Source organism: Pseudomonas sp. OF001, assembly GCF_904426495.1.
GTDB lineage: Bacteria > Pseudomonadota > Gammaproteobacteria > Pseudomonadales > Pseudomonadaceae > Geopseudomonas.
The window spans coordinates 1-112943 of sequence record NZ_CAJGBM010000008.1 but is presented as its reverse complement, the minus strand read 5'-3'; the positions used below and the strand labels follow the sequence as shown (position 1 = coordinate 112943).

Sequence of the window (112943 nt, the reverse complement as noted above, 5' to 3'; positions counted from 1 at the left end):
GTCGACCTGGCCTTCAACCTCGGCGCAGTGCCCGGCGACAGCCTCGAGCTGGTGCTGCACCCCCTCGCCCAGTTGCGTCTGGTCTGCGTGGCCAGCCCCGCCCTGCTGGAGGAACTGGGCCAGCCGCAGAGCCCCGAACAGGTCGACCAGAGCCGTTTCCTCAGCCTCGGCCTGCCCCATGCGCCGGAAGCCTGGCAGTTGCGCGACGCCACGGAAGCCGGCGGCAATCCGAGCTACGTGTCGCACAGCCTGACGGCGCTGCGCAGCGCCGCCCGGGCCGGCCTCGGCCTCGCCCAGCTGCCGCTGTACGCCTGCCTCGACGATCTGCACGAGGGCCGGCTGCAGCTCGCCCTGGAGCACTTCGAGCCCGCCCCCTGCCCGATCCAGGCCATGACGCCGCCCGCCCGGATGGTGCCCCAGGCGGTGCGCGCGCTGATCCAGTTCCTACGCGAACAGCTGCCCCACTGCCAGGCGCGCGGCATCCTCGCTCCGTAGCCGGCCTGAGGGGCGGCCGCTCACATCCCCTCCACCCGCACCCGGTACTCGACCCGTCCCTCGGCGCCCGACGGCAGGGCGCCGCCGAGACGCCAGACCACCGCACCGACGCCGCCCTCGGCAGGCGCCTCGCTGGTCGTGCAGCTGGCGATGCCGGCCGGCAGCGGCAGGCGGCACGCCGCGCTGCCGCCGACGTAGACGGTATAGGCCGGGGTGGCGTCGCGGATCTCCACATCGCTGACGCTGTCGGCGCCGGCATTGCGATAGGTCAGCGTATAGGTCAGCACGTCCCCGGCCATCGCCGTGCCCCGGTCGACCGCCTTGAGCAGGACCAGCGCCTCGCGCTCGCTGGCCGTGACCAGGTCCTGCACGCTGCGTGCGCTGCTGCGCAGGGGCTGGTCCGCCGCGTCGGCATAACTCATCTCGGCACGCAAGGCGGCCCGCCACTGGGCGTTGATCGGCGCTCCCGAGGGCACCAGCACGCGCAGCAGCAGGCAGTGGCGCTGCCCCGCGCTCACCGCCAGCGCGGCGCCCAGCACCGCCTCGCCGGCGTCGAGGCTGCCGTTGCAGTTGGCATCGCCGAACAGCCGGGTATCCCAGCCGGGAATGTCCGGATTCGGCAGCGGGTCGGCCACGGCGAATCGCACGCTGCCGCGGCTGGGCGCGGTGAAGGTGTGCGGCAGGTACAGCGTGCTGCCCGGCGCGGAGGAGCGCACCTGGTCCGGCGCCAGGACCGGCTCGCGCACGTCGCCGAAGTCCACGCCCTGGTAGCTGCCGCCCGCCGGGGTGAAGCGCAGACGATCGTCGAACGGCGAGGGATTGTCCGGTGCCGCGATGTTGCCGGCGCTTTCGCTGATGGAGAGAAAGCCGGCCGGGGTGTCGGCGACCACTTCGAGATCGCCGCCAGTCGCCGGCAGGATGAAGCGGTAGGAGCCATCCGCCGCGGTCCGGGTCTCGGCGAGCTGCGTGGCCCCGGCATCGAGCAGACGCACGCTGACGCCGGCCAGGCCGCTCTCGGCGCCATCCGGGATGCCGTTGTGGGCGATGCCGCCTCCCGCGCCGTTGTCCTCGAACACCCGCCCCTCGAGCAGGTTGCCGCCACGCCGCAGGCCGAAGTCCTGCCCGCTCGCAGCGCCGGCCACGACCAGGTCGAGACGGCCGGAGACCGGGGCGACGAACTGGAAGCCGGCCGGGCTGGCCACGCTCGCCGACAGCTCGGCATCGGTCACCAGCAGCCGGTAGGGGCCGACCGGAACCCCGGCGAAGGCATAGGTGCCGGCCCCCGCGTTCACCTGCAGCGACTCGACGACCTCCCCGGTATCGCGGACCAGGCTGACCCACAGTGGCGCGCCGGCCGCCCAGTCCTCGCCGCCGTCGCGCACGCCGTTGCCCTGCAGGTCCTCGTAGACCTGGCCGGAAATCGCATGGCCCGGCTCGGTGGCGATCACCACCGTGGAAGTGTTGTTGGCCAGCGCCGGGTCGGCGGCATCGGCCGCCCGCGACACCGTGGCGGTGTTGGACAGCGTCGCCCCGGCCGCCGCAGACAGCGTGCCGCGGATGCGGAACACCGCCCGGGCGCCGGCACGCAGGCTGACCAGCGCGTCCAGGTTGCCCGTGCCGCTGGCCGTGGCGCATGCCGATACCTGATCCGCCGGCAGCAGCCCCGGCTCGACGATCTCGCAGCTCCAGCGCAGCCCCGACAGGGTGGCGGCGAAACTGTCCTGCACCCGCGCATCGCGGGCGAAGGTGTCGCTGCTCAGGTTGTCCACGGTGAGGGTGTAGGCCACCGCACCGCCGCGCCCCACCGGGGCGAAATCGGCGGTCTTGACGATGCGCAGGTCGGCGGTGCGCACGGTCACCTCGGAAGACACCGCCGGCTGGTCGGAGGGCACGTAGGTCCAGGCATCCAGCCCCTTTTCGTTGCCCCAGGTGCCGCTGTAGCTCATCGCCGGCGAACTGCTGCTGGACAGCCCCTCCAGGTTGGTCAGCGGCACCGGCTGCCCGCTGCCGGCCACCAGCGAATGGTCCCAGTACAGCAGGTCGTCGGGCCACTGGCTGGCGGACGGCCCGTTCAGGCGGCGCACGGTGAGCCGCTGGCTGCGCTCGACGTCGAAGAACGGGAAGTGGATCTCGCCACCGAACAGGGTGGCGGTGAAGTTGTAGGACAGCGTGCCGCTGGTGTAGATCGGGTTGCCGGCGCCGTCGAGGCCATCCCACACCAGGCTGCCCTCGCCGGGCGGGGCGACGCCGGTCAGCACCCGGTCGACGTTGACGCCGTTGGCGCTCAGCGGAATGACGATGCGCACCGACAGGGTCTCGCTGGCCGAGTTGGTGTAGTAGAAGGTGCCGCCGCCGCCGCTGACCCCGGCCGCCTGGCCGCTGGTGCCGTCCTTGCCGACGAAGCGCACGTCCTCGACCTGCGGCGGCAGGATCGGCAGCGCCAGACGCAGCCAGTCGTCGCCGCCGGCCCAGTAGCTGGCCTCGCTCGGCAGGTCCGCCGCCGGCGGGTTGAAGAACGTCTTGTGGGTGACGTTGATCCCGGAGTCGGACTGGTCGGGACGGTGGAAGCTGTAGCCGGCCTGCAGGACGCCAGAGGAAGTGGCCAGCGACTTGAACACCGGATTGCCGGTCGAGGACGACAGGAAGCCGCGATTGTTGGCGAAGAATATGTAGCCGAAGGGATCGACCACCTGCTGCTGGCTGAACAGGTAGCCCTCGTTGTTCAGCACGTAGACGTTCAGGTAGACGTAGTTGTTGCCGTTGCCGCCGGAGTTCAGCGGCAGGTAGTCGGCCCATACCCGCCCGCTCAGCGGCGTGTTGCTGCTGGCACTCTGGAATACCGTCACGTCCCAGGCGGCGATCAGGCTGCCAGTGCTCGGCTGGCTCCAGATGGCGTTCGCCAAGAGCCCAGTGGGGGGGTTGGTCGCAGCGCCGTCGGGACCGAGGAACTCCACGCGCCAGATGCCGGTTTCCCCCGCCGGAACCGTCACGTAGCAGGGCGCGAAGCCGGCGGAGTTGCCGCCGCCGGGATAGCGTGGCCCGTTCACCTCCTCGGTACGGTTGGCGATGCGTCCCGGCCCCGTGCCGATGCAGTTCCCTGACGTGCCGCTCGGTGTGGTGTAGCGGATGCCACCGGTGCTGCCCAGGCCGTGGGCGCTCGAGCCGAGGGCGATCACCTCGCCGGCCTGGGCATACACCTCGATGGAGTTCCTGCGCGGAATACCGGCAAAGGTCGTCAGTCCCGAGGTGTTGTATTCCAGCCAGGCGCGCAGCCCCGAGGCCCCGCTCGGGTGCAGGTTGCGACTGCCCTCGGCCCAGGCCAGCGTCCCCACGGCCAGCAGCAGCAGGCCCAGCAGCATCCGGTTCATCGCTCACTCCAGCCAGCGCAGGTTGTTTTCGTCGAACTTGAAGCGCAGGCGCAGATAGGGCCCCTGCTGCGTGTAGTCGACATCCTCGAAATCCCGGTCGTGGTAGCCGGCGAAGTTGTAGCCGCCCGACACCCACAGGTTCTTCGCCAGCAGGTAGCCGACCTCGGCGCCGTAGCCGTACTGGGTGCTGCCCGGATCGAACAGACGGCTGACGTTGAAGCCCAGGTCCCAGCGCTCGGAGAGGTCGTACAGCACTCGCCCGGACAGCAGGTGGCCGGTGAAGCGGTTGTCGACGTCGCCATTGTCGTCGTTCACCTGCTTGAAGGCATAGCGGCCGGACAGGACCCACTGGCGGTGCGGCTGGTAGTTGACGTGGCTGGACAGCACGTGGGCGTGGCGGCGCTCGTCCTCCTGCTCGTCGCGGTCGTAGCGCGACTCGTAGCGCCCCAGCCAGTTCCAGCGGTTGACCTCGGTCTGCCGCCAGGCCAGACCGAGACGCAGGCGGTTGCGCAGCAGGTCCCCGGAGTCGTCGGTCAGCCGCTCGACCAGCGACACGGTGTTCTTGCCGAGGAAGCTCCAGTCGCTCGACAGCCGGCGCACATAGCTGACCGTGTGCAGCAGGCTGTTCTCGGTGTCGCTCTCGCGCCATTCCAGGCGGGTGCCGCCCTTCCACAGCGGGTTGGCCGTGTAGTGCAGGCCGAGGGCGATGGCACTGTTCTCCTGGGACAAGCCGTCGAGCGGGTGCACCCGCTCGAACTGGGTGGTCAGACGCAGGCCCGGCTGCAGCGCCCAGCCGTTGCGCAGGCCCATGGCCGCCTGGGCCGAGGGGCCGTCGATGGCGTCGCGCACCCGGTATTCGCTGAACACGTTGCCGTCCTCGCGGTAGTCGTGGTCGAGGCCGAACACCGTGGTGTTCTGCTGCTCGCTCAGCTCGGACAGGCCGAAGGCGCCGCTCAGGCTGGAGATCAGTTCATGGCGGGCATACAGGCGGCCGCGCTGGCTGATCTGGTAGTCGCCGCCGATGCCGAACATGCGGTTGGCGGAGGCGGACAGGTCCTGCTCGTACTCGCTGTAGACGTTGGCGCGCGGCAGGAAGTCGGGATTCCAGCCGAGCTTGCCGTAGGCCGAGGTGACGTCCCGCGCACCGGTGGCCAGGCTCTCGCCGAGGGGCGCGGCCTCGTCCTCGCGGGTGTAGCGCAGGCCGGTGGCCAGGGTGACGCGCGGCGTCAGCGCATACTCGGTGCCGCCGTAGAGGCCCTGGCGGCGCCCGCCGGTGTCGAGGCTCTCGGTGTGCAGCGCCTCGGCGTTCAGGCGCAGCTGCTCGGTCACCCGCACCGCCGCGTTGACGCCCAGTTCGCGGCGCCCGGAGCTCAGCGCCGCGTTGGGGTTGTTGAAGGTCTCGTCGCTCTGCGCGGCGAACACCCGCCCCTCGACGTCGCGACCGGTGCGCAGCCATTCGGCGCGCCAGGCGTTGCCGGCGCTCCCCAGATCCTCCTCGGAGCGGGCGGCCTCCAGGGTCAGGCTGTGGTCCTCGGCCAGGGTTACGGTGGCGTTGAGGCCGAACAGCGAGTAGCCCTCCACCGGATCGTCGTTGCGCACCACCGAACCGCCGACCTCGAGGAACTCGGTGAGCCGGTAGCGGCCATCGGCGCCGTAGACCCAGAACGTCTCGCCGCCGCTGTCCACCTCCCAGGTGATGCGGATGAACACCGGGTTGAGGTTGGCGTCGACGCTGGCCACCGGCCGGCTGAACATGATCGAGCCGGCCAGCTCGTCGACGGTGTAGTCGACGAAGCGGGTCAGCGTGCGGCTTTCCAGGACCACCGAGGGCTGGTTGCGGTCGCGCACGAGGATCTCGATCTGCTCGCTGTTGCGCAGGAAGCCCGAGCCGGGCAGGCGGTAGGGCCCGGAGATGCCCTGGGCACGGAACTCGTTGACCTGCTGGCGGCTGCTGTCATGGCTGGCGAACAGGTTGACCACCACGCGATCGGTCTCGATGTGCTGCTGCACGCCGGTGAGACTGCGGCTGTAGTTGGCCAGCTGGCGGGCCGGCTGCGGATCGGCGGCGGTGTTGAAGTCGCCGTACAGCAGGTAGGAACGGCCCTTGTCGATGCGCACGTACAGCGGGCTGGTCGACTGCGCGTCGAAGCCCTTGATCGAACTGTCGCCGTAGACCGGATAGAAGCTCTCCGGCTCGATATCGCGGAACAGGCGGTCGCGGGTGTCCTTGTCGGAGTCGTAGGCCAGGGTCAGCAGGTAGTCGCCCTTGACCTTGCCCTTGAGGAACATCGAGCCGCGCGCGCCCACGCGGCTGTCGCCACCGCCCCCGCTGAGGCGGCGGATGTCCTGCTCGAAGGTGTCCTCGGGGCTGACCGCGGCCATGGCATCGGCCGACAGGCGATTGATGCCGACCGCCCCCTCGATCACCCCGGTGGCGACCAGCGGCCGCAGGTAGGGAGTGAAGGCCAGCCGCTCCTCGGCCTCGAGCACCCCACTGCTGACGCGGACCCGGGCGCTGCCGGGATCGGCCGGCGGAATCAGGTCGAACAGCGCCTCGCCGCCCTGCACCAGGGTCTGCACGCCCTCCTGCAGCGGATCGAGGTCCTCCGCGTCCCAGCGCCCGGCGCTGCTCTCCAGGGTGATCAGGGTGCGCGCGGTCACCGGCACGTCGTCGGCATCGCGCAGGCGCACCATCACCGGAATCGGCGTCTGGCCGTCGGCGACCCCGCCCGACGGCGGCAGCACCAGCAGGAGCTTGCCGGCGCGACCCGGCGCGATCAGGGTGATCTCGGTGGACTCGCGCAGGTTGCCGAAGGCGTCCAGCGCCTCGGCGCGCAGCCGGTTGCTGCCCGGCTTCAACTTGACGCCGATGTACTCCCAGGCCAGCAGCTGGCGACTGGGCATGCGCGCCCGCTGGCCGACCCGGCTGCTCGGCACTTCCTCGCCGTTGACCAGCAGGCGGAAGAAGGCGCCATCGCGGCCGACGAGGCGCACCGACAGGTCGGTGCCCGGCAGGGTGTCGCCGTCCGTCAGGTCCAGGAAGCCGAAGCGGTTGTCGCTGCGCTTGAGCAGCAGGCTCTCCAGGCTGACGCTGAGCGAGCGGCTGACCGGCGCCTCGCTCAGGCGTGCCGGTCGCGCGCGCTCCGCCCCGTAGGCCGCCAGCGGCGTCTCGGCGACTATCCGGCCACCGGCATCGAGCACGCCGCTGGCCGGGCGCGCGCGCAGGTCGTAGTTCGGCGCCGCCTCGGTGCGCAGGTGCGCGGTCAGCGCTTCCTCCTCGCTGCGCGCCGGCGGCGTCTCGCCGACGCTGCGCCGCCGTTCGATCTCCTCGCGGAGCGGCGCCGCGCAGGAGTCCGTGGCGAAGTCGGCGCGGTGCAGCTCGCCGTTTCGCAGGTCGACGAAGCGGCTCTGCGCATCGCCGGCCTGCCGGTTGGCGATGGTCTCCATCTCGGCGCCCGCCGGCAGGGTGATGGGGTCGAGCTTGAGGCTGTGGGTCCGCGGCGACACGCCGTAGAAGCTGTACTTGCCCTCGCTGTCGGTGATCACGAAGCTGCCGTCGTCGAGGTACAGGCGCACGCCGGGGATCCCCGGCTCGCCGGGATCCTGCACCCGGTTGCGGTCGCAGTCGGCGTACACCTTGCCGAGGATGAAGGCGTCGTCGGCGAACACGCCCTTCTCGATCTGCACGGCAAAGCGCGCCAGGTTGGAGGAAACGTCGCCGCTGTGCGCCTGGGCCTGGTTGATGCCGTCGCCGGCGGTGGCGCCGCTGCCGACGCGGACCGTGTAGTCCAGCTGCAGGCTCCTGCCGCTGGCCAGGCTGCCGACCCGGAACACCAGGCGGCGCCCCGGCAGGCGCGCCGGATCGACCGTCAGCTCGCGATCCTGGCGGGTACTGCCGGGCAGATAGGTGAAGCCCGCCGGCAGGCGATCCTCGATGACCAGGTCGTCCAGCACCCGGCCGGTGTTGTTGCTCAGGCGCAGGGTGTAGCGCAGCGTCTCGCCGATCTCGACGCTGTTGCGTGCCCCCTGCTTCTGCAGGGCCAGGCCGGACAGCGTGCCGGGGTCGAGGGGAACGTCGAGGAGCACCGCGGCATCGACGCGGAAGCGCCCGCCGAACGAGCCGTCGCCGATGCGCCGGCCCGCCGGCTGCTGCGCCGCCGGCACCTGCGAGGGGAAGCGGTAGCCGTTGGGCGGGGTGACTTCCAGCCGGTAGTCGCCGGCCGCCACCAGGGGGAACTCGTAGCGGCCGTCGGGGCCGGTCACCACGCTGCTCGGCGCCGGCTGGGCATTGAAGTCGAACACCGTGGCCGGCCGCTCGCCGGCCGCGCCGATCTCGATCAGGCGCACCGTGGCCCCGGCCAGCGGCGCGCCGCTCTGCGAGTCGAACACCACGCCGGCCGGGTCGATCAGCACGGCCGCCACCAGCGTCTGCCCGGCGCAGCTCAGGGTGGCGGTCACCGTGTCGCTGGAGGCGACCTGCACGGTTCCGTCGCTGCTGACCTGGCGATTCTGCGGCCAGGGCGCGGTCGGTACGCTGGTCAGCACGAAGATGCCGGTATTGGGGCCGGTCTCGGTGATCGTCAGGGTTTCCAGGTCGCCGGACAGCGCCGTGCTGAGGTTCAGCGGCCAGCTCTCGATGCTCGCGGCGCCGAGGTTGCAGGCGGCAGCCTCGGCGCGCAGGTTGAGCGGCAGGCCGCTGCTGCTCAGGGTGACCTTGTCGACCAGCCGCGGGTCGCGGTAATCCAGGGCGCCGGGCTGGACCGGCAGACTGACCCGGGCCGGATTCGACTCGACGCGCTGCTCCTGCGCGCCGACCAGGCCTTCCACCGTCGCCGTGTTGACGACGGTCCCGCTGGCCGCGGCGCCCAGGCGCAGGTCGAACTCCAGTTCGGCCTGGCTCAGCGCCGCCGGAGCGGGGAAGCCGAAGGCGATGGCGTCGATGCGCCCGCGCTCGGCCGGCGCCTGGCTCTGGTACTCGTCGCGCGGCATGCCGGCCAGGTGGTACAGCGCCTGGGCGCCGCCGCCGGCCACGAAGGCGACGAACTCGGTGTTGGTCGGCAGCGGATCGCGGACCAGCAGCAGCTCCTGCAGGGCGCCATCCACCAGCACCGGCTTCGGCCGCCAGCCGTCGCCGCTGTTCAGCGCCAGGCGATAACGCAGCGTCGCGCCGGGGATCGCGCTCTGCGGGGTGACTTCCTTGTCCAGGCGCGGGGCGACCGTGGAGTCGATGGTGACGCTGTCGTCGACCTGCGCCGAAGCCCCGGCCGCGCCATGCGCCGACAGCTGCAGGAGCGCCTGGCGGCCGTAGGCGAGCGCGGCGGGCACGCGGGCGGTGAGGAGCAGGTAGAGGCGCTGGCCCGCGGCCAGCGTCAGGCTGCTGCCCGGCGGCAGCGACGGCTCGCCGGCGTCGGCCAGGCCATTGCCGTTGAGGTCCTGGGTCAGTGCCAGATCGTTGAGGTCGAAACCGTCGCCACTGCGGTTGGCGAACTGCAGGGTCAGCGTCGTGGCGACGTTGCCCGTGTTGATCAGGGTGTGGGCGAGCGCGACGCTCGCACCGGCGGAACTCCGTACCGCCAGGTCGGGCAGCAGGGCGATGCTCTCCACCGCCGCCACCTCGGTCTCCACGGTGTTGGAGCGCAGGCGCACCAGGCTGCCGTCCGTCTGCCGGTATTCGGCCTGCGCCTGGTTGCTGATCAGGCTGCCCGCCGACGGGGTGGTGCCGGCCCAGGCAGCGACGGCCAGACCGAGCAGCAGCAGGCCGCACAGGATCCCGCGCAGGATGCGGCGGGTGCCATGGGCGAGCGCGACTGCGGGCATGTCGGCGGAAGTCAGCATGGAGGGGCGCGGAAACTCGTGGACGGATTGCCGGAGTCGGCCCCGGGGAAGCCCCCGGCGCCGGATTGTTCGCAAGGGCCGGGCCCGGCGGGCAGCGCCCGCCGGGCCCGGCACCGGGGCTTACTGGTCGATCTTCACGCGGAAGGTCAGGACCGCGGAGCTGCCGGAAGCCACGCTGGCGAAGTTCGCCACCACCTGGCCGCTGGCGCCGTTGGCCGGAGCACTGTTGACGTTGCCGGCCGGCACGGTGACGGCGCTGTTGCCGACGTAGCTGGTGAAGGTCGGCGTGGTGTCGGAGATGCTCGCCGCGCTGATCGGCTGGGTGCCGAGGTTGCGCAGGGTGACCTCGTAGATCAGGCAGGCGCCCGGCCTGGCGTCCAGGCGGCCGGTGGCGGTGAAGCTGCCGTCGGCGGTGCCGTCGCAGGTCGCATCCAGCGCCTGGCGCTTGATGACCTGCACGTCGCCGGACACCACGATGGAGGTGTCGGTGGCCTGGTTGTTGGTGGCGTCCGCGTCGCCGACGGCGGAAACACCGACCGAGGTGGTGTTGGCCGCGCCGTTGTTGGCGCCGGACGGCGCGAACACCTGGATCAGCAGCGGTACCTGGGCTCCGGGCGCCAGGGTGGCGCCCAGCGCCGGATTGGCCGCCAGGATGTCGTCGACGTTGTCGACGCGCACGTCGCCGGCACCGATGGCGCCGTTGCCGTCCAGGTCGTACCAGATCAGCGAGCTCCACAGCGCAGCGGAATCGCTGTTGCTCAGTGCCGCAGCGCTGACGCCGACGTTGCCGTTGTTGTTCAGGGTGTGGGAGTAGACCACCTGGCCGCCGGCGAACACCTGCGAGGTGTTGTTCGGCGTCACCGACAGGTCGACCACCTGGTCGACGGTCACCGCGTCGTGCTTGACGTCCAGCGCGCCGCTGGTCGGCGACAGCGCACGGAAGAACAGGCTGGTGGTGCCCGGCGTCGCGCCGGCCGGCACGGCCACCTCGGCGGTGATCCGCAGGCTGGCGCCGGCGGCGATGGTGCCGGTGTTGCTGATCACCGCGCCGGTGGCCGCGTTGCGGAAGGTCACGCTCCAGCCGGCCGGCAGGCTCAGCGCGGCGAAGGTGTTGTTGGTGCTGGCCGCCAGGTTGTAGCTGTCGAGCACCGCGCTGTTGTTGTTGACGAACAGGGTGAAGGCCGTGGTCTGGCCCGGCTTCACCGAGTTGGTGGTCACCGCCGCAGCTTCACCGGTCGGCTGCACGCCGGCACCCGGGGCGCCGGCGCCGGCGCTGTCGTTGGTCAGGTCGACCGAGTTGGCGGTGATGGCCAGCAGGCGGTCGGTCACGCTGTCCTTCACGCTCGGGTTGACCTGCGAGGTGGCGGTCTTGGTCACGTCGAACGGACCGCTGCCGGCAGCGCTGTTGGGCAGGATCACGCGCAGGTGCACGTGGAAGCTCGCCCCCGGCGCCAGCGGGCCGCTGTCCGGGATGCCGTTGCCGTTGCTGTCGGTCAGCGGAGTGCCGTCGGCGCCGCGCAGCTGGAAGCTGGTGCCGGCCGGGAAGCTGACGTTGCTGTAGGTGATGTCGAAGGTATCGACGCCGTTGCCCTGGTTGACCACGACGTTGTCGAAGGTCAGGGTCGACCCCTGCGGCACGGCGGCGCTGCTGACCACGTCGTTCTGGTTGCCGTCGGAATCGCTGCTCGAGGACTCGTCGGAAAGCTTGACGGCGGCACTCTGGGTCACGGTGAAGTTGGAGATGTTGGTCTCGTCGCTGACGGTGGTGGCGCCGTTGCCGTATGCGACCGTGGCCTTGTTCGGCACCAGGCCCGGGGCGGTGGCCGCCTTGATGCGCGCCTTGAAACGCACCCAGCCGGACTGGCCCGGGGCGACGCTGGCGATCACCGCCGCGACGCTCTGCCCGCTCACCTCGTAGGCGATGCCGGCCGGATCGGCGCTGTTGTCGTCGGTCAGCGCGGTGCCGGTCCCGCTGACGCTCCAGCGACCGGTGCCGGCCACGTACTCGTAGCGGTTGTCCAGCAGGTCGGTGAGGGTCAGGTCGGTGGCGGCACGGGTACCGTTGTTGGTATAGGTCAGGGTGACTTCGACCTCGCTGCCCACCGGACCGGACTGCAGGCTCAGCGCCTTGGTCACCGGCACCACGGCCACGTCGCCGGAAACGGTCACGGTGTCGGTGTTGGTGTCGGTCACGCTGCCGGTGTACTGGCTGGTGGCGGTGAGGGTCAGCTGGCTGGCCTGGGCAGCCAGGGCGCCGGCCGGCACCTGGGCGGCGATCACGACGTTGTAGCTGCCGCCCGCCGGCAGGGTCGGGGTCACGGCGAGCGCATCGAAGTTGTCCGGCACGCCGTCGCCGTCGGCATCGGCATAGACGGTGATGCTGCCGAAGGCGAAGCCGCCGCCGGCCACCTGGGCCGCGACCAGATCGTAGATGTCGTTGCCGTTACCGGTGTTGGTGACGGTATGCGGCAGGTAGATGGTCGAGCTGGGCGCCGCGACCTTGTTCTGGTCGGACTCGACGTCCACGCCGGCCACCTGCAGGATGTTGGTTTCGACCAGGTTGGAGGTGGTGGTGCGGGCATTGCCGCCCACGTCCACGTAGCTGGCGGTGGCCTGGTTGCCGATGATCGAGCCGGCCGGCGGTGCGGCGGCGAAGGCCTGCGCCGACAGCAGCGCACTCACCGCCAGGGTCAGCACGACGATCAGGGCGAGCCAGATCCTCTTCTGCCACTCCATCGATCGAATGGTGCCGGCATTCCCGCCGACACCTCCTGGTATTGTTTCTGTCATGGAACACTCTCCTTGATTGCAGGCGCAGAACGCCCTTGGCTCTACTGGGCTGGGAAGTCGCGACGAGCGCAGGGATGGACAGCCTGCCGGGCAGGCCGCCGGAAACCGGTCGACGGGGTCGGATGCGTGGAAAGCGCGCGCAGGCCGGCCGCCATGCCCCGGTGCGGGGGCGCGGCCTAGCTATGGGCGGGCGATCGGCGGGCGGTCAGGGCGTGCCGGGCTTCTCCGGCTCGGCGACCTGGACGCGATAGGAATAGGTCTGCGGCTTGCCCTTCTCGAGGGGCTGTCCGGCAGTCCACTGCACGTGGGAGTAGTGTTCGGGCGGTACCACTTCCTCGCCCTTGCCGTCCGCAGCCTTGCGCTTGAGCGGAGCGGCCTGCCAGGTGACGCCACCGTCGTGGCTGAAGCGCAGGCGTGCGCGCACGTCGCTGCGGGCACTGTCCGCCACGTAGCGGGTGCCGGCGGGCACCGGGCCCTTGACCTTCAGCTGGGAGACCGGGGTGCTTTCGCTGTTCTTGTAGGTGAGGCGGTATTCGATGACTTCGCCGGGACGCACCGACCTGGCTTCCTCGAAGGTCTCGCGTCCATCCTGATCCTCGATGACCCGCAGGGCCTCCATGAAGCTGTCAACCTCGGCCAGGGCGGGAGCAGCCGGTACTACAGCCACCAGCAGGGGCAGCAACATCCTGAACACAGTCATCGAAGCATCCTCGGCGAAACGCGATCCGTCAAAAAATCACGACCATGTGATTCGGCAATGGCTTCCAGCACTCCGTTTCGTCAAAAACATGGCCTGCTCGTCAAGGATAAGGACGACCATTTCACACAACAAGATGAAACATCAGGAAACACCATCCCGAAATCGGGACAGTCCGCGCGCCGGGACACCGGTCCCGGCGGCGACGGGCGCTACAGCGGCTTCTCGAACACCTTCGACTGCCTCTGGAAGTTGTACAGCGAAGCGCGCGCCGGCGGCAGGCGGTCGACGCTGCACGGCTTGAAGCCGCGCTCCTGGAACCAGTGGGCGGTGCGGGTGGTGAGCACGAACAGGGTCTTCAGGCCCTGGGCGCGGGCGCGCTGCTCGATGCGTTCGAGCAACTGGTCACCGCGCCCGCCCTGGCGGTATTCGGGGTGCACAGCCAGGCAGGCCAGCTCGCCCCAGTCGGAGTCCGGCACCGGATAGAGCGCGGCGCAGGCGATGATCAGGCCATCGCGCTCGACGATGCTGAACTGGCCGATCTCGCGCTCGAGCACCTCGCGCGAGCGGCGCACCAGGATGCCCTGCTCCTCCAGCGGGCGGATCAGCTCGAGCAGGCCGCCGACGTCGTCGATGCCCGCCTCGCGCAGCTGCTCGAACTGCTCCTGGGCCACTAGGGTGCCGGCGCCGTCGCGGGTGAACAGCTCGTTGAGCAGCGCGCCGTCCTCGGCGTAGCTGACGATGTGGCTGCGCCGCACGCCGCCGCGGCAGGCCTGGGCGGCGGCGTCGAGCAGCTCGCCCTGGTAGTCGCTGCCCAGCCGTGCCAGGTGCGGTGGCACCTGCTGCGGGCGCAGCTCGCGGACCAACTGGCCGGCCTCGTCGAGCAGGCCGCGGGCGGCGCCGAACAGGATCAGCTTCTCGGCCTGCAGGTCGATGGCCGCGCTCATCGCCACGTCCTCGCAGGCCAGGTTGAAGATCTCGCCGGTCGGCGAGTAGCCCAGCGACGACAAGAGGACGATGCGCCGCTCGTCGAGCAGGCGCTCGATGCCCTTGCGGTCGATGCGTCGCACCAGGCCGGTGTGCTGGTAGTCGACGCCGTCGACCACGCCGATCGGCCGCGCGGTGACCAGGTTGCCGCCGGCCACGCGCAGGCGCGCGCCCTGCATCGGCGAGGCGGCCATGTCCATCGACAGGCGCGCCTCGATGCCCAGGCGCAGGCCGCCGACCGCTTCGACCACGCATTCCAGGGTAGGCCCGTCGGTGACCCGCAGGCCGTGGTGGTAGCGCGGCGCCAGGCCGCGGGCGGCGAGGCGCGCCTCGATCTGCGGACGCGAGCCGTGGACCAGCACCAGGCGCACGCCGAGGCTGTGCAGCAGCACCAGGTCGTGGACGATGTTGGCGAAGTTGGGGTGCTCGACCCCCTCGCCCGGCAGCATGACCACGAAGGTGCGGTCGCGGTGAGCGTTGATGTAGGGGGTGGCGTGGCGCAGCCAGTTGACGTAGTCGTGCATGAGGAACCTGCCTGTGGGTACTGGGGGTGCCGATGCTCCGGCGCAGGCACCCGGCCCGGACGCTGGGCGTCCCCGGCCATGGAAAAGCGGACGCCGAGCGTCCCGGGCGACGCTCCCACGCGGGAGCGTGGGAGCGATCGGATCAAGTTCGCGCCGGCGGCGTCGGTTGGGCGTCGAGGCAATAATGCCCGATCAGCTGGCGCAGCAGCTCGACGGTCGGCGCGATGCGCGCCAGGTCGAGGTACTCGTCCGGCTGGTGGGCGCAGGCGATGTCGCCGGGGCCGAGGACGATGGTCTCGCAGCCGAGCTGCTGCAGGTAGGGCGCCTCGGTGCCGAAGGCCACTGCCTCAGCCGCCTGGCCGGTGAGGCGCTCGGCCAGGCGCACCAGCTCGCTCTGCGCGCTCTGCTCGAACGGCGGCACGCCGGGGAAGATCGGCCCGTAGTCGATGCGCACGCCGCGCTGCTCGGCCAACGGCTGCAGCTTGGCGCGGATCGCCGCGCGCAGCTGCTCGGGGTCCATGCCCGGCAGCGGGCGCAGGTCGAACTCGAGGGCGCACTGGCCGCAGATGCGGTTGGGATTGTCGCCGCCGTGGATGCAGCCCAGATTGAGGGTCGGCTGCGGCACGTTGAACAGCGGGTTGCTGAACTCCTTCTGCCACTGGACGCGCAGGGCGAGCAGCTCGCCGATCGCCGCGTGCATGGCCTCCAGCGCACTGCGCCCGAGCGTCGGGTCGGAGGAATGGCCGCTCTGCCCATGGATGTCGATGCGCTCCATCATCACGCCCTTGTGCAGGCGGATCGGCCTCAGGCCGGTCGGCTCGCCGATCACCGCGGCGCGGCCCAGCGGGCGGCCAGCCTCGGCCAGGGCGCGCGCGCCGCTCATCGAGCTTTCCTCGTCGCAGGTGGCGAGGATCAGCAGCGGCTGGCGGAACGGCCGGTCGAGCAGCGGCTTCACCGCCTCGATGATCAGGGGGAAGAAGCCCTTCATGTCGCACACGCCCAGGCCATACCAGCGGTCGTCGGCCTCGCGCAGGGCCAGCGGGTCGCTCCGCCACAGCGCGGCGTCGAAGGGTACGGTGTCGCTGTGCCCGGCCAGCACCAGGCCGCCGGGACCGGAGCCGTAGGTCGCCAGCAGGTTGGCCTTGCCGGGGGCGATGTCCTGGATCTCGCAGGCGAAGCCGAGGTCGGTCAGCCAGCCGGCCAGGCGCTCAATCAGCGGGCGGTTGGGCTGGTCGAGGCTGGGCTGGGTGCAGCTCACCGTCGGCAGGGCGATCAGCTCGGCGAACTGCTGCTTGAGGCTGGGAAGGGGCATGGCGGCACTCCGGAAACAGTGCCCTGCATGATAGGCCGCGCGGGCCGAGGGGGAAACCGCCGCGCCCGCACGGGCAGGCGCGGCGGCCGGATCAGGCGAAGATCGCCTGGAGGATCTCGAAGAACAGGATCGCCAGGATGGCGCCGGCCGGCAGGGTGATGATCCACGACATGAAGATCTTGCCGATCACGCCGAGGTTCAGCGCACCGATGCCGCGGGCCATGCCGATGCCCAGCACGGCACCGACCAGGGTGTGGGTGGTGGACACCGGCAGGCCGATGGCCGAGGCGCCGACCACGGTGGAAGCGGTGGCCAGCTCGGCGGCGAAGCCGCGGCTGGGGGTCAGCTCGGTGATTTCCTTGCCGATGGTGGCGATCACCTTGTAGCCGTAGGTGGCCAGGCCGACCACGATGCCGATCGCACCGAGCAGCAGCACCCAGCCCGGCACCGCCGACTTGGCGGCGATGTCCGCGGCGCCGCCGGATTGGATCACGCCGACGATGCCGGCCAGCGGGCCGACCGCGTTGGCCACGTCGTTGGCGCCGTGGGCGAAGGCCATCGAGCAGGCGGTGAACACCATCAGCACGGCGAACACCTTCTCCACGCTGGCGTAGTGGAAACCCTTGTCCGCCTCGGCATCCACCTGGATGCGGGAGAGGATGGCCATGCCGAGCAGCATCACCAGCACGCCGATGCCCAGCGCCAGGACGATGCCCTGTCCACTGGAAAGGTGCAGGCCGACATGCTTGAGGCCCTTGGTCACGGTCATCAGCGCGACCATGAAACCGGTGAGGAACATGTAGACCGGCACGAAGCGCTTGGCGTTGCGGAACGGCTCATCGGTATCGATGATCAGCTTCTGCACGCTGACGAACAGGCCGAAGGCGACCAGGCCAGAGAGGAACGGGGTGACCACCCAGCTGGCGACGATCGGGCCGATGGCGCTCCACTGCACCGCGTCCATCGACACGCCGACCGCGGCGAAGCCGATCACCGCGCCGATGATCGAGTGGGTGGTGGATACCGGCCAGCCCTTGGCGGTGGCCACCAGCAGCCAGGTGCCGGCCGCCAGCAGCGCCGACATCATGCCCAGCACCATCAGGTCGGGGGTGATCACCGTCGCATCGACGATGCCGTTCTTGATGGTCTCGGTCACCTCGCCGCCGGCCAGGTAGGCGCCGCAGAACTCGAAGACCATGGCGATCAGGATCGCCTGCTTGATGGTCAGCGCGCGCGAGCCGACCGAGGTGCCCATGGCGTTGGCCACGTCGTTGGCGCCGACGCCCCAGGCCATGAAGAAGCCGAAGGCACAGGCGAGTACGAGGAGTACGAAGCCGTAATCCGCAATAAGAGACATAGGAGGTTTCTCGTTGATCCCAGACAGAACACCGGCGCATCAGCGCGCCAGCAGTTGCTCCAGACGGTTGCCGACCCGCTCGGCGCGGTCGGCCACGTCACCGATCCATTCGATGATCTGGTAGAGGAACATCACGTCGACCGGCGGCAGGTCCTTCTCCAGCTTGAACAGGCCGCGGCGCACCTCGACCTGCAGGCGGTCGGTGTCGTGCTCGATGACCTCGATCTCCTCGACCATCTTCTCCACGAGGGTCGCCTCGCGGCCGGCGAAGCCGGTCTCGAGCAGCTCGTCCAGTTCGTTCATCGCCTTCAGCGCCTGGGCGCTGGCATCGACGGTGCGCTGCACGTAGGCCAGCATCAAGGGCTGCAACGGACCGGGAATGGTCATCTGGCGGCCCAGCATCAGGCCGGCGATGTCCTTGGCGCGGTTGGCCACTTTGTCCTGTACACTGAGCAGCTCGAGCAGGTCCGAGCGCGGCACCGGCAGGAACAGGCTTTTCGGCAGATGGATGCGCACGCTCTTCTTGAGCTTGTCGGCTTCCTGCTCCAGTCGCGACATCTCCTGCTGAATCTGCTCCACCCGCGGCCAGTCCTCGGCGACGACGGCCTGGAAGAAGGGCAGGAGATTCGCAGCGCACTCGTGCGCCTTGGCGATGTGCTGTTGCATCGGCCCGATGGGGGAGCGCCCGAACAGACTGACGAAGGGATTGATCGGCATGGGTGAGACCCTGTTGGAAAGAATCCTGATTATAAAGCTTTCGTGACATCCCGCTCAGCCGACGGCAAAACTCCCCTGCACGCAAGCGTATGCAGGTGTTTCGCCGCCTCCGGGCAGAAGGCCATACGGTCCGCACGGCCTTCTGGCATAATCGCGCCCCCAACAAAACCGCAAGAAAACCTTCATGTTCGATCTCTTCAGCGGACTGGATGCCTGGGTCGTGGTCAGCCTGATCCTCGCCCTCTTATTCGTCCTCAGCTTCGAGTTCATCAACGGTTTCCATGACACCGCCAATGCGGTAGCCACGGTGATCTACACCAACGCGATGCCGCCGCATCTGGCGGTGATCTTCTCGGGCATCTTCAACTTCCTCGGCGTGCTGCTCGGCGGCGTCGGCGTCGCCTACGCCATCGTCCACCTGCTGCCGGTGGAGCTGCTGATCAACGTCGACACCGGCAGCGGCCTGGTGATGGTGTTCGCCCTGCTCACCGCGGCCATCGCCTGGAACCTCGGCACCTGGTACTTCGGCATCCCGGCTTCCAGCTCGCACACCCTGATCGGCTCGATCCTCGGCGTCGGCCTGGCCAACGCCATGCTCACCGACATCCCGCTGGGTGACGGGGTGAACTGGCAGAAGGCCATCGACATCGGCATGTCGCTGATCTTCTCGCCGCTGGCCGGCTTCAGCATCGCCGCCCTGCTGCTGCTGCTGCTGCGCAAGCGCTTCCCGATCAACAAGATGCACGACACCCCGCACATCCGCTCGCAGCACAAGGGCAAGAAGCATCCGCCGTTCTGGAACCGCCTGGTGCTGATCCTCTCGGCCATGGGCATGAGCTTCGTGCACGGCTCCAACGACGGTCAGAAGGGCATCGGTCTGATCATGCTGGTGCTGATCGGCATCGTGCCGGCCAAGTTCGTTCTCGACCAGGGCAGCACCACCTACCAGATCGAGCGCACCCGCGACGCCGCCATCCACCTGCAGCAGTTCTACGACCGCAACCACACGCAACTGCAGGACTACCTGGCCCTCGGCAAGAACCGCACCACCGAGCTACCCAAGCACTTCCGCTGCGATCCCAAGCTCACCGAGCCGACCATCGCCGCCCTGCTGCACGACTTCGAAGGCATCACCAACTATCAGGACATGCCGGCCGAGAACCGCATCCAGGTGCGCCGCTACCTGCTGTGCCTGGACGACACGGCGAAGAAGGTCGGCAAGCTCGCCAGTCTGTCCAAGGCCGAGAAGACCGACCTCGAGAAGCTGCGCAAGGACCTCACCGCCACCACCGAGTATGCGCCCTTCTGGGTGATCCTCGCCGTGGCCCTGGCGCTGGGCATCGGCACCATGATCGGCTGGAAGCGCGTGGTGCGCACCGTCGGCGAGAAGATCGGCAAGCAGGGCATGACCTACGCCCAGGGCATGTGCGCCCAGGTCACCGCCGTGTTCGCCATCGGCATGGCCAACGTCTACAGCCTGCCGGTGTCGACCACCCACATCCTCTCCTCCGGGGTGGCCGGCACCATGGTCGCCAACCGCAGTGGCCTGCAGGGCGGCACCATCCGCACCATCCTGATGGCCTGGGTGCTGACCCTGCCGGCGTCGATGGCGCTGAGCGCCGCCTTCTTCTGGGTGGGCAGCAAGCTGTTCGTCTGAGCGATAATGCCGCGGTGATCTCGAGAGGGGGCTTCGGCCCCCTTTCCCTTTATGGCCGCCCGACGCGGCTCAACCACCTGTGAGTCGATGATGGTCAAGGAAACCGAAATCAAGCTGCGCGCCAGCCGCGCCACCCTCGCCGCCCTGCGCGAGCACCCGCTGCTGAAGAAGCGCAACAAGAGCGGCTGGCAGCACGCCGAGCTGTTCAACCAGTACTTCGACACCCCCGAGCGCGACCTGGCCCGCGCCCGCGTCGCCCTGCGCCTGCGCCGCGACGGCGAGCAGCACATCCAGACCCTGAAGAGCCGCGGCCAGAGCGTCGCCGGGCTGTCCGAGCGCAACGAGTGGGACTGGTACCTGGACAAGGCCAGGCTGGACCTGAAGAAGCTGACCGACGAGTGCTGGCCGGCCGAGCTGGCCGGGCTGGACAAGAAGAGCCTCAAGCCGATCTTCACCACCGACTTCGTCCGCGACCGGGCCGAGATCGCCTGGGGCCGCGGCAAGGCCAAGGTGGTGATCGAGGCTGCGCTGGATCTGGGCAAGGTGATCGCCGGCAAGCAGGAAGAGGAAATCTGCGAGCTGGAGCTGGAGCTGCGCGAGGGCGACCCCGCCGCGCTGCTGGAGCTGGCCGCCGAACTGGCCGCCACCCTGCCGCTGATGCCCTGCGACATCAGCAAGGCCGAGCGCGGCTACCGGCTGTTCGACCCGGCCTGCTACAGCGTCAGCCTGCCGGAGCCGGCGCTCGACGCGGCCATGACGCTGGACGACGCCTTCGCCGCGCTGGCCTGGCAACTGCTGGGCAACAGCCAGCGACTGGCCGAGCAGTACCGCTTCAACGGCCACTGGAAGCTGCTGGAGCAGTGGCTGCAGCAGCTCATCGACCTGCGCGCCCTGCTCGGCAGCCTCGGCCAGGCCGCGCCGCGCGCCAGCTCGCGCGAGCTGCGCGAAGCGCTGGATGCCCTGCTCGAGGACTGGCGCCCGCACGTGCAGGCCGGCCAGGACGACGACGCCGTGCGCCAGGCCGCTCCCGAGCAGTTCGCCGAGGAACTCGGGCAGACGCGCTGGGGGCTGTTCTCGCTGCAGGCCTCGCGCTGGCTGCTCAGCCGCGCCTGGACCGAGCAGCGCAACGAGCGCGGCCAGCGTGCCGGCGCCGCCGCCTTCGGCCGCTGGCTGGCCCGCCAGCTGGGCGAGGAGATCGCCGCCCTGCCGCTGGAGCGCTACCAGCGCCAGCCCTACGACCTGGCCGAACAGTTGCCGCGCCTGGAGCGCATGGCCGCCTGGCTGCGTCCGGCCCGCGGCGTGCTGGACATCCCCGAGGCCGACCGCCTGTACGGCGAGCTGCACAAGCTGGTCGAGCTGGCCAACCGCCCGGCCGACGAGGAAGTGCTGCAGGCGCGCGCCGCGCAGGTGCAGACCCTGTGGATGCTCAGGGGCTGGAAGGCCCTGAAGTAAGGCGCCGACACCCGTAGGGTGCGCCGCGCGCACCACCCACCGTGCGCGGGTGCGCAGGGCGCCCTACGGCAAGGTCGATCACCCGAAACATGATCCACCCCGGCGACAGCCCACGCGTTTCCCGGCATGCTGGCGCCCTGCTCCAGCCGCCCGCCCGAGGAATCCGATGACCGCCATGACCACGCCCGTCCAGGACCGCTGGCTCGACCTCAACGACCTGCTGCGCGAACTGATCCAGCGGGGGCGCATCGACCAGGCGGAGGCCGAGCAGTGCCTGGCCATCCGCCGCAGCAGCCTCAACACCCAGCAGCACCCGCTGGAGTTCCTCGCCGCCCAGCAGCTCGACGACCGCGCCCGACCGGGACGCAAGCTCGACCTGGAGAGTCTGACCCAGTGGCTGGCCGAGTACGCCGGGCAGCCCTACCTGCGCATCGACCCGCTGAAGATCGACGTCGCCGCGGTCACCCCGCTGATGTCGCACGCCTTCGCCCAGCGTCACCGGATCCTCGCCGTGGCGGTGGATGCCGAGAGCGTGACCATCGCCAGCGCCCAGCCGTTCGTCACCAGCTGGGAGGCCAACCTCACCCACGTGCTCAAGCGCAGCATCCGCCGCGTGGTGGCCAACCCGGCGGACCTGCAGCGCTTCACCCAGGAGTTCTACCGCCTGGCGCGCTCGGTCAGCGGCGCCTCGGCCTCCGAGCAGAAGATCAGCGGGGTCGGCAACTTCGAGCAGCTGCTCAATCTGGGCGCGGCGGACGGCGAGCCGGACGCCAACGACGCGCACATCGTCACCATCGTCGACTGGCTGTTCCAGTACGCCTTCCAGCAGCGCGCCAGCGACATCCACATCGAGCCGCGCCGCGAGCAGGGCACCGTGCGCTTTCGCATCGACGGCGTGCTGCACAACGTCTACCAGTTCCCGGCGCAGGTGATCATGGCCATCGTCAGCCGCCTGAAGAGCCTCGGGCGGATGAACGTGGCGGAGAAGCGCAAGCCGCAGGACGGCCGGGTGAAGACCAAGTCCCCCGACGGCGGCGAGATCGAGCTGCGCCTGTCGACCCTGCCCACCGCCTTCGGCGAGAAGCTGGTGATGCGCATCTTCGACCCCGAGGTGCTGCTCAAGGGCTTCGACAAGCTCGGCTTCTCCGCCGACGACCTGCGCCGCTGGCAGAGCATGACCGCGCAGCCCAACGGCATCATCCTGGTCACCGGGCCGACCGGCTCGGGCAAGACCACCACCCTGTACACCACCCTCAAGCAGCTGGCGACCGAGGAGGTGAACGTCTGCACCATCGAGGACCCGATCGAGATGATCGAGCCGGCGTTCAACCAGATGCAGGTGCAGCACAACATCGAGCTGACCTTCGCCAGCGGCGTGCGCGCGCTGATGCGCCAGGACCCGGACATCATCATGGTCGGCGAGATCCGCGACCTGGAGACCGCAGAGATGGCCATCCAGGCGGCGCTGACCGGCCACCTGGTGCTGTCCACCCTGCACACCAACGACGCGCCCAGCGCGATCAGCCGCCTGCTCGAGCTGGGCGTGCCGCACTACCTGCTCAAGGCCACCATCCTCGGCGTGATGGCCCAGCGCCTGGTGCGCACCCTGTGCCCGCACTGCAAGGCGCCGCACACGCTCGACGCCGCCGACTGGCAGGAGCTGACCCGGCCGTGGAGCGCGCCGCTGCCCGGCGGCGCCATGCGTGCGGTGGGCTGCAACGAGTGCCGCGACACCGGCTACCGCGGCCGCGCCGGGGTCTACGAGATCATGCTGATGAGCGACGGCCTGAGGCAGCAGATCCACGCCGACACCGACCTCGCCGCGCTGCGCCGCCAGGCGTTCAAGGAGGGCATGCGCAGCCTGCGCCTGTCCGGCGCACAGAAGGTCGCCAGCGGGCAGACCACCGTCGAGGAAGTGCTGCGGGTGACGCCGCAGAGCGATCAGCGGTAGGTCGGGTTAGCCGCAACGCGGCGTAACCCGACGTGCCGGCCGACAGGCCGGCCATCGGACCCGGGTGATGGGGATGCCTGCGGCATCCATGTCGGGTTACGGCCGGAGGCCTGCCCCGACCTACGCCTACGCGGAATTACTGCTTGAGCGCGGCGAGGATCGCCGCGACGCCGGCCTGGGCGCACTGCTCGTCCTGCGCCGCGGTGGCGCCGGACACGCCGATGGCGCCGACCACCACGCCATCGACCTTCACCGGCAGGCCGCCGCCGAACATGGCCAGGCGCGGGCGCTGCAGCAGGCCGTCGCGCACGCTGGGCGGCATGCTGGCCAGGCGCTCTTCCCAGGCGCTGGTGGCCAGGCCGAAGCCGGCGGCGGTCCAGGCCTTGTCGTGGGCGATGTCGCGGCTCGGCGCCGGCGCGCCGTCCATGTGCGCCAGGTTGAGCAGCTGGCCGCTGGCGTCGACGATCGACACGCTGACGCGCACACCCAGGCGGCGCGCCTCGGCGAGCGCGGCGGGCATGGCCAGCAGGGCCAGGTCGAGGGACAGGGACGGTTGATTGCGCAGCATAGGGGACCTCGCGGGAAGTTGTTGTTGTGGGGAGGCAAACAAACCCCGCCGCAATGCGCCGCGGGGCGGATTTCTACAGCTCAGGCGCTCTTGCGCGGTGACGGCGCGCCGGGCTCGATCTTGGCCAGCTCCTGGAGCAGGCGCATCAGGGTCTGGAAGTTCTCCGGGCCGAACTGGCGCTGGATTTCCTTGTACTGGCGGGCCATCTCGCCGCTCATTTCCTCGAACAGCGCACTGCCCTTGGGGGTCAGGCTGACGCACAGGCGGCGCTGGTCGTTGACCGGCTTCCAGCGGCGCACCAGGCCGTCGCGCTCCAGGCGCACCAGCACGCCGGTCATGCTCGGGCGCAGGATGCAGGCCATCTCCGCCAACTGGTGGCTCTCCAGTTCGCCGTGCGGGTACTGGCTGAGGATGCGGATCACCCGCCACTGCTGTTCGGTGAGGTCATGCTGGTTGAGCAGCGGGCGGAAGAAGCTCATCGCCGCTTCGCGCGCCTGCAGCAGGGCCAGGGTCAGGGACGGATCTTGTTTGGGCATGGCGGCCATGATGTTCCTACAAAAACGACACGACGCCGCTCCATCCGGAGCGGCGCCATGTTTTACCACAGAAGGCGAACGGGCTCTCAGTTACCGATGCCCAGGCACATGTACTTCATCTCGACATAGTCGTCGATGCCGTACTTGGAGCCTTCGCGACCGGTGCCGGACTCCTTGATGCCGCCGAACGGGGCGATCTCGGTGGAGATGATACCCTCGTTGACGCCGACCATGCCGTACTCCAGCGCCTCGCTGACGCGCCAGGCGCGGCCCAGGTCGCGGGTGTAGACGTAGGAGGCCAGGCCGAACTCGGTGTCGTTGGCCATGGCGATGGCTTCGGCTTCGGTCTTGAAGCGGAAGATCGGCGCCAGCGGACCGAAGGTCTCGTCGCGCGCCACCAGCATCGCCGGGGTCACCTCACCGAGCACGGTCGGCTCGAAGAAGCTGCCGCCCAGGGCATGCGGCTTGCCGCCGGCCAGCACCTTGGCGCCCTTGGCAACGGCGTCGGCGATGTGCTCCTCGACCTTGGCCACCGCCTTGGCGTTGATCAGCGGGCCCTGCTCGGCGCCGGCCTCGTGGGCCGGGGCGACCTTGAGCGCGTTGACCGCGGCCACCAGACGCTTGGCGAACTCGTCGTACACGCCGTCCTGCACCAGGATGCGGTTGGTGCACACGCAGGTCTGGCCGCTGTTGCGGTACTTGGAGGCCATGGCGCCGGCCACCGCGGCGTCCAGATCGGCGTCGTCGAAGACGATGAACGGCGCGTTGCCGCCCAGCTCCATGCTGACCTTCTTCATGGTGTCGGCGCACTGCGCCATCAGCATCTTGCCGATGCCGGTGGAGCCGGTGAACGACAGCTTGCGCACGCTCGGGTTGCGGGTCAGCTCGCCGCCGATGGCGCGGGCGTTGCCGGTGACCACGTTGACCACGCCGGCCGGGATGCCGGCACGGCTGGCCAGTTCGGCCAGGGCCAGCGCCGACAGCGGAGTCTCCGAGGCCGGCTTGATGACGATGGTGCAGCCGGCGGCCAGCGCCGGGCCGGCCTTGCGGGTGATCATCGCGTTGGGGAAGTTCCACGGGGTGATCGCGGCGACCACGCCGATCGGCTGCTTGATCACCACCAGGCGGCGGCCCTGCTTGTCGTGGGGGATCACGTCGCCGTAGATGCGCTTGGCTTCCTCGGCGAACCATTCGATGAAGCTGGCGCCGTAGGCGATCTCGCCGCGGCTCTCGGTCAGCGGCTTGCCCTGTTCCCAGCTGAGCAGGCGGGCCAGGTCTTCCTGGTTGGCCATCATCAGCTCGAACCACTTGCGCAGCAGCGCCGAGCGCTCCTTGGCGGTCTTGGCGCGCCAGGCCGGCAGGGCGGCCTCGGCGGCGGCGATGGCGCGCTCGGTTTCCACGGCGCCCACGGAGGCGACGTTGCAGATCGGCGACAGGTCGGCCGGGTTGGTCACCGCGAAGGTGGCGCCGTCGTCGGCGTCGACCCACTCCCCGCCAATGAAGGCCTGGGTGCGCAGCAGGGTGCTATCGGTCAGTTGCATGGCGAATCTCTCGAAAGGAAGTCAGTAGACGCTGCTGCCGGGCGCGGCCGGCGCCGGTGCAGTACCCTTGAAGTTGGCGGCCAGGGCCTTGAGCGAGCGCATCAAGAGGCTGGTGTCGACGCCCACGGCGACGAAGGCGCAGCCCAGCTCCAGATAGCGGCGGGCCAGCTTCTCGTCGGCGCTGAGGATGCCGGCGGCCTTGCCGGCGGCGCGGATGCGCGCGATGGCACCCTCGATGGCCGCCTGCACCTCCGGATGGCCCGGGTTGCCGCGGTGGCCCATGGCCGCCGACAGGTCGGCCGGACCGATGAACACGCCGTCGACGCCCTCGACCGCGGCGATGGCGTCGAGGTTCTCCAGGCCCTTGAGGCTTTCCACCTGGACCAGCAGGCACATCTGCTCGTCAGCCTCGGCCAGGTAGGTGGGGATGTTGTTCCAGCGCGAGGCGCGCGCCAGGGCGGCACCGACGCCACGGATGCCCTTGGGCGGGTAGTGCATGGCGCGCACCAGCTCGGCAGCCTGCTCGGCCGACTCGACCATCGGCACCAGCAGGGTCTGCGCGCCGATGTCGAGCAGCTGCTTGATGACCACCGAGTCGCCGATCGGCGGACGGATCACCGCCTGGCTCGGATACGGCGCCACCGCCTGCAGCTGGCCGAGCAGGCCGCGCAGGTCGTTGGGCGCGTGCTCGCCGTCGAGCAGCAGCCAGTCGAAACCGGCGTTGGCCGCCAGCTCCGCGCAGTACGGATCGGCCAGGCCGACCCACAGGCCGATCTGCTGTTCGGCGCTCAGGCGCTGCTTGAAGGTGTTGACGGGCATCTGCATGACGGTTTCCTCAGACGAAGCGGCAGGAGATGGAACCGAGCATGTCATAGTCGACATGGAAGGTGTCGCCGGCCTTGGCCGCCACCGGGCGGGTGAACGAGCCGCCGAGGATGATCTGCCCCGGCTCCAGGCTCACGCCGTAGGGCGCCAGCTTGTTGGCCAGCCAGGCCACGCCCTTGGCCGGGTGGTTGAGCACCGCGGCGGACACGCCGGACTCCTCGATCACGCCGTTGCGGTAGAGGATCGCCGGCACGCGGCGCAGGTCGACGTCGTGCGGACGGATGGCGCGGCCACCGAGGACGATGCCGGCGTTGGCGGCGTTGTCGGAGATGGTGTCGAACACCTTGCGGGTGATGCCGGTCTCCGGATCGACGTTGTGGATGCGCGCGTCGATGATCTCCAGCGCCGGGATCACGTACTCGGTGGCGTCGAGCACGTCGAAGATGGTGCAGTTCGGGCCGCTCAGCGGCTTGCCGAGGATGAACGCCAGCTCGACCTCGACGCGCGGCACGATGAAGCGGCTCATCGGGATGTCGGAGCCCTCCTCGAACTGCATGTCGTCGAGCAGCACGCCGTGGTCCGGCTCGGTGATGTTGGAGGACACCTGCATGGCGCGCGAGGTCAGGCCGATCTTGTGGCCGATCATCTTGCGGCCGCCGGCGATCTTCTTCTCGACCCAGGCGCGCTGGATGGCGTAGGCGTCGGCGATGGTCATGTCCGGGTTCTCCAGGGAGAACTGGCGGATCTGCTCGCCGGTACGCTCGGCGGTGTCGAGGCGCTCGGCAGCTTGCTGGATCAGTTGGGCGTCAAACATGAAGACCTCGGAACTCTCGATTCTTGGAGCTTTCAATTCTTGATGAACAGCGGGTGCAGGGTGCTGTGCTTGGCGTCATAGACCTGCGCGCTGCTTTCGTCGATCTGCAGGGTCACGCCGATCGGGCGCTGGGCGAGCAGGCCGTCGAGGCGCGCGCGCAGCACCGCCAGCAGGCTGTCGCCGACCTGCTGGTGCACCGCCGCGCTGCGGCCGCAGCCCATGCGCAGGTTGGCGTAGAAGAAGCCGTAGTCGCCCTTGCCGTCGGCGATCGCCGCGTGCGCCGCCGGGTAGGCCAGCACGCGGGTGCCGCCGGTGGGGAACACCTGGCGGCCGTTCTCGTCGCGCTGTTCGAGCATGCAGTCGGCCAGCTCGCGGCACAGGGAACCGACGTCGACGTCGCGTTCGAGGTCGGGGCTGTAGTAGAGGACCAGATGGGGCATGGCAGCGCTCCTTACAGGCGGCTGGCGGCGATGAAGTCCGGGTTGGAGGCCTGCGCCGCCGGGATGGTCGAGCCGTCCTGCGGGGTGACCGGGAACACCGCGTTGATCTGGCCGGTGCCGGAGGCGGCGAAGTAGGGGGTGATCACCTCGGCCTTGGCGTCGTACTTGCTCCAGCCCAGCGCGCCGAGCAGCATGGCGGTGTCGTGCATGAAGCCTTCGCCGTGGCCCTTGACCGCGTACTCCGGCAGCATGGCGCAGAAGGTTTCCCAGTCGCCCTCTTCCCACATCTGGATCACGCGGTGGTCGAGGGTCTCGAGGAACGGGCTCCAGATCTTGGTGGCGAATTCCGGCGCCTGGCCGTTCTGCGCGAAGCGGTGCGACAGCGAGCCGCTGGCGAGGAAGGCGACGGTGCCGTCGTAGTGCTCTTCCACCGCCTTGCGCATGGCCCAGCCGAGACGGGCGCTGTCGGCCAGGTAGTGGGAGGTGCACAACGCCGAGACCGAGACCACCTTGAAGTGCTGGTCGGCGTTCATGTAGCGCATCGGCACCAGGGTGCCGTACTCCGGCGCCAGGGTGGTGGCGTCGTGGGCCATGGTTTCCACGCCCAGGCGGTTGGCCTCGGCGGCCAGCAGGCGGCCCAGCTCCGGGTTGCCCGGGAACTCGTACTCCATGTTGCTGATGAAGTGCGGCAGCTCGTTGCTGGTGTACAGGCCCTTGAAGTGCGGACCGCAGTTGATGTGGTAGTTGGCGTTGACCAGCCAGTGGGTGTCGAACACCACGATGGTGTCCACGTTCAGCTCGCGGCAGCGGCGGGCGATCTCGATGTGGCCGTCGATGGCCGCCTTGCGGAAGCCCTGGCGCGGGCCGGGCAGCTCGGACAGGTACATGGAGGGAACGTGGGTGATCTTGGCAGCCAGAGCAAGTTTGCCCATGACGATTCTCCTTGCGGCCTCATGCGCGCGGCGCACGCGGCGATGATTCGGGGGGTGCATGGCCGAAAACGGGCAGTCCCCGAGGGGAGCTGCCCGTTCCGACGCGGGCGACCGTCAGACGGTCGCTAGTGGCTGCCTCAGACGCCCCAGCGCGGGATGTGGTGGCTGCCCATGGAGATGCACACGTTCTTGATCTCGGCGAACACCTCGAAGCTGTACTCGCCGCCTTCGCGACCGGTGCCCGAGGCCTTCACGCCGCCGAACGGCTGACGCAGGTCGCGCACGTTCTGGCTGTTGATGAACACCATGCCGGCCTCGATGCCGCGGGCCAGACGGTGGGCCTTGCCGATGTCCTGGGTCCAGATGTAGGAGGCCAGGCCGTACTCGACGTCGTTGGCCAGGCGCAGCGCCTCGGCCTCGTCCTTGAACTTGAGCAGGCAGACCACCGGGCCGAAGATCTCTTCCTGGGCGATGCGCATGCGGTTGTCGACGTCGGCGAACACGGTCGGCTGGATGAAGTTGCCCTTGGCCAGGTGGGCCGGCAGGTTAGCCGGACGCTCCAGGCCACCGGCGACCAGGTTGGCGCCCTCTTCCATGCCGATCTTGATGTAGCCGGTCACCTTGTCGTAGTGCGCCTTGGTGATCATCGAGCCGACCTGGGTCTTCGGATCCTGCGGATCGCCGACGATCAGGCGCTTGGCGCGGGCGGCGAACTCGGCGACGAACTTGTCGTAGACGGTTTCCTGGATGAAGATCCGCGAGCCTGCGGTGCAGCGCTCGCCGTTCAGCGAGAAGATGGTGAACAGCGCGGCGTCGAGGGCGCGATCCAGATCGGCGTCGTCGAAGATCAGCACCGGCGACTTGCCGCCCAGTTCCATGGAGTACTTCTTCAGGCCGGCGGTTTCCATGATCTTCTTGCCGGTGGCGGTGCCGCCGGTGAAGGAGATGGCGCGCACGTCGTTGTGGCGGACCAGGGCGTCGCCGGCGGTGGCGCCGTAGCCCTGCACCACGTTGAGCACGCCGGCCGGGATGCCGGCTTCCAGGGCCAGGCGGCCCAGCTCGTTGGCGGTCAGCGGCGACAGCTCGGACATCTTCAGCACCGCGGTGTTGCCCAGCGCCAGGCACGGCGCGGTCTTCCAGGTGGCGGTCATGAACGGCACGTTCCACGGCGACACCAGGCCACACACGCCGACCGGCTGGTACAGGGTGTAGTTGAGCATCTGGTCGTCCACCGGGTAGGTGTGACCGTTCATGTTGGTGCAGACCTCGGCGAAGAACTCGAAGTTGTGCGAGGCGCGCGGGATCAGCACGTTCTTGGTCTGGTGGATCGGCAGACCGGTGTCCAGGGTCTCCAGCTCGGCCAGCTTCGGCACGTTCTGGTCGATCAGCTCACCCAGCTTGCGCATCAGGCGGGCGCGTTCCTTGGCCGGGGTGTTGGCCCACTTCGGGAAGGCTTCCTTGGCCGCGGCCACGGCCTGGGCGATTTCCTCGGCGCCGCCGCTGGCCACTTCGCAGATCACTTCGCCGGTAGCCGGGTTCAGGTTCTCGAAGACTTCTTTGCTCTCGACCTCACGGCCGTTGATCCAATGCTTGATCATTGCTTAACCCTCACTTGGCTACTGCGGCATTCTTGGCAGCGAAGAAATCGGCTTCGCTGACGATGGTGTTGACGAGGCGACCGACGCCCTCCACTTCCACGACCACTTCGTCGCCCGGGACCACGTCGGCCAGGCCTTCCGGAGTGCCGGTGGCGATCATGTCGCCCGGCTGCAGGGTCATGAACGCGGACAGGTATTCGATCAGGAACGGGATGTCGAAGATCATGTCCGCGGTGGTGCCTTCCTGGCGCAGCTCGCCGTTGATCCAGGTGCGCAGCTTGAGGTTCTGCGGGTCGGCGATCTGGCTGCGGTCGATGATGTACGGGCCGACCGGGGTGGTGCAGTCGCGGTTCTTCACCCGCAGGTTCGGCCGGTAGTAGTTCTCCAGGTAGTCGCGGATGGCGTAGTCGTTGCAGACGGTGTAGCCGGCGACGTAGTCCAGGGCGTCCTCGCGCTTGACGTTGCGCGCGGTCTTGCCGATCACCGCCACCAGCTCGCACTCGTAGTGCATGTAGGCGACGTTGTCCGGACGCCAGGTGATCTGGCGGTGGCCGGTGTAGGTGTTCGGCGCCTTGATGAACACCAGCGGCTCGGTCGGCGCCTTGAACGCCAGCTCGGCGGCGTGGTCGGCGTAGTTCAGACCGAGGGCGAACATGCTGCCGGTGGCCGGCGGCAGCCACTCGACCTGGTCTTCGGCCAGCAGGGTGCCATCGGCCAGACGGACGGCGTTGTCGTCTTCGACGGCGACGTTGTGGACTTCGCCCTGGTAACGGATGCGTGCGTGTTTCATGTTCCGGCTCCTTATTCCGCGACCACGGTGTTGCTGAGGCGACCAACGCCGGCGATTTCGACTTCGACCTTGTCGCCGACGGCGATGTCGACGCGACCTTCCGGCACGCCGGTGATGATCAGGTCACCCGGCTCGAAGGTCATGAACTGGCTGAGGAAGCTGATCAGCTCGGGGATCGAACGCACGAAGTTGGCGGTGCTGTTCTGCTGACGGACTTCGCCGTTGACCAGCAGCCTGATCTCCAGGGCGTGCGGATCGGCGATGTCGGCGGCATCGACCACCACCGGGCCGACCGGGCAGAAGGTGTCGCGGCACTTGGCCTTGACCGCCGGGCGGTAGAAGCTGACTTCCGGCAGGGTCACCTCGTTGACCGCGGTGTAGCCGCCGACGTAGTCCATGGCCTCGGCCTCGGAGACGCGGCTGGTGCGCTTGCCGATCACCACGCCCAGCGCCGGACCGGCCTGGATGGCGTCGACGCCGGCCGGGAAGACGATGCTGCCTTCGTGGCCGACCACGGTGTTCGGGGTCTTGATGTACAGCACCGGGGTCTTCGGCGGAGTCTTGTACGGATCCTGGTTGAACTCGGCAATCTTGCTGTCCAGCAGGCCCTGGTAGTTCAGCGCGATGCCGAACACGGTGCCGCTGAACGGCGCTTTCCAGGCGTCAGGCTTGACGGCCTGGCCATTCACGGACGGTTGACCATTCTCGTCGACCGTCGCCTCGAGGACCTTGCCGTCCACTTCAATCATCGCTCGGCGCATGCCAGCTCTTCTCCACAGACCAGTTGGATAAACCGGCCCCTGCGGACAGGACCCGGCACTCACCATGACCACCGTCGGGCGACGGCCAGTTAACATGTGAACTTTATAATTAACATGTTAATCGTGGTCAAGACCCTCGGCATCGCCCGGTCACGGCGCGGTATCATGAAAAACAGCCCAGAACAGGCGGGAGGCCGCGGATCATGCGGGAAAACGAGCCCATTCCGAACATCAACATCGGCCAGGTCTACGACCAAAGATATGCCGACGAGGACGTGCACTACGAGGCCCTCGGCAAGCTGGCCGACTTCTTCGGCCGCAACATGCCGGTGCACCGCCACGACCGCTTCTTCCAGGTCCACTACGTGACCAGCGGCGCGGCGCGGGTCTATCTCGACGACCGGCAGTACAGCGAGAGCGCCCCGCTGTTCTTCCTCACCCCGCCGACCATCCCGCATGCCTTCGTCACTCATCCGGATAGTGAAGGCCATGTTCTGACCGTGCGCCAGCAGCTGGTCTGGCCGCTGCTCGAGGCGCATCTGAGCCAGTCGGGCGAGCCGCGCCTGGTGTCGCCGACCTGCGTGGCACTCGGCTCGCTGGACGCCAGCTACGCCGGCGAGATCGAGCGCCTCGACCGCCTGTTCGCCATGCTCGCCGAGGAGTTCGCCCAGCACCGGGTGGCGCGCCAGGCCAGCCTGCACGCGCTGACCCAGCTGATCTTCATCACCCTGCTGCGCCTGGCCGCCGAGCCGGTGAAGAACCAGCACGTGCGCCACGACAACCTGCAGATCTTCCACCGCTTCAACGCGCTGATCGAGGACCACTATCGCAAGCACTGGCCGCTGTCGCGCTACGCCGAGGCGATGGGCGTCACCGAGGCGCGCCTCAACGACATCTGCCGGCGCATCGCCGACCTGCCGTCCAAGCGCCTGGTGCACGAGCGGCTGATGCAGGAGGCCCGCCGCCTGCTGCTGTTCACCGCCAGCTCGGTGAACGAGATCGGCTACCAGCTCGGCTTCAAGGACCCGGCCTACTTCACCCGCTTCTTCAGCCGCGAGGCGGGCATCACCCCCAGCGAGTACCGCAGCCGCGAGGGCGAACGCGAGGAGGCCGGCGCCGGAAACGAAAAGGCCCGCCGGTGAGGGCGGGCCTTTCGGACTACCGGCTGCGGGTTAGAGCAGCGGCAGGGTGTAGCTGACGATCACGCGGTTTTCGTCGACGTCGCGACCGGTAGCCCCGGCCACGTCACTGGCGCGGAAGGTGGTGTTGCGCAGATGGAAGCGCAGCCCCTTCAGAGTGCCGTCCTGCAGGGTGTAGACCAGATCGGTGTCGCGCTCCCACTGCTTGCCGTTGTTGCTGGCGGCAGTTTCGATGTCGTCGGCGTTGACGTAGCGAGCCATCAAGGCCAGACCCGGAATGCCAACCGAGGCGAAGTCGTAGTCGTAACGGACCTGCCAGGCGTCGGTTTCCTGGAGAGTGAAGATCCAGTAGGTGACCAGGTTGATGCTGTACGGATCGGAACCCTGAACGATCGGGAAAGCACCGTCACCTTTCAGCTTCTGGTAGCCGGCGCCGAACTTGTGCGCACCGACGCCCAGGGTGAACATGCCCTGGTACATGTCGTTGTCGATGATACCCAGAGCCTGGTCGCCCTGATCCTTCGAGCCGAAGTAGCGCAGATCGGAGGTCAGGCTCATACCTTCGCCCAGCGGCAGCTTGTGCACCAGGCCACCGAAGTGCTGCTTGTAGGCGTTGTCGTAGTCGCCGTAGTAGTAGCTGGCGGTCAGTTGCGGGTTGAAGACGTAGCTGCCACCGGCGAAGTCGAAGTTATCGATGTTGGAGGCGAACTCCTCGTTGTTGCTGGAGTCACGCAGGTTGTACTCGGTCAGACGACCGACATTCAGGGTCAGGCCGTCGATCTCCTGGGAGGTCAGCATGCCGCCGGTGTAGCTACCCGGCAGCAGACGGGTATTGTTGTACTGCACCACCGGCAGGACCGGCTGCAGGGTACCCACGCGCAGAACCGACTTGGAGAGACGCGCTTTTGCGGTCAGGCCCAGCTCGCTGTACTCGTCGTCCGGCACGCCATCGGCACCCACTGGCAGCATGTTGCCGGCAGTACGGCTTTTGCCGGAGTCCAGCTTGACGCCCAGCATGCCGATGGCGTCAACGCCCACGCCGACCGCGCCTTCGGTGAAGCCGGATTCGAACTTGGCGATGAAGCCCTGACCCCAGGTTTCCCCGTAGGACGGATTCACCACAGCGGTGTTCGAACGGAAATCACGGTTCAGATACATGTTGCGCAGCTCGAGGCTCGCCTTGCTGTCTTCGACCAGAGCAGCCTGGGATACGGCAGGGACGGCCATGGCGGCAGCGAGGATGCCAAGGGCCAGTTTCGAGCGCTGAGAGGTCCTGATCATTGTTTTTTTGTCTCCACGGGGACTTATTCGATCAATCGAAGTTTCGTCCGCCAGGCTGGCAGCTTCCTGGCGAACCGGACGCGCCTTTTACCATCCGATTAAGATGTTAACAACCAAATTCTCGATCGGCGATGGGCGACACCCTAACGAACTTCCGCTTCTAAAAACCGCGAAATAACCGTCAAGTCAAGCATGAACGGAATTTTCACAACAACAATCCCCCCCTCCCCCCTCCTTTCGGATGGCTTGACGCTCCACCCCGGCTGTCACACGATTGCAGCGTTAACTTGTTAACGAAACGCGCCCGCGAACGGTCACCACGTGGCCCCGGCCATGCCATCCACCTCCCTGGCGGAGGCAGCAACCGCGGGCGCCGCAGATGAAACGACTGTTCGTGCCTCGCGGAGAGGCGCATGCCAGCAGGCTCGGCTACGCTTTCCCGGACCTACGAGGCATGCACGCGCGGCACCGGCACTTCACCTGAGCCATCCGTCACCCAGAGCCCGTAAGCGTCCGTCGAATGCCCAGCAGATTTTTGATGCAATCATTCGATTAACATGTTACTAATCTGGGGACAACAAAAACACGGGAGTATCCCATGAGAACCTTGAAACTCGTTGCCCTCGCTGCCGCCATCGGCGCCGCCTCTGCTGCCCAGGCCGCCGACAGCTACACCCTGAAGGTCGGCCACTTCCTGCCGTCCACCTCCAACGCCCAGGTCAACATCATCGAGCCGTGGTGCGAACAGCTGCGCCAGGAGTCCAATGACCGCCTGAAGTGCCAGCTGTACCCGTCGATGCAGCTGGGCGGCACCCCCGCCAAGCTGGCCGACATGGCGCGCAACGGCGTGGCCGACATCGTCTGGACCGCACCGGCCTACTCCGCCGGCAAGTTCCCGCGCGTCGAGGTTCTCGAACTGCCGTTCATGCTGCCCTACGGCGGCAAGGCCGGTAACGACATCATCTGGAAGTTCTACGAGCAGTACGCCAAGGACGACTTCAAGGGCTACAAGGTGCTCTCCGTGTTCGGCGACGGCGGCATGGACCTGCACACCCGCGGCAAGGCGGTGAAGACCCTCGAGGACCTCAAGGGCCTGAAACTGCGCGCCTCCAGCCGCACCGCGGCCAAGACCGTGGAAGCCCTCGGCGCCACTCCGGTGAGCATGCCGCCGGCGCAGATGACCGAAGCCATCTCCAAGGGCGTGGTCGACGGCGCCCTGGCCTCCTGGGAAGTGGTTCCGGCCACCAAGCTCGACGAAGTTACCGAGTTCCACAGCGTCGCACCGGAAGGCCAGCACGCCATCGGCTACACCGTGCTGACCATGCTGATGAACCAGAAGAAGTTCGACAGCCTGCCCAAGGACCTGCAGGAAATCATCGACCGCAACAGCGGCCCGGCGCTGAACGACCGCTTCGCCACCGCCTGGGACAAGGCGATGGATACCGCCCGCAACGCCGCTCCGGCCGAAAGCCGCGTGGCCATCGACGCAGACGCCTACAAGGCCATGCAGGACGCCGCTGCCGGCGTCGCCGATGTCTGGGCCAAGGATGCAAGCGAGAACGGAATCGACGGCAAGGCGCTCGTGGAAGGCGCACGCAACCTGTCCTCCGCTACTCGGTAATACACAAAATGAATGAGTCGCTGTCCTTCGAGAGCGGCCTGACCGCAGAACACGGCGTCTTCCGCCGTGTTCTGCATTACGTCGCCCAGGGCTTCGCCCTGGGCGGCGGTCTGGTCCTGCTGCTGCTCATCAACATGTCGCTGATCTCGATCATCGGCCGCAAGCTGTTCAATACGCCGATCCGCGGCGACATCGAGCTGATGGAAATCGGCGCCTCCATCGCCATCGCCGCCTTCCTGCCGCTGTGCGAGCTGCGTGGCACACACATCAAGGTCGACGCCTTCACCATGAAGGCTTCCCCGCTGGTGCAGCGCACCCTGGACGGCTTCGCCCACCTGCTGTGCCTGGTCGCCGCGCTGATCCTGGCCTGGCGCACCGGCCTGCAGATGTTCGACAACATGGAGTACGGCGACGTCTCCACCCTGCTGTCGATCCCGCTGTGGATCCCGCTGATGTGCATCGTGCCCAGCCTGGTCCTGCTGGCGCTGTGCTCGCTGGCCCGCATCATCGACATGTTCCGTGGAGGTCGCGCATGAGCGGTCTGAGTCTCGGCCTGATTGCCCTGGCCATCACCCTCACCCTGCTGGCCCTGCGCGTGCACATCGGCATCACCATGCTGATCGGCGGCGCCGCCTGCTTCTGGGCGGTCAACGACGGCGACCTGTCCTCGCTGCTGTTCACCCTCAACAACCTGGCCTACTCGCGGCTGTCCAACTACGACCTGGCGGTGATCCCGCTGTTCGTGCTGATGGGCCAGTTCGCCACCCACGGCGGCCTGTCGCGCGCCATCTTCCGCTGCGCCGCGGCCTTCATCGGCCACTGGAAAGGCGGTCTGGGCATGTCGGCCATCGGCGCCTGCGCCGGCTTCGGCGCCATCTGCGGCTCCTCGCTGGCCACCGCGGCGACCATGAGCCACGTGGCCCTGCCCGAACTGCGCCGTCACCACTACTCGGGTCGCCTGGCCACCGCCACCGTGGCCTGCGGCGGTACCCTGGGCATCCTCATCCCGCCGTCGGTGCCGCTGATCATCTACGCCGTACTGACCCAGGAGTCCATCGCCAAGCTGTTCGTCGCGGCGGTGATCCCCGGCATCATCGCGGTGATCGGCTACATGATCGTGCTGCGCATCATGGTCGCCCGCGACAGCGACACCGCCGACAGCATGCCCAAGGCGCCGGCCAGCGAGCGCGCCAAGGCCTTCGTCAGCGTGCTGCCGGTGGTTGGCGTGTTCCTGGTGGTGATCGTCGGCATCTACGGCGGCTGGGCCAACCCCACCGAGGCAGCCTCGATCGGCGCCGCGGCCTGCGGCATCCTCGCGGTGATCCAGGGCGGCATGCGCTGGGAAGGCATCCGCACCAGCCTGCTCGGCACTGCCGAGACCACCGCGATGATCTTCCTCGTGCTGCTCGGCGCCGATCTGCTCAACTCGGGCCTGGCGCTGACCCAGATGCCCAACGAGCTGGCCGAGTGGGTGAAGAACAGCGGCCTGGCGCCGATGCTGGTGCTGTTCGCCATCCTCGTGCTGTACCTGCTGCTCGGCTGCGTGATGGACTCGCTGGCGATGATCCTGCTGACCATCCCGATCTTCTACCCGGTGATCATGGGCCTGGACTTCTTCGGCCTGGACGCCACCGAGAAGTCGATCTGGTTCGGTATCCTCGCCCTGATGGTGGTGGAGATCGGCCTGGTGACGCCACCCTTGGGGATGAACCTGTTCATCGTCCAGCGCGCCGCCGGCGACGTGCCGCTGACCGAGACCGCCAAGGGCGTGTTGCCCTTCCTGGCCTCGGACATCCTGCGCATCATCGTGCTGGCGCTGTTCCCCGCCATCACCCTGTGCCTGCTCAGTCTGTAAGCTGTACCCCCAAGGCCGCCTCCGGGCGGCCTTGTTCATTTCCCCCTCGCGACTTACCGGAGATTGCATGGTCGCCGTCGCCAACCCCCAACGCCTGATCGTCCTGCTGGCCGCGCTGGTGGCCTTCGGCCCGCTGTCGATCGACATGTACCTGCCGAGTCTGCCGCTGATCGCCGCGGATCTCGGCGCGCCCGAGGCGCAGATCCAGCTGACCATCAGCGTGTTCCTCGCCGGCCTGTGCGCTGGCATGCTGCTCTACGGCCCGCTGTCCGACCGCTTCGGCCGGCGCAGGCTGCTGCTCGGCGGCATCGCCCTGTACGTGCTGGCCAGCCTCGGCTGCACCCTCGCCGCCGAGGCCGAACAGCTGGTGTTCTGGCGCGTGCTGCAGGCGCTCGGCGGCGCCGGCGCCTCGGTGCTGGCGCGCACCATCGTGCGCGACCTGTTCCCGCTCAAGGACGCCGCCCGGGTGCTGTCGCTGATGCACCTAGTGACCATGTTCGCCACCCTGATCGCCCCACTGATCGGCGGCTACCTGATCCTGATCGCCGGCTGGCGCTCGCTGTTCGTGGTGCTGATGGTCTTCGCCGGCCTGTGCCTGCTGGCCGTGGCCTGGAAGATTCCCGAGACCCACCCGGCCGACAAGCGCGGCACCTCGCTCGCCGCCGCCTTCCGCGCCTACGGCCACATCGCCCTGCAGCCGCAGGCGCTCGGCTACATCCTGTGCATGGGCCTGTCGTTCGGCGGCATGTTCGCCTTCATCACCGCCTCGCCGTTCGTCTACATCCAGTACTTCGGCGTATCGCCGCAGCACTACGGCTGGCTGTTCAGCCTGAACGTCGGCGGCATCATCGTCTTCACCCTGCTCAACGCGCGTCTGGTCGGCCGCCTCGGCCCGCAGCGCATGCTGGTGTTCGGCGCCAGCATCGCCGCCCTCTCCGGCCTGGGCCTGGCGATCCTCGGCGCCAGCGGCATCGGCGGCCTGACCGCCATCGTCGCCTGCCTGCTGTTCTACATCAGCGTCACCGGCCTGCTCGGTGCCAACAGCGTGGCCAGCCTGCTGGCGCGCTTCCCGAAGCAGGCCGGCGCTGCCGCCGGCCTGGCCGTGGCGGGCCAGTTCGGCCTCGGTACCGCCTGCAGCGCCCTGGTCAGCGCCCTGCACGACGGCAGTCCGCTGCCGATGAGCCTGATCGTCGGCGCCACCGGCGTCGGCTGCCTGCTGGCCCTGCTGCTCACCCGGATGCCGGAGCGTGGCGCCGCAGCAACACAAGCCAAATGACTTCCGACTGAAACTGGCACGTCATATGCAAAGAGTATGGTCTCCAGTTTCGGGGACCACGGTACAGGCAGGCCGGGGATTCCCCCTTTTATGCCCAGAGCCCCGGATCGCAGCGCGATCCGGGGCTTTTTTGCACCTGCAGGGCGGTTTCTCCCGGTCGCCCGCCGGCCTGGCGTCAGCGCCCCGGGTGTCGGATTGACGCCAAAACCCGCCCTGACGCACGACCGTTGTGCCCTTCGCACCAAAAGCGTGCCGCTCGGCTACTGGCGATAGAGTTCGCGACGGAAGATCAGCGCACGCTGCACGGCCTGCACGCCGAAGGTCGCCCGTGCCGAGGCCGCCTCCGGCGTGCCGTCGCCGTTCCAGTCGAACCACAGCCAGGGCAGCGCCGGCGAGGCGCCGTTCAGACCGGACAGCGTCGCCAGCACGCTGCCCGACTTGTTGGGCGCCGGCAGGCGAACCACTCCGCTCGGCGTCGGCGTGGCAACCGGCGGCGCCTCCAGACTGCCGGGAGGCGTCGGGAAATCGCTGGCCTGCAGGCCGCCACTGAAGCCGGACAGCACCACCTGCCCCAACGCTGCCGGCGTGGAACAAGTGTCCCCCAGGGTCTCGCCCCAGACGCTGCTGCCGCCCTGGCTCTGCCAGCTCTCCAGCCAGTAGGGCAGGTCCAGCGCCTGGTTCTGCGGGCCGCTGGCCGCGTCGAGGCGCAGGCGGCCCAGGCGCAGCTCGGTGCCGCCGAAGGCATGCTCGAAGTCCTGGCAGGCCCCGCCGCTGCCGTAGCAGGTGCCGTCGAGATCGGTCAGTTCGCTGGCCCCAATCCTGAGCCGGACATGTTCCCCCGCGGCGGTCAGCACCAACGGCAGGTCCTCGTCCGACGGCGGCGACGGCAGTTGCCAGCGCAGCGCATCGGCCGGGCGCACACCATCGGCCCGCCAGTCGAAGGCACGGCGGCCGTCCGCCGCGCCACTGTCGACGATAGCCAGCGACTCCGCATCGCCCAGGCTCTGCAGCCGCGCGGCCAGATTCGGCCTGCCCGCCGCGATCAGGCTGTAGGGCTGGCGCTGCGGCGGCGCCAGGCGCCAGAACGCCCCGCGGTCGTAGTTGCGGGTCACCGCGCCCTGGCGGTTGAAGCCGGTCACCGCGATCTGCGGCTGGCCGCCGGCGAAGCCGATGAGCTGGCCCTGGTAGCTGAAGGCACCGCAGGCCGGGGCCAGGCTGGCCGAACTGGTCACGCCGAGGTAGGCCGGGGTGAAGCGGCCGATCAGGGCGCTGGTGCCGCCGCCGACCGTCTGCCCGTGATAGCTGCCGGCCACAGGCGTTGCAGTGAGTTGGAAGATGCCGACCTCGCCCTGGCTCACCGTCAGGTCGGTGCTGGCGCCCCGGACATGATCGTAGCTGGCGAGCACTGTTCGACTGCCATCGGCATTGTGCCGGTAGAAGGAGCCTGCCACGCCCCCCTCGGCTGGGGTCGGCGCGACCAGGGTGCCAGTCAGGCCGATGCTGGCCAGCTCGAAGTTCGGCGTTGCCTCGTTGTCGCTCAGCGCCGCGGCGGTCAGCGCCTCGCCGTCGGCCTGCCAGGCCACCGCGCGAATGCTCAGCGGGAAGTCGTCGCCGGCCGCAACCCGCTGCCCTTTCACGCGCAGCGCCGCACAATCATCATTGCCCACCGTGGCTGTACTGCACGCACTATCCTGCTCCGGAATGAACATATGAAGCCCGTAGGGCATGCTGACGAACTGGTCGGTACCGGTCATCACCAGACCGCTCTCCAGCCCCGTGCCGTCGAAGCGGGCATTCAGCTGCATCAGACCGGCATCGTCGTAGCGCACCTTCAGCCATGCCGTGGCCTGGTTGTCGAAGACGAGCGGCAGAGCAGTCGGTGACGCCAGAATCTCCGTGTCGTTGATCCACGGCCGCATGCTGCCCGAGCCGGGATCGACATGGCCGCTCGAGAACTGCAGCGTGCGGGTGGCCGGGCCGAAAGCCGGTACGCAGCGCTGGGTCGCGTTGTCCTTGCGTACCGCCTGCAGCGCGATGCCGGTCTGCTCCTTCCTGGCCAGCAGGGTCGGCACGTCGAAGATGAAGCCGCTGTCGGCGAAGGCCACGCTGCAGTTGGTCGACAGCGGCGCCGCGCCGACCTTGCACAGCGTCTGGCTCAGTGCCTTCAGGGGCGGACTGGAGTTGCTCACCCCCAGCGTCACCGTCTGCGCCGTGGTGACCCGCAGGTTGTCCACCAGCGTGCCGCCGCTGAACGTGCGGCTGCTGCCGCCCTCCCAGCCGCTCGGCGACAGGGTGACGCTGACCGGGTCGGTATGGCGCAGCGAGCAGTCGGCATTCAGGCAGGCGCGCACCTCGACGCTCAGCGGATTGCAGGTCAGCGCATTGCCGGCATGCACGAACTCGTAGTGATCGATCTGCTGGCCGACCGGATCCATCCTGGTCGCACACACCTGCAGATCATCCAGTTCGTGGATATTGTTCGAGCCGCCGGTAGATCCCGTGAACGTCAGATAGAAGTTGGCAGGCAGAGCGGCCTGCCCGCTGCTGGCCAACACGTCGAACGAGGAAACCAGTGTCGTGAAGCCCGCTCCGGTATTGCGCTCGACCTTGAGCATGGCCTTGCCGGCAACCGTGTTGTCCAGCGTGATGCGATAGGTATGCCCCGGCCCCGCGGTACCTCCGGATATATCGATACCCGGACTGAGGTTGGCCGCGGTGCCCGCCAGATAACGATAGCCCGTCGTGCCGGAGCCGGAACCGCGTACCGACACCGAGTCCTGACGAAAGCCCGGCCCGCCAACCCGCCCTTCGGTCGGGTTGGAGAAGTTGCCGTACTCGTCCAGCGCCACGGCCAGCCAGCCGCCGGAAAAACCGCTGATGCTGCCGTTCTGGGCATAACCCAGCGAGCCGCCGTAGCCGCCCGGCTGCGGTGTCTGCGTCGCGTCGGAGAATGTCACTGCCACCCCGTCGGCGCCGTTGCCGCCATAGGCGTAGTACTTGAACTCCACCTGCACGAAGTTGGCCGAGGCGGGCACCAGCCGCTGGAGGGTGGCTCCTGTGGCGACATTGCCGGAGTTGTTGGTGAGCCGCAGGCGGTTGCCGACGATCTTCGGCACCCCGAAACTACCGTTGCGGCTGGTCACCGCCCAGTCGCTGGAACCCAGGGCCAGGCGATTGAAGTCGTCGCCGAGGCAGGTCTGCGGAGCGGGCGGTTCGGGAGGCACGGCATAAATCACCCTCGCCCCGCTGGACTCGAGAGTGACGTCGTCCGCCGTTATCGCCCCCTTCCAAGTGGCCGCATTGCCGATCGTCACCTTTTTCCTGCTGTAGATATAGCCGGGGATCAGGCTCTGGTTATCCACTGTGACGTCGTCGTACGCATAGATGAACAACTGCTCGGGAAGCCCCGGTGTAGCGGCGTCCCGGTAGTTGATTATCGACTTGAATGAAACACTGAAAGACTTTTTCGCGAATATCCTCACCGTCTCTCCGGCGGGGATGATGATCTTGACTTCACTGCCGCTGAATTTTATTTCATCAATCCAGTAGTCACCCCCTCCCAAGACCAAGGTTGCACGATATGCCAAATCCAGCTTATCTATCAGGAAGGTCTCGCCATTGCCATTGATGGTCAGCGTGGCCTCCTGACCAACATCCCAATTTTTATACTCATTGCTCCCATTGGCGTTTACAGCTGCACTTCCCCTATAACCCACATTGACTGAAGGGGGCGAGCCCGAAGCGCTCCGAAAACTACCAGCATCCTGTTTCGGTGCAGCCGGTGATATCGCCTGGCAGAACCCGGAAGCACCGCAGGTCGGCGTAGGCTGAGATAAGTTCTGCACGATACTGCCGGCCCTAACTTGCTGATTATCGGTTTCCAGCACGCCATTCCAGCCAAAGGTAATCTTGCCATTGTTCGTGTGACTCTGAATGCCGTTGGGAAAATTATCGGCATTGATCCCAAGGTCAGCCCAAGCCGAAACCACCCACCCCAGCATGAGCACACTTAACAAGATCCGGCACATAGGCTATTTCTCCACCGTCACTTCCAGCCGCCGCCAGGCGTAGTCCACCCGGCTGTCCGGGCTGCCGTTGCCGGCCGTGGCGGTCAGCCGGTACAGGTTGAAGGTGCGGCTGCCCTCCGTGTAGCTCTGCGCGCAGGTGGCCGTCGTGCAGGGCAGCTTGATGCAGGCGAGGTTCACGCTGAAATCGGCGAGGCCGCTGCCGGCCATCGACACGCTGCCCTGCGGGCAGACGCCCGCCACGTTGCTCTCCAGCAGCAACTGGTGCAACCCCCACTCCAGGCCGGCGCGAGCGGCCTGGTAGGCACGGGCCTGCTGCACGGCAAGGTCGAGGCTGGTGTTCTGGGTGACCGACAGCCGACTCATGGTCGCCACCACCGCGGCGATGACGACCATCACGAACAGCGCCGCCACCAGGGCGAATCCACGTTCAGGGCGCATTGCTCACCTGTACCTGCTGAGCCAGACGGATGCTCTCGCCCGCCGCGCCGATGTCCAGACGCAGGCTGGCCAGACCGTCGGCGAAGCGGAAGTCGCAGCCGGTCACCCGGTCGGCCTGCAGGCGGCCGGTGGACGGCAGGGCGGCGGGCAGCGTGGCCTGCAACTGGTCGTGCTCGTAGCGCAGCAAGCGGCCGTCACCCATGCAGCGATAGCCGACCACCCGGTCGGCGAAATAGATGCGTCGCTGCGCCGAGACGGCGGCGAAGGCGAAGGAACCGCCGGGCGGCGCGACGCGGATCAGGCTGATGCCGGGAAAGTCGACCGAATCCGCCAGGCGGGTGAAAACGGTCCCGGTGGGGGTGATATTGCCGGGGTTGCTCGGCGTCCAGCTGAACGGCGTGCTGGCGACCACCAGCCAGGCGGAGGCCGGCGGCTGGAAGTCCGGGGCGAGCACCTGCAGCACGTTGCAGGCCGGCACGCCGGCCACCAGCGGCCCCCGGCAATCCGCCGAAGACGAGGCGGCGAAGCTCAGGCTGACGCCGTCGGCACGGTTGGCCAGGTAGCGGCCGGCACTATGGATGAGCAGCAGCTCCAGCGCCTGGCCGTCGGGGCTCAGGCGCAGCGAACCGGGCACCGCCATGCGGATGTCGCGCTGCATGCGGTTGAGCGCCGTGGCGCCGATGTCCACCAGCTCGGCGCGCCGGCTCTGGGCGACGAAGCCCTCCAGCGGACGCGTCAGCACTGTGCTGACCATCACCCCGACGATGGCGGAAAGGACGATCACCAGGATCAGCTCCACCAGGGTGAAGCCGCGCTGGCGGGCCGCAGGCAAACGCAGGGGGGATGGCCACCCCGTGGAAAACCGCGCAGCGTTTTCCAGCCGCTCCCCGGTGGGTAACGCTGCGCGCTTACCCACCCTACGCTGCACATCGAATGCGCTGCGGGTCAGGGTACGCATGCGTAAGCCCCCGTACCATCGTGCTCGCCGTAGCAGGTGCGCCAGCCGGACAGGGTCAGTTGCTGGCCGTCCGGGGCCTCGACCGTCACCACTACCTGCAGCGCTGCCGCAGCGCTCAGGCCATTGAAGGCCTGCGGGGCGACCGCGACGCGGACCCGGTAGCCCTGCAGGCCGGCAATCGGGGCGCCATCGGCACCGTGGGCGCCCGCATCGTCGAGACCGGCGTAGTCGCAGACGTTGTCGAAGTCGGCACGTGCCGCAGGAGGCGCCGGGCACTGCGCGTGGCTGGCCGGATCGAGGAAGTCCCGGGCGAGGATCTCCTCCAGATAGGCCTCGGCGACGGCCAGGCTCTGCTGGCGCAGCATGGGGTCGGCGGAGCGCCCACCGATGCTGGCCATGGCGCTGTACAAGGCCGCCGCGGCGATGCCGACGATGACGATGGCGATCACCAGCTCCACCAGGGTCATGCCGCACTGGCGCTTCACGGCACGAACCCGGTTTCCGCCTCGACGCGCACGGCATGGCCGGCGCCGAGGGTGACGCTGGCCGCCGCACTGGGTCGGCCGAGAGCATCGAAGTCGATGGTGAGCGGCGCGGACAGCGTCGTGCCGGCCGGGGGCGTACCCGCATAGGGCGTCTGGCCGCTCGCGGGGTCGAGCACGGGCACGAAAGTGGCGCCGCTGCCCTCGCAGTCGGTATCGCGCAGCACACGGTAGCCGGTGGCATCCAGGCTGAAGCGGATGCGGCAGCCGCCGGCCAGCGCCAGCTTCTGCGCATGGCGCAGACCGGCGCGGACCTCCTCGGCGTAGAGGCGCTCGTCGAAGGTCGAGCGCTGGAAGAAGCGCGGCCCCACCACGGCGGCGAGGATGCCGATGATCACTATCATCAGGATCAGCTCGACCAGGGTGAAGCCGCGGGAGTGCATGGGGAGCGTCAGCAGCCGCTGGTCTGTACGCTGATGGAAGGCAGGACGGTGCCCGTCAGATTGGCTTGCGTGTAGCTCACGTAGCAATTCGCGGTGGAGGCAACACCCAGCGGACGGATGATCACCGTCGATCGGTTCACATTGGTATAGGGCAGCGGGTCGATCTGGTAGCTGTCGGTGGCGATGCCGGCCGCCCCGACAATACCGACGGCGCCGGCAATCTTGATATGCGCCTGGGGATACCCCCCCTGCATCAGCACGAAGGTATCCTTGTAGGCGACATCGGTCGCCGTGCCACCACTGGCCAGCCAGGCCGCATGGCCAATGGCCGTGGCGGAGCGAATCGACCCTGCGGCGCCTTCGATACTGGCGATGCGCGCATCCCGCCCAAGATTGGCGAAGCGCGGTAGAGCGAAGGCGGCGAGAATACCGAGCATCAGAATCACCAGAATGAGTTCGATCAGGGTAAAGCCCTGTTGCCTTGCTTGCATGAAGAATCCTTGCTCGAGTGTAGCGACCGACTTCCTGCCGATCTTTGAAGCTATTTATTTGAGTTTGAGTAGAGAGGTCGAGCCTACGCTAGAGCGTAGGCTCGATCAGGCTAACTAACTCAGCAGCCGCTAGTATCCGCCACAACCTGAGATGCTTTCTCTGCAGCGGTGGTTCCAGCAGCATCGGCAGCGGTGTAAGTCACGGAGCAGTTGGCGCCAGTGAAGCCTGCAGGCTTGAAGGTGATGTCTCCACCTGCGGTGGCAGCACCTGCGGTAGCAGCATAACCCGCCGGGTCAACCTGGGCAGCGGCAACGATGCCAGCGGTATTTGCAGTTGGATAACCATCAATCATGGTAATAACTTGATTCTCCAGAGTTACAGAGGTGCTACCTGTCGAGTTGGCGGTGGCCAACTGCGCCGAGTGGGCAATGGCCGAGGCCGAGCGCAAGGCTCCGGCCAGACCCTGAATAGAAGATGCACGTGCCTGACCACTAAAATCGGCAAACCGCGGCAGCGCGAATGCCGCCAGAATCCCCAGTACCACAATGACCATGATCAGTTCGATCAGGGTGAAACCGCTTTGCTGTTTTTTCATGATTGCGTCCTTCCGGATTGGCTATTCAGGTTGAGAGTGAAATGTATCAGTCGGCGTTGCTGGTCACGACACCGGTGGTGGTGGTGTAGACGATGGTGCGCTGGCCAGTGGTGCGACCGTCCAGGCTGTAGGTATAGGTGCAGGCCGGGGCGGTATAGCTGGCGACATAGTCGATGCCGGCAGCGGCGGCTTCGGCTACACGCGGAGCAGAGCCCTGCAGCACGCCCTGCCAGACTTCCACACAGGCAGCAGCACTACCGCTGGCAGTAGTACCCACCGGCCAGCCACTGGCGTTCACGTCCACGGTGCCGTCGCCGAAATTAGTCACGTTGGTGTTCGGGTTGGCGATCCCCTTCACCCGGTTCAGCTCCCACTGCGAACGCACCAGCGCCACGCCGGCCGCCAGCGCGCCGCCGGTGCCGTTGACCGCCGCGGTGTGCGCATCCTCGGTCGCATTCATGAAGCGCGGCAGCGCCACCGCGGCGAGCACGCCGAGGATCACGATAACCACCACCAGTTCGATCAGGGTAAAACCCTTCTGCTGTTTCATCTCTCCATCTCCATTTGCCCTGTGGGCGTTGTCACGGGGTCGGTCCAGTCCACCGCCCGCAGCTCCACGGCGGTCGGCCGCTCGGCCTTTGCGGTTTCCATGGTTTGCAGTGGAAGACGCACCAACTGCCAGACCTGCACGCCTTCCTTCCCGCCGCTGCGCCAGCCGTCGAAGCGGGCGCGGTACAGCACCCGGGCCTGCTGCGGCAGGAAGTACCAGCAGCCCCGGCGCGGCGTCCGGCTCTCGGCCAGCTCGCCACAATAGTTGCCCTGCTGCCAGCGCAGCAGGGTGAACGGATTGGGCGCGGCCCGGCCCGCGTCCAGCGGGCGGCCCTGCGCCATATTCTCGGCGGCCAGCGCATTGAGGCTGGCCGCAAGGCGCGCCACCGTCGTGTTCGTGGCTGCCCGCTCGCTGTCGGCTGCAATATGCCACAAGGAGATAACGATCACACTGCCCAGCATCAAGGACAGCAGCCATCGACCGCCTCGGCGCAGCGGCGCCACCAGCAGCAGCCGCGCATCCCGCGCCGGCAGCGGCCTCACTGGACGCCCTTGGCCGCCGCCGACAGCTCCCACATCGGCAGGAACACCCCCAGCGCGAGGATCAGCACCATCACGCCCATGGCGACGATGAGGATCGGCTCGATGGCGTCGGCCAGGCGCTTGAGGTCGTAGTCCACCTCCTGCTCGTAGAAGTCGGCGACCTCGACGAACAGGTCGTCCAGCGCGCCGGTTTCCTCGCCGACCGCCATCATCTGCAGCACCAGCGGGGTGAACAGCCCGCTGGCGGCGGCGCCGCGGGTCAGCGCCTCGCCGCGCTCGACCCCGCCGCGCATGGCGGTGATCGCCCGGCCGATATGGCGGTTGCCCACGGTGTTGCTGTTGATCGCCAGGGTCTGCAGCAGCGGCAGGCCGGCGCGATACATCATCGCGAAGGTGCGGGTGAAGCGCGCCAGGGCGATGCGCTCGAAGATGGCGCCGACGATGGGCAGGCGCAGCTTGTAGCGGTCCCAGACCAACGCGCCGGCCTCGGTGGCGGTCCAGCGGCGGAAGCCGACCAGCGCGCCGACCAGGGCGATGGCCAGCAGCCACCACCAGTGCTGCATGAATTCGGAGAAGCCGATCAGCACGCGGGTCGGCCAGGGCAGCTCGGCGTGGAACTGGGCGAACACCTTGGAGAAGGCCGGGATCACCAGCAGGTTGATCACCGCCAGCGCCACACCCATGGCGACCATCACGAACAGCGGATAGCGGGTGGCCTGCTTGATGCGCTTGCGCGTCTCGCGCTCCATCTCCAGGTAGCCGGCCAGCTGGCGGAAGGCCTGGTCGAGCTGGCCGGTGTTCTCGCCGACACTGATCATGCTGACGAACAGCGGGTTGAACACCTTCGGGTGGCTGCCCAGCGCCACCGCCATGGCGTTGCCCCCCTCCAGATCGGCACGCAGGGCCTGCAGGATCTCGTGGAAGTAGGGGTTGCGGGTCGATTCGGCGAGCCCGCCGATGGCGCGGATGATCGGCACGCCGGCCTTGCTCAGGCTGTACATCTGCCGGCAGAAGATGATCAGCTCCTCCAGCTCGACCCGTTCGCGGCCGAGCAGCCGGTTCAGCGCGCGCAGGGCATCCTGCTCGCCGCCGGCGGACGCCTGCGCTTCGGCCTCGATGTTCAGCGGGGTGATGCGCTCGGCCAGCAACTCGCCGGCCAGCGCCTCGGCACTGGCGGCCTGGCGGACGCCGCCGATCTTGCGGCCCTGGGCGTCGCGCCCGCTGAAGCGGAAGCTGGCCATCAGACCACCAGCCCGTCACTGAGGCTGGCGCTGACCCGCAGCACTTCCTCGACGCTGGTCAGCCCGGCCAGCGCATAGTCCAGCGCGCTCGCGGCCAGCGGCCGGTAGTGCGGCTGGGTGCGGGCGGCGTCGATGAAGCCCTGCGGGTCGTGGCGGCGCAGGGCGGCGGCCATGGCGCCGTCGACCTCGAGCAGTTCGTAGACGCCGATGCGCCCCAGATAGCCGGTGTTGTGGCACTGGTGGCAGCCGTTGCCGCGCACGAAGCGCCGCCCGGCCAGCGGGGCGCCGTGGATGACCTCCAGCCAGCGCAGCTCGCGCTCGCCCGGCGCCTCCTCGACGCGGCAGTGCTCGCAGACCCGGCGCACCAGGCGCTGGGCGACCACGGCGTTGAGGGCGTTGGCCACCAGGAACGGCTCGGCACCCATGTCGATCAGGCGCAACGGCGAGGTCAGGGCGTCGTTGGTGTGCAGGGTGGACAGCACCAGGTGGCCGGTGAGCGCGGCGCGCAGGGCGATCTCGGCGGTTTCCTGGTCGCGGATCTCGCCGACCAGCACGATGTCCGGGTCCTGGCGCAGGGCGGCGCGCAGCACGCGGGCGAAGGTCAGCTCGATCTTCGGGTTGACCTGCACCTGGTTGACCCGCGGCAGGCGGTATTCCACCGGGTCCTCGACGGTGATGATCTTCTTCTCCGGGCTGTTCAGTTCGGACAGCCCGGCGTACAGGGTGGTGGTCTTGCCCGAGCCGGTGGGGCCGGTGACCAGCACCAGGCCGTGCGGGCGCTGCAGCAGCAGGCGCAGGCGCGCCAGCATCTCCGCCGGCATGCCGGTGCCCTCGAGGCGGAACACCCCGGCGCTCTGGTCGAGCAGACGCAGCACCACCGATTCGCCGAACTGCACCGGCATGGTCGAGACGCGCACGTCGAGGCTGTGGTTCCTCACCCGGATGTTGAAGCGGCCGTCCTGCGGCAGGCGCTTCTCGGAGATGTCCAGGCCGGCCATGATCTTCAGGCGCATGACCAGCGCCGAGGCGATGCGGGTTTCCTTGATCAGTTGCTCGTTGAGCACGCCGTCGATGCGCTGGCGGATGCGCAGCACCTGCTCGTCCGGCTCGATGTGGATGTCCGAGGCCTTCATCTGCACGGCGTCCTCGAACAGCATCTGCAGCAGACGCACCACCGGCGCGTCGCTGTTGTCCAGGCTCAGGCCGCTGAAGTCGAAGTCGCTCTCCTCCAGGCGCTCGTCGAGCTGGCCGGCCAGTTCGGCGATCTCGCCGCTGCGGCGGTAGAAGCGGTCGAGGCAGTCGACCAGGTCGCCCTCGCGCACCACCGCCGGCCTGACCGGCTGGCCGAGCAGGCGGGTCAGTTCGTCGAGGGCGAACAGGTCGAGCGGGTCGCTCATGCCGACCAGCAGGGAGTCGCCCTCCTGCACCAGCAGGATGGCGCGGAAGCGCCGCGCCAGGGCTTCGGGCAGGCGCTGGATCAGCGCCTCGTTGAAGCGGAACTGGCGCAGGTCGACCCAGGGAATGTCGAGCTGGCGCGACAGCGCCTCGAGCAGCTTCTGCTCGCTGATGAAGCCCATGTCGACCACCGCGCGGCCGAGCTTGGCGCCGCTGCGCTTCTGCTCGTCCAGCGCCAGCTGCAGCTGGCCCTCGCTGATCAGACCGTTCTGCACCAGCAGGTCGCCGAGGCGGACCTTGCGCCGGCGCTTGTCGCCACCATCCATCAGGAATCTCCTCCCAGGACCTGCACCCGCTCGCGGGCGTAGCGTCGACTGGCGTCATCCAGGCCCTGCCCCTGCAGCGCCTGGCGGTAGTGTCGGGCAGCCTCGGCGCGCTCGCCGAGCTGTTCGAGGGCGATGCCCAGGCCCAGCTGCCAGCTCGCCTGCGCCGGGCGCAGCAGCACCAGGTTGCGGTACAGCCGCGCGCTCTCGCGCCACTGGCCGGTCTGCTGGTAGGTGGCGGCGAGCAGCGCGTGGTAGGCCGGGTCCTCGGCCAGCGGCGGCAGCCGTCCGGCCAGGGTGGCCGCTGCCGCGGCGCTGTCGCCGGCCTGCAGCTGGGCGCGGGCGAGCAGCACGCGCAGCTCGCCGTCGGCCGGGAAACGCGCCAGCTGCGCCGGCAGCTCGGCGGCCAGGCGCTCCGCCTGCCCGTCGGCCAACCAGGCCCGGGCCAGCCAGCGCAGCGCCTCGCGGTTGTCCGGCTCCCTGCGCAGCAGCGCCTCCAGCAGGGCGATGGCGCGCGCTCGCTCGCCGGCCAGCAGGGCCTGGCGCGCCTCGCTCAGCGAGTCCGGGCGATGGCTGGCGACGCTGGCCTGCGCGGCGCGGGTCTGCGCAACGCCGGTCTGCGCGACGCCGGTCTGCGCCGGGGGCGCCGCCGGGGACGCGGCGACCACCACCGGCGCGCTCTGCCACGGTGCCGCCGCTGCGGCAGGCGGCGAAGCCGGCCGGGCCGCGGGCGCCGCTTGCGCGGGGCGGGCGGGGGCGGCAGGCAGCGCGGGATAGTCGTCGGCCGGCGGCTCCTCGCCGGCCGCCGGATCGCCGGCCACCGGATCGCCGGCCGCCGGCAGTTGCGCGGGATCGAAGGGGTCGGCGACGAGCGGCACCTCGACCCACAGCTGCCAGCGCTCGCCGGCCGGCTCCAGGCGGTCGAACACCTGCAGTTCGCTGCCCAGGCCGACCAGCAGCAGTTCGGCGCCGTCGCCCACGGGCTGCAGGCTCCAGCTCAGGCTGCGGCCATCGCCGGCGAAACCGCCGGCGCGCGGCCCCTGGTCGTCCAGCTGCAGGCGGGGCAGGCGCAGGCTGACCGCGCCGCTCTGCTCGCTGCGCCGGTACTCGGGGGCGCGGTCGAGCAGCAGCTGCAGGACGAAGCGCTCGCGCCCGTGCTGCGGCAGGGTGGCCAGCAGGCGCACCGGCGGCTCGCCGGCCGCCGCGGTCGCTGGCTCGGGCGCAACCGGCAGCGGCGCGGGCACGGGCGCGGGCACGGGCGCGGCCGCAGCAGGAGCAGGCTGCGCCACGGCGCCGGCAGGCGGCGGCGCCACGACCGGCGCGGCGGCGGCATCCGTCGCCCAGGGTCGCGCCAGCAGCAGCGCGGCAAGCGCGGCACCGCCGAGCAACGGCAGCGCCAGCAGCAGGCGGCGGCGCCCGGCGCGGCGGGCCGCGGCGCCCTCGTCGGCCGGCAGCAGGCCCTCCAGCGGCGCCCGCTCGAACGGCGGTGCGTGACGCGCCTCGAGGTCGCGCAGCATGTCGTTGACCAGACTCATGGCATGCCTCCCGGCAGCCAGGGGCGCAGCCACGGCCACAGGCCGAACAGGAGCAGCAGCACGCCGGCGCCGGCCAGGCCCCAGCCCAGGCGCAGGGCGGCACGCTGCAGGAACGGCCGGGCGCCCTCGGTGTCCTCCAGCGCGCGCTGCACGTGGCCGGCGCGCACCCGGCGGCTGCCGCTGCCGAAGGCGGCCATCAGCGCCTTGTGGGCGAGGATGTTGACCAGCCGCGGAATGCCGCCGCTGCCGGCGACCAGTCGGCGCAGGGCGCCAGCGTCGAACAGCGGATCGCCGCGATAGCCGGCATGCACCAGGCGCTCCTCGACGTAGCGGCGGGTGTCGGCCAGGTCCAGCGGGCGCAGGCGGTAGGAGAAGGTGATGCGCTGGCGCAGCTGGCGGAACTCGGCGCGCTCGAGCAGCGCGTCCAGCTCGGGCTGGCCGAACAGCACCACCTGCAGCAGCTTGCAGTGTTCGGTTTCCAGGTTGGTGAGCAGGCGCAGCGCCTCCAGGCTGCGCGGCGGCAAGGCCTGGGCCTCGTCGATCAGCAGCACGGTGCGCCGGCCCTGCCCGGCCAGCTCGATCAGCCGGCGGTTGAGGGCGGCGAGCAGGCCGTGCTCGTCGAGCAGCTCGGCATCGGCGATGTGCAGCTCCTGGGCCAGCGCCTGGCGCAGCTCGCGCGGGCCGAGGGCCGGGTTGGGGATCCAGGCCACCTGCCAGCGCCCGCGCTCCTCGCCGAGGAGGTTGAGCAGCGCGCGGCACAGCAGGGTCTTGCCGGTGCCGACCTCGCCGCTGACCTTGATGAAGCCCTCGCCCTCGCCCAAGGCCACGCGCAGCAGGTTGAGGCAGGCCTGGTAGGGGGCCAGCCGCACCAGGAAGGCGGTGTTGGGGGTGAGGGCGAAGGGTTTCTCGCGCAGGCCGAAGAAGCTCAGGTACATCCGCCTACCTCAGCGCGCGGAAGCTGGTCGCGCTCTTCTGCAGTTCGTCCAGCCAGGTGTCGGCGCCGATCACCTGCGGACGCAGGAGGATCACCAGCTCGCTGCGCACCAGGTCCTTGCGCTGCTGCTGGAAGAGCCAGCCGAGGAACGGCAGCCTGGACAGCCAGGGCACGTTGGCGTCGGTGTTCTCGTTGATGTCCTCGAGCAGGCCGCCGATCACCACCATCTGGCCGTTGCGCGCGCGGACGATGGAATCGGACTGGCGGGTGGTGGACAGCGCCAGCGGCAGGTTGAGTTCCTTGTCCTGGCCCAGGGTGATGACCTTGTTCTGGTCCTGCACGCGGCTCACCGTCGGCCGCACGTGCAGGGTGACCTCCTCGCGCTGGTTGATCTGCGGGGTCACGTCCAGCGAGATGCCGGAGAAGAACGGCGTCAGGGTGACGTCCTGGGTCGGCTCGGAAACCCCGGCCACGGTGGTGGTGTTGGACGAGGAGACGTCGGTGACGAAGTACTCGTCGGTACCGACCTTGATCACCGCCTTCTGGTTGTTCAGCGTGGAGATGCGCGGGCTGGACAGCACGCGCACCTGGCCCTGGGTTTCCAGCAGCTGCAGCAGGCCGCTGAAGTCGCCGACGCCGAGCGCCGCGCTGAACACCCCGCCGATGCCCTGCGCCCCGCTCAGCTGGGCGCCATCGAGGTCGAGCCCGAAGGTGCTGTTGCCCTCCTTGCCCAGCTGGGTCCAGTTGATGCCGGCCTGGAACTGGTCGCTCAGGCGCACCTCGAGGATCTTCGCCTCGAGGATCACCTGGCGCTGCAGGTTGCGCTCGGCCTGCTCGAGGAAGGCCTCGACGTTCTGCTGGTCGCCGCTGGAGGCGCGCACCACCAGCAGGCTGGCCTGCGGGTTGACCACCACCTTGTTGCCCGGCTCGTCGCCGATCAGCGCGCCGACCACGTCGCCCACCTCGCGCCAGAAGTCGACCTGGCTGGTGGTGACCACCTGGCTGGCGTTGACCGTGCTGGCCTGGCTGGTGGTGGTGCCGCCGCTGTCGCTGTCGCTGCTGGCGTTCTCCGAGGTGGTGACCGTGCCGGAACTGACCCGGGTATCGGTTTCGCCGCGGCGCTGCAGGTTCAGGTAGTTGAGGTCGTAGGTGCGGGTCAGCAGCTGGTTGGGCAGGATGCGGTAGCCGTAGCTGGTGCGCTGGAAGTCGTAGCCGTAGCTGTCGCGCACCGCGGCGAGCACCTCGTCGAGGGTGACGTTGCGCAGGCTGAAGGTGATGCTGCCGGTGACGTCCGGATGCACCACCAGGTTCTGCCCGGCGCCGTCCATCAGGCTGAGGAAGAACTCGCGGGCGTCCATGTCGCGCACCGCCACGTCGAAGCGCGGTCCGCCGGCCGCTGCGGCCGCCTCCGGCAGCAGCGGCGGCAGCAGCGCGGCCTGCACCGCCGGCGGCGGCGTCGCGTCCTGGCGGCTCTGCGCCAGGGCTTCGTCGAACAGGCGGTCGCTCTGCTCGCGCAACTGGCGGTCGCCGTCGGTGAAGGTCTGGCAGGCGGCCAGCAGGCAACAAGCGGCGAGCAGCGCCAGGCGGGACGGACGGAAAGGCATCGAGGGCATCAACGGCTCGGGCTCCGGGTGGCTGGAGTCACAATGGATTGGCTCAGGTGCAGCTCGCTGCGCTGCCCCTGGCGTTCGATCAGCACGCTGCGTGCGCGGATGGCCAGCACGCGCCAGTCGCCATGGCGTTCGCCGACCGCGAGGCTGCGCCCGCCGATCACCGCACGCGCGCCGGCCGGGCCGCGCAGGATGGCCTGCAGCAGCGGCGCCGGCGCCGCCTCGCCAGCGGCTGCCGGTGCGCTGGCAGCCGCCGGCGGCAGGGTCGGGTCGAGGGCGGCGCGTACCGGCAGCGCCAGCAGGCAGGCGATCAGCGGCAGGATCCTAGACACCGACCCACCCCGCATGACGGCTGAGGGTGTACAGCTCGATGACGATGCGCGCCTTGCCGGGGCCGGCCTCGCCGACCTGGTAGTCGAGGCGCTCCCAGAACAGGCGGCGGCCGCCGGGCTGGCGGCTCTGCTGCTCGATGCCGCGCAGGTAGTCGCGCAGTTCGAAGTAGCTGCCCTCCAGGGTCAGGCGCATGCCATGGCGGTAGAGCACCGGCACGGCATCCGGCTGCTCCCGCTCGGCGGCGGCCGGCTTCTCGCCCTCCGGCAGGGCGGCGGGCAGCTCGAGCGGCGCGGAGAAGCTCTCCAGGGCCAGCAGGCGCAGTTGCGGACGGCTCTGCAACAGTTCCTGCAGCACCTGCCGCATGCGCTGCGGGTCGATCAGCGCGGCCGTCTCCTCCTCCAGGCCGGCGAGCTGGCGCTCGCGCAGCGCCTGGGCCGCGAGCAGCGCCTGGCGCAGCGCCCGGTCCGGATCGACGGCGGCGCGCGCCTGCAGCTCGGCATCGGCACTGCGTGCCTCGAGCAGGCGGGTCTCGGCGCCCTGGCGCTCGGTCTGCAGGCGCGCGAGGCGCTGGGCCAGCGGGTCGTGGCCGAGCAGCAGCCAGGCCATGGCCGGCAGCAGCAGGGCGACGCCGGCGGCCATCCACTGTTCGCGGGCGCTCAGGCCCTGCCAGCGTTGTGCCAGGTCGCTCATCGGGCGGTCTCCTCGCTGGCGGCCGCCTGCGAGGCTAGGCGGAAGCGCAGCACGCCGGCATCGTCGCGGTCGAGATCGAAACGGGCGAACTGCCTGCCGGCGAAGGCCGGGCTGCGGCCGAGGCTGGCGAGGTAGCCCGGCAGCAGTTCGGCCTGCTGGCTCGCGCCTTCCAGCAACAGGTCGCGGCCGCCCTGTTCGAGACGGATGGTATCCAGCCAGACGCCGGCCAGATGGCGCTCGGCGAGGGCATCGAGGGGGCCGCTGAAACCGCTGCTGCGCTCGGCGAGCAAGCCCTGCAGGTGTTCGCCGAGGCGCTGCAGTTGACGGTTCTCCGCCTCCAGCGCGGCCAGCTGCGGCGGCAGGCGCGGGTCGGCCTGGGGCTCGCGGAAGCTGGCGCGACGGGCGGCCAGCGCCGCCTCGGCCTGCTCGGCGGCCTGGCGGCCGGCGTCCACCTCGGCCTGCAGCTGCTGCAGGCGCCAGTAGTGCCAGCCGCCATCGAGGGCGATCGCCAGCAGCAGGGCCAGGCCGGCGAGCGCCAGCAGGCGCGGCGCGGGGCGGCCGTCGACGGCCGCCTGCGCCGGCTGGTAGAGGTTGATGTTCTGCATGGCCCCGGTATCGGTCATCCGCCCCGCTCCTGGCGCAATGCGGCACCGATCGCCGGCAGGAAGGCCGCGCGCTGCGCGGCGGGCAGGCCGAGCAGCGGCGAGCCGGGAAACAGCTGCTCCAGGGCGAGCTGCTCGACCCGCACCGACAGCTGGCGGCCCAGCTCGGCGAGCGCCGCCTCGTCGGCCTCGACCGCCGGCAGCAACAGCAGGCGGCTGAGGTAGCCCTTGCCCAGCTGGCTCTCGAAGTAGTCCAGCGAGCGCTGGATCTCCAGGGCCAGCTGCGCGCCGCCTTCGCCGCGGTTGTCGAGGCCGTGCTCGATGCGCCGCGCCATGTACAGGGCGGCGCCGTGCTGCACGCAGATCAGCCCGGCACGCGGGCCGAGCAGCACCACGGCGAGGTTCTGCGCGTCGGCACCGGCCAGCAGGCCGAGGTTGCGCAGGGCCATTTCCGGGATGTCGATGCTGTGCAGGCGCAGGCCGGCCCCGGTCACCCAGTCGGCCAGCGCCTGCATGCGCGACTGCGCCAGCACGGCGCAGTAGGCCATCGGCGTACGCCCGCGGTAGGCGTCGTCGGGCAGGGCGAAGGCATCCACCACCAGGCTGTCCAGCGGCGCGCTGACCAGCTCGCGGATGCGCCAGCGCACCGCGGCGCGCAGTTCGGCGGGAGGCACCTCGGGGCGCTCGACCAGCAGCAGCTGGTAGTCGCCGGCGGCCAGCAGCAGGCTGGCCGGGCGGCCCTGCAGGCCGAGCGCCTCGACCCGCTCGCGCAGCGGCTCGACCGCGCCGCCCGGCGCGGTGGCGACCAGCTCGCCGAGCGGCAGCTGCACGGCACCGCCCTGGCGCTGCACGCCGACCAGCGCGCAGCCGCCCGCCACGGGGGCCAGCCCGAGCAGTTGATCGGCAGCTTTGGGGGTTCGCTTCAGCCAGGCCAGCAAAGGCTTTCTCCTTGTCCGCAGGTCCGGGACAGTTCGGCAGGCGGCCCGCTGGCAGGCCGCAAACCGCTAGAATGCGCGGCGTCCCGATTCGCACAGGCCCGCCCGATGTTTCATGTTGTGTTGTTCCAGCCGGAAATCCCGCCCAATACCGGCAACATCATCCGACTCTGCGCCAATACCGGCTGCCATCTGCACCTGGTCGAACCGCTCGGTTTCGAGCTCGACGACAAGCGCCTGCGCCGTGCCGGTCTCGACTACCACGAGTACGCGACGGTAACTCGTCATGCCTCGCTGGAGAGCTGCCTCGCGACCCTGGCCGGGGGCAGGATACTGGCACTCACCACCAAAGCCAATAACAGTTACGCGGAGATGGACTACCAGGCCGGCGACGTGCTGCTGTTCGGCCCGGAGAGCCGCGGCCTGCCGACCGAGGTGCTGGCCAGCCTGCCGCCCGAACAGCTGCTGCGCCTGCCGATGCGCCCCGGCTGCCGCAGCCTGAACCTGTCCAACGCGGTGGCGGTGACCGTCTACGAGGCCTGGCGCCAGCACGGTTTCGCCACCGCCTGAGGCTCGATCCCGCCACGCGCCGACCTTGCGACGGCATCATGACAGTCCGACGATAATGCGTAGTGACGCGCATCAAAATAGCGAACCGCGTCACGCTTTTGAACCATCCCTTGGTAGCGGAACCGACAAAAAACCCCGCGCACGGCGGGGTTTCCTGTCGGCGGCGCCGGCTTCAGGCCGTGGCTTCGGCCGCCTGCATGCGCGCCAGTTCCTGGGCGTAGAGGGCGTCGAAGTTGACCGGCGAGAGCATCAGCGCCGGGAACGAGCCGCGCACCACCAGGCTGTCCAGCGCCTCGCGGGCGTAGGGGAACAGCAGGCTCGGGCAGAAGGCGCCGAGGGTGTGGCTCATCGCGGCGGCATCGAGGCCCTTGATCAGGAAGATGCCGGCCTGCTGCACTTCGGCGATGAAGGCGGTGTCGTCGCCGTTCTTCACGGTGACCGAGACGGTCAGCACGACCTCGTGGAAGTCGCCGCCCAGGTCCTTCTGGCGGGTGTTGAGGTCGAGGGTGATGCCCGGCTTCCACTCCTGGCGGAAGATTTCCGGGGTCTTCGGCGCCTCGAAGGACAGGTCGCGGACGTAGATGCGCTGCAGGGAGAACTGCGGCTGGTCGTTCTGCGCGGCGGCGCCGTTGGCTTGTTCGGTCATGCTTTGCTTTCCTTGTTCGTTGCGTGGAGGGTTAGCCGCGCAGCAGCGCGTCCAGCTTGCCGGCGCGCTCCAGGGCGTAGAGGTCGTCGCAGCCGCCGACGTGGGTGGCGCCGATCCAGATCTGCGGCACCGAAGTGCGCCCGGCCTTGCGGCTCATCTCGGCGCGCACGTCCGGCTGGCCGTCGACGCGGATCTCGGTGAAGGCGACGCCCTTGTGGCTCAGCAGCTGCTTGGCGCGCACGCAGTAGGGACAGTAGTCGCTGGAGTAGATGACCACCGGCTGCATGTCACTTCACCACCGGCAGGTTGTCGCCGCGCCAGCTGGCGATGCCGCCGCCCAGGCGGGAGACGTCGTAGCCGGCCTTCTTCAGCTTGCCGCAGATGCTGCCGGCGTGCTGGCCCATGGCGTCGACCACGATCAGGGTCTTGGCCTTGTGCTTGTCCAGCTCGGCGATGCGGCTGTCCAGCTTGTCGTAGGGGATGTTCAGCGCGCCGGTGATGTGGCCGGTGGAGAACTCCTTGTGCGGACGCACGTCGAGCACCAGCGCCTCGCCGGCGTTGAGCTTGGCGGTCAGCTCGCGGCAGCTCAGGCTGCGCCCGCCGCGCCGGGCCTCGCTGGCGATCAGCAGGGCCAGCAGCACCACGAACAGGGTGCTGAGTACATAGTGGTTAGAGGCAAATTCAATCAGCTGGGCAACCATCGCGAGCATCCGGCACGGTAAAATGGCCCGCAGTATACACAGCCAGTCGACACGGCTGAACCCGCCGGCAGTCACCCCTGCGGTGACGTCCGCCGGGTCGGCCAGTAGACTGGCGCCCCTTTCGAACCTGCTCACGAGTCGGACGCATGCCTGCCACGCCCAAACCCCTGGTCCTGATCATCCTGGACGGCTTCGGTCACAGCGACAGCCCGGATTACAACGCCATCCACCACGCCAGCACGCCGGTGTGGGACAACCTGCGCGCCACCCGCCCGTACGGCCTGATCTCCGGCAGCGGCATGGACGTCGGCCTGCCCGACGGGCAGATGGGCAACTCCGAGGTCGGTCACATGAACCTCGGCGCCGGCCGCGTGGTGTACCAGGACTTCACCCGGGTGACCAAGGCGATCCGCGACGGCGAGTTCTTCGACAATGCCGCGATCAACGCGGCGGTGGACAAGGCCGCGGCCGCCGGCAAGGCGGTGCACATCCTCGGCCTGCTCTCCGACGGCGGCGTGCACAGCCACCAGGAGCACATCGCCGCCATGGCCGAACTGGCCGCCCGGCGCGGCGCCGAGCAGATCTACCTGCACGCCTTCCTCGACGGCCGCGACACCCCGCCGAAGAGCGCCACCCCCTCCATCGAGCTGCTCGACGCCACCTTCGCCAAGCTCGGCAAGGGCCGCATCGCCAGCCTGACCGGCCGCTACTTCGCCATGGACCGCGACAACCGCTGGGATCGCGTCGAGCAGGCGTACCGGCTGATCGTCGACGGCGAGGGCGAGTTCGCCGCCGCCAGCGCCATCGAGGGCCTGCAAGCCGCCTATGCGCGCGGCGAGAGCGACGAGTTCGTCAAGGCCACCACCATCGGCACGCCGGTGCGGGTGGAGGACGGCGACGCCGTGGTGTTCATGAACTTCCGCGCCGACCGCGCCCGCGAGCTGACCCACGCCTTCGTCGAGGGCGACGAGTTCGCCGGCTTCCAGCGCGCGCGCGTGCCGCAGCTGGCCGGCTTCGTCATGCTCACCCAGTACGCGGCGAGCATCCCGGCGCCCTGCGCCTTCCCGCCGGAGCCGCTGACCAACGTGCTCGGCGAGTACCTGGCCAACAACGGCAAGACCCAGCTGCGCATCGCCGAGACCGAGAAGTACGCCCACGTCACCTTCTTCTTCTCCGGCGGGCGCGAGGAGCCGTTCGAGGGCGAGGAGCGCATCCTCATCCCCTCGCCGAACGTCGCCACCTACGACCTCAAGCCGGAAATGAGCGCACCGGAAGTCACCGACCGCATCGTCGACGCCATCGAGAACCAGCGCTACGACGTGATCGTGGTCAACTACGCCAACGGCGACATGGTCGGCCACACCGGCGTGTTCGACGCGGCGGTCAAGGCGGTGGAGTGCCTGGACCAGTGCATCGGCCGCATCACCCGCGCGCTGGACCAGGTCGGCGGCGAGGCGCTGATCACCGCCGACCACGGCAACGTCGAGCAGATGGAGGACGAGGTGACCGGCCAGGCGCACACCGCGCACACCTGCGAGCCGGTGCCGTTCCTCTATTACGGCCCGCGCCCGCTGGCCATCCGCGAGGGCGGCGTGCTCGCCGACGTGGCGCCGACCATGCTCAGGCTGCTGGACCTGCCGATCCCGGCCGAGATGACCGGCACGCCGCTGGTCGAACTGCAGTGAGGATCACGCCCCGGCTCGCCGGGGCGTTCTTTTTGCGTGCGCCCGGAGGCATACTAGGACGCTCACCCACCGGATACCTGTCCATGCTGCGTGCCGCCCTGTTCGCCCTGCTCGCCTGCTGCCTCGCGCCGGCCTTCGCCGATGAGCGCGCCGACGCCCAGCGCCAGCTGGAAGCCGCGCAGAAGGACATCGCCGAGCTGCAGAAGCTGCTCGGCACCCTGCAGCAGGAAAAGTCCGGCATCCAGAAGCAGCTGCAGGGCAGCGAGCGCGAGATGGGCGAACTGCAGAAGCAGATCGAGACCCTCGAGCAGCAGCTCGAAGACGGCGAGCAGGAAATCGAGCGGCTCGACGGGGAGAAAAAAAAACTCCAGAGCCAGCGGGCTGAACAGCAGAAACTGATCTCCCTGCAGATCCGCGCCGCCTACCAGAGCGGCGGCCAGGAATACCTCAAGCTGCTGCTCAACCAGCAGCAGCCCGAACAGTTCACCCGCAACCTCACCTACCACGAGTACCTCAGCCGCGCGCGCCGCGAGCAGCTCGACAGGTACAACGCGATCCTCGAGCAGCTGCATCTCATCGAGGCCGACCTGGCCACCCGCCATGCCGTGCTGGCCGGCCAGCAGGTGGAACTGCAGGACCGTCGCGAGGCGCTGGACAAGGTGCGCAGCGAACACCGCGCGGTGCTGGCCAGACTGAACAGCGAGCTGGGCGACGGCGACAAGCGCCTCAAGGCCCGCCGCCAGGAGCAGGCGCGCCTGGGCGCGCTGCTCAAGACCATCGAGGAAACCCTCGCCCGCCAGGCCCGCGAGGCCGAGGAACGGCGTCTGGCCGAGCAGCGTGCCCGCGAGGAGGCCGAGCGCCAGCGCCTCGCCGCCACCCGCCCTGCCGGCGACAAGGCCGCCAGCGCCACGCCCGCCGGCCCGCAGGTTTCCAGCGCGGCGCCGGCCGTCGACGGCCCCTTCGCCCAGGCCCGCGGCAGGCTGCCCTGGCCGGTGGACGGCCAGCTGCTGGCGCGCTTCGGCGCGCCGCGCGGCGATGCCCGGCTGAAGTGGGACGGCGTGCTGATCGGCGCCGCTGCCGGCACCCGCGTGCGCGCCATCCACGATGGCCGCGTGGTGTTCGCCGACTGGCTGCGCGGCGCCGGCCTGCTGGTGATCGTCGATCACGGCGGCGGCTACCTCAGCCTGTACGGCCACAACCAGACCTTGCTGAAGGCCGCCGGCGACCTGGTCAAGGCCGGCGAGGCCATCGCCACCGTTGGCACCAGCGGGGGGCAGGATACCCCGGCGCTGTACTTCGCCATCCGTCAGCAGGGCCAGCCCAGCGATCCGCTGCGCTGGTGCCGCGCCCAGGGCTGACCGCTCGCCCCATTCAGGAGTTGCTTCCATGTCGTCGCGTTACCGTCTCTCCGCCGTGGCCCTGTCCCTCGCCCTGCTGGGCGCGGCACCGCCGCTGCTGGCCGCGGAGGCGGCCGAGCCCACCGCCACAGGCCGCGCCACCCTGCCGCTCGACGAACTGCGCACGTTCGCCGAGGTGCTCGAGCGGATCAAGACCGCCTACGTCGAGCCGGTCGACGACAAGACCCTGCTGGAGAACGCCATCAAGGGCATGCTCAGCAACCTCGACCCGCACTCCGCCTACCTGGAGCCGGAGGACTTCCAGGAACTGCAGGAGAGCACCAGCGGCGAGTTCGGCGGCCTGGGCGTCGAGGTCGGCCAGGAGGACGGCATGCTCAAGGTGGTCTCGCCGATCGACGACACCCCGGCGGCGCGCGCCGGCATCGAGGCCGGCGACCTGATCGTCAAGATCGACGGCCAGCCGACCAAGGGCTGGTCGCTGATGCAGGCGGTGGACAAGCTGCGCGGCAAGCCGGGCAGCCCGATCGTGCTGACCCTGGTGCGCGAGGGCGGCAAGCCGTTCGACGTGCGCCTCGAGCGCGCGGTGATCAAGGTGCGCAGCGTGAAGAGCGAGCTGCTAGAGAAGGGCTACGGCTACCTGCGCATCACCCAGTTCCAGATCAACAGCGGCGAGGAAGTCGGCAAGGCGCTGGCCAGGCTGAAGAAGGACAACGGCGGCAAGCTCAAGGGCCTGGTCCTCGACCTGCGCAACAACCCCGGCGGCGTGCTGCAGGCGGCGGTGGAGGTTTCCGACCACTTCCTCGACGACGGCCTGATCGTCTACACCAAGGGCCGCATCGCCAACTCCGAGCTGCGCTTCAGCGCCGACAAGGCCGACGCCAGCGAGAACGTGCCGCTGGTGGTGCTGATCAACGGCGGCAGCGCCTCGGCCGCGGAGATCGTCGCCGGCGCCCTGCAGGACCACAAGCGCGGCGTGCTGATGGGCACCGACAGCTTCGGCAAGGGCTCGGTGCAGACCGTGCTGCCGCTGACCAACGAGCGCGCCCTCAAGCTGACCACCGCGCTGTACTTCACCCCCAGCGGCCGCTCGATCCAGGCCCAGGGTATAGTTCCCGACATCGTCGTCGAGCGCGGCAAGGTGACCCGCGAGGACAGCCAGGGCCAGGGCATCAAGGAAGCCGACCTGCCCGGCCATCTGGGCAATGGCAACGGCGGCGCCGACAAGCCCAGCAGCAGCAAGCCGGCCACCCAGCCGGCGGAGAAGCCGCAGGACGAGGACTACCAGCTCAGCCAGGCGCTCAACCTGCTCAAGGGGCTGAACATCACCCGCCGGCCGTGAGTCGACGGAGGCGTCGCCGGGTAGGGTAGGTAACTCGCGAAGAGATTACCTACCATCCAGCCACGCCACCCAAGAGCGGTAGAGGATCGCTGCGCGAGTCCTCTACCCTACCGCCGGTTCCACAACGCAGAAGCCCGGGTCGATGCCCGGGCTTCTGCGTTTACAGCGTTGGCAGTCTTTGCCGCTCAGCGCACCACGATGCCGCGGCTGGCCAGGTAGGCCTTGGCCTCCGGCACGGTGTACTCGCCGAAGTGGAAGATGCTCGCCGCCAGCACCGCGTCGGCCTTGCCCTCGAGGATGCCGGCCGCCAGGTGCTCGAGGTTGCCGACGCCGCCGGAGGCGATCACCGGGATGCCCACCGCCTCGCTGATGGCGCGGGTCACACCGAGGTCGTAGCCGCTCTTCACGCCGTCCTGGTCCATGCTGGTGAGCAGGATCTCGCCGGCGCCGAGGCCTTCCATCTTCTTCGCCCAGGCCACCGCATCCAGGCCGGTCGGCTTGCGCCCGCCGTGGGTGAAGATCTCCCAGCGGTCCGGCTCGCCGGGCCTGGAGACCTTCTTGGCGTCGATGGCCACCACGATGCACTGCGAGCCGAAGCGCTCGGCGGCCTCGCCGACGAACTCCGGGGTGAACACCGCGGCGGTGTTGATCGACACCTTGTCGGCGCCGGCATTCAGCAGGTTGCGGATGTCCTGCACGGTGCGCACGCCGCCGCCGACGGTCAGCGGGATGAACACCTGGCTGGCCATGCGTTCGACGGTGTGCAGGGTGGTGTCGCGCCCCTCGGAGCTGGCGGTGATGTCGAGGAAGGTGATCTCGTCGGCCCCCTGCTCGTCGTAGCGGCGGGCGATCTCCACCGGATCGCCGGCGTCGCGGATGTTCTCGAACTGGACGCCCTTGACCACGCGGCCGTTGTCCACGTCGAGGCAGGGGATGATGCGTTTGGCGAGGGCCATGGCTGTCTCTCTCGTCGGTTGCATGCCGCCGGGCGGCTTCTCGTAGGGTGCGCCGTGCGCACCATGGACTCCAGGAGGTGCGCATGGCGCACCCTACGCGCTCAGCTCACTGGAAGCCGTCGCACAGCGCCTGGGCTTCGGCCACGTCGAGGGTGCCCTCGTAGATGGCGCGGCCGGTGATGGCGCCGACGATGCCCGGGTTGCGGGTGTCGAGCAGCTTCTGGATGTCGCCGAGGTTGTGGATGCCGCCGGAGGCGATCACCGGGATGCGGCTGGCGTTGGCCAGGGCCACGGTGGCCTCGACGTTGCAGCCCTGCATCATGCCGTCCTTGGCGATGTCGGTGTAGACGATCGCCGAGACGCCGTCGGCCTCGAACTTCCTGGCCAGGTCGGTGGCCTGCACGCTGGAGACTTCCGCCCAGCCGTCGGTGGCGACGAAGCCGTCCTTGGCGTCCAGGCCGACGATCACCTTGCCGGGGAACGCCTTGCAGGCCTCGGCGACGAATTCCGGCTGCTTGACCGCCTTGGTGCCGATGATCACGTAGCTGACCCCGGCCCTGACGTAGTGCTCGATGGTCTCCAGCGAGCGGATGCCGCCGCCGATCTGGATCGGCAGGCTCGGGTAGCGCGCGGCGATGGCGGTGACCACCTCGCCGTTGACCGGCTGGCCCTCGAAGGCGCCGTTGAGGTCGACCAGGTGCAGGCGGCGGCAGCCGGCCTCCACCCACTTGGCGGCCATCGCCACCGGGTCGTCGGAGAACACCGTGGCGTCGTCCATCAGGCCCTGCCGCAGACGCACGCAGGCGCCGTCTTTGAGGTCGATCGCGGGGATAATCAGCATCGGTTGAACCTGCTCAAGTCTTGAATTCGGTAGGGGTCAGCTCTTCTCGAGCGCCCACAAGTCGCTCTCGATGCTCTCGAACCTGTCTTTCAGGTGCGCCTGCACATCGAGGATCGCCTTGTTGTAGTAGTGCGGGGCTATTTCTCGGGCGAACAGGTCCAGCAGCTCCTGCACCTCGAAGGCGCCCAGTTCCAGCTCGAAACGCTCGGCCAGGAAACGCTTGAGGATCTGCTGCGCCGCCTGCTCCTGCGCGCCATCCAGCGCGAGGAGCGGTGCCTTGCCCTTGGCCCGGCTCATTACCAGCGGCCGTCCCAGGCGACGAAGTTCTGCAGCAGCTGCAGGCCATGGGTGTGGCTCTTCTCCGGGTGGAACTGCACGGCGAAGCGCGAACCGTCGGCCAGCGCCGCGGCGAAGTCCTTGCCGTAGTGGCCGCGTCCGGCCACCTGCGCCGGATCGCCGGCCTCGACGTAGTAGCTGTGCACGAAGTAGAAGCGCCCGCCATCGGGGATCTCGTGCCACAGCGGATGGTCGATGCTCTGCTGCACCTCGTTCCAGCCCATGTGTGGCACCTTGAGGTGCTCGCCGCCTTCGACCATGTCCTTGCCGAAGAAGCGCACCTGGCCGGGGAACAGACCGATGCAGTCGACGCCGCCGTTCTCCTCGCTATGCTCGAGCAGCGCCTGCATGCCGACGCAGATGCCGAGGAACGGGCGGTCGGCGCTGACCTCGCGCACCAGCTCGTCGAAGCCCAGGCGACGGATCTCGGCCATGCAGTCGCGGATCGCGCCGACGCCGGGGAACACCACGCGGTCGGCCTCGCGGATCACCTGCGCGTCGCTGGTCACCAGCACCCGGCCGGCGCCGACGTGCTCCAGCGCCTTGGCCACCGAGTGCAGGTTGCCCATGCCGTAGTCGATGACGGCGACGGTCTGCATCACAGGCACCCCTTGGTCGACGGCATCTGCCCGGCCATGCGCGGGTCCAGCTCGATGGCCATGCGCAGGGCACGGCCGAAGGCCTTGAACACCGTCTCGATCTGGTGGTGGGTATTGGTCCCGCGCAGGTTGTCGATGTGCAGGGTCACCAGGGCGTGGTTGACGAAGCCCTGGAAGAACTCCTGGAACAGGTCGACGTCGAAGCCGCCGACCGTGGCGCGGGTGTAGGGCACCTGCATGGTCAGCCCCGGGCGGCCGGAGAAGTCGATCACCACGCGCGACAGCGCCTCGTCCAGCGGCACGTAGGAGTGACCGTAGCGGGTCATGCCCTTCTTGTCGCCGATGGCCTTGGCGAAGGCCTGGCCGACGGTGATGCCGACGTCCTCGACGGTGTGGTGGTCGTCGATGTGCAGGTCGCCCTTGCACTCGATGTCGAGGTCGATCAGCCCGTGGCGGGCGATCTGGTCGAGCATGTGCTCGAGGAAGGGTACACCGATGTCGAATCGGGCCTTGCCGGTGCCATCCAGGTTGATGGAAACCTTGACCTGGGTTTCCAGGGTATTGCGCTCGACGGACGCCTTGCGTTCGGCCATTGCCAGCTCCACAGAATCACGGGCGGATGTGAGCGCGCATTATAGGCCGCGGCCGGGGCGGCGGGCTACCGGCGCCCCGGCGGAGCATCGGCGGTGCAAAAGGCATTAAGATGCGCCCATCGTCCGAAGGAGTGCCCCATGCCCGTAATCGTCGAAGCCGTCACCCAGCCCAGCGCGCAGGACCGTAGCGACCTGGAGAAGATCTACGCCGACGCCCCCGCCTGGCTGCTGGCCCCCTACCCCGACGCCGCCGCCCTGATCGACGCCGGCCTGGCCGAGAGCCGCCTGCTCGCCGGGCGCTTCAACGACCGCCTGCTCGGCGCCGCGCTGCTCGGCGAGGGCGAGGCGGGCTGCATGCTCTCGCACCTGTGCGTGCGCAGGATCACCCGCGGCCGCGGCGTGGCCGCGCGGCTGGTCGCCAAGGCCCGCGAGCGCGCCGAGGCCGCAGGCCGCCCGCTGCACCTGCTCGCCCCGGCGCGCCATCTGGAGGTGCAGGCCTGGGCCCACCGCCTCGGCCTGCCGCTGCTGGACCAGGATGCCTGAGGCCGGGGAACCCCTGCGGCTTCAGCCACTCCAACCCTGCCGACAGCCCCGGCCGCACAGCGGCCGGGATTCCCTATACTTCGCCCTGCCCCCGCACCGCACAAGGACTCGTCCGCCATGAAGACCTTCGGCAAGTTTCTCGGCCTGCTCCTGCTCGGCCTGCTGCTGGCCATAGTCGCGCTGGGCTTCGCCTTCACCCACCTGTTCGACCCCAACGACTACAAGGACGAGATCCGCCAGCTGGCCCGCGACAAGGCCAACCTGGAGCTCGACCTCCGGGGCGAGATCGGCTGGAGCCTGTTCCCCTGGCTCGGCCTCGAACTGCGCGACACCACCCTGGCCAGCGCCGCCACTCCGCAGCAGCCGTTCGCCGAGCTGGACATGCTCGGCTTCTCGGTGCGCGTGCTGCCGCTGCTGCGCCGCGAGGTGCAGATGAGCGACATCCGCATCGACGGCCTCAAGCTCAGCCTCGAACGCGACGCCGAGGGCCGCGGCAACTGGCAGGACATCGGCCGCCCGGCCAAAGCCGCGCCGCCCCCCCCGGAGCAGCCCGCTGCCGCCGCCCCGCCCGCCAGCCCGGCCCCGGCGCAGGCAGGCAAGGCCGCCCCGGCGCTGCGCCTGGACATCGACAGCCTGGCGGTGAGCAACTCGCGCATCGACTACCACGACGCCGCCAGCGGCCAGCGCTACACCCTCGAAGGGCTCGACCTGCGCAGCGGCGCGATCCGCGAGGGCGCCAGCATCCCGCTGACCCTCAAGGGCTACTTCGGCACCAACCAGCCGGTGCTGCGCGCGCGCGGCGAACTGACCGGCAAGCTGCGCTTCGACACCGCGCTCGAACGCTACTGGCTGGAGGACGCCCAGCTCAAGGGCGAGCTGTCCGGCGCGCCGCTGGCCAACCAGACCCTGACCTTCGCCGCCCAGGGCCAGCTGCTCGCCGACCTCGCCGCCCAGGTCGCCGAATGGAACAGCCTCAAGCTGACCGCCAACCAGCTCGACCTGCTCGGCGAGCTGAAGGTACGCGGACTGGACAGGACGCCGCAGATCGAGGGCGGCCTGTCGATCGCCGAGTTCGACCTGCGCGCCTTCCTCGAAGGCATCGGCCAGTCGCTGCCGAAGATGGCCGACGCCGACAGCCTGCGCCGCGTCGCCCTGGCCAGCGGCCTGAGCGCCACGCCGGACAGCCTGACCTTGCAGGACCTCAGGCTGCAGCTCGACGGCAGCAACCTCGGCGGCCAGCTGGCCATCGCCGACTTCAGCCGCAACAGCCTGCGCGCCCAGCTCAAGGGTGACCGCCTCGACCTCGACCGCTACCTGCCGCCGCCGGCCAGTGAGGCCGACGCCGCCAGCGCCACGCGCAAGGCCGAGGTGGCGAAAAGCGGTGCCGGCAACGGCACCACCCCGCTGCCGGAGCAGCCGACCAGCCACGCCTGGAGCGAGGAGAAACTGCTGCCGCTGGAGCGCCTGCGCCAGCTGGACGCCGAACTCGCCCTCAGCTTCGGCCAGCTGACCCTGCGCAAGCTGCCGCTGGAGAACGCCAGCCTCAAGCTCCGGGCACGGGACGGGCAGATCCGCCTCGACGAGCTGCGCGGCGAGCTGTTCGACGGCCGCTTCGCCCTCGCCGGCAGCCTGGACGCGCGCAGCGACATCCCGCAGCTGCAGTTCGCCCCGCAGCTCGGCGACATCCCGCTGGAGCGCCTGCTGGAAACCCTCAAGCCCGCGGAGAAGTCGCCGGTGCGCGGCAAGCTGCAGCTGGAGGGCAACCTCGCCGCCTGGGGCAACAGCGAGAAGGCGCTGATCGACAGCCTGTCCGGCAACGCCAGCTTCATCCTCGACGACGGCGCGCTGGCCGACGCCAACCTCGAGCAGCAGCTGTGCCGCGGCATCGCCACCCTCAACCGCAAGGTGCCGACCCGCGAGTTCGCCGAGAAGGACACCCCGCTGCGCGAGCTGCGCGGCAGCCTGCAGTTCGACCGCGGCGTGGCCAGCAACCAGGACCTGCGCGCGCGCATCCCGGGGCTGACCGTCAACGGCAAGGGCACCGCCGACCTGCGCGTGCTCGGCCTCGACTACCGCATGGGCGTGGTCATCGAGGGCGACCAGCGCGAGATGCCCGACCCGGCCTGCCAGGTCAACGAGCGCTACGTCGGCCTGGAGTGGCCGCTGCGCTGCCGCGGCCCGCTGGAACTGGGCGCCAGGGCCTGCCGCCTGGACCAGGACGGCCTCGGCAAGATCGCCGCCAGGCTGGCCGGCGAGAAGCTGACCGAGAAGCTCGACGAGAAGCTCGGCGACAAGGTCAGCCCGGAACTCAAGGACGCCCTGAAGGGCCTGTTCCAGCGCTGACCGTACGTTCCGTGGGGGCGAATTCGACCGCCGTGGCCTGTACCATGGCGGCCGGATTCCCCCTGCACGCTCCTGCCATCGCCCCTATGACCAGCCTTCCCACCGTTTCCGCCTTCGCCGACCGCGTGCTCGCCTGGTTCGACCGCCACGGCCGCCACGACCTGCCCTGGCAGCAGGACATCAACCCCTACCGGGTCTGGGTGTCGGAGATCATGCTGCAGCAGACCCAGGTCGCCACCGTGCTCGACTACTACCAGCGCTTCATGGCCGCGCTGCCCACGGTGCAGGCGCTGGCCGAAGCCGGCGAGGACGAGGTGCTGCACCTGTGGACCGGCCTAGGCTACTACAGCCGCGCGCGCAACCTGCACAAGACCGCGCGGATCGTGGTCGCCGAACACGGCGGCGAGTTCCCTCGCTCGGTGGAGGCGCTGACCGGGCTGCCCGGCATCGGCCGCTCCACCGCCGGCGCCATCGCCAGCATCAGCATGGGCCTGCGCGCCCCCATCCTCGACGGCAACGTCAAGCGCGTGCTGGCCCGCTACCTGGCCCAGGACGGCTACCCGGGCGAGACCCGGGTGGCGGCGCAGCTGTGGGAGGCCGCCGAGCGCCTGACCCCGCACGCGCGGGTCAACCACTACAGCCAGGCGATGATGGATCTGGGCGCCACCCTGTGCACGCGCAGCAAGCCGAGCTGCCTGCTCTGTCCGCTGGCCGCCGACTGCCGGGCGCACGCGCTCGGCCGCGAGACCGCCTATCCGCAGGCCAGACCGCGCAAGGCGCTGCCGCAGAAACGCACGCTGATGCCGCTGCTGCACGACGGCGCCGGCGCCGTGCTGCTCTACCGGCGGCCGTCGAGCGGCCTGTGGGGCGGACTGTGGAGCCTGCCCGAACTGGACGAGCGCGCGCAGCTCGGCGAGCTGGCCGAGCGCCACGGCCTGGCGCTCGGCGACGCGCAGGAACTGGCGCCGCTCAGCCACACCTTCAGCCATTTCCAGCTGCACATCGAGCCGCTGCTGGTCGCCGCCAGCGCCCGCACCCCGTGCGTGGCCGAAGGCGACTGGCTCTGGTATAACCTCGCCACTCCGCCGCGCCTGGGGCTCGCCGCCCCGGTGAAGAAGCTGCTCAAGCGCGCGGCCACCCTCCTCCACCCGACTCCAGGAGCGCCGCAATGACCCGCATGGTGAAGTGCCGCAAGTACAACCAAGAACTGCCCGGCCTCGACCGTCCGCCCTACCCGGGCGCCAAGGGCGAGGACATCTTCAACAACGTCTCGAAGCAGGCCTGGGACGAGTGGCAGAAGCACCAGACCATGCTGATCAACGAGCGCCGGCTGAACATGATGAACGCCGAGGACCGCAAGTTCCTCCAGGCCGAGATGGACAAGTTCCTCGCCGGCGAGGACTACGCCCAGGCCGAAGGCTACGTGCCGCCCGGCGCGTGACCCCTCCACCGTCGCCAAGTGCCTGAAAAAAACGATTTTTTTCGCGGCGACGGTTGACTGTGCAACGGGAAAGGCGGTTTAATGCCGCCCGTTGTTGCCCAGGTAGCTCAGTTGGTAGAGCAGGGGATTGAAAATCCCCGTGTCGGCGGTTCGATTCCGTCCCTGGGCACCACTTCCTTCAGGTGCCCGATCCCTGATTTGCCCAGGTAGCTCAGTTGGTAGAGCAGGGGATTGAAAATCCCCGTGTCGGCGGTTCGATTCCGTCCCTGGGCACCACCGAACATCGTCGAGAAGCCCCGCCAGCGTGCGGGGCTTCTTGCTTTCCGCCCTCCGCGAATCCCCTCACGACCGCGGCGCCAGTTCGCCGCAGTCGGCGCCCAGCCAGCGTGCATGGGTCTGCATCCGCGAGTTGCCGGCCTGGCCGGCGGCGCTGAAGCGGCTGTCGATGCGGGTGACGAACTCGCGTTCGCTGACGAAGCGGGTCTCGCCCTCGCCTTCGGCGTCTGGGCAGCGGAAGCGGAACTTCCACAGCCGCTCGCTGCGCTCGGTGATCTCCTGGGTGCAGCCGGACTGGGCGTCCTGCAACGGCAGCTCCTGGGCCTTGACCTGCGCCTCGCTCAGGCACACGCGCAGGCCCTGGCCGCCGGCCTGGATGCCCTTGCCGGCCATCGCCTCCTCCAGCATCTGCCGCTGCTCGGCCGGCAGCCCCTCCAACTGGCCGAGCAGCTCCTGCACCGGCGGCAGCTGCTGGCCGTTGACCTGCATGCTGTCGCTGCTCAGCTCCCACAACCCGGGGAGGACTTCCTGGGCCTGGGCCGACGCCAGGCCGCCCAGCAGGCTGACCACTGCGGCCAGGCGGAGCAGAGGTTTCATGGCGCACTCCTCATCGCAATCGACTGCAGCAAGCCTAGCCCCGCCACGGGTCAGCACTCGAGCTCCGCCGAACCACTGGTCGGCCGCGCCTGGCCGGCCGGCGGCGACCTGGAGCGCTGCTGCAGCCGGCCGAAATAACCACACGCTTTTTAAGGCTGGATTCAGCGCGACGCCGGAGGATGGCGCCACATCGCTATCGGAGCCCCTCATGAAACGCATCGGCATCGCCCTGCTCCTCGGCCTGACCAGCTCGCTGGCACTGGCCGACCCCGTGGCCCTGCAGCCGCTCGCGCTACCCGCCGACGCCCCGCAAAGGTGGATGACCGCGTGCGGCAGCTGCCACATGGCCTACCCGCCCGGCCTGCTGCCGCCCAGGGCCTGGGAAATGCACATGGACACCCTGAGCCGGCACTACGGCATCGACGCCTCGCTCGCCCCGGCCGAGCAGCAGACGATCCGCGACTTCCTGCTGCTGGTATCCAGCAACAACCGCCAGCCGCTGGAAGGCGTCGTCGGCACCGGCGAACAGCCGCGGATCACCGCGACCCGCTGGTTCGCGCGCAAGCACCACAGGGTCGACGCGGCGCAGTTCGCCCGCAGATCGGTCGGCGGCGCCGGCAACTGCGGAGCCTGCCACCGCAGGGTCGAGCGCGGCTCGTTCGCCCGGGTGAGGATCCCCCGCAGCTAGCGCTCCAGCAGGCGCAGCACCCAGCGGCCGATCAGCCCAGCGAACAGGCCGGCGCCGGCGGCGATCGCCCAGTCGGCCAGGTGCAGCGGCTGCAGGTGCAGGCGTGCGGCCAGCGCCGGCAGCTGGACGAACAGCAGCAGCGAAGCCAGGCCGAGCAGGCAGACCACCCGCGCCATCGCGCTGCGCAGCCGGCTGAGACTGGCGGTGACGGTCAGGCTGGCGACCACCAGCACGGCGATGGCCATGCTGCGCGCGTGGCTCACCCGCGCCCCGTCCGCCACCCCCTCGCCCAGCGCCTGCCACCAGGCGGCGAGCACCACCAGGCTGATCGCCGCGCCGCCGAGGAGGATCGCCCGCCAGGCGCGCGGCGAGAAGAAGCGCGCCGGGCCGCCGCGCCCGAGCGGTGTCAGGCGGCCGTCCGGCGCCAGCTCCTGGAACACCAGCAGCGCGGTGGGATGGATCAGCAGCTCCAGCCAGACCACGTGGATCGGCAGGTAGAGCAGCGGCGCGCCGGTCAGCGGTACTAGGGTGGCGCTGGCCACCAGCGGGATGTGCACCAGCAGCAGGTAGGCGAAGCTCAGCTGCAGGTTGCGGAACAGCTGGCGGCCCTCGCCGATGGCGCGCACCAGGGTGGCGAAGTCGTCGTCGAGCAGGACGATGGCGGCGGTCTCGCGGGCGCTCTGCGTGCCGCGCTCGCCCATGGCGATGCCGACATCGGCGGCCTGCAGCGCCGGCACGTCGTTGACCCCGTCGCCGGTCACCGCCACCGTCTCGCCGTCCGCCTGCAGGGCGCGCACCAGCTCGAGCTTCTGCGCCGGCACCGCGCGCGCCACCACGTCGACGTCGCCCTCCCAGGCGCAGCCCGGCTCGGCCACCAGCACCCTGGGCGCGCCGTCGCCGAGGCCCAGCTCGGCGGCGATGGCCCGCGCGGTCAGCGGATGGTCGCCGGTGACCATCACCACGCGGATGCCCGCCGCCCGGCACTCGGCCAGCGCCTCGCGCACGCCAGCGCGCAGCGGATCCTCGAAGGCCAGCAGGCCGGCGAACACGAAGCCCTGCCCCGGCTCCCGATCGAGGCGCGCGTCCGCTTCCAGCCGGCGGCTGGCGACGGCGATCACCTTGTGGCCGCCGGCGGCGTAGGCGTCGGCCTGGCGACGCCAGTCGGCCAGCGCCACCGCGTCGAGGTCGCAGAGCGCGAACAGGGTTTCCGGCGCGCCCTTGCTCACCGCCAGCCTCTGTCCCGCCGCGGCCGGCCACAGCGCCGTCTCGCGGCGGCGCTGCTCGGTGAAGGGGAACAGCGCGACGCGCTGCGCCGGATCGGGCGCTGCGCCGCCGGCCGCCAGCAGGGCGGCATCCAGCGGGTCGTCGGCCTCGCCGCGCACCGCGTGCAGGGCGAGCTGCAGCAGGCCGGCGTCGTCGAGACCCGCCGCAGGCGCGCGGTGGGTGAGCAGCAGGCGGCCGGCGGTGAGGGTGCCGGTCTTGTCGGTGCAGATGCAGGACACCCGGCCGATGTTCTCCACCGCCACCGCGCGGCGCACCAGCGCCTGGCGCCGCGCCAGGCGGTAGACGCCGACGCCGAGGAAGAAGGTGAACACCACCGGGAACTCCTCCGGCAGCGCCGCCACCGCCAGGGTCACCGCGCTGAGCAGGGCGTCGACCGCACCGAAGCCCTGGGCCAGGCGGATCGCGGCGAGCAGCAGGCAGGTCGCCAGCGCCGCCCACAGCAGGGTCGCCACCAGACGGGCGATGGCGAGCTGCAGCGGGGTGCGCGCCTGGCGGCCGCTGCGGGCGACGCGCACCAGCTCGCCGTAGCGCGTCTCCGCCCCGGTGTAGAGCACCCGCAGCACCGCGCGGCCGCCGAGCAGGCGGGTGCCGGCGCAGGCCCAGTGCTCCTCGCCGGCGCTGTCCGGGAAGGGCGCCGCCAGCACCTGCTTGCGCACCGGGAAGGACTCGCCGGTCAGGCTCGACTCGTCGGCGAGCATCTGCGCGCCGTCGACCAGCACGCCGTCGGCGGGGAAGTACTCCCCGGGGCCGACCAGGGCCAGGTCGCCGGGCAGCAGCTCGCGGGCGGCGATGCGCTGCTCCACGCCGTCGCGCAGCACCCGCGCCGTGCCGGCCAGACGGCTGGCCAGGCCGGCGGTGGAGGCCTGCGTGCGACGGTGCAGCCAGGCGTCCATGCCCAGCAGCGGGACCACCGCCAGCAGCAGGGTCAGCGCCTCGGCGCGGTCGCCGAGCAGGGCGAACAGCAGCGCGGTGCCGAGCAGGAACCACAGCATCGGGTCGCCGAGGGTCTCGCCGAGCAGCGCGCGCCAGCGGCCGGCGTCCTCGGCGAGGATGTCGTTGGCCCCGTAGCGGCGCCGCTCGGCGAGTTCGGCGCCGTTCAGGCCGCGCGCGGGCGACTCCAGCCCGGCCAGGCGCTCGCCGGGAATGGCGCGGCGCATCGTTCAGCCGCGGCGCGGCACGGCGGTGGGGAGGACATGCGGCATGGGCGATCTCCGGAGCGGCCTGTCACGAGCATAGGCAGCGGCCGAGCACCTGCGCGAGGGGGCGGACGATCGGCCTGGCCAGCGCGGCGAGCTGCGGCGACACTGCAGGGAATGCGGCAGGCGCCGCGCACGACGGGAGAGAGGCGATGCGCTGGAAACGGGCACGACGCAGCGACAATGTGGTGGACGCCCGCGGCGGCGGGCGCATCGGCGGCGGCAAGCTGAGCCTCGGCGGCATCGCCGCCATCGTGGTGCTCGGCCTGCTGATGGGCAAGGACCCGCTGCAGATCCTCGGCCAGCTCGGCGGCGAGCTGATGCAGCAGCTGCCGGCGCCGGGCGCGGGCGGCGGCCAGCCGGGCGACGAGGCCAGCGAGTTCGTCCGCGCCGTGCTCGGCGACACCGAGGACACCTGGCACGCGCTGTTCCAGGCCGGCGGCCGCCAGTACCAGGAGCCGCGCCTGGTGCTGTTCAGCGGCAGCGTGGACTCCGCCTGCGGCTTCGCCAGCGCGGCGGTCGGCCCCTTCTACTGCCCGGGCGACCGTCAGGTGTATCTCGACCTCGAGTTCTTCCGCGAGCTGGAGCAGCGCTTCGCCGCCGCCGGCGACTTCGCCCAGGCCTACGTGATCGCCCACGAGGTCGGCCACCACGTGCAGACCCTGCTCGGCGTCTCCGCGCGGGTCAATGCCGCCCGCCAGCGCGGCGAGCGGGTCGAGGGCGCCAGCGGCCTGCTGGTGCGCCAGGAGCTGCAGGCCGACTGCCTGGCCGGGGTCTGGGCGCACCACGCCCAGCGTCGCCTCGACTGGCTGGAACCGGGCGACCTGGAGGAGGCGCTGAACGCCGCCAACGCCATCGGCGACGACCGCCTGCAGCACCAGACCCGGGGCCAGGTGGTGCCGGACGCCTTCACCCACGGCACCTCGGCGCAGCGCGTGCGCTGGTTCCGCATCGGCTTCGACACCGGCGAGCCGGGGCGCTGCGACACCTTCCAGAGCGCCCGCCTGTAGCGCCGCCGTCAGCCGAGCAGGCGCTGCAGCTCGGCGCAGTCGCGGGCGAACAGGTCGGTCAGCTGCGGCCAGGGGTTTTCCGGGTGGTTGACCAGCACGCTGCGCGCGCCGGCGGCGCGGGCGCAGGACAGGTCGTGGAGGTAGTCGCCGACCATCGCCAGCTCGGCCGGCGCCACCGCCCAGCGCGCCGCCAGCTGCAGCAGGCCGTGCGGCTGCGGCTTGGGCGGCGCCTCGTCGCGGCCGAGGATGTCGTCCACCGCGAAGCAGTCGAGCAGGCCGACCGCCTCCAGGGTGACCAGCGCCAGCGGCCGCGCGTTGCGGGTGAGGATGCCCAGGCGGCAGCCGCGCCCGTGCAGGCCGCGCACCAGCTCCAGGGCGCCCGGCGCCGGGCGCGCCGCCTCGGCCAGCTCGCGCTCGTGGGCCAGCAGCCAGGCGTGCTTGGCCGCCGCCTCCGGCGCCGGCAGCGCGGCCAGGTGGGCGAGGATGTCGTCCTGCGCCGGGATGTCCAGGGCGCGGCGGATCGCCGCGAAGTCGTGCACGGCGACGGTCAGGGTGCCGTCCATGTCGAACACCCAGTGGCGCAGCCGCGCCAGGCGCATCGCGCTGCCGACCACGCTCAGGCCCAGTCCGGGCGATGACGGATCAGGCCTTCCTGGACCACCGAGGCGAGCAGCTCGCCCTCGCGGCTGAAGATGTTGCCGCGGGTGAAGCCGCGGCCGTTGCCGGCCCACGGGCTGTCCAGGGCGAACAGCAGCCACTGGTCGGCGCGCAGGTCGTTGCGGTGGAACCACAGCGAGTGGTCGAGGCTGGCGATCTGCATCGAGCGCTGCCAGAAGGACACCCCGTGGGGCAGCAGCGCGGTGGTCAGCAGGCCGAAGTCGCTGGCGTAGGCCATCAGGTACTTGTGCAGCGCCGGGTTGTCCGGCAGCGTGCCGGCGGCGCGTACCCACAGGTACTTGTAGGGCGCGCGCGGCTGCGGGTGGCCGACGTCGGCCGGCTCGACCGGACGGATCTCGATCGGCATCTCGAAGTGCAGGCGCTCGCGCATGCCCTCCACCGGCTCCGAGCCCAGCGCGCCGCACAGCTCCTGCTCGGAGAGCAGTTCCTCCGGCCCCGGCACGTCGGGCATCGTCGGCACCTGGTGGCTGAAGCCCTCCTCCTCCTGCTGGAAGGACACGCTGCAGCTGTAGATCGGCCGGCCCTTCTGGATCGCCAGCACGCGGCGGGTGGTGAAGCTGCCGCCGTCGCGCACCCGGTCGACCTGGTAGACCACCGGCTGGGTGGCATCGCCCGGGCGCAGGAAGTAGGCGTGCATGGAGTGCATGTGCCGGTCCGCCGCCACCGTCTGGCTGGCCGCCGACAGCGACTGGCCGATCACCTGGCCGCCGAACAGCTGGCGGAAACCGAGGTCCTGGCTGACGCCGCGGAACAGGTTTTCCTCGATGGTTTCCAGGCTGAGCAGGGCCACCAGCTCGTCGAGCACTTGGGTCATGCTGTATCTCCTTCAGATGCGGGGAGGCCGGCGCCCCGGGCGCGGGCCGGAATGATCGCCCGGGCGGTCGGAGCCGCGTCACGGGACCGTGCAATGGTGACGATGGTAACGATTTTCCCGGTGGCTGTCGGCTGCGCCGAGGGCCGATGTTGCAGCGCAGGACGCGCCGACCGACGGCAGGCCGAGCCTCTCTCCCCGGCGCGTCGCGCCACGGCGCATAATGCCGTTCCGTCCCGCCCGCTGGCCGCCGCCCATGCCCCTGCCGCTGGTCTACCACCCCGACTACAGCCCGCCGCTGCCGGCCGGGCATCGCTTCCCGATGGAGAAGTATCGCCTGCTCCACGAGCACCTGCGCGCCAGCCTGCCGGCGGCCGCCTGGCACAGCCCGCAGCCCTGCCCGCTCGACATCCTCGCCCTCACCCACGCCGCGGACTACATTGAGCGCTTCGTCGCCGGCGCGCTGCCGCGCGAGCTGGAGCGCCAGCTCGGCCTGCCGTGGAGCGAGGGGCTGGTGCGCCGTACCCTGCGCGCCCAGGGCGGCTCGCTGCTGACCGCCGAGCTGGCCCTGCAGCACGGCCTGGCCTGCCATCTGGCCGGCGGCACCCACCACGCCCATCGCGAGCGCCCCTCGGGCTTCTGCGTGTTCAACGACCTGGCGGTGGTCGCCCGCCAGCTGCTGGAGAGCGGCCGGGTGCACCGCCTGCTGATCTTCGACTGCGACGTGCACCAGGGCGACGGCACCGCCACCCTGCTGGAAGACTGCCGCGACGCGGTGACCGTGTCGCTGCACTGCGAAGGCAACTTCCCGCCGCGCAAGGCGCGCAGCGACTGGGACTTCGACCTGCCGGCGGGGATGGGCGACGCCGCCTACCTGCAGACGGTGGACGAGGCGCTCGGCTACCTGCTGCACCTCTACCAGCCGGACCTGGTGCTCTACGACGCCGGGGTGGACGTGCACAAGGACGACGTGCTCGGCCTGCTCGAACTCAGCGACGCCGGCATCGCCGCGCGCGACCTGGCGGTGCTGCGCCACTGCCTGTCCCGCGACATCCCGGTGGCCTGCGTGATCGGCGGCGGCTACGACCGCGACCGCCAGGCGCTGGCGCGCCGCCACGGCATCCTCCACCACGGTGCGGCGCAGGTCTGGGAAGAATTCGGCCTGGGCTGAGCGCCCCTAAGGCCACGGTGCGCCGTCACGCCAGCGGCTGCGCGCGCTCCCAGCGCTCGTAGGCATGCGCCGGCGTCTCGCCGTCGGCCGCGTGCGCCTCGCGCCCGGCCAGCCGCCAGTCGTCCTCGGCGAACGCGGGGAAGAAGGCATCGCCCTGCGGGGCGAGGTGCACCCGGGTCAGGTACAGGCGCTGCGCCAGCGGCAGGCCCTGGGCGTACAGCTCGGCGCCGCCGATCAGCATCAGCTCGTCGACGCCCTGCGCGCGCGCCCACTGCTCGGCGCGGGCGATGGCCGCCGCGAGCGAGGGCAGCACCTCGGCGCCGTCCAGCGCGAGGCCGGCCTGGCGGCTGACCACCAGGTTGAGCCGGCCGGGCAGCGGGCGGCCCAGCGAGTCCCAGGTCTTGCGGCCCATGATGATCGGCTTGCCGAGGGTCAGGGCCTTGAAGTGCCTGAGGTCCGCCGGCAGGTGCCAGGGCAGGCGGTTGTCGATGCCGATCACGCGGTTGTCGGCCAGCGCGGCGATCAGGGCGAGGGGGAGCGTCGGAGTGTTCATGGGGCGCGAGGATAGCAGCCGACAGCGGAGCTGACGATGCCGGCGCCGGCGCGCAGCGGTTATCCTCTGCCCATCAGCCCCGCCGACATGGAGTCCCCTTGCCGCTCGAGTCCATCCCCGAAGCCCTCTGGCTCGCCGAAACCCTGCGCCTGACCGAGGAGCAGGCCGGCCCGCTGGAGGACGCCGAGGCCTGCCGCCAGGCGCGCGCCGGCGGCGGCGACCTGCACCGGCGCATCCTCGCCCGCGCCGAACGGCTGGCCAGCCGCGACGGCCTCGACCTGGCCGCGGCGCACTGGCGCCAGGGCGCGCGCCTGGCCCTGCTGCTGCTCGCCGTGCTGGCGCTGGGCAGCGGCGCCGGGCTGGCCCTGGCGGCGCTGGGCGACGGCACGCGCCCGGTCAACCTGCTGTGGGCGCTGGGCAGCCTGCTCGGCCTGCATCTGCTCAGCCTCGCCGCCTGGGCGCTGGGCGCGCTGCTCGGCGGCGACGCCGGCAGCGCCCTCGGCCGCCTGTGGCTGGACCTCGGCGGCCGCCTGGCCCGCGACAGCCGCAGCGCCCGCCTCGGCCCGGCGCTGACCCTGCTGCTCGCCCGCGCCGGCCTGCAGCGCTGGGCGCTCGGTCTGCTCAGCCACGGCCTGTGGCTGCTCGCCCTGCTCGCCGCGCTGGCGGTGCTGCTGGCCCTGCTCGCCAGCCGGCGCTACGGCTTCGTCTGGGAGACCACCCTGCTGCCGGCGGACGGCTTCGCCGCGCTGATCCACGCCCTCGGCGCCCTGCCCGCCCTGCTCGGCTTCCCGCAGCCGGATCTCGAGCTGCTGCGCGCCAGCGGCGAGGCGGTGGTCGGCGGCGAGGCGGCGCGGCAGACCTGGGCCGCCTGGCTGCTCGGCGTCTTCGCGGTCTACGGCCTGCTGCCGCGCGCGCTGCTCGCCCTGCTCTGCCTGTGGCGCTGGCGGCGCGGCCTCGCCCGCCTCGACCTGGACCTCGCCCAGCCCGGCTACAGCCGCCTGCGCGAACGCCTGCTGCCGTCCAGCGAGCGTCTCGGCGTCGGCGATCCGGCGCCGGCGCAGCTGCACCAGCCGCGCGCCGGTCACGCCGAACGCCCGGCCGGTGGCGCGCTGCTGGTGGCGGTCGAGCTCGATCCGCGCCGGCCCTGGCCACCGGCGCTGCCGCCCGTCGTCGAGGACGCCGGCCTCCTCGACGACGGCGCCAGCCGCCGCGCCCTGCTCGAACGTCTCGCCATGCGCCCCGCGGCGCGCCTGCTGGTCGCCTGCGACCCGCGCCGCTCGCCGGACCGCGGCACCCTCGGCCTGCTCGGCGAGCTGGCGCGCAGCGTTGGCGACACGCGCGTCTGGCTGCTGCCGGCGCCGCCGGACGAAACCCTCGACCCCGCGCGCCTGGGCGACTGGCAGGCGGCCCTCGCCGACCTGCAGCTGCCCTGTGCCACCGAGCCCCCCTGGCGCTGGCTGGAGAGCGGCCATGACTGATGCACTGAAACTCGCCGTGGTCGGCCACACCAACGTCGGCAAGACCTCGCTGCTGCGCACCCTGACCCGCGACGTGGATTTCGGCGAGGTGTCGCACCGGCCCAGCACCACCCGCCACGTCGAGGGCGCGCGCCTGTCGGTGGACGGCGAGGCGCTGCTCGAGCTGTACGACACCCCGGGCCTGGAGGACGCCATCGCCCTGCGCGACCATCTCGACGCCCTCGCCCCGGCCGCCGCGCGCCTCGACGGCCCGGAACGCCTCGCCCGCTTTCTCGCCGGCCCCGAGGCCCGCGGGCGCTTCGAGCAGGAAGCCAAGGTGCTGCGCCAGCTGCTGGTGTCCGACGCCGGGCTGTACGTGATCGACGCCCGCGAGCCGGTGCTGGCCAAGTACCGCGACGAGCTGGCGGTGCTGGCCGACTGCGGCCGGCCGCTGCTGCCGGTGCTCAACTTCGTCGCCGCCCCCGGCCACCGCGAGGACGACTGGCGCGCCGCGCTGGCCCGCCTCGGCCTGCACGCGCTGGTCGCCTTCGACAGCGTGGCGCCGCCGACCGACGGCGAGCAGCGCCTGTACCAGAGCCTGGCGCTGCTGCTGGAGCGCGCACGGCCGCAGCTGGAGCGGCTGATCGCCGACCACCAGGCGCAGCGCGGCGCCCGGCGCACGGCGGGCGCGCGGCTGATCGCCGAGCTGCTGGTCGACGCCGCCGCCTGCCGGCGCCTGGTGGACGGCGACCCCGCCAGCCTGAGCGCCGCCGTCGAGCGCCTGCGTGGCGAGCTGCGCGGGCACGAACAGCGCTGCGTCGAGGCCCTGCTCGCCCTGTACGCCTTCCGCCGGGGCGATGCCGCCGCCGGCGAGCTGCCGCTGCAGGACGGGCGCTGGGGCGACGACCTGTTCCATCCGGAAACCCTGAAGCAGCTGGGGGTGAAGGTCGGTGGCGGCATGGCCGCCGGCGCGGCGGCCGGGGCCGGCATCGACCTGCTGGTCGGCGGCCTGACCCTGGGCGCCGCCGCGGCGCTGGGTGCGCTGGCCGGCGGCACCTGGCAGACCCTGCGCAACTACGGCGAACGCCTCAAGGGCAGGCTCACCGGCCAGCGCGAGCTGAGCGTCGACGACGCCGTGCTGCGCCTGCTGGCCCTGCGCCAGCGCCAGCTGCTGACCGCGCTGGAAGGCCGCGGCCATGCCGCGCAGCAGCCGATCCGCGTGGACAACCCGCAGCAGCAGGCCTGGCGCGAAGGAAAACTGCCGGAGGCGCTGCAGCGGGCCCGCGCCCATCCCGAGTGGTCGACGCTGAATGCAGGCGCCCGCCCGCAGCAGGCCGAACGCCAGGAGGAAATCCGCCGGCTGGCGGCGCAGCTGCAGGAATAGGGCTACTGCCCGCCCTGCAGTCCGGCACGGATCGCCTGCAGCGCCGCGCGGTAGTAGACCTGGCCCTCGACCGACTCGGCGAAGGCCACGTACTCGGCCAGCTGGGCGTCGTCGAGGTCGCGATAGACGTACAGCAGGGTGTTCTCCAGCTGGCCGGCGATCTGCTGCATCACCCGCTCGCGCTGGCCGCCGAGCAGCTCCTGCGGCATGCCGTCGCCCAGCAACGTGCCGGACAGCCCGGGCAGCATCTGGCTGAGGCTGTCGGCGGCCACCCCGGCCAGCGCCACGCTGACCTCGGCGCCGGCCTCGCGCGCCGGCAGCGCCTTGCCCAGGCGCTGCACCAGGGCGCGCCGCTCCGCCGAGGCGTTCATCTGCGGCAGGCCGTCGGCATGGCGGTTCAGCTCGGCGGGCGCGGTGGCGCGCACCTCGCGCTCGACCACGGCGCGGCCCAGTGGGCTGTCGAAGAAGCGGATCGCCGGCAGCGGATCGGGCAGCCCCTGGCGCAGGCTGGCCAGGGCGCGCTGGTCCATCGCCTGCGGCGCGAAGCGGCGGTTGCTGTTGTCCACCAGCGCCTGGTACACCGCCGGCGGCAGGCTGCCCTGGTAGCGCTGCTGGGCGGCGAGCAGGGCGGCGCTGAAGTGCTCGCGCTGCTGCGGCCAGCCGGCCAGTTCGTAGAGCAGGTCGTGCTCGTCGGCCCGACTCAGCAGGCTGACGACGCAGAGGACGAGGGCAATCAGGACACGCATGGCAACTCCCGCGAAACAGGGGCGTATTGTCGGTGCCGGGCCCGGGGCTTGTCGAGGCGCGACTGCGGCCGGACGTCGCACCGCACCCGCCGGGACCGCACGGCAGCGGCGCGGCGCACGACGAATGGGCGGCGCCCACTTCTGTCGGCGGGGGCGGCCCCGCTAGAATGGGCCATGGACATCGATACCGCCTCCCCGCCGCTCCTCGAGCGGATTCTCGACGATCTGGCCAGCCAGGGCTGGTCGGTGCAGCCCCTCGCCCTGCCGGCCGGGCTGACCGCCGAACTGGCCGCCGAATGCCGCCGCCGCCACGCCGCCGGCCGCCTGGCGCGCGCCTCGGTGGGCCGCGGCAGCGGCCAGCTGATCGACGAGGCCATCCGCGGCGATCACATCCAGTGGCTGGGCCGCGGCGAGACGCCGGCCACCGACCGCTACCTCGACCTGCTCGACGAACTGCGCGTGGCGCTCAACCGCGAGCTGTTCCTCGGCCTCGAGGACTACGAGTGCCACTTCGCCCTGTACCCGCCGGGCAGCTTCTACCGCCGCCACCTCGACCGCTTCCGCGACGACGACCGGCGCACGGTGACCACGGTGTTCTATCTCAACGACGACTGGCAGGCGCAGCACGGCGGCGCGCTGCGCATCGAGCTGCCGGACGGCGAGGAGCGCGACGTGCTGCCCGCCGCCGGCACCCTGGTGGTGTTCATGTCGGGCGACTTCCCCCACGAGGTACTGCCGGCCAGCCGCGAGCGCCTGTCGCTGACCGGCTGGTACCGGCGGCGCGGCAGCGGGCCGCTGTAGGCGTGCAGAAACGAAGAAGGGAGGCCTCGGCCTCCCTTCTTCGTTCATCCGGCTGCGCTTAGAACAGCACGCGGCAGCGGATGGTGCCGTTGACTTCCTGCAGCTTCTGCTGCGCCAGGTCGGAGTACTCCTTGTCGACGTCGATCACCACGTAGCCGACCTTCTCGTTGGTCTGCAGGAACTGGCCGGCGATGTTGATGCCGTTGTCGGCGAACACCTTGTTGATCTCGCTCATCACGCCCGGGATGTTCTGGTGGATGTGCAGCAGGCGGTGCTTGCCCGGGTGCGACGGCAGGGCCACTTCCGGGAAGTTGACCGAGGACACCGAGGTGCCGTTGTCGCTGTACTTGACCAGCTTCTCGGCCACTTCCAGGCCGATGTTGGCCTGCGCCTCGGCGGTGGAGCCGCCGATGTGCGGGGTGAGGATCACGCGATCCAGGCCGCGCAGCGGGCTGACGAAGTCTTCATCGTTGGATTTCGGCTCGACCGGGAACACGTCGATGGCGGCGCCGATCAGGTGCTCGTCCTTGATCGCCTCGGCCAGGTGGTCCAGCTCGACCACGGTGCCGCGCGCGGCGTTGATCAGGATGCCGCCCTTCTTCATGGCGCGGATTTCCTTCTCGCCGATCATCCACTGGGTGGACGGCAGCTCCGGCACGTGCAGGGAGACGATGTCGGCCATGCCCAGCAGCTCGTGCAGCGAGCCGATCTGCTGCGCGTTGCCCAGCGGCAGCTTGGTCACCACGTCGTAGAAGTAGACCTGCATGCCCATGGCCTCGGCCAGCACGGAAAGCTGGGTGCCGATCGAGCCGTAGCCGACGATGCCGAGCTTCTTGCCGCGGATCTCGAAGGAGTTGGCCGCCGACTTGATCCAGCCGCCGCGGTGGCAGGAGGCGTTCTTCTCCGGGATGCCGCGCAGCAGCAGGATGGCCTCGGCGAGCACCAGCTCGGCCACCGAGCGGGTGTTGGAGTAAGGCGCGTTGAACACGGCGATGCCGCGCTCGCGGGCGGCGTTGAGGTTGACCTGGTTGGTGCCGATGCAGAAGCAGCCGACGGCGACCAGCTTCTTGGCGCAGTCGAAGACTTCCTCGGTCAGCTGGGTACGCGAGCGGATGCCGATGAAGTGCACGTCGGCGATCTTCTCCTTCAGCTCCTCCTCGGACAGCGCGCCCTTCAGGTACTCGATGTTGGTGTAGCCGGCGGCCTTGAGGGTATCCACGGCGTTCTGGTGCACACCTTCGAGAAGAAGGAACTTGATCTTGCTCTTGTCGAGAGAGGTCGTCTTGCTCATCTGCGTAAACCTGTTGTCCCGGGGGTTGTCTGGGCGGTGGACAGCGCGGGCTGTGCCGACCCGCAAGTCGGCGGCGGGCGCGATCGGCGGGGTGCGTATGCTACCATAGCGCCCCCGCGAAGCGCCCATCCCCGAGCATGAAGCCTGCTCAGGGTGACCATGAACCGCCCGAGATTTCCGCAGATGAGCCAAGCTGCCCTGATCGAAGAACTGAAGACCCTGGTCGAGCCCGGCAAGGTGCTGACCGACGCCGCCTCCCTGGACGCCTACGGCAAGGACTGGACCAAGCAGTTCGCCCCGGCACCGCTGGCCATCGCCTTCCCCAAGTCCATCGAGGAAGTGCAGGCCATCGTGCGCTGGGCCAATGAGCGCAAGGTCGCCCTGGTGCCCTCGGGCGGCCGCACCGGCCTGTCCGCCGGCGCCGTCGCCGCCCACGGCGAGGTGGTGGTGGCCTTCGACTACATGAACAAGGTTCTCGAGTTCAACGCCTTCGACCGCACCGTGCGCTGCCAGGCCGGGGTGGTCACCGAGCAGCTGCAGAACTTCGCCGAGGAGCAGGGCCTGTACTACCCGGTCGATTTTGCTTCTGCAGGTTCGAGTCAAATTGGCGGCAATATCGGCACCAATGCCGGCGGCATCAAGGTGATCCGCTACGGCATGACCCGCAACTGGGTGGCCGGCCTCAAGGTGGTCACCGGCAAGGGCGACATCCTCGAGCTGAACCGCGACCTGATCAAGAACGCCACCGGCTACGACCTGCGCCAGCTGTTCATCGGCGCCGAGGGCACCCTGGGCTTCGTCGTCGAGGCGACCATGCGCCTGGAGCGCGCGCCGAAGAACCTCACCGCCATGGTCCTCGGCGCCGCCGACCTCGACTCGATCATGCCGGTGCTGCACGCCTTCCAGAGCAAGCTCGACCTGACCGCCTTCGAGTTCTTCTCCGACAAGGCGCTGGCCAAGGTGCTGGCCCGCGGCGACGTGCCGGCGGCCTTCGAGACCGAGTGCCCGTACTACGCGCTGCTCGAGTTCGAAGCCAGCAGCGAGGAGGTGTCCAACGCAGCGCTGGAGCTGTTCGAGCACTGCGTCGAGCAGGGCTGGGTGCTCGACGGCGTGATGAGCCAGAGCGAGCAGCAGCTGCAGAACCTGTGGAAGCTGCGCGAGTACATCTCCGAGACCATCAGCCACTGGACCCCGTACAAGAACGACATCTCGGTCACCGTGTCCAAGGTGCCGGCGTTCCTCAAGGAAATCGACGCCATCGTCGGCGAACACTACCCGGACTTCGAGATCGTCTGGTTCGGCCACATCGGCGACGGCAACCTGCACCTGAACATCCTCAAGCCCGACGCCATGGCCAAGGAAGACTTCTTCGCCAGGTGCGCCACCGTCAACAAGTGGGTGTTCGAGACCGTCGAGAAGTACCACGGCTCGATCAGCGCCGAGCACGGCATGGGCATGACCAAGCGCGACTACCTGGGCTACAGTCGCTCGGCCGAGGAAATCGCCTACATGAAGGCGGTCAAGGCGGTGTTCGATCCCAACGGGATCATGAACCCCGGCAAGATCTTCCCGGCCTGATTCGCCCGGGGTGGCAGACCGCAGTGCGTCTTCCACCCCGACCGCGAACGGTGGAGCCAGCCTGCGGCCGTTTTCCGCGCCAAGGATCATCAGGAGTCAGTCATGAGCTACCAGCACCAGTACGTCGACGGCACCCGCATCCACTTCCCGCTGGGCAAGGTGGTCTGCGTCGGCCGCAACTACGCCGAGCACGCGAAGGAACTGAACAATCCGGTACCCAGCGAGCCGCTGCTGTTCATCAAGCCGGCCACCGCGGTGGTCGATCTCGAGGGCGGCTTCGCCATCCCCGAAGACCGCGGCGAGGTGCACTACGAGACCGAGATCGCCGTGCTGATCGGCAAGCCGCTGTCGACCCAGCCCGGCGACGAGGAGATCCTCGACGCCATCTCCGGCTTCGGCGTGGCCCTGGACCTGACCCTGCGCGAGGTACAGGCGCGCCTCAAGGACAAGGGCCATCCCTGGGAGATCGCCAAGGCCTTCGACGGCGCCTGCCCGCTGTCGCCCTTCGTCCCCGCCGACGCGGTGGAGGATCTGGCCGGCATCGGCGTGCGCCTGACCGTCAACGGCGAACTGCGCCAGGACGGCCATAGCCACGACATGCTGACCCCGATCCTGCCGCTGATCCGCTACATCAGCGGCCACTTCTCCCTGCAGCCGGGCGACGTGGTGCTCACCGGCACCCCGGCCGGCGTCGGCCCGCTGGGCCGCGGCGACCAGCTGCTGCTCGAGCTGCCCGGCCTGTGCGCCTTCGAGAGCCGCGTGCTCTGAAGCCGGCCGTAACGGGCGGACCCGCCGGGTCCGCTCGCGCCTTCACGCTTTTTTCATAACCCGCCGCCGCGCCTCTGGCATCCTGTCGCGCCCGACCAACGGAGTGCGTCACCCCATGCCTGCTTCCCGCCGCCGGCGCCTGCTGTCCGCCAGCCTGCTGCTGGCCCTGGCCACCGGACTGATCGCCGCCCACCTGCTGCACCTGGACGACCGCCTCGGCCTGTACTGGCGGGAACAGCGCGCCAGCGAGAGCGAGCGCCAGGGCGGCATCTGGCTGCCGGACTACCGCCTGGTGCTGGAAACGGAACTGGCCGGCCTCGCGGAGGACGAGACCTCGGGGCTGACATGGAACCCGCTGACCGGCACCCTGTTCACCGTCACCGGGCAGAACCCGCAGCTGGTCGAGTTCACCCCCGGCGGGGTGATCCTGCGGCGCATCCGCCTGGAGGGCTTCTCCGATCCCGAGGCCGTCGAGGCCCTCGGCGACGGCCGCCTGGCCATCGTCGACGAGCGCCGCCGCCTGCTGGCGGTGTTCCATCTCGAACCGGGCATCGAGCATCTCGACCTGGCCACGCTGCCCAGCTACGACCTGGGCTTCGCCGCGGCCGGCAACAAGGGCTTCGAGGGGCTGGCCTGGAACCCGCACACCCGGCGCCTGCTGCTGGCCAAGGAGCGCGACCCGCTGGGCCTGTTCAGCCTGCCGTTCCCCGGCGAGGACGGCGCCGCCGGCATCCTCGAGCCGGTCCCCGGCGCCCACCTGCTGGTGCGCGACCTGTCCTCGGTGACCATCGATCCGCGCAGCGGCCACACCCTGCTGCTCTCCGACGAGTCGCGCCTGCTGGTCGAGCTCGACCTGGAGGGCAAGCCGCGCAGCTTCATCAGCCTGTTCGGCGGCCTGCACGGCCTGGTACGCGGCATCGCGCAGGCCGAGGGCGTGGCCATGGACGCCGCCGGCAACATCTACGTGGTCGGCGAGCCGAACCGCTTCTACGTGTTCAGTCGCCGACCGCAGCAGCACTAGCCGGCCAGGGTTTCGTCGACCAGCTCCGCCTCGGGTGCATGCTTCTTCACCGACTCCATACCCTGGTTGCAGCTGGCGGCGCTGGCGTACAGCTGGCTCTGGCCGATCACCTGGCCGTTGCTGGCCTTGAGCACGAAGTAGGGCCGCCCGTCCCTGGCGGTCAGCGGCTCGAAGGCGCCGTCGCGCACGGCGTTCCTGCGCACCGAGGCGATGCCGTTGAGCGCCGAATCCTTGGCCTTGTACTGCTCGCCGGACAGGATGACCTGACCGTTGCCGGCCTCGAGATGGAAGTGGAACTGGCCGTTGGCGGCCTTGCTCAGACGGAACTTGCCGGACATGGTCTGTCTCCTCGCATGACGCTGTGCCTGCGATAAAGCTAGACGGCATGCGCGCCGGCTGCCGGTCGCGCAGAAAAAACGCCGGCCTGCGCGAGGCAGGCCGGCGTCGGGATCGACCGGGGACGGGGCTCAGCGCTCGAGGCGGCGCACGCCCTCGGCGGTGCCGAGCAGCAGCAGGTCGGCCGGGCGGGCGGCGAACAGGCCGTTGGTGACCACGCCGACGATGTTGTTGATCTCGCGCTCCAGAGCCACCGCATCGGTGATGTACAGGTTGTGCACGTCGAGGATGATGTTGCCGTTGTCGGTGACGAAGCCCTCGCGGTACACCGGGTCGCCGCCCAGCTTGACCAGCTCGCGGGCCACGTGGCTGCGCGCCATCGGCAGCACCTCGACCGGCAGCGGGTAGGCGCCGAGACGCTCGACCAGCTTGCTCTGGTCGGCGATGCACACGAAGGTGCGCGCCACCGCCGCGACTATCTTCTCGCGGGTCAGCGCGCCGCCGCCGCCCTTGACCAGCTGCAGCCGGGCGTCGGCCTCGTCGGCGCCGTCGACGTAAAACTCCAGCTCGGCGATGCCGTTGAGGTCGTAGACCGGGATGCCGTGGCTCTTCAGACGCGCGGCGGTGGCCTCGGAGCTGGCCACGGCGCCGTCGAAGTCGTGGCGGATCCTAGCCAGGGCGTCGATGAAGCAGTTGGCGGTGGAGCCGGTGCCGACGCCGACGATGCTCTTGCCATCGAGACGCGGGCGAATGAAGTCGACGGCGGCCTGGGCGACTGCCTGCTTGAGCTGATCCTGGGTCATGACGGACTCCGCGAAGAAGGAGGGAGAAAACGGCCGGCATTATAGCGCCAAGCCGCGCAAAGTGCGGCCTTTGCCTTGGCCGTCCGGCGCGTGCAGGAGTAGACTCGGGCCCATTGTGCCAGCCCGCCTGCGAACCCCTCCGATGCTCGAACAGTACGTCAAGAAGATCCTCACCTCGCCCGTCTACGACGTGGCGGTGGAAACTCCCCTGCAACCGGCGCGCAGCCTCTCCGAGCGGCTGAACAACCAGATCCTGCTCAAGCGCGAGGACCTGCAGCCGGTGTTCTCCTTCAAGATCCGCGGCGCCTACCACAAGGCCGCGCTGCTCAGCGAGGAGGAGAAGGCGCGCGGGGTGATCGCCGCCTCGGCCGGCAACCACGCCCAGGGCCTGGCCCTGGCGGCGAAGAAGCTCGGCATCAAGGCGGTGATCGTCATGCCCAGGACCACCCCGGACATCAAGGTGCAGGCGGTGCGCGCCCGCGGCGCGCGGGTAGTGCTGCACGGCGAGGCCTTCCCCGAGGCGCTGGCGCACTGCCTGAAGCTGGTCGAGGAGAAGGGCTACACCTTCGTGCATCCCTACGACGACCCCGAGGTGATCGCCGGGCAAGGCACCGTGGCCATGGAGATCCTCCGCCAGCAGCCGGGGCGCCTGGACGCGATCTTCGTGCCGGTCGGCGGCGGCGGCCTGATCGCCGGCATCGCCGCCTACGTCAAGTACCTGCGCCCGGACATCAAGGTGATCGGCGTCGAGCCCGAGGAGTCAGACTGCCTGCGCGCCGCCATGGCCGCCGGCGAGCGCGTGGTGCTCAGCCAGGTCGGCCTGTTCGCCGACGGCGTGGCGGTGGCGCAGATCGGCGCCGAAACCTTCCGCATCTGCCGCGAGCACGTCGACGAGGTGGTCACCGTGACCACCGACGAGATCTGCGCGGCGATGAAGGACATCTACGACGACACCCGCTCGATCACCGAGCCGGCCGGCGCCCTGGGCGTGGCCGGGATCAAGCGCTACGTGCAGCGCGAGGGCGTGTCCGGGCAGACCCTGGTGGCCATCGACTCGGGCGCCAACGTCAACTTCGACCGCCTGCGCTACGTCGCCGAGCGCGCCGAACTGGGCGAGCAGCGCGAGGCGATCATCGCGGTGACCATCCCGGAGAAGCCGGGCAGCTTCAAGGCGTTCTGCCAGGCGCTGGGCAAGCGCTCGATCACCGAGTTCAACTACCGCTTCAACCGCCCGGACCAGGCGCACATCTTCGTCGGCGTGCAGACCCACCCGGAGAACGACCCGCGCGAGCAACTGGTCGCCGGCCTGCGCGAGCAGGGCTTCCCGGTGCTCGACCTGACCGACAGCGAGCTGGCCAAGCTGCACATCCGTCACATGGTCGGCGGCCACGCCCCGGGCGCGGAGAACGAGCGGGTCTACCGCTTCGAGTTCCCCGAGCGCCCCGGCGCGCTGTTCAACTTCCTCAACAAGCTGGGCGGGCGCTGGAACATCTCGATGTTCCACTACCGCAACCACGGCGCCGCCGACGGCCGCGTGCTGGTCGGCATGCAGGTGCCGGACGCCGACCTGGCGCTGCTCACCGAGGCGCTGGACGGCATCGGCTACCCGTACTGGTGCGCCAGCGACGACCCGGCCTACCGCCTGTTCCTCGGCTGACGCCGCGCACGATCACAGGGAGGTGATCGCCATGCCCCGCCCGCTCCCCCTGTCGACCCGGAGGACGCGCTGATGCGCATCCTGCTGGTCGGCGCCGGCGGCTTCCTCGGCCGCCACCTGCATGTCGCGCTGCGCGCGGCCGGCCACCAGATCCTCGCCACGGCGCGCCAGCCCGATCCGGCCGCCAGCGGCGACTGGCTGGCGCTGGACCTGGCCGAACTGGCCCGCGACCCGCGCAGCTTCGCCTGGCCGGAGGGCGTCGAGCTGGTGATCAACGCCGCCGGCCTGCTGTCCAGCGACCGCACGCAGCTGGACGAGGTGCAGCACCTCGGCGCCTGCGCGCTGTTCGAGCTGGCCGCCGCCCATGGCGCACGGGTGCTGCAGATCTCCGCCCTCGGCGCCGAGGACGGCCCGGACACCGCCTTCCTCGCCAGCAAGGCCGCCGCCGAGCGCCACCTGCTCGGCCTCGGCATTCCCGCCGTGGTGCTGCGTCCCTCGCTGGTGCTCGGCCCCGGCGCGGCCAGCAGCCGCTGGCTGCAGCGCCTGTCGCCCTGGCCGTGGACGCCGCTGCTGGACAACCGCGCGCGCCTGCAGCCGCTGCACGTCGACGACCTGTGCGCCGCGGTGCTCGCCCTGCTGGCCAGTTGGCCGGCGCAGCCGTGCAGCCTGGCGCTGGTCGGCCCCGAAGCGCTGACCATGGGCCAGATCGTCGACCGCCTGCGCGCCGCCCAGGGCTGGGGGCCGGGGCGCTACTGGACGCTGCCGCGGCCGCTGGCCGCCCTCGGCGCGCTGCTCGGCGAGCGCCTGAGCTGGCGCGCGCTGAACCGCCAGACCCTGCGCCTGGCCCGGCGCGACAACCTGGCCTCGCCCGAACCGCTGGCCGCGACCTGCGGCTACCGCTGCCTGCCGCTGGAGATGCGCCTGCACGACTGGCCGCAGGCGAGCGAGAGCCTCGGCCTGATCATGCAGCCGCTGCTGCTGGCCCTGCTGGTGCTGGTCTGGCTGGGCACCGCGCTGGCCTGCCTCGGCCCCGGCCTCGCCTGGGGCCTGCGCATCCTCGCCGAGGCCGGCATCGACGGCTGGCCGGCGCGCATCGCCGTGACCGGCGGCGCCCTGCTCGACGGCGCCCTCGGCCTCGGCCTGCTGTGGCGGCGCTGGCGCCGCCGCGCGCTGCAGGCGCAGGTCGCCCTGATGCTCGCCTACACGGCGCTGATCACCTGGCTGCTGCCGCACTACTGGTTCGATCCCTTCCAGGGCGTCGGCAAGAACCTGGTGCTGCTGGCGGTCAGCCTGTGGCTGCTGTGGCTGCCACCCGCTCAAGGACGGAGCGAAGCATGACCCTCTACCTGCTGCTGAAGACCCTGCACATCCTCTCCTCCACCCTGCTGTTCGGCACCGGCCTCGGCTCGGCGTACTACGCCTGGCGCGCCTGGAAAAGCGCCCAGGTGACGACCATCGCCACCACCTTCCGCCACCTGGTCGCCGCCGACTGGCTGTTCACCACGCCCACCGCCATCCTCCAGCCGCTCAGCGGCCTGGCCATGGTCCACCTGGGCGGCTGGCCGCTCGGCCAGCACTGGCTGCTGGTGACCCTGGTCCTCTATGTCCTCGCCGGGCTGTGCTGGCTGCCGGTGGTGTGGCTGCAGATCCGCGTGCGCGACCTCGCCGTGCAGGCCGAGCGCGACGGCACGCCGCTGCCGGCGCTGGCCGGGCGCTACATGGCCTGGTGGTTCGCCCTCGGCTGGCCGGCGTTCGCCGCCTTCGTGGTGATCTTCTTCCTGATGGTGGTCAAGCCCGCCTGAAGCCGGAAACGACGACGGCGCCCGCAGGCGCCGTCTTCGTTCAAGCGCGGCATATCAGCCGCGCAGCGAGATCACCGGCCAGCCGCGCTGTTCGGCGATGGCGCGCAGCTCCGCGCAGGGGTCGACCGCCACCGGCTGGTCGACCTGCTCCAGCAGCGGCAGATCGTTGCGCGAGTCGCTGTAGAAGGTGCTGCCGGCCAGGCTCATGCCGTTCTCCAGCAGCCAGCGCTCCAGGCGGGTGACCTTGCCCTCGCGGAAGCAGGGAATGTCGGTGGTGCGCCCGGTGTACTGCCCGTCCTGCATCTCGCACTCGGTGGCCAGCAGGGTGTCGACGCCCAGGCGCGCGGCGATCGGCGCGGTGACGAAGCGGTTGGTGGCTGTGATGATCACCAGCCGGTCGCCGGCGGCGCGGTGCTCGGCGAGCAGCGCCTCGCCCCTGGGCAGGATGATCGGCTCGATGCACTCGGCCATGAACTCGCGGTGCCAGGCGTCCAGCTGCGCGCGGTCGTACTGGCCGAGCACCGCCAGGCAGAAGTTCAGGTAGGCCTGGATGTCCAGGCGGCCGGCCAGGTAGTCCTCGTAGTACTCGTCGTTGCGCGCCTTGTAGGTGGCTGCGTCGAGGATGCCGCGCCGGCACAGCCAGTCGCCCCAGGCATGGTCGCTGTCGCCGGCCAGCAGGGTGTTGTCGAGGTCGAACAGGGCCAGACGCACGATGGGAATTCTCTTCGGACAGGGATGGGAACGACCAAGCCTACCCCGTTTTGTCGGGGCTGCCCACGCGCCGCCGCATCCGCGTTGCCGCTGTGACGGGCTTTGTGGAACAATCCGGGCATATATGTTTCGAGGTATCCGCCGTGATCGATCCCGATGGTTTCCGACCGAATGTCGGCATCATCCTGGCCAATGAAGTCGGTCAGGTGCTGTGGGCGCGACGCATCAACCAGGATGCCTGGCAGTTTCCCCAGGGTGGCATCAACCCGCAGGAGTCGCCGGAAGAGGCACTGTTTCGCGAATTGAACGAGGAAGTCGGCCTGGAGCCCCAGGATGTGCGCATCCTCGCCTGCACGCGCGGCTGGTTGCGCTATCGTTTGCCGCAGCGCCTGGTGCGCACCCACAGCCAGCCGCTGTGCATCGGCCAGAAGCAGAAGTGGTTCCTCCTGCACCTGACCGGCGACGAGCAGCGGGTGCGCATGGACCTGACCGGCAAACCGGAATTCGACGGCTGGCGCTGGGTCAGCTACTGGTATCCGCTGGGCCAGGTGGTGTCCTTCAAGCGCGAGGTGTACCGCCGCGCCCTGAAGGAACTGGCGCCGCGCCTGCCGATCCGCGACTGAGTCCTTTAATCCGAGGCCGACCTGTAGAGGAGCGCCCAACCTTTGACCATGCTCCACACGCTGCGCAAGATCATCCAGGAGGTCAACGCCGCCCGGGATCTCGATACCGCCCTGGCGATCATCGTCGAGCGCGTGCGTGCAGCCATGGGCACCCAGGTCTGCTCGGTGTACCTGCTCGACCCGCAGAGCAACCGTTTCGTGCTGATGGCCACCGAAGGCCTCAACAAGGACTCCATCGGCCAGGTCAGCATGGCGCCCAGCGAGGGCCTGGTCGGCCTGGTCGGCACCCGCGAGGAGCCGCTCAACCTCGAGGACGCCTCCAGCCACCCGCGCTTCCGCTACTTCGCCGAGACCGGCGAGGAGCGCTACGCCTCCTTCCTCGGCGCGCCGATCATCCACCACCGCCGGGTGATGGGCGTGCTGGTGGTGCAGCAGAAGGAGCGCCGCCAGTTCGACGAGGGCGAGGAAGCCTTCCTGGTCACCATGAGCGCCCAGCTCGCCGGGGTGATCGCCCACGCCGAAGCGACCGGCTCGATCCGCGGCCTCGGCAAGCAGGGCAAGGCCACTCCCGACACCCGCTTCCTCGGCGTACCCGGCTCGCCCGGCGTGGCCCTCGGCAGCGCCGTGGTGGTGCTGCCGCCGGCCGACCTCGAGGTGGTGCCGGACCGCCCGGTCGACGACATCGACGGCGAGATCGCCTACTTCTACAACGCCGTCGAGGCGGTGCGAAAGGACATGCGCGAGCTGTCCGCGCGGCTGGCCAGCCAGCTGCGCCAGGAGGAGCGCGCGCTGTTCGACGTCTACCTGATGATGCTCGACGACGCCTCGATCGCCGGCGAAGTCATCAAGGTCATCGAGACCGGCCAGTGGGCCCAGGGCGCCCTGCGCCAGGTGGTCAACGGCCATGTGCAGCGCTTCGAGCTGATGGACGACGCCTACCTCAGCGAGCGCGCCTCGGACATCAAGGACATCGGCCGGCGCATCCTCGCCTATCTGCAGCAGGCCCGCCAGCAGAAGCTGGTCTACCCGGACAGCACCATCCTGGTCAGCGAGGAGCTGTCGCCGGCGATGCTCGGCGAGGTGCCGCCCGGCAAGCTGGCCGGCCTGGTCTCGGTGACCGGCTCGAGCAACTCGCACGTCGCCATCCTCGCCCGCGCCATGGGCATCCCCACGGTGATGGGCGCGGTCGACCTGCCCTACACCATGCTCGACGGCATCGAGCTGATCGTCGACGGCAACCGCGGCGACGTGTTCACCAACCCCTCTCCCGGCCTGCGCCGCCAGTTCAGCGAGATCGCCGAGGAGGAGCGCCAGCTCAACCGCGGCCTCGATGCCCTGCGCAGCCTGCCCTGCGAGACCACCGACGGCCACCGCATGCCGCTGTGGGTCAACACCGGGCTGTTCGCCGACATCGCCCGCGCCCAGGAGCGCGGTGCCGAGGGCGTCGGCCTGTACCGCAGCGAAGTGCCGTTCATGACCAACGAGCGCTTCCCCAGCGAGAAGGAGCAGGTGGCGATCTACCGCGACCAGCTCAGGGCCTTCCACCCGCTGCCGGTGACCATGCGCACCCTCGACATCGGCGGCGACAAGGCGCTGTCCTACTTCCCGATCAAGGAAGAGAACCCCTTCCTCGGCTGGCGCGGCATCCGCGTCACCCTCGACCACCCGGAGATCTTCCTGGTCCAGGCGCGCGCCATGCTCAAGGCCAGCGAGGGCCTGGAGAACCTGCGCATCCTGCTGCCGATGATCAGCGGCCTGCCCGAACTGGAGGAGGCGCAGCGCCTCTTGCACCGCGCCTGGAGCGAGGTGCGCGAGGAAGGCGTCGACGTGCCCATGCCGCCGGTGGGGGTGATGATCGAGATCCCCGCCGCGGTGTTCCAGACCCGCGAACTGGCCCGCCAGGTCGACTTCCTGTCGGTCGGCTCCAACGACCTGACCCAGTACCTGCTGGCGGTCGACCGCAACAACCCGCGGGTGGCCAACCTCTACGACTACCTGCACCCGTCGATCCTGCAGGCGCTCAAGCGCGTGGTCGACGATGCACACAGCGTCGGCAAGCCGGTGAGCATCTGCGGCGAGATGGCCGGAGACCCGACGGCCGCCCTGCTGCTGATGGCCATGGGTTTCGACTCGCTGTCGATGAACGCCACCAACCTGCCCAAGGTGAAGTGGCTGCTGCGCCAGCTGTCGCTGGAGCAGGCGCGCGAGCTGCTCGACCTGGTGCTGGCCCTCGACCACGCCCCGCTGATCCACAGCACCCTGCAGCTGCACCTGCGCAACCTCGGCCTGAGCCGCATGCTGGCGCCGGGCGGCAGCGTGCAGGGCTGAGTCCGGCGCGCGATTTCACCCGGAGCCTAGAGCCGCGGGCGGCCAATCCGGTACCATGCCGCTTTGCCTGCGGGGAGTGGCAATGGAGTTCGTCATCTATCTGATCCTGGGCGCCGCGGCCGGCGTGCTGGCCGGGCTGTTCGGCGTCGGCGGCGGCATGATCATCGTGCCGGTGCTGGTCTACAGCTTTCAGGTCCAGGGCTTCGCCCCCGAGGTGCTCACCCACATGGCGGTCGGCACCTCGCTGGCCACCATCGCCTTCACCTCGATCAACTCGATCCGCGCCCACCACAAGCGCGGCGCGGTGCGCTGGGAGATCGTGCGCTGGCTGACCCTCGGCATCCTCGGCGGCAGCGTGCTCGGCGGCCTGACCGCCTCCTTGCTGCAGGGCGAGTGGTTGCAGAAGATCATCGGCGTGTTCGCCATCAGCATGGCCGCGCAGATGGCCTTCAACCTGCAGCCCAAGGCCAGCGGCGGCGTGCCCGGCAAGGCCGGTCTCGGCGGCGCCGGCACGGTGATCGGCTGGGCCTCGGCGATCATCGGCATCGGCGGCGGCTCGCTGACCGTGCCCTTCCTCAGCTGGCGCAGCGTGCCGATGCAGCAGGCAGTGGCCACCTCGGCGGCCTGCGGCCTGCCCATCGCCGTGGCCAGCGCGCTGAGCTTCATGTGGCTGGGTCACGGCGAAGCCCAGCTGCCGGACTGGAGCCTGGGCTTCGTCTACCTGCCGGCGGTGGTCGGCATCGCCGCCACCTCGATGTTCTTCGCCCGCTTCGGCGCGCAGCTGGCGCACAAGCTGTCGCCGCTGGTGCTCAAGCGCCTGTTCGCCCTGCTGCTGCTTGCCGTCGGCCTGAATTTCCTGCTCTGAGGACCTGACATGCTGGTTTTCCCGCAGATCGACCCGGTGGCCGTCGCCCTCGGCCCGCTGAAGATCCACTGGTACGGCCTGATGTACCTGGTCGGCATCGGCGGCGCCTGGTGGCTGGCCTCCCGCCGCCTGGCGCGCTTCGATGCCGCCTGGACGCGCGACACCCTCTCCGACCTGGTGTTCTGGGCCGCCTGCGGCGTGGTCCTCGGCGGCCGCTTCGGCTACGTGGTGTTCTACAACTTCGAGCAGTTCCTGGCCGACCCGCTGTGGCTGCTGCGCATCTGGGAGGGCGGCATGTCCTTCCACGGCGGCTTCCTCGGCGTGATGCTGGCGATGTGGTGGTTCGGCCGGCGCACCGGCAAGCGCCTGTTCGAGCTGCTCGACTTCATCGCCCCGCTGGTACCGCTGGGCCTCGGCGCCGGGCGCATCGGCAACTTCATCAACGCCGAGCTGTGGGGCAAGCCCACCGACCTGCCGTGGGCGATGCTGTTCCCGGCCTGGAGCGATCCGGCGCAGCTCGCCCGCCATCCCTCGCAGCTGTACCAGTTCGCCCTCGAGGGCGTGGCGCTGTTCGTCATCCTCTGGCTGTACTCCAACAAGCCGCGGCCGACCATGGCGGTGTCCGGGCTGTTCGCCGCCTGCTACGGCTGCTTCCGCTTCCTCGTGGAGTTCGTCCGCGTGCCGGACGCCCAGCTCGGCTACCTGGCCGGCGGCTGGCTGACCATGGGCCAGCTGCTCAGCCTGCCGATGATCCTCGGCGGCATCGGCCTGATGGTCTACGCCTACCGGCGCCAGGCGCAGGCGGCCTGAACCGCCATCCTGCCGGACACACCCTGTAGGGGCGAATTCATTCGCCAGCGTGGCCCCGGTCAGGCGAATGAATTCGCCCCTACGGTCATCCGGGAATCCTTGAAGGCAAGGCGTGCGGCTCTTACCATTGGCCGCTTTCGCCTGCCCCGGTGTTCCCGATGAAACAGTACCTCGACCTGATGCGCCGCGTGCGCGAGACCGGCACCTTCAAGGCCGACCGTACCGGCACCGGCACCTGGTCGGTGTTCGGCCACCAGATGCGCTTCGACCTGGCCGACGGCTTCCCGCTGGTGACCACCAAGAAGTGCCACCTGAAATCCATCATCCACGAGCTGCTGTGGTTCCTCAGGGGCGAGACCAACATCCGCTACCTCAAGGAAAACGGCGTCTCCATCTGGGACGAGTGGGCCGACGAGAACGGCGAGCTGGGCCCGGTGTACGGCTACCAGTGGCGCAGCTGGCCGGCGCCCAACGGCGAGTCGATCGACCAGATCGCCAACCTGATCGAGATGATCCGGAAGAACCCCGACTCGCGCCGGCTGATCGTCTCCGCGTGGAACCCGGCGCTGGTCGAGCAGATGGCCCTGCCGCCGTGCCACGCGCTGTTCCAGTTCTACGTCGCCGACGGCAAGCTCTCCTGCCAGCTGTACCAGCGCTCGGCGGACATCTTCCTCGGCGTGCCGTTCAACATCGCCAGCTACGCCCTGCTGACGATGATGGTGGCGCAGGTCTGCGACCTCGAGCCCGGCGAGTTCGTCTGGACCGGCGGCGACTGCCACCTGTACGCCAACCATCTGGAGCAGACCGACCTGCAGCTGTCGCGCGAGCCCCTGCCGCTGCCGCAGATGAAGCTGAACCCGACGGTGAAGGACCTGTTCGCCTTCCGCTTCGAGGACTTCGAGCTGGTCGGCTACCAGAGCCACCCGCACATCAAGGCGCCGGTGGCGGTCTGACCCCCCGAATGCACGAGGCCCCGCGCGGCAGTTGCCGGGCGGGGCCTCGTGCCGTTCAGCGGCCGATCAGAGGCTGAGCAGCCACAGGCTTATGCCGGGGAACAGCGTCAGCAGGACGATGCGCAGGATGTCCGAGGTGATGAAGGGCACCACGCCCCTGGCGGTTTCGGTCAGCGCCACGTTGCCGGCGGCGCGCTGGACGATGAACAGGTTCATCCCCAGCGGCGGCGTCACCAGGCCGATCTCCACCACCATCAGGGCGAGGATGCCGAACCAGATCGACTTCTCGGAAGGATCCAGGCCGAAGAAGTCCAGGCCCATGATCACCGGGTAGAAGATCGGGATGGTGAGCAGGATCATCGCCAGCGAGTCCATCACGCAGCCGAGCAGCAGGTAGAGGATGAGGATCGCCGCCAGTACCAGCATCGGTGCCAGACCGCTGTTCTTCACCCACTCGGCCAGCTCGTTGGGCATCTGGGTCAGCGCCAGGCCCGAGTTGAGCAGATCGGCGCCGAGCAGCACGAGGAAGATCATCGCGGTGGTCTCGGCAGTGCCGAGCAGGCTGGTGCGGATGCCTTCCCAGCGCATGCCGCCCTGGATCACCGCGAGGATGCCGCAGGCCGCGGCGCCGATGGAGGCCGCCTCGGTGGGGTTGGACCAGCCGCCGTAGATGCCGACGATCACCACGATGAACACGCCGACCACCGGCAGCACGCCGATCGTGGCCTTGATCCGCTCGCTGGCGGTGGCCTTGCGCTGCTCGTTGGCATGGCCGCCTTCACGGGCGACCATGATGCGCAGCACGATCATGTAGCCGATCACCGCGAGGATGCCGGGGATCACCGCCGCGACGAACAGCTTGGCGATGGACTCCTGGGTCAGCACGGCGTAGATGATCAGCGGCACCGACGGCGGGATGAGGATGCCCAGGGTGCCGCCGGCGGCCACGGTGGCGGTGGCCAGGCGGCCGGAGTAGTTGTAGCGGCGCAGCTCGGGCAGGGCCACGTGGCTCATGGTCGCCGCGGTGGCCAGCGAGGAGCCGCAGATGGCGCCGAAGCCGGCGCAGGCGCCGATGGCCGACATGCCCAGACCGCCCTTCCAGTGGCCGATGAAGGCCGCGGCGCAGCGGAAGATGGCGCGCGACAGGCCGCCGTGGGTGGCGAACTGGCCCATCAGCACGAACAGCGGGATCACCGCCAGGTCGTAGTTGGACAGGCGCGAGTAGGCCAGGTTGTTGAGGGTGAACAGCAGCGAGGACAGGTCGCCGTCGTTGACCGCCCAGAAGCAGGCGGCGCCGCCGATCAGCATGGTGATGCCGATGTGCACGCGCAGGGCCAGCAGGGTCAGGGTGATGGCCAGGGCGATCAGGCCGAGACTCAGACCGCTCATGGACGACCTCCGGACAGACAGACGGAAACCCGGTAGGCGCTGGCCAGTGCCAGCAGGATCAGGCTGGGCACGATCAGCCCCAGCGGGATCCACATCGGGATCGACAGCAGGGTGGACACGTCGCCGTACTCCAGGTTGTCGCGCAGCTGCAGCGCGGTGCGCCAGGCCAGGATCAGCGCCCCGCTCATGCACAGCAGATGGGCCACGGCATCCAGCAGGCGCTGGGCGCCGGCGGGCAGCTTCATGGTGAAGGTATCGACCTTGATGTGGGTGGCGCGCACCTCGCACAGCGGCAGGAAGGCGGCGATGGCGATGGACGCGCCGATCTCCATCAGCTCGATGTCGCCGCGGATCGGCGTATTGAACAGCTTGCGGCCGATGATCGACACCAGCGACATGTTGATCAGCGCCAGCAGCACCACGCCGCCGGCAAGGGCGAAAGCTTGGCAGGCCAGATAAAGAACGCGGCCCAGAGGGCCGCGTTGCAGTTCCAGGCCGCCTTCGAGGGAAAGCGACTCAGCCATGATGGATTACCGGGCCTGGGCCTGAACCTGGGCCTGAGCCGCGGCGATCTCGCGCACGCCCTTGAGCATGGCGTCGCCGTCGACGCCCTTGGCGGCGACTTCCTTCACCCAGTTCTGCGCCACCGGCTCGGCGGCCTTCTGCATGGCCGCGTAGTTCTCGGCGCTGATGTTGACGATCTGCTCGGCCGGGGTGGCCTTGACCGCGCCTTCCATGTGCTTGTCCCAGACGTTGCTGATCATGTCGTTGAGCGCCGGGCCGCTGTTGCGCTCGATGACCTCCTGCAGGTCCTTGGGCAGGCTGGCGAACTTCTTCTCGTTCATCAGCATGGTCAGCACGGTGCTGGTCAGCGACGGCGAGCCGGCCGGCGGCTCGCTGTGGAAGCTGGTCACTTCGTCGACCTTGACGTCGCGGATGGTGCTCCAGGTGAACAGCACGCCGTCGATCACGCCCTTGGACAGCGACTCGGTCATCTGCGGCGGCGGCATGCTCACCGGCGCGGCGCCGAGCGACTCGACCAGCAGCGCCGAGGCGCGGTGCGAGGCGCGCAGCTTCATGCCCTTGAGGTCGTCGAGGCTGGTGATCGCCTTGCTGCGGGTATGGAAGCCCATGCCGCCGTCGCCGTGCATGGCCAGCACCTTGTAGCCCTTGAAGTCGTCCTTGGCGTACTGCTCGTAGAACTTCCAGATGATCGGGTCGCTGTTGCGCGCACCGTAGGGCATCAGGAACGGCTGCTCGACCGCCTCGATGCGCGGGAACTTGCCGGGCGAGTAGGACGGTGCGGTCCAGACGATGTCGGCCACGCCGTTGCGCACCATGTCGGCCAGCTTGGCCGGGGTGCCACCGAGCTGCATGGACGGATAGATCTGGCACTCGAGTCGACCGGCGGACTCCTCCTTCAGCTTGGCGCACCAGGGCTCGAACATCTCGCGCTGCTGGTAGGAGGTGGAAGGCAGGAAGTGGCCGAACTTGAGGGTATAGGTCTCGGCGGCCTGGGCGGAGGCGGCGCAAGCGAAGGCGGTGACCAGTGCGGCCAGCTTGAGGCGTTTCATGTGATGCTCCCGAATTATTCTTGTATCGGCTTGTAGGGCTCTGAGGCTCTGATCAGCACGCGGCAGCGCGGGGCGGATAGCGAGCCCTTGTCGCCGAGCATACCCAAAAAGAGACACAGATCAACAAGCAAAAAGTCTATTTCGGTATCCCTTGCCGGCATGTGCAGGCCTCGCAACACCCCGCACAAACTGCATGACCAGCCACGCTACCGCATGAAACCTGCATTCCAGAGCCGTCGCAGGAAACAAGAGCAGATTCACGAGCAGCCGGCAAACGATACAAAAATCATGAAAACAACCTCAGCACCTGAACAAATATTCTGAGCCCGGCCCCTCCTCCCCTGCGGCGAGGCGCCCGTCCCCTCCGCCAGCGGCCCCGCGGCAGGATTTTTCCGAAAGTGTGGCGGGCATCGAGGAGCGGCGGGCCGCCATCGCGCAGAATCCGCAACCCGGTGCAGGAGCGCATCGACTCCTGAGCATTGCATGGACGCTACATGGACGCACGAGGAATGGGCGCCGCCTCTCCGGCGCTCGATACGGGCCTGGCCTGCCTGGTCATGCTCGCCCGCTTTCACAACCTGGCCGCCTCGCCCGAGCAGCTGGCCCACGAGTTCGCCGAGGACGGCCGCGCCTTCGGCCGGGCCGAGCTGCTGCTGGCGGCCAGGAAACTGGGCCTCAAGGCCAAGACCGCACGCAGCCGGGTCGGGCGCCTCGCCCATACCCCGCTACCCGCCATCGCGCTCGACAACGACGGGCGCTTCTTCATCATCGCGCGCATCGACGACGGCAAGGCGCTGATCCACGACCCGCAGGCCCAGCGCCCCGAGGTGCTGGACTTCGCGGAACTCGAGGCGCGCTGGAGCGGCGAGCTGGTCCTGCTCCGCTCCGAGGCGTCGCTGGCCGGCGAGCTGGCGAAGTTCGACTTCACCTGGTTCATCCCGTCCATCGTCAAATACCGCAAGCTGCTCGGCGAAGTGCTGCTGGTGTCCTTCGTCCTGCAGATCTTCGCGCTGCTCACGCCGCTGTTCTTCCAGGTGGTGATGGACAAGGTGCTGGTGCATCGCGGCCTCAGCACCCTGGACGTGATCGCCATCGGCCTGCTCGGCATCATGCTGTTCGAGACGCTGCTCAGCGGCCTGCGCAGCTACGTGTTCGCCCACACCGCGAGCCGCATCGACGTCGAGCTGGGCTCGCGGCTGTTCCGCCATCTGGTCAGCCTGCCGCTGGCCTGGTTCCAGGCGCGCCGGGTCGGCGATTCGGTGGCGCGGGTGCGCGAGCTGGAGAACATCCGCAGCTTCCTCACCGGCAACGCCATCACCCTGCTCCTCGACGTGCTGTTCTCGGTGGTGTTCATCGCCGTGATGTTCCACTACAGCGGCTGGCTGACCCTGGTGGTGGTCCTCTCGCTGCCGCTGTACTTCCTCATTTCCCTGCTCGTCACCCCGCTGCTGCGCGCCCGCCTGCAGGAGAGCTTCAACCGCGGCGCGGAGAACCAGGCCTTCCTGGTCGAGACGGTCAACGGCATCGACACCCTCAAGGCGATGGCGGTGGAGCCGCAGATCGGCCGCAAGTGGGACAACCAGCTGGCCGGCTACGTGGCGGCCAGCTTCAAGACCCAGACCCTGTCGACCATCGCCAACGAGAGCGTCGGCCTGGTCGGCAAGCTGGTGACCGTCGCCACCCTCTGGCTGGGCGCGCGCCTGGTGATCGACGGCGACCTCACGGTGGGCCAGCTGATCGCCTTCAACATGCTCGCCGGACGCGTCGCCCAGCCGATCATGCGCCTGGCCCAGCTGTGGACCAGCTTCCAGCAGACCGGGGTGTCGGTGCAGCGTCTCGGCGACATCCTCAACACGCGTACCGAGCTGTCCCAGGCCACGCGCAGCGCCCTGCCGCCGCTCAAGGGCGAGATCGAGTTCGACCAGGTGCACTTCCGCTACCGCCCGGACGGCTCGGAGATCCTGCGCGGCATCGGCCTGCACATCCGTCCCGGCGAGGTGATCGGCGTGGTCGGCCGCTCCGGCTCCGGCAAGAGCACCCTGACCCGCCTGCTGCAACGCCTCTACGTGCCCGAGCGCGGGCGCGTGCTGGTCGACGGCATGGACCTGGCGCTGGCCGACGTCTCCTCGCTGCGCCGGCAGATCGGCGTGGTGCTGCAGGACAACATGCTGTTCGCCCGCAGCATCCGCGAGAACATCGCCCTGACTGACCCCGGCGCGCCCATCGAGGCGGTGATCCAGGCCGCCCGCCTGGCCGGCGCCCACGAGTTCATCCTCGAACTGCCGGAAGGCTACGACACAGTGGTCGGCGAGCACGGCGCCTCGCTGTCCGGCGGCCAGCGCCAGCGCATCGCCATCGCCCGCGCGCTGATGGGCAATCCGCGCATCCTGATCTTCGACGAGGCCACCAGCGCACTGGACTACGAGTCGGAGCGGATCATCCAGCAGAACATGAAGGCCATCTGCCAGGGACGCACGGTGATCATCATCGCCCACCGGCTGTCCGCCGTGCGCGACGCCAACCGCATCCTGGTCATGGACCGCGGGCAGATCGTCGAGCAGGGCAGCCATGCCGAACTGCTGACCCACCAGGCCGGCCACTACTCGCGGCTGTACCGCCTGCAACAGGGGGACGCCGCATGAGCCAGCCATCCGCCACCCGCGCCTTGCTGCGCCGCTACCGCAGCGTCTGGCGCCACGCCTGGCGCCACCGCAAGGAGATGGACGCACCGCAGCGCCTGAGCCATGAAGTGCAGTTCCTGCCCGCCGCCCTGGCCCTGCAGGAGCAGCCGGTGCACCCGGCGCCGCGCTACATCCAGTGGGCGATCATGGCCTTCGCCGCCCTGGCCCTGCTGTGGGCCTGTCTCGGCGAAATCGACGTGGTCGCCACCGCCAGCGGCAAGATCGTGCCCAGCGGCAAGAGCAAGGTCATCCAGCCCAGCGAGGTCGCGGTAGTCAAGGCCATCCACGTGCGCGATGGCCAGGCGGTGAAGGCCGGCGAACTGCTGGTCGAGCTGGATGCGCAGATCACCGGCGCCGACGTCGAGCGACTGAAGAATGACCTGCTGGCCGCTCAGGTCGACAGCGCCCGCGCCGGCGCCCTGCTGGATGCGATCCAGAATCGCCGCGAGCCGCCGTCGCTGGCCGAGCGCCTGGCGCAGGCCAGCGCCGAGCAGCAACTGGCCGCCCAGCGCTGGCTGCAGGGCCAGTACCTGGAGCTGCGCAGCACCCTCGCCCAGGTCGAGGCGGAGATCGAGCAGCGCTCCGCGGAAATCCGCGCCGCCCAGGCCAGCGTGGCCTCGCTGCAGAAAACCCTGCCGATCACCCGCGAGCTGGCCGCGGACTACCACAACCTGCTGGAGCGCAAGTTCATCTCCAAGCATGCCTGGCTGGAGAAGGAGCAGCAGCGCCTCGACCAGGAGCGCGAACTGGCGGTCCAGCAGGTGCGCATCGCCGAGCTGAACGCGGCGCGAAAGGCCGCCGAGAGCCGCCATGCCGGCGTCCTCGCCCAGACCCGCCGCGCCATGCTCGACCTGCAGCACGAGTCCGGACAGCGCGCCGCGGCGCTGACCCAGGAGCTCAGGAAGGCCGAACAGCGCAACCGCCTGATGGCCCTCACCGCCCCGGTGGACGGCACCGTCCAGCAACTGGCCATCCACACCCAGGGCGGCGTGGTCACCGAGGCCCAGCCGCTGATGGTCATCGTGCCCAGCGACGCGCCGGTGGAAGTGGAGGCCATGCTGGAGAACAAGGACATCGGCTTCGTCCGCCCGGGGCAGGAGGTCGAGATCAAGGTCGAGACCTTCACCTTTACCAAGTACGGGGTGGTGCACGGCGTGGTGACCAGCATCTCCAACGACGCCATCGAGGACGAAAGGCTCGGACTGGTGTACAGCGCGCGGATTCGGCTCGAGGAGAACCGGCTTCGCGTGGGGGATCGGGATATTGCGCTGTCGCCGGGGATGGCGGTGCGGGCGGAGGTCAAGACCGACAAGAGAAAGGTGATCGACTACTTCCTGAGTCCGCTCAAGAAATATCAGAACGAGAGCTTGATCGAAAGGTAGCCCCACCCAGCAAACCAGCAAGACAGCCCTGAATATCCGGCACAAATGAAATCACTGACAACCACGAAGAACATACATCCATCATCCGCACTGCATGTCTGTCTTGTTCAAAAACAGCATGAACATGGATTTTTGAATCCATCGAACATACCACGACCTGCAGAGCAAATCCCGGAACACCCCTGAATCAGAGCTTACCAACCAGCCATTCACACTCAAGAAATTTCATCCCTCTGAGACTATGGGCATGGCGCAGAAAACACCTTGGCGAACCTTACGACAGAGCGCTTACTTTCTAATTGGCCTGACAGTACCTGCCAGCTATCTTGCCTGGAAAACCCAAGCAGCCGAGAGTTTGACAGCCGGCGCTCACTCGCCGCAAAGGGGTCTTGACCAACACGCCCAGAACTATTTCATTGGGGATCTTGGAGGAATGAAGGTCCATATCCCGAAATACTGCGCAGAGCATGTTGAATACGATGCAGACCCGGGCTTTGGCGAACGCCGGAAAGGACCTGAACCAGAGCGCACCGTCGACTCAAGGCTACGCAGCTTTGGAATTGACGCGCGTTTTCCAGAAATGAAATGCAAGCAGAGCAAGGCAATGCAGGAGGATTATCGTCATCAGTTTTTGAGCCAGAACAACAACTGGGTCAGCATCGGCATAAATGCCGGCGAAATATATCCTGGCGCAGAGGCTGCGAACAGGCATGCAGGATATGTCAAGCGCAGCATTGAAAAGCCAACCGAGTTCTGGTTCGAGAACTACGAACGAATTCCTGAATTGGTCTTTGGGCTGGATGCTTACGTAGTGAAGGGCATCGATCCCTACTCTGGCAGTCCAGCCAGGGAAAGCGAAAAAACCAACGACAAATTCTTCAGTTACGACAAGTCTGGTGCTGCCGACACATACATCTCGTGCAGCAAGACAAATGTATCTGGCGGCGTATCAACCTGCGCCATGAAATTCAGCATGGAGCCGACCGCCAAAGCCCTCGTCAACATTCGTTTTGCCAGATCACTACTTCCACAATGGCGCAACATCCGGCAGTCGACCATTGACCTGCTAACGAGCTTTGCTACCCCAAAAGAGGACCTTGTTCGATCAGCCAGACAGAGTTCAAACAGGAATTGACTCCACACTTACACGAATAGAAGGAACTGGACCATGCCACAAGCAGTAACGAGTACCCAACTCAACAACCTTCAACAATCCGTTCAATCCGGCGGGGTAGGTGCCGCCGCGCAAGCATATGGCAACCTCTATGCGCAAGGATACAACTATGCCGGCTGGGCAGGAGGCGTTGCCACAGGAGACACCATCAGCGGACAGGCCGCCTTGAGCTATCTGCAAGGAACAGCCATGATGGGCATGGGCGGTGACCAGTGCCGAAATCTGACTCAGCAGCAGATCGACAAGATCCGCACCGACATGGCAAATCAGACTTTGGAAAAATACAAAGAGATTGCCAGAGACAATGGCGGCATCCTTGATCGCGACTTGACATACCAAGAGACAAAAGATATCCACGACAAGGTCTTTCGGGAAAACTCCCTGAGCCTTGACAACTGGACTCTGAATACCCCCATGGAACTCATCCGCGAAAAGTATGGAGACCAAGCGGTTGAGAACCTGTGGAAACAAATACGCGATACTGGCGGAGATGGTGCCGACGCAGCAATGATCAACTCCATCTTGCTGACATTCATGAAGGGTGCGCAGGACTCGCAAAACCCCGAAACACGACAGAAGGCCGATTCATGGCTGGATCAATTCGATGAACTCTCCGAATGGTGGGACGTAATCAGCGATTTCGTCTCCACAAACTTCACTTCTGCCCTGAACTTCATCCAACGCAGCGACCCTCTAACCCTTGATGTTGACGGCGATGGCATCGAAACTGTCTCTGCAAACTCAGGCATCACCTTCGACTTCGACGGCGACGGCCTGAAAACCGGCACCGGCTGGATCAAGGGTGACGACGCCCTGCTGGTTCGCGACCTCGACGGCAACGGCCGGATCGACAACGGCAGCGAGCTGTTCGGCGTCGACACCATCAAGCGCGACGGCAGCAAGGCCAGGGACGGCTTCGACGCCCTGCGCGAACTGGACAGCAACGCCGACGGCGTGTTCGACGCCCAGGACGAGCACTTCGCCAGCGTGCGGGTCTGGCAGGATCGCAACCAGGATGGCGTATCCCAGAGCAACGAACTGAAGACACTGAACGAGCACGGCATCGCCTCCATCAGTCTCGGCTCGACGGCCGCCAGCCAGAACTCCAACGGCAACCTGATCAGCGCGACCGGCAGCTACACCCGCAGCGATGGCACACAAGGTTCGCTGGCCAATCTGGACTTGGCAGCCAACGCCTTCTATCGCCAGTTCACCGACCGCATCGCCCTCGACGACACCGCGAAAGCCCTGCCCAACATGCAAGGTTCCGGCGCCGTACGCGACCTGCGCGAAGCCAGCATGCTCAACGCCGGCCTAAAATCCGTCCTTGGCGAATACGGCGCAGCCGAAACGCGTCAGGAACAGCTCGCGCTGCTCGATCGGCTGATTGCCGAATGGGCGGGTAGTTCGGGGTATCGGACCTTCGACCAGCGGGTCAGCGATCTCGGCACCGATGCCTACAAGGTCGAATTCGCCTACTCCTGGGAAAAGCCGACTGCCAGCTTTGCCGTAGGCAGCACCAGCGGCGGCAGCGGAAGTGGCGGCTCGATAGCCATCACCGAAGGATTGACGTCCACAGGACCCACGGCAGCGCAACTCGAGAAGGCGGCGCTGCTGGAGAAGATCAAGTTCCTGGAGGTTTTCAACGCCCAGAACTTCTTCAACTTCACTCGGCCCGCCAGTACCAGCGACAACGACGGCCTCAGGTTCAGCGCCAGCATCTCCAGCGGAAGCATGAACGGCGGCAGCGTCGGCGGGAGCATCAGCATCGCCGGACAGACCTTCTACATCACCGAGCAAGACATCTCCATCAATGCCGGGCAGGCAGCGCTCATCAATCAGGCCTATGCCGCCCTGCGCGAATCCATCTATCAAGGACTTCTGCTGCAGACCCGCCTCGAGCCATACATCAAGGAGATTTCGCTCGACCTCGGCGAGAACGGCTTCACCTTCGACTTCAGCGGCATTCTTGCAAAGCTGGAAGAAACTCGCGCAAGCGACCCGGTCAAGGCGACCGTCGACCTGTTCGAGTTGAGCAAGGAAAAATTTGCCGGCGTCAGCGTTGCCATCCACGAATCGGCCCTGATCGGCGAGTGGATACAGCAACTCACCTCCGCGCAAATCGAAGAACTCAAGGCTCAATTCGGTCCTGAAAGCCGGGTCGTGATCGATACGGCGAATGCTGGAAGCCTGCAAGGCGGCAACGGCACCGACTTCCTGCTCGGGATCGGCGGCAACGACACCCTGCGCGGCGGCGAAGGCAACGACTATCTGGACGGCGGCGCCGGCAACGACTCCCTGCAGGGCGGCAACGGTAACGACCTGCTGCTCGGTGGTGAGGGCAACGACTACCTCTACGGCGAGAACGGCAACGACGTCCTCGACGGCGGTGCCGGCAACGACTACCTCAGCGGCGGCGCCGGCTCCGACGTCTACCGCTTCGCCCGCGGCTGGGGGCAGGACACCATCAGCGACTACGACACCAGCGCCGGCAAGCTCGACGCCATCGAGTTCGCCGACGACATCGCCCCGGACGACATCCGCATCACCCGCTCCGGCGACAGCCTGGTGCTCTCGCTGGCCGGCAGCACCGACCGGGTCACCGTCTCCAGCTACTTCCACCAGGACGCCAGCGGCCCCTACAAGGTCGAGGAGATCCGCTTCGCCGACGGCACCGCCTGGTCGATCGAGCAGGTCAAGGTCATGGCCCTGCAGAGCACCGACGGCAACGACACCCTCTACGGCTATGCCAGCGACGATGCCATCGCCGGCGGTCTGGGTAACGACACCCTCTACGGCCGCGCCGGCAACGACGCCCTCGACGGCGCAGCCGGCGACGACCGCCTCTACGGCGAGGACGGCAACGACGCGCTGAGCGGCGGCGCCGGCAACGACTCCCTGCAGGGCGGCAACGGCAACGACTCCCTGCTCGGTGGTGAGGGCAACGACTACCTCTACGGCGAGAACGGCAACGACGTCCTCGACGGCGGCGCCGGCAACGACTACCTCAGCGGCGGCGCCGGCTCCGACACCTACCTGTTCGGCAAGGGCGCGGGCCAGGATACCGTCTACAACTACGACACCAGCCCGGACAGCCTGGATACCCTGCTGTTCGGCGGTGACGTGGGCGTGGAGGACATCTGGTTCCGCCGCAGCGGCTCGAACCTGGAGGTGAGCATCATCGGCTCAGGCGACAAGGCCACCATCAGCAACTGGTACTCGGGCGGCAGCTACCACCTGGACCAGTTCAAGACCGCCGATGGCAAGACCCTGCTGGAAGGTCAGGTGCAGAGCCTGGTCGACGCCATGGCCGCCTTTGGCGTGCCGGCCGGCGGCGAGGGCAATCTCGGTGCCGAGCAGAAGCTCCAGCTGGAGACGGTGATCGCCGCCAACTGGCAGTGATCGGGCTGGCCTGAGCAGTGGACGGGGTATTCGTGGCGAATACCCCGTCCTGGCATGAGTAACCAGGGCGGAAAACCGTCCGACAATCCCACCTCGGGATTTTTCCGAAAACGTGGCGGCCGTCGAGGTCTAGTGGACGCCTGTCCCCCAGAATCCTCTGACTGGATGCAGGATCGCATCCAGTCCTTCGGACAATGCACGGAAGCACCATGAGCGAACAAGGAATGAACGCCGTCCCTCAGGCGCTCGCTGCAAGTCTGCCCCGCCTGGTCAGTCCCGCCCGCTTGCAAAGCCTGGCAACCGTGCCGAAGCCGCTTGCTCAAGAACCCGCTGAAGATGGCCACATGTTTGGCCGAACTGGATCGCCACCAGGGCACAACGCCCGATACGCCTCGCCGGCACCGTGCAGCAACTGGCCATCCACACCCAGGGCGGCGTGGTCAGCGAGGCCCAGCCGCTGATGGTGATCGTCCCCAGCGACGCACCGGTGGAAGTGGAAGCGATGCTGGAGAACAAGGACATCGGCTTCGTCCGCCCGAGGCAGGAGGTCGAGACCTTCACCTTTACCAAGTACGGGGTGGCGCACGGCGTGGTGACCAGTGTTTCCAACGATGCCATTGAGGACGAGAAACTGGGGCTGGTGTACGGCGCGCGGATTCGGCTCAAGGAAAACAGTATCCAGGTTGGAGGCAACCATATCGCGCTATCGCCAGGCATGATGGTCAGGTCTGAAGTGAAAACGGATAAGCGGAAGGTAATCGAATATTTTCTGAGTCCTTTACAAAAACACGTGAATGAGAGTTTAAGTGAACGATGAGCCCCAAAGACAAAATCAATATAATTAATAGGGTGGAAGTCAAAATTCACCTACCAGCAATAGCGGCGGCTTGGTTTGGATCAAGTGTTTTATTGGGATGGTTACTATCTTTTATTACTCAGCCTTTTGATTTAATAAAATTGCTTTACTCCAATTATCAAGGACATATAGAGAGATATAATATATTCTGTCTAGTCATGATCGTCGCGCTATTTCTGACGCCATTAATATTTCTACTTTCCTTGAAAAATGGATTTAGCTTCGTCTCGCTCCGTAGCGGAGGTGGATTGATCTTTTCCATTTTCGCCGTCCTCGGGATTCTGGTTGGATTAGGGGCGGTAGGCTTTGAGGGGAAAAATAAGTTTTCACAAATTGCGAGAGGGATTGTTCATAACCTAGATTGGCTGGGTGCGGCTCTAATTAGTTTTATTGGACTCTATCTATTTGTTTCATGCATTGTCGTTATATTAAAAAACGGAAGGAACCATTAAGATGACAGATGATGCAGGTTTTGAAAGTCTTTTCAAGAGTTATTGGTCAAACGTCGCTGGCGTATTAGGTAGTATCTCCAACGATGCCATCGAGGATGAGCGTCTCGGGCTGGTGTATAGCGCACGGATTCAGATCCATGAAAGTCGTATCCGTGTGGGCGAGAATGATATCGCCCTGTCGCCGGGGATGTCGGTCAGGGCGGAGGTGAAGACCGACAAGCGCAAGGTTATCGACTACTTTCTCAGTCCGATTCAGCAGTATGTCGATGAAAGTTTAGTGGGGCGCTGACCTTGGCGTGATGTGTGGGGGCTTTATGTTTTTTCTTGGCGCGCTATTGGTTTTTTATTTTTATGGAAAGGATTGATAGTATGCATGCGGGTAATTTTCGTCGAGTTATGGTTGATTCATTTTATGGCTCACATTTCCCAGTCTGGATATTTCTGCTTGTCTTTGTCGCTTGGGTTTTCGGGTTTTTCGGAGGTGGGGTGGCTAGCTCGTTTTATGATGCCTTGGCGGCGGCAAAAACTGAGTGCAACACCTGACCTTTCCGGTACGGTGTTGCCATGTCTTACTACGAACTCAGCATTGAAGAGCGCTCCAACATCCAGGTCGGTCTGCTGCGCGGCATGAGCCAGAGG

General features: G+C 68.9%; 99 protein-coding genes, 2 tRNA genes and 1 pseudogene (1 of these 102 running past the window's edge). 43 read left to right on the top strand and 59 right to left on the bottom strand.

The window, feature by feature from the left end; all coding sequences use genetic code 11:
- A protein-coding gene (locus RA210_RS06520; protein ID WP_136489805.1) for a LysR substrate-binding domain-containing protein crosses the window boundary here: on the top strand, positions 1-495 show its 3' portion. The gene continues 471 nt to the left of window position 1, outside the view; only the last 495 of its 966 coding nucleotides appear in the window; its start codon lies off the left edge, out of view; its stop codon occupies positions 493-495.
- Between the two features lie 20 nt (positions 496-515).
- Here the strand turns inward: RA210_RS06520 and RA210_RS06515 are convergent, their stop codons facing one another.
- From RA210_RS06515 to RA210_RS06480, 8 genes are all read right to left on the bottom strand, one after another.
- The gene (locus RA210_RS06515; RefSeq protein WP_201485795.1) at positions 516-3863 is read right to left on the bottom strand and encodes an SdrD B-like domain-containing protein; all 3348 of its coding nucleotides are present in this window, start codon (positions 3861-3863) and stop codon (positions 516-518) included.
- 3 nt (positions 3864-3866) lie between these two features.
- Entirely contained in the window at positions 3867-9698 is a 5832-nt protein-coding gene (locus tag RA210_RS06510) for an SdrD B-like domain-containing protein (RefSeq protein ID WP_201485794.1), read from the bottom strand.
- 120 nt (positions 9699-9818) lie between these two features.
- Entirely contained in the window at positions 9819-12488 is a 2670-nt protein-coding gene (locus tag RA210_RS06505; RefSeq protein WP_201485793.1) for a beta strand repeat-containing protein, read from the bottom strand.
- Positions 12489-12693: 205 nt separating this feature from the next.
- Positions 12694-13188 (bottom strand): DUF11 domain-containing protein, encoded by a 495-nt coding sequence (locus tag RA210_RS06500; protein ID WP_201485792.1) that lies wholly within the window; start codon positions 13186-13188, stop codon positions 12694-12696.
- Positions 13189-13397: 209 nt separating this feature from the next.
- Positions 13398-14696 carry an amino-acid N-acetyltransferase gene (gene argA / locus RA210_RS06495; RefSeq protein WP_136489810.1) on the bottom strand — a complete coding sequence of 433 codons (1299 nt, stop codon included), beginning with the start codon at positions 14694-14696 and terminating at the stop codon, positions 13398-13400.
- A gap of 142 nt (positions 14697-14838) precedes the next feature.
- Positions 14839-16008, bottom strand: a complete 1170-nt coding sequence (argE, locus tag RA210_RS06490) for an acetylornithine deacetylase (protein WP_201485791.1) — start codon at positions 16006-16008, stop codon at positions 14839-14841.
- 91 nt (positions 16009-16099) lie between these two features.
- Positions 16100-17365, bottom strand: a complete 1266-nt coding sequence (locus RA210_RS06485; RefSeq protein WP_201485790.1) for an inorganic phosphate transporter — start codon at positions 17363-17365, stop codon at positions 16100-16102.
- A 39-nt stretch (positions 17366-17404) separates the two neighbouring features.
- Positions 17405-18082, bottom strand: coding sequence for a TIGR00153 family protein (locus RA210_RS06480; protein WP_136489813.1), 678 nt, complete (start codon positions 18080-18082; stop codon positions 17405-17407).
- 184 nt (positions 18083-18266) lie between these two features.
- On the opposite strand from RA210_RS06480, the gene RA210_RS06475 reads away from it, so the two are divergent.
- The 3 genes from RA210_RS06475 to RA210_RS06465 all read left to right on the top strand — a co-directional run bounded on the left by RA210_RS06475 (position 18267) and on the right by RA210_RS06465 (position 23142).
- On the top strand, positions 18267-19739 hold the full coding sequence (locus RA210_RS06475; protein ID WP_201485789.1) for an inorganic phosphate transporter: 1473 nt from the start codon (positions 18267-18269) through the stop codon (positions 19737-19739).
- A gap of 90 nt (positions 19740-19829) precedes the next feature.
- Positions 19830-21191 (top strand): CYTH domain-containing protein, encoded by a 1362-nt coding sequence (locus RA210_RS06470; protein WP_201485788.1) that lies wholly within the window; start codon positions 19830-19832, stop codon positions 21189-21191.
- A 175-nt stretch (positions 21192-21366) separates the two neighbouring features.
- Positions 21367-23142, top strand: a complete 1776-nt coding sequence (locus tag RA210_RS06465; RefSeq protein WP_442963381.1) for a GspE/PulE family protein — start codon at positions 21367-21369, stop codon at positions 23140-23142.
- A gap of 136 nt (positions 23143-23278) precedes the next feature.
- On the opposite strand, the gene RA210_RS06460 is transcribed toward RA210_RS06465, so the two are convergent.
- The 10 genes from RA210_RS06460 to RA210_RS06415 form a co-directional block, all read right to left on the bottom strand.
- On the bottom strand, positions 23279-23710 hold the full coding sequence (locus tag RA210_RS06460; RefSeq protein WP_201485786.1) for a GlcG/HbpS family heme-binding protein: 432 nt from the start codon (positions 23708-23710) through the stop codon (positions 23279-23281).
- A gap of 80 nt (positions 23711-23790) precedes the next feature.
- Positions 23791-24246, bottom strand: coding sequence for a homoprotocatechuate degradation operon regulator HpaR (gene hpaR, locus RA210_RS06455; protein ID WP_201485785.1), 456 nt, complete (start codon positions 24244-24246; stop codon positions 23791-23793).
- A gap of 86 nt (positions 24247-24332) precedes the next feature.
- On the bottom strand, positions 24333-25787 hold the full coding sequence (gabD, locus tag RA210_RS06450) for an NADP-dependent succinate-semialdehyde dehydrogenase (protein ID WP_136489819.1): 1455 nt from the start codon (positions 25785-25787) through the stop codon (positions 24333-24335).
- Between the two features lie 21 nt (positions 25788-25808).
- Positions 25809-26612: a 4-hydroxy-2-oxoheptanedioate aldolase gene (gene hpaI / locus RA210_RS06445; protein WP_201485784.1), complete on the bottom strand. Its 804-nt coding sequence runs from the start codon at positions 26610-26612 to the stop codon at positions 25809-25811.
- Positions 26613-26622: 10 nt separating this feature from the next.
- Positions 26623-27426, bottom strand: a complete 804-nt coding sequence (gene hpaH / locus RA210_RS06440) for a 2-oxo-hept-4-ene-1,7-dioate hydratase (RefSeq protein WP_090349862.1) — start codon at positions 27424-27426, stop codon at positions 26623-26625.
- A gap of 32 nt (positions 27427-27458) precedes the next feature.
- Positions 27459-27866 (bottom strand): 5-carboxymethyl-2-hydroxymuconate isomerase, encoded by a 408-nt coding sequence (locus tag RA210_RS06435; RefSeq protein ID WP_201485783.1) that lies wholly within the window; start codon positions 27864-27866, stop codon positions 27459-27461.
- An 11-nt stretch (positions 27867-27877) separates the two neighbouring features.
- On the bottom strand, positions 27878-28798 hold the full coding sequence (hpaD, locus tag RA210_RS06430; RefSeq protein ID WP_136489822.1) for a 3,4-dihydroxyphenylacetate 2,3-dioxygenase: 921 nt from the start codon (positions 28796-28798) through the stop codon (positions 27878-27880).
- A 137-nt stretch (positions 28799-28935) separates the two neighbouring features.
- Positions 28936-30396, bottom strand: a complete 1461-nt coding sequence (hpaE, locus tag RA210_RS06425; RefSeq protein ID WP_136489823.1) for a 5-carboxymethyl-2-hydroxymuconate semialdehyde dehydrogenase — start codon at positions 30394-30396, stop codon at positions 28936-28938.
- Between the two features lie 10 nt (positions 30397-30406).
- On the bottom strand, positions 30407-31186 hold the full coding sequence (locus RA210_RS06420) for a fumarylacetoacetate hydrolase family protein (protein WP_136489824.1): 780 nt from the start codon (positions 31184-31186) through the stop codon (positions 30407-30409).
- Between the two features lie 11 nt (positions 31187-31197).
- A complete protein-coding gene (locus tag RA210_RS06415; RefSeq protein ID WP_236574642.1) occupies positions 31198-31947 on the bottom strand; it encodes a fumarylacetoacetate hydrolase family protein in 750 nt (249 codons plus the stop codon).
- 203 nt (positions 31948-32150) lie between these two features.
- On the opposite strand from RA210_RS06415, the gene hpaA reads away from it, so the two are divergent.
- The gene (gene hpaA, locus RA210_RS06410) at positions 32151-33089 is read left to right on the top strand and encodes a 4-hydroxyphenylacetate catabolism regulatory protein HpaA (RefSeq protein ID WP_201485782.1); all 939 of its coding nucleotides are present in this window, start codon (positions 32151-32153) and stop codon (positions 33087-33089) included.
- Between the two features lie 30 nt (positions 33090-33119).
- On the opposite strand, the gene RA210_RS06405 is transcribed toward hpaA, so the two are convergent.
- Positions 33120-34367: an OprD family porin gene (locus tag RA210_RS06405; RefSeq protein WP_201485781.1), complete on the bottom strand. Its 1248-nt coding sequence runs from the start codon at positions 34365-34367 to the stop codon at positions 33120-33122.
- Positions 34368-34965: 598 nt separating this feature from the next.
- On the opposite strand from RA210_RS06405, the gene RA210_RS06400 reads away from it, so the two are divergent.
- The 4 genes from RA210_RS06400 (at position 34966) to RA210_RS06385 (ending at position 39119) form a co-directional block, all read left to right on the top strand.
- The gene (locus tag RA210_RS06400) at positions 34966-35988 is read left to right on the top strand and encodes a TRAP transporter substrate-binding protein (RefSeq protein WP_201485780.1); all 1023 of its coding nucleotides are present in this window, start codon (positions 34966-34968) and stop codon (positions 35986-35988) included.
- Positions 35989-35996: 8 nt separating this feature from the next.
- A complete protein-coding gene (locus RA210_RS06395; protein ID WP_201485779.1) occupies positions 35997-36524 on the top strand; it encodes a TRAP transporter small permease in 528 nt (175 codons plus the stop codon).
- Positions 36521-37843: a TRAP transporter large permease gene (locus RA210_RS06390; protein WP_201485778.1), complete on the top strand. Its 1323-nt coding sequence runs from the start codon at positions 36521-36523 to the stop codon at positions 37841-37843. Before RA210_RS06395 ends, RA210_RS06390 begins: the two co-directional genes overlap by 4 nt.
- Positions 37844-37910: 67 nt before the next feature.
- A complete protein-coding gene (locus RA210_RS06385) occupies positions 37911-39119 on the top strand; it encodes a Bcr/CflA family multidrug efflux MFS transporter (protein WP_201485777.1) in 1209 nt (402 codons plus the stop codon).
- A 260-nt stretch (positions 39120-39379) separates the two neighbouring features.
- Here the strand turns inward: RA210_RS06385 and RA210_RS06380 are convergent, their stop codons facing one another.
- The 18 genes from RA210_RS06380 to RA210_RS06295 form a co-directional block, all read right to left on the bottom strand.
- Positions 39380-43120, bottom strand: a complete 3741-nt coding sequence (locus RA210_RS06380; RefSeq protein WP_201485776.1) for a DUF6701 domain-containing protein — start codon at positions 43118-43120, stop codon at positions 39380-39382.
- 30 nt (positions 43121-43150) lie between these two features.
- On the bottom strand, positions 43151-43585 hold the full coding sequence (locus RA210_RS06375) for a hypothetical protein (RefSeq protein ID WP_136491268.1): 435 nt from the start codon (positions 43583-43585) through the stop codon (positions 43151-43153).
- Positions 43575-44417 carry a PilW family protein gene (locus RA210_RS06370; protein WP_236574641.1) on the bottom strand — a complete coding sequence of 281 codons (843 nt, stop codon included), beginning with the start codon at positions 44415-44417 and terminating at the stop codon, positions 43575-43577. The genes RA210_RS06375 and RA210_RS06370 overlap by 11 nt, the downstream gene beginning before the upstream one ends.
- Positions 44418-44530: 113 nt before the next feature.
- A complete protein-coding gene (locus tag RA210_RS06365) occupies positions 44531-45028 on the bottom strand; it encodes a type IV pilus modification PilV family protein (protein ID WP_236574640.1) in 498 nt (165 codons plus the stop codon).
- A complete protein-coding gene (locus tag RA210_RS06360; protein ID WP_201485774.1) occupies positions 45025-45468 on the bottom strand; it encodes a GspH/FimT family pseudopilin in 444 nt (147 codons plus the stop codon). Before RA210_RS06360 ends, RA210_RS06365 begins: the two co-directional genes overlap by 4 nt.
- 8 nt (positions 45469-45476) lie before the next feature.
- The gene (locus tag RA210_RS22075; RefSeq protein WP_201485773.1) at positions 45477-45959 is read right to left on the bottom strand and encodes a type II secretion system protein; all 483 of its coding nucleotides are present in this window, start codon (positions 45957-45959) and stop codon (positions 45477-45479) included.
- A 119-nt stretch (positions 45960-46078) separates the two neighbouring features.
- Positions 46079-46555 (bottom strand): pilin, encoded by a 477-nt coding sequence (locus RA210_RS21970; protein WP_201485772.1) that lies wholly within the window; start codon positions 46553-46555, stop codon positions 46079-46081.
- Between the two features lie 46 nt (positions 46556-46601).
- Positions 46602-47105, bottom strand: a complete 504-nt coding sequence (locus tag RA210_RS22070; protein ID WP_201485771.1) for a prepilin-type N-terminal cleavage/methylation domain-containing protein — start codon at positions 47103-47105, stop codon at positions 46602-46604.
- Positions 47102-47647 carry a hypothetical protein gene (locus tag RA210_RS06340; protein ID WP_201485770.1) on the bottom strand — a complete coding sequence of 182 codons (546 nt, stop codon included), beginning with the start codon at positions 47645-47647 and terminating at the stop codon, positions 47102-47104. The genes RA210_RS22070 and RA210_RS06340 overlap by 4 nt, the downstream gene beginning before the upstream one ends.
- Positions 47644-48888: a type II secretion system F family protein gene (locus RA210_RS06335; RefSeq protein ID WP_201485769.1), complete on the bottom strand. Its 1245-nt coding sequence runs from the start codon at positions 48886-48888 to the stop codon at positions 47644-47646. Before RA210_RS06335 ends, RA210_RS06340 begins: the two co-directional genes overlap by 4 nt.
- Positions 48888-50609 (bottom strand): GspE/PulE family protein, encoded by a 1722-nt coding sequence (locus RA210_RS06330; protein ID WP_136491260.1) that lies wholly within the window; start codon positions 50607-50609, stop codon positions 48888-48890. Before RA210_RS06330 ends, RA210_RS06335 begins: the two co-directional genes overlap by 1 nt.
- Positions 50609-52141: a tetratricopeptide repeat protein gene (locus RA210_RS06325; RefSeq protein WP_201485768.1), complete on the bottom strand. Its 1533-nt coding sequence runs from the start codon at positions 52139-52141 to the stop codon at positions 50609-50611. Before RA210_RS06325 ends, RA210_RS06330 begins: the two co-directional genes overlap by 1 nt.
- Positions 52138-53076 (bottom strand): ExeA family protein, encoded by a 939-nt coding sequence (locus RA210_RS06320; RefSeq protein ID WP_136491830.1) that lies wholly within the window; start codon positions 53074-53076, stop codon positions 52138-52140. Before RA210_RS06320 ends, RA210_RS06325 begins: the two co-directional genes overlap by 4 nt.
- Before the next feature lie 4 nt (positions 53077-53080).
- Complete coding sequence (locus tag RA210_RS06315; RefSeq protein ID WP_236574639.1) at positions 53081-54688, bottom strand: pilus (MSHA type) biogenesis protein MshL; 1608 nt, start codon at positions 54686-54688, stop codon at positions 53081-53083.
- Entirely contained in the window at positions 54688-55017 is a 330-nt protein-coding gene (locus tag RA210_RS06310) for a Type II secretory pathway component (protein WP_236574638.1), read from the bottom strand. Before RA210_RS06310 ends, RA210_RS06315 begins: the two co-directional genes overlap by 1 nt.
- Positions 55010-55708 carry a type II secretion system protein M gene (locus RA210_RS06305; protein WP_136491864.1) on the bottom strand — a complete coding sequence of 233 codons (699 nt, stop codon included), beginning with the start codon at positions 55706-55708 and terminating at the stop codon, positions 55010-55012. Before RA210_RS06305 ends, RA210_RS06310 begins: the two co-directional genes overlap by 8 nt.
- Positions 55705-56331, bottom strand: coding sequence for an MSHA biogenesis protein MshI (locus RA210_RS06300; RefSeq protein WP_236574637.1), 627 nt, complete (start codon positions 56329-56331; stop codon positions 55705-55707). The genes RA210_RS06305 and RA210_RS06300 overlap by 4 nt, the downstream gene beginning before the upstream one ends.
- The gene (locus tag RA210_RS06295; protein ID WP_201485766.1) at positions 56328-57248 is read right to left on the bottom strand and encodes an MSHA biogenesis protein MshI; all 921 of its coding nucleotides are present in this window, start codon (positions 57246-57248) and stop codon (positions 56328-56330) included. The genes RA210_RS06300 and RA210_RS06295 overlap by 4 nt, the downstream gene beginning before the upstream one ends.
- A 105-nt stretch (positions 57249-57353) precedes the next feature.
- Here RA210_RS06295 and trmL point away from each other — a divergent pair, with 105 nt between their 5' ends.
- A complete protein-coding gene (trmL, locus tag RA210_RS06290) occupies positions 57354-57815 on the top strand; it encodes a tRNA (uridine(34)/cytosine(34)/5-carboxymethylaminomethyluridine(34)-2'-O)-methyltransferase TrmL (RefSeq protein WP_201485765.1) in 462 nt (153 codons plus the stop codon).
- Positions 57816-57987: 172 nt separating this feature from the next.
- Here the strand turns inward: trmL and secB are convergent, their stop codons facing one another.
- Genes secB through RA210_RS06275 form a run of 3 tightly spaced genes read right to left on the bottom strand, consistent with a single transcriptional unit; the run spans position 57988 to position 59162 of the window.
- On the bottom strand, positions 57988-58461 hold the full coding sequence (secB, locus tag RA210_RS06285) for a protein-export chaperone SecB (protein ID WP_136491759.1): 474 nt from the start codon (positions 58459-58461) through the stop codon (positions 57988-57990).
- A 31-nt stretch (positions 58462-58492) separates the two neighbouring features.
- Positions 58493-58747, bottom strand: a complete 255-nt coding sequence (gene grxC / locus RA210_RS06280) for a glutaredoxin 3 (protein ID WP_136491758.1) — start codon at positions 58745-58747, stop codon at positions 58493-58495.
- Position 58748: 1 nt separating this feature from the next.
- Positions 58749-59162, bottom strand: coding sequence for a rhodanese-like domain-containing protein (locus RA210_RS06275; protein ID WP_136491757.1), 414 nt, complete (start codon positions 59160-59162; stop codon positions 58749-58751).
- A 146-nt stretch (positions 59163-59308) separates the two neighbouring features.
- Between RA210_RS06275 and gpmI the strand changes: the two genes are divergently transcribed.
- The 3 genes from gpmI (at position 59309) to RA210_RS06260 (ending at position 63544) form a co-directional block, all read left to right on the top strand.
- Positions 59309-60847 carry a 2,3-bisphosphoglycerate-independent phosphoglycerate mutase gene (gpmI, locus tag RA210_RS06270; protein WP_201485764.1) on the top strand — a complete coding sequence of 513 codons (1539 nt, stop codon included), beginning with the start codon at positions 59309-59311 and terminating at the stop codon, positions 60845-60847.
- Between the two features lie 83 nt (positions 60848-60930).
- On the top strand, positions 60931-62205 hold the full coding sequence (locus tag RA210_RS06265; RefSeq protein WP_201485763.1) for a peptidoglycan DD-metalloendopeptidase family protein: 1275 nt from the start codon (positions 60931-60933) through the stop codon (positions 62203-62205).
- Between the two features lie 28 nt (positions 62206-62233).
- On the top strand, positions 62234-63544 hold the full coding sequence (locus RA210_RS06260) for a S41 family peptidase (protein WP_201485762.1): 1311 nt from the start codon (positions 62234-62236) through the stop codon (positions 63542-63544).
- A gap of 185 nt (positions 63545-63729) precedes the next feature.
- Here the strand turns inward: RA210_RS06260 and hisF are convergent, their stop codons facing one another.
- The 5 genes from hisF to hisB all read right to left on the bottom strand — a co-directional run bounded on the left by hisF (position 63730) and on the right by hisB (position 66869).
- A complete protein-coding gene (hisF, locus tag RA210_RS06255; RefSeq protein ID WP_136491690.1) occupies positions 63730-64500 on the bottom strand; it encodes an imidazole glycerol phosphate synthase subunit HisF in 771 nt (256 codons plus the stop codon).
- Between the two features lie 106 nt (positions 64501-64606).
- A complete protein-coding gene (hisA, locus tag RA210_RS06250; protein ID WP_201485761.1) occupies positions 64607-65341 on the bottom strand; it encodes a 1-(5-phosphoribosyl)-5-[(5-phosphoribosylamino)methylideneamino]imidazole-4-carboxamide isomerase in 735 nt (244 codons plus the stop codon).
- Between the two features lie 36 nt (positions 65342-65377).
- Complete coding sequence (locus tag RA210_RS06245; RefSeq protein WP_136491693.1) at positions 65378-65638, bottom strand: DUF2164 domain-containing protein; 261 nt, start codon at positions 65636-65638, stop codon at positions 65378-65380.
- A complete protein-coding gene (gene hisH, locus RA210_RS06240; protein ID WP_201485760.1) occupies positions 65638-66276 on the bottom strand; it encodes an imidazole glycerol phosphate synthase subunit HisH in 639 nt (212 codons plus the stop codon). The genes RA210_RS06245 and hisH overlap by 1 nt, the downstream gene beginning before the upstream one ends.
- Positions 66276-66869, bottom strand: coding sequence for an imidazoleglycerol-phosphate dehydratase HisB (hisB, locus tag RA210_RS06235; protein WP_136491695.1), 594 nt, complete (start codon positions 66867-66869; stop codon positions 66276-66278). Before hisB ends, hisH begins: the two co-directional genes overlap by 1 nt.
- A 138-nt stretch (positions 66870-67007) precedes the next feature.
- Between hisB and RA210_RS06230 the strand changes: the two genes are divergently transcribed.
- The 6 genes from RA210_RS06230 to RA210_RS06205 all read left to right on the top strand — a co-directional run bounded on the left by RA210_RS06230 (position 67008) and on the right by RA210_RS06205 (position 71472).
- Positions 67008-67412: an acetyl-CoA sensor PanZ family protein gene (locus RA210_RS06230; protein WP_201485759.1), complete on the top strand. Its 405-nt coding sequence runs from the start codon at positions 67008-67010 to the stop codon at positions 67410-67412.
- 117 nt (positions 67413-67529) lie between these two features.
- Positions 67530-69755: an AsmA family protein gene (locus RA210_RS06225; RefSeq protein WP_201485758.1), complete on the top strand. Its 2226-nt coding sequence runs from the start codon at positions 67530-67532 to the stop codon at positions 69753-69755.
- An 86-nt stretch (positions 69756-69841) separates the two neighbouring features.
- The gene (mutY, locus tag RA210_RS06220; RefSeq protein WP_201485757.1) at positions 69842-70927 is read left to right on the top strand and encodes an A/G-specific adenine glycosylase; all 1086 of its coding nucleotides are present in this window, start codon (positions 69842-69844) and stop codon (positions 70925-70927) included.
- Entirely contained in the window at positions 70924-71196 is a 273-nt protein-coding gene (locus RA210_RS06215; RefSeq protein ID WP_136491668.1) for an oxidative damage protection protein, read from the top strand. The genes mutY and RA210_RS06215 overlap by 4 nt, the downstream gene beginning before the upstream one ends.
- 96 nt (positions 71197-71292) lie before the next feature.
- Positions 71293-71368 (top strand) — tRNA-Phe (locus tag RA210_RS06210).
- 28 nt (positions 71369-71396) lie between these two features.
- Positions 71397-71472: transfer RNA gene (locus RA210_RS06205), tRNA-Phe, on the top strand.
- Between the two features lie 66 nt (positions 71473-71538).
- Here the strand turns inward: RA210_RS06205 and RA210_RS06200 are convergent.
- Positions 71539-72069: a DUF3617 domain-containing protein gene (locus RA210_RS06200; RefSeq protein WP_201485756.1), complete on the bottom strand. Its 531-nt coding sequence runs from the start codon at positions 72067-72069 to the stop codon at positions 71539-71541.
- A 208-nt stretch (positions 72070-72277) separates the two neighbouring features.
- On the opposite strand from RA210_RS06200, the gene RA210_RS06195 reads away from it, so the two are divergent.
- On the top strand, positions 72278-72757 hold the full coding sequence (locus tag RA210_RS06195) for a hypothetical protein (RefSeq protein ID WP_201485755.1): 480 nt from the start codon (positions 72278-72280) through the stop codon (positions 72755-72757).
- On the opposite strand, the gene RA210_RS06190 is transcribed toward RA210_RS06195, so the two are convergent.
- Positions 72754-75198 (bottom strand): cation-translocating P-type ATPase, encoded by a 2445-nt coding sequence (locus RA210_RS06190; RefSeq protein ID WP_201485754.1) that lies wholly within the window; start codon positions 75196-75198, stop codon positions 72754-72756. The genes RA210_RS06195 and RA210_RS06190 overlap by 4 nt on opposite strands.
- 191 nt (positions 75199-75389) lie before the next feature.
- On the opposite strand from RA210_RS06190, the gene ypfJ reads away from it, so the two are divergent.
- Entirely contained in the window at positions 75390-76247 is an 858-nt protein-coding gene (gene ypfJ, locus RA210_RS06185) for a KPN_02809 family neutral zinc metallopeptidase (RefSeq protein ID WP_201485753.1), read from the top strand.
- An 8-nt stretch (positions 76248-76255) separates the two neighbouring features.
- Here the strand turns inward: ypfJ and RA210_RS06180 are convergent, their stop codons facing one another.
- Together RA210_RS06180 and tesB are read right to left on the bottom strand one after the other, a co-directional pair.
- Complete coding sequence (locus tag RA210_RS06180) at positions 76256-76846, bottom strand: HAD family hydrolase (RefSeq protein ID WP_201485797.1); 591 nt, start codon at positions 76844-76846, stop codon at positions 76256-76258.
- 17 nt (positions 76847-76863) lie between these two features.
- Positions 76864-77739, bottom strand: coding sequence for an acyl-CoA thioesterase II (gene tesB / locus RA210_RS06175; RefSeq protein WP_201485752.1), 876 nt, complete (start codon positions 77737-77739; stop codon positions 76864-76866).
- Positions 77740-77992: 253 nt separating this feature from the next.
- Between tesB and RA210_RS06170 the strand changes: the two genes are divergently transcribed.
- Positions 77993-78907, top strand: coding sequence for a histone deacetylase family protein (locus tag RA210_RS06170; protein WP_201485751.1), 915 nt, complete (start codon positions 77993-77995; stop codon positions 78905-78907).
- Positions 78908-78932: 25 nt separating this feature from the next.
- Here the strand turns inward: RA210_RS06170 and RA210_RS06165 are convergent, their stop codons facing one another.
- Positions 78933-79460: a dihydrofolate reductase gene (locus RA210_RS06165; protein WP_201485750.1), complete on the bottom strand. Its 528-nt coding sequence runs from the start codon at positions 79458-79460 to the stop codon at positions 78933-78935.
- Positions 79461-79558: 98 nt separating this feature from the next.
- Between RA210_RS06165 and RA210_RS06160 the strand changes: the two genes are divergently transcribed.
- Positions 79559-80938 carry a DUF2868 domain-containing protein gene (locus RA210_RS06160; RefSeq protein WP_201485749.1) on the top strand — a complete coding sequence of 460 codons (1380 nt, stop codon included), beginning with the start codon at positions 79559-79561 and terminating at the stop codon, positions 80936-80938.
- The gene (locus tag RA210_RS06155; protein ID WP_201485748.1) at positions 80931-82301 is read left to right on the top strand and encodes a DUF3482 domain-containing protein; all 1371 of its coding nucleotides are present in this window, start codon (positions 80931-80933) and stop codon (positions 82299-82301) included. The genes RA210_RS06160 and RA210_RS06155 overlap by 8 nt, the downstream gene beginning before the upstream one ends.
- Before the next feature lie 2 nt (positions 82302-82303).
- Here the strand turns inward: RA210_RS06155 and RA210_RS06150 are convergent, their stop codons facing one another.
- The gene (locus RA210_RS06150) at positions 82304-83047 is read right to left on the bottom strand and encodes a hypothetical protein (protein ID WP_201485747.1); all 744 of its coding nucleotides are present in this window, start codon (positions 83045-83047) and stop codon (positions 82304-82306) included.
- Positions 83048-83221: 174 nt separating this feature from the next.
- On the opposite strand from RA210_RS06150, the gene RA210_RS06145 reads away from it, so the two are divergent.
- A complete protein-coding gene (locus RA210_RS06145; RefSeq protein WP_201485746.1) occupies positions 83222-83848 on the top strand; it encodes a 2OG-Fe(II) oxygenase in 627 nt (208 codons plus the stop codon).
- A 58-nt stretch (positions 83849-83906) separates the two neighbouring features.
- On the opposite strand, the gene serA is transcribed toward RA210_RS06145, so the two are convergent.
- On the bottom strand, positions 83907-85139 hold the full coding sequence (serA, locus tag RA210_RS06140; protein ID WP_136491617.1) for a phosphoglycerate dehydrogenase: 1233 nt from the start codon (positions 85137-85139) through the stop codon (positions 83907-83909).
- Between the two features lie 183 nt (positions 85140-85322).
- Here serA and RA210_RS06135 point away from each other — a divergent pair, with 183 nt between their 5' ends.
- The 3 genes from RA210_RS06135 (at position 85323) to RA210_RS06125 (ending at position 88506) form a co-directional block, all read left to right on the top strand.
- Positions 85323-86717, top strand: coding sequence for an FAD-binding oxidoreductase (locus tag RA210_RS06135; RefSeq protein WP_136491618.1), 1395 nt, complete (start codon positions 85323-85325; stop codon positions 86715-86717).
- 102 nt (positions 86718-86819) lie between these two features.
- Positions 86820-87485, top strand: coding sequence for a fumarylacetoacetate hydrolase family protein (locus RA210_RS06130; RefSeq protein WP_201485745.1), 666 nt, complete (start codon positions 86820-86822; stop codon positions 87483-87485).
- A 115-nt stretch (positions 87486-87600) separates the two neighbouring features.
- Positions 87601-88506, top strand: a complete 906-nt coding sequence (locus RA210_RS06125) for an SdiA-regulated domain-containing protein (RefSeq protein WP_201485744.1) — start codon at positions 87601-87603, stop codon at positions 88504-88506.
- Here the strand turns inward: RA210_RS06125 and RA210_RS06120 are convergent.
- Together RA210_RS06120 and rpiA are read right to left on the bottom strand one after the other, a co-directional pair.
- Complete coding sequence (locus RA210_RS06120; RefSeq protein WP_201485743.1) at positions 88503-88844, bottom strand: YegP family protein; 342 nt, start codon at positions 88842-88844, stop codon at positions 88503-88505. The genes RA210_RS06125 and RA210_RS06120 overlap by 4 nt on opposite strands.
- 129 nt (positions 88845-88973) lie before the next feature.
- Positions 88974-89645 (bottom strand): ribose-5-phosphate isomerase RpiA, encoded by a 672-nt coding sequence (gene rpiA, locus RA210_RS06115; protein ID WP_201485742.1) that lies wholly within the window; start codon positions 89643-89645, stop codon positions 88974-88976.
- A gap of 142 nt (positions 89646-89787) precedes the next feature.
- Between rpiA and ilvA the strand changes: the two genes are divergently transcribed.
- The 3 genes from ilvA to RA210_RS06100 all read left to right on the top strand — a co-directional run bounded on the left by ilvA (position 89788) and on the right by RA210_RS06100 (position 93104).
- A complete protein-coding gene (gene ilvA, locus RA210_RS06110; protein WP_136491795.1) occupies positions 89788-91302 on the top strand; it encodes a threonine ammonia-lyase, biosynthetic in 1515 nt (504 codons plus the stop codon).
- Between the two features lie 72 nt (positions 91303-91374).
- Positions 91375-92640: a DoxX-like family protein gene (locus tag RA210_RS06105; RefSeq protein WP_201485741.1), complete on the top strand. Its 1266-nt coding sequence runs from the start codon at positions 91375-91377 to the stop codon at positions 92638-92640.
- The gene (locus RA210_RS06100; protein ID WP_201485740.1) at positions 92637-93104 is read left to right on the top strand and encodes a DUF2269 family protein; all 468 of its coding nucleotides are present in this window, start codon (positions 92637-92639) and stop codon (positions 93102-93104) included. Before RA210_RS06105 ends, RA210_RS06100 begins: the two co-directional genes overlap by 4 nt.
- 54 nt (positions 93105-93158) lie before the next feature.
- On the opposite strand, the gene RA210_RS06095 is transcribed toward RA210_RS06100, so the two are convergent.
- Entirely contained in the window at positions 93159-93815 is a 657-nt protein-coding gene (locus tag RA210_RS06095; RefSeq protein WP_201485739.1) for an HAD family hydrolase, read from the bottom strand.
- A gap of 143 nt (positions 93816-93958) precedes the next feature.
- On the opposite strand from RA210_RS06095, the gene RA210_RS06090 reads away from it, so the two are divergent.
- The 5 genes from RA210_RS06090 to RA210_RS06070 all read left to right on the top strand — a co-directional run bounded on the left by RA210_RS06090 (position 93959) and on the right by RA210_RS06070 (position 99394).
- On the top strand, positions 93959-94438 hold the full coding sequence (locus tag RA210_RS06090; protein WP_136491543.1) for an RNA pyrophosphohydrolase: 480 nt from the start codon (positions 93959-93961) through the stop codon (positions 94436-94438).
- Between the two features lie 48 nt (positions 94439-94486).
- Positions 94487-96766 carry a phosphoenolpyruvate--protein phosphotransferase gene (gene ptsP, locus RA210_RS06085; RefSeq protein ID WP_201485796.1) on the top strand — a complete coding sequence of 760 codons (2280 nt, stop codon included), beginning with the start codon at positions 94487-94489 and terminating at the stop codon, positions 96764-96766.
- An 82-nt stretch (positions 96767-96848) separates the two neighbouring features.
- Positions 96849-97631, top strand: a complete 783-nt coding sequence (locus RA210_RS06080; protein WP_136491544.1) for a sulfite exporter TauE/SafE family protein — start codon at positions 96849-96851, stop codon at positions 97629-97631.
- A 9-nt stretch (positions 97632-97640) separates the two neighbouring features.
- Positions 97641-98441 (top strand): prolipoprotein diacylglyceryl transferase, encoded by an 801-nt coding sequence (lgt, locus tag RA210_RS06075; RefSeq protein WP_201485738.1) that lies wholly within the window; start codon positions 97641-97643, stop codon positions 98439-98441.
- 158 nt (positions 98442-98599) lie between these two features.
- Complete coding sequence (locus tag RA210_RS06070) at positions 98600-99394, top strand: thymidylate synthase (protein WP_201485737.1); 795 nt, start codon at positions 98600-98602, stop codon at positions 99392-99394.
- 66 nt (positions 99395-99460) lie between these two features.
- Here the strand turns inward: RA210_RS06070 and RA210_RS06065 are convergent, their stop codons facing one another.
- The 3 genes from RA210_RS06065 to RA210_RS06055 are packed head-to-tail and all read right to left on the bottom strand — an operon-like array spanning position 99461 to position 102357.
- A complete protein-coding gene (locus tag RA210_RS06065) occupies positions 99461-100783 on the bottom strand; it encodes a TRAP transporter large permease (RefSeq protein WP_201485736.1) in 1323 nt (440 codons plus the stop codon).
- Positions 100780-101307: a TRAP transporter small permease gene (locus RA210_RS06060; protein ID WP_201485735.1), complete on the bottom strand. Its 528-nt coding sequence runs from the start codon at positions 101305-101307 to the stop codon at positions 100780-100782. The genes RA210_RS06065 and RA210_RS06060 overlap by 4 nt, the downstream gene beginning before the upstream one ends.
- Before the next feature lie 6 nt (positions 101308-101313).
- On the bottom strand, positions 101314-102357 hold the full coding sequence (locus RA210_RS06055) for a TRAP transporter substrate-binding protein (RefSeq protein WP_201485734.1): 1044 nt from the start codon (positions 102355-102357) through the stop codon (positions 101314-101316).
- 494 nt (positions 102358-102851) lie between these two features.
- Between RA210_RS06055 and RA210_RS06050 the strand changes: the two genes are divergently transcribed.
- From RA210_RS06050 to RA210_RS06020, 7 genes and pseudogenes are all read left to right on the top strand, one after another.
- On the top strand, positions 102852-104999 hold the full coding sequence (locus tag RA210_RS06050; protein WP_201485733.1) for a type I secretion system permease/ATPase: 2148 nt from the start codon (positions 102852-102854) through the stop codon (positions 104997-104999).
- Positions 104996-106420, top strand: a complete 1425-nt coding sequence (locus RA210_RS06045; RefSeq protein ID WP_201485732.1) for an HlyD family type I secretion periplasmic adaptor subunit — start codon at positions 104996-104998, stop codon at positions 106418-106420. The genes RA210_RS06050 and RA210_RS06045 overlap by 4 nt, the downstream gene beginning before the upstream one ends.
- A 247-nt stretch (positions 106421-106667) precedes the next feature.
- Positions 106668-107555 carry a hypothetical protein gene (locus tag RA210_RS06040; RefSeq protein WP_201485731.1) on the top strand — a complete coding sequence of 296 codons (888 nt, stop codon included), beginning with the start codon at positions 106668-106670 and terminating at the stop codon, positions 107553-107555.
- A 33-nt stretch (positions 107556-107588) separates the two neighbouring features.
- Positions 107589-110996 (top strand): calcium-binding protein, encoded by a 3408-nt coding sequence (locus RA210_RS06035; RefSeq protein WP_201485730.1) that lies wholly within the window; start codon positions 107589-107591, stop codon positions 110994-110996.
- A gap of 397 nt (positions 110997-111393) precedes the next feature.
- Positions 111394-111813, top strand: a pseudogene (locus tag RA210_RS06030) (HlyD family efflux transporter periplasmic adaptor subunit); the annotation flags it as partial.
- On the top strand, positions 111810-112304 hold the full coding sequence (locus RA210_RS06025; protein ID WP_136491744.1) for a hypothetical protein: 495 nt from the start codon (positions 111810-111812) through the stop codon (positions 112302-112304). The pseudogene RA210_RS06030 and the gene RA210_RS06025, both read left to right, overlap by 4 nt.
- 1 nt (position 112305) lies before the next feature.
- A complete protein-coding gene (locus RA210_RS06020) occupies positions 112306-112593 on the top strand; it encodes a hypothetical protein (protein ID WP_305956080.1) in 288 nt (95 codons plus the stop codon).
- A gap of 128 nt (positions 112594-112721) precedes the next feature.
- Here RA210_RS06020 and RA210_RS21710 read toward each other — a convergent pair.
- On the bottom strand, positions 112722-112943 hold a 222-nt coding region (locus RA210_RS21710; RefSeq protein ID WP_236574636.1), incomplete at its 5' end, for a hypothetical protein.

Excerpts from the sequence above, each read along its gene's own strand:
- RA210_RS06155 (WP_201485748.1), top strand. The coding sequence starts at position 80,931 with ATGACTGATGCACTGAAACTCGCCGTGGTCGGCCACACCAACGTCGGC.
- RA210_RS06505 (WP_201485793.1), bottom strand. The coding sequence starts at position 12,488 with ATGACAGAAACAATACCAGGAGGTGTCGGCGGGAATGCCGGCACCATT.
- RA210_RS06130 (WP_201485745.1), top strand. The coding sequence starts at position 86,820 with ATGAGCTACCAGCACCAGTACGTCGACGGCACCCGCATCCACTTCCCG.
- RA210_RS06045 (WP_201485732.1), top strand. The coding sequence starts at position 104,996 with ATGAGCCAGCCATCCGCCACCCGCGCCTTGCTGCGCCGCTACCGCAGC.
- hpaH (WP_090349862.1), bottom strand. The coding sequence starts at position 27,426 with ATGTTTGACGCCCAACTGATCCAGCAAGCTGCCGAGCGCCTCGACACC.
- RA210_RS21970 (WP_201485772.1), bottom strand. The coding sequence starts at position 46,555 with ATGAAAAAACAGCAAAGCGGTTTCACCCTGATCGAACTGATCATGGTC.
- RA210_RS22070 (WP_201485771.1), bottom strand. The coding sequence starts at position 47,105 with ATGAAACAGCAGAAGGGTTTTACCCTGATCGAACTGGTGGTGGTTATC.
- RA210_RS06055 (WP_201485734.1), bottom strand. The coding sequence starts at position 102,357 with ATGAAACGCCTCAAGCTGGCCGCACTGGTCACCGCCTTCGCTTGCGCC.
- RA210_RS06190 (WP_201485754.1), bottom strand. The coding sequence starts at position 75,198 with ATGCGCCGCGCCATTCCCGGCGAGCGCCTGGCCGGGCTGGAGTCGCCC.
- RA210_RS06245 (WP_136491693.1), bottom strand. The coding sequence starts at position 65,638 with ATGAGCCGGGCCAAGGGCAAGGCACCGCTCCTCGCGCTGGATGGCGCG.
- RA210_RS06020 (WP_305956080.1), top strand. The coding sequence starts at position 112,306 with ATGACAGATGATGCAGGTTTTGAAAGTCTTTTCAAGAGTTATTGGTCA.
- RA210_RS06320 (WP_136491830.1), bottom strand. The coding sequence starts at position 53,076 with ATGTACCTGAGCTTCTTCGGCCTGCGCGAGAAACCCTTCGCCCTCACC.
- ilvA (WP_136491795.1), top strand. The coding sequence starts at position 89,788 with ATGCTCGAACAGTACGTCAAGAAGATCCTCACCTCGCCCGTCTACGAC.
- RA210_RS06195 (WP_201485755.1), top strand. The coding sequence starts at position 72,278 with ATGAAACGCATCGGCATCGCCCTGCTCCTCGGCCTGACCAGCTCGCTG.
- RA210_RS06315 (WP_236574639.1), bottom strand. The coding sequence starts at position 54,688 with ATGCCCTCGATGCCTTTCCGTCCGTCCCGCCTGGCGCTGCTCGCCGCT.
- RA210_RS06300 (WP_236574637.1), bottom strand. The coding sequence starts at position 56,331 with ATGACCGATACCGGGGCCATGCAGAACATCAACCTCTACCAGCCGGCG.
- RA210_RS06105 (WP_201485741.1), top strand. The coding sequence starts at position 91,375 with ATGCGCATCCTGCTGGTCGGCGCCGGCGGCTTCCTCGGCCGCCACCTG.
- RA210_RS06065 (WP_201485736.1), bottom strand. The coding sequence starts at position 100,783 with ATGAGCGGTCTGAGTCTCGGCCTGATCGCCCTGGCCATCACCCTGACC.
- gabD (WP_136489819.1), bottom strand. The coding sequence starts at position 25,787 with ATGCAACTGACCGATAGCACCCTGCTGCGCACCCAGGCCTTCATTGGC.
- RA210_RS06120 (WP_201485743.1), bottom strand. The coding sequence starts at position 88,844 with ATGTCCGGCAAGTTCCGTCTGAGCAAGGCCGCCAACGGCCAGTTCCAC.
- tesB (WP_201485752.1), bottom strand. The coding sequence starts at position 77,739 with ATGACCCAAGTGCTCGACGAGCTGGTGGCCCTGCTCAGCCTGGAAACC.
- hpaE (WP_136489823.1), bottom strand. The coding sequence starts at position 30,396 with ATGATCAAGCATTGGATCAACGGCCGTGAGGTCGAGAGCAAAGAAGTC.
- RA210_RS06500 (WP_201485792.1), bottom strand. The coding sequence starts at position 13,188 with ATGACTGTGTTCAGGATGTTGCTGCCCCTGCTGGTGGCTGTAGTACCG.
- RA210_RS06025 (WP_136491744.1), top strand. The coding sequence starts at position 111,810 with ATGAGCCCCAAAGACAAAATCAATATAATTAATAGGGTGGAAGTCAAA.
- hpaA (WP_201485782.1), top strand. The coding sequence starts at position 32,151 with ATGCGGGAAAACGAGCCCATTCCGAACATCAACATCGGCCAGGTCTAC.
- RA210_RS06180 (WP_201485797.1), bottom strand. The coding sequence starts at position 76,846 with ATGCGCCTGGCGCGGCTGCGCCACTGGGTGTTCGACATGGACGGCACC.
- mutY (WP_201485757.1), top strand. The coding sequence starts at position 69,842 with ATGACCAGCCTTCCCACCGTTTCCGCCTTCGCCGACCGCGTGCTCGCC.
- RA210_RS06405 (WP_201485781.1), bottom strand. The coding sequence starts at position 34,367 with ATGATCAGGACCTCTCAGCGCTCGAAACTGGCCCTTGGCATCCTCGCT.
- RA210_RS06480 (WP_136489813.1), bottom strand. The coding sequence starts at position 18,082 with ATGCCGATCAATCCCTTCGTCAGTCTGTTCGGGCGCTCCCCCATCGGG.
- RA210_RS06435 (WP_201485783.1), bottom strand. The coding sequence starts at position 27,866 with ATGCCCCATCTGGTCCTCTACTACAGCCCCGACCTCGAACGCGACGTC.
- rpiA (WP_201485742.1), bottom strand. The coding sequence starts at position 89,645 with ATGACCCAGGATCAGCTCAAGCAGGCAGTCGCCCAGGCCGCCGTCGAC.
- RA210_RS06215 (WP_136491668.1), top strand. The coding sequence starts at position 70,924 with ATGACCCGCATGGTGAAGTGCCGCAAGTACAACCAAGAACTGCCCGGC.
- hisH (WP_201485760.1), bottom strand. The coding sequence starts at position 66,276 with ATGCAGACCGTCGCCGTCATCGACTACGGCATGGGCAACCTGCACTCG.
- RA210_RS06150 (WP_201485747.1), bottom strand. The coding sequence starts at position 83,047 with ATGCGTGTCCTGATTGCCCTCGTCCTCTGCGTCGTCAGCCTGCTGAGT.
- RA210_RS06385 (WP_201485777.1), top strand. The coding sequence starts at position 37,911 with ATGGTCGCCGTCGCCAACCCCCAACGCCTGATCGTCCTGCTGGCCGCG.
- gpmI (WP_201485764.1), top strand. The coding sequence starts at position 59,309 with ATGCCTGCCACGCCCAAACCCCTGGTCCTGATCATCCTGGACGGCTTC.
- RA210_RS06050 (WP_201485733.1), top strand. The coding sequence starts at position 102,852 with ATGGACGCACGAGGAATGGGCGCCGCCTCTCCGGCGCTCGATACGGGC.
- RA210_RS06420 (WP_136489824.1), bottom strand. The coding sequence starts at position 31,186 with ATGAAACACGCACGCATCCGTTACCAGGGCGAAGTCCACAACGTCGCC.
- RA210_RS06225 (WP_201485758.1), top strand. The coding sequence starts at position 67,530 with ATGAAGACCTTCGGCAAGTTTCTCGGCCTGCTCCTGCTCGGCCTGCTG.
- grxC (WP_136491758.1), bottom strand. The coding sequence starts at position 58,747 with ATGCAGCCGGTGGTCATCTACTCCAGCGACTACTGTCCCTACTGCGTG.
- RA210_RS06360 (WP_201485774.1), bottom strand. The coding sequence starts at position 45,468 with ATGCACTCCCGCGGCTTCACCCTGGTCGAGCTGATCCTGATGATAGTG.
- ypfJ (WP_201485753.1), top strand. The coding sequence starts at position 75,390 with ATGCGCTGGAAACGGGCACGACGCAGCGACAATGTGGTGGACGCCCGC.
- RA210_RS06230 (WP_201485759.1), top strand. The coding sequence starts at position 67,008 with ATGCCCGTAATCGTCGAAGCCGTCACCCAGCCCAGCGCGCAGGACCGT.
- secB (WP_136491759.1), bottom strand. The coding sequence starts at position 58,461 with ATGACCGAACAAGCCAACGGCGCCGCCGCGCAGAACGACCAGCCGCAG.
- RA210_RS06070 (WP_201485737.1), top strand. The coding sequence starts at position 98,600 with ATGAAACAGTACCTCGACCTGATGCGCCGCGTGCGCGAGACCGGCACC.
- RA210_RS06465 (WP_442963381.1), top strand. The coding sequence starts at position 21,367 with ATGACCACGCCCGTCCAGGACCGCTGGCTCGACCTCAACGACCTGCTG.
- RA210_RS06415 (WP_236574642.1), bottom strand. The coding sequence starts at position 31,947 with ATGCGCCGAGCGATGATTGAAGTGGACGGCAAGGTCCTCGAGGCGACG.
- hpaI (WP_201485784.1), bottom strand. The coding sequence starts at position 26,612 with ATGCAGATGCCCGTCAACACCTTCAAGCAGCGCCTGAGCGCCGAACAG.
- RA210_RS06515 (WP_201485795.1), bottom strand. The coding sequence starts at position 3,863 with ATGAACCGGATGCTGCTGGGCCTGCTGCTGCTGGCCGTGGGGACGCTG.
- RA210_RS06035 (WP_201485730.1), top strand. The coding sequence starts at position 107,589 with ATGCCACAAGCAGTAACGAGTACCCAACTCAACAACCTTCAACAATCC.
- RA210_RS06375 (WP_136491268.1), bottom strand. The coding sequence starts at position 43,585 with ATGCGCCCTGAACGTGGATTCGCCCTGGTGGCGGCGCTGTTCGTGATG.
- RA210_RS06165 (WP_201485750.1), bottom strand. The coding sequence starts at position 79,460 with ATGAACACTCCGACGCTCCCCCTCGCCCTGATCGCCGCGCTGGCCGAC.
- RA210_RS22075 (WP_201485773.1), bottom strand. The coding sequence starts at position 45,959 with ATGCAAGCAAGGCAACAGGGCTTTACCCTGATCGAACTCATTCTGGTG.
- RA210_RS06460 (WP_201485786.1), bottom strand. The coding sequence starts at position 23,710 with ATGCTGCGCAATCAACCGTCCCTGTCCCTCGACCTGGCCCTGCTGGCC.
- argA (WP_136489810.1), bottom strand. The coding sequence starts at position 14,696 with ATGCACGACTACGTCAACTGGCTGCGCCACGCCACCCCCTACATCAAC.
- hisA (WP_201485761.1), bottom strand. The coding sequence starts at position 65,341 with ATGCTGATTATCCCCGCGATCGACCTCAAAGACGGCGCCTGCGTGCGT.
- RA210_RS06485 (WP_201485790.1), bottom strand. The coding sequence starts at position 17,365 with ATGTCTCTTATTGCGGATTACGGCTTCGTACTCCTCGTACTCGCCTGT.
- RA210_RS06200 (WP_201485756.1), bottom strand. The coding sequence starts at position 72,069 with ATGAAACCTCTGCTCCGCCTGGCCGCAGTGGTCAGCCTGCTGGGCGGC.
- RA210_RS06170 (WP_201485751.1), top strand. The coding sequence starts at position 77,993 with ATGCCCCTGCCGCTGGTCTACCACCCCGACTACAGCCCGCCGCTGCCG.
- hpaD (WP_136489822.1), bottom strand. The coding sequence starts at position 28,798 with ATGGGCAAACTTGCTCTGGCTGCCAAGATCACCCACGTTCCCTCCATG.
- hpaR (WP_201485785.1), bottom strand. The coding sequence starts at position 24,246 with ATGCCCAAACAAGATCCGTCCCTGACCCTGGCCCTGCTGCAGGCGCGC.
- serA (WP_136491617.1), bottom strand. The coding sequence starts at position 85,139 with ATGAGCAAGACGACCTCTCTCGACAAGAGCAAGATCAAGTTCCTTCTT.
- RA210_RS06265 (WP_201485763.1), top strand. The coding sequence starts at position 60,931 with ATGCTGCGTGCCGCCCTGTTCGCCCTGCTCGCCTGCTGCCTCGCGCCG.
- RA210_RS06080 (WP_136491544.1), top strand. The coding sequence starts at position 96,849 with ATGGAGTTCGTCATCTATCTGATCCTGGGCGCCGCGGCCGGCGTGCTG.
- RA210_RS06100 (WP_201485740.1), top strand. The coding sequence starts at position 92,637 with ATGACCCTCTACCTGCTGCTGAAGACCCTGCACATCCTCTCCTCCACC.
- RA210_RS06510 (WP_201485794.1), bottom strand. The coding sequence starts at position 9,698 with ATGCTGACTTCCGCCGACATGCCCGCAGTCGCGCTCGCCCATGGCACC.
- RA210_RS06260 (WP_201485762.1), top strand. The coding sequence starts at position 62,234 with ATGTCGTCGCGTTACCGTCTCTCCGCCGTGGCCCTGTCCCTCGCCCTG.
- RA210_RS06475 (WP_201485789.1), top strand. The coding sequence starts at position 18,267 with ATGTTCGATCTCTTCAGCGGACTGGATGCCTGGGTCGTGGTCAGCCTG.
- RA210_RS06330 (WP_136491260.1), bottom strand. The coding sequence starts at position 50,609 with ATGGATGGTGGCGACAAGCGCCGGCGCAAGGTCCGCCTCGGCGACCTG.
- RA210_RS06040 (WP_201485731.1), top strand. The coding sequence starts at position 106,668 with ATGGCGCAGAAAACACCTTGGCGAACCTTACGACAGAGCGCTTACTTT.
- RA210_RS06305 (WP_136491864.1), bottom strand. The coding sequence starts at position 55,708 with ATGAGCGACCTGGCACAACGCTGGCAGGGCCTGAGCGCCCGCGAACAG.
- RA210_RS06060 (WP_201485735.1), bottom strand. The coding sequence starts at position 101,307 with ATGGCTGAGTCGCTTTCCCTCGAAGGCGGCCTGGAACTGCAACGCGGC.
- RA210_RS06125 (WP_201485744.1), top strand. The coding sequence starts at position 87,601 with ATGCCTGCTTCCCGCCGCCGGCGCCTGCTGTCCGCCAGCCTGCTGCTG.
- lgt (WP_201485738.1), top strand. The coding sequence starts at position 97,641 with ATGCTGGTTTTCCCGCAGATCGACCCGGTGGCCGTCGCCCTCGGCCCG.
- hisF (WP_136491690.1), bottom strand. The coding sequence starts at position 64,500 with ATGGCCCTCGCCAAACGCATCATCCCCTGCCTCGACGTGGACAACGGC.
- RA210_RS06145 (WP_201485746.1), top strand. The coding sequence starts at position 83,222 with ATGGACATCGATACCGCCTCCCCGCCGCTCCTCGAGCGGATTCTCGAC.
- RA210_RS06325 (WP_201485768.1), bottom strand. The coding sequence starts at position 52,141 with ATGAGTCTGGTCAACGACATGCTGCGCGACCTCGAGGCGCGTCACGCA.
- argE (WP_201485791.1), bottom strand. The coding sequence starts at position 16,008 with ATGCCCCTTCCCAGCCTCAAGCAGCAGTTCGCCGAGCTGATCGCCCTG.
- RA210_RS06275 (WP_136491757.1), bottom strand. The coding sequence starts at position 59,162 with ATGGTTGCCCAGCTGATTGAATTTGCCTCTAACCACTATGTACTCAGC.
- RA210_RS06395 (WP_201485779.1), top strand. The coding sequence starts at position 35,997 with ATGAATGAGTCGCTGTCCTTCGAGAGCGGCCTGACCGCAGAACACGGC.
- RA210_RS06335 (WP_201485769.1), bottom strand. The coding sequence starts at position 48,888 with ATGGCCAGCTTCCGCTTCAGCGGGCGCGACGCCCAGGGCCGCAAGATC.
- RA210_RS06135 (WP_136491618.1), top strand. The coding sequence starts at position 85,323 with ATGAGCCAAGCTGCCCTGATCGAAGAACTGAAGACCCTGGTCGAGCCC.
- ptsP (WP_201485796.1), top strand. The coding sequence starts at position 94,487 with ATGCTCCACACGCTGCGCAAGATCATCCAGGAGGTCAACGCCGCCCGG.
- RA210_RS06400 (WP_201485780.1), top strand. The coding sequence starts at position 34,966 with ATGAGAACCTTGAAACTCGTTGCCCTCGCTGCCGCCATCGGCGCCGCC.
- trmL (WP_201485765.1), top strand. The coding sequence starts at position 57,354 with ATGTTTCATGTTGTGTTGTTCCAGCCGGAAATCCCGCCCAATACCGGC.
- RA210_RS06380 (WP_201485776.1), bottom strand. The coding sequence starts at position 43,120 with ATGCTGGGGTGGGTGGTTTCGGCTTGGGCTGACCTTGGGATCAATGCC.
- RA210_RS06470 (WP_201485788.1), top strand. The coding sequence starts at position 19,830 with ATGGTCAAGGAAACCGAAATCAAGCTGCGCGCCAGCCGCGCCACCCTC.
- hisB (WP_136491695.1), bottom strand. The coding sequence starts at position 66,869 with ATGGCCGAACGCAAGGCGTCCGTCGAGCGCAATACCCTGGAAACCCAG.
- RA210_RS06390 (WP_201485778.1), top strand. The coding sequence starts at position 36,521 with ATGAGCGGTCTGAGTCTCGGCCTGATTGCCCTGGCCATCACCCTCACC.